The following is a 115,343-nucleotide window of genomic DNA, read 5'->3' as shown; positions in this document are numbered from 1 at the left end:
CGCAGTATCTACACGGTAAAATCGTTCAAATAATCGATCGATACTAGATTGTGGAATACCAATCCCTGTATCTTTCACGCTAAATACAATGCGATTTTTCTTCTCACGGACTTTCACAGAAACCATGCCGCCTTCTGGCGTATAGTTCACAGCGTTTGACAGTAAATTCACTAAAATTTGTGCGATTCTGTCTTTATCAGCAAATAGTTCAATCGAACGTCCTTTATTTGGCAAGTTAAGTGTAAGTTTTTTGTCGCTAAATGCTTTCAGTAACGGTTTTGCTGTCTTGTGAATGAGTTTGACAAGATCGATTTTTTCAATGTTTAACTGCAAATCATTTTTCTCGATTTTAGATAAATTCAAGAGGTCACTGATGATTGTGTTTAGACGGTCACTCTCATCGTAAATAATTTGTATGAATTCACGTTCTGTTTCTTTTGGCATCTCATTTTGAAGAATTGTTTCTGCGAATCCACGCACGCTAGTCACAGGCGTTTTCAGTTCATGGGAAACATTCGCGACAAAATCTCGCCGGACACCTTCTAAATGCTTAAGCTTTGTGATATTGTGGAGCGCAATAATTACGCCACGTTTTTCCCAACTTTGTCCGTAATACGGTGCCACGTTTACTTCTAAGATCACTTCGTTTGGCGTGTATAGAGACACTTCGCGAGAGCGAGGTTCATCTTCTTCCACAACTTGTCGAATCATACGGTCGATATTTAAATGCATTAAATTCGCGCGATAATGATTGTTCACGAGTATATCGCTACTTTTTCCAAGAAGTTCAGTTGCCGCTTTATTCACCATTTCAACATTGCCATCATGGTTAATTAAAATCACACCTGTAACTAAGTTAGATAAAATACTGTCGAGCTGGCTTGTTTGGTCCTCAATTTCAGTCACGTGTTTCTGTAAACTACTCGCAAGAACGTTGATTGACCCAGCGAGATCATAGAGTTCTCCTGTGAATTTTTCATTGATTCTAGCACTGTAGTCTTGATGTTTTAATCGGTTTGTCACTTCCATAATTTTATTAATTGGTTTCGTGACACTATATGCGAGTAGGGCTGCAGAAATTAATGATGCGACAAAAATAAATAAGAATACTACAAAAAGTGTCCACCACATTTGTTTCACAGCATTATCTATTGTGTATAACGGCGTTGCCGTACGTATGTAACCGACAATTTCACCTTCTGCATGGATCGGTTTTGCGACGTACATCATATCGATTTCTTCAGTTTTACTATAACGAATAAACGATTGACTCGTATCATTCGACTTTTTAGCTGCTTCAACTTCCGGACGTTTTAAGTGATTTTCCATGAGACTTGTGTGATTGTCATTGTCGAAGATAACTTCACCATCTGAATCGATCAAAGTGAAGCGTACATCTTTAGGGAGGTCGAGCTTATTAAACCATTCAACGATATTATCATTTTGAATGTCCATCCCACTTGCTTCTATAGAACTAGATATAACGGATCCATTTTCACTCAGATGGGTTTCAATCATTTCTTCGTATGAAGTTCTGTTAATAGAGGACATGAAGAACCAGATGATTCCTAGTCCAATAATAGAAATCACAAAGAAGCCAAGCGTTATTCTAAGCCAGAGTTTTTTCACTTATCCGGCACTTCCAATTTATATCCAAAGCCACGCACTGTTTGAATGTACTTTGGACGACGTGAATCTTGTTCAATTTTCTCTCTGAGTTTACTGATATGCACATCAACAATTCGTGTATCACCGTCAAAGTCAAAATTCCACACACCGTTTAATAGTTGGTCACGTGATAATACATGTCCTAAATGATTTGTTAAATAGATTAAAAGCTCGTACTCACGTGGTGTTAAGTCTAACTTTTTACCATGTAAGTACACAGAATATGTGAGTGTATGAATTTCAATGTCTCCAACTTTAATAACGTCTGTAGTTTCTGTTTTTGAATTAGATTCTAACTCAACACGGCGCAAAATCGCTTTGATTCTAGCAACCACTTCACGTGGACTGAATGGTTTTGTCATATAATCATCGGCACCAATCTCGAGACCAATAATTTTATCGAGCTCGTCATCTTTAGCCGTAAGCATTAAAATGGGAGTATTTATTTTATCTTGTCGTAGCTTTTTCGCAACTTCAATACCGTCCTTTAGTGGCAACATGAGGTCGAGTACAATTGCTTCTGGTTTGAGTGTACGCGCGATGTCTAACGCATCCACACCATTATCTGCTGTGTACACTTGGAATCCATTCTGTTCAAGGTTGAATTTGAGTAGAGTAAGAATAGATTGTTCGTCGTCGACAACGAGGATCTTTTTCATTGATATAAGCCTCCCGAGGGTATTATTTAACTTGATTTTAACACACCGGAATTTAAAATTATCAATATTTACATAAACTTAACATCGGGTGTGCTATTCTAAGGATATAAATAAGTGTATGGTGAATGTTATGGATAGATATAGTAGACAAATTTTGTTTAAATCAATTGGTGAAAGTGGCCAAGAAAAAATAAAAGATCAGACGGTCATGATTGTGGGTGTTGGTGCGCTCGGATCAGTGTCGAGCGAAATGCTTGCACGTGCGGGTGTGAAGAAGTTAATTTTGATTGACCGAGATTACGTGGAAGCTTCAAACTTGCAGCGTCAATCCTTATATAACGAGCAAGATGCTGTAGATAAAACCCCGAAAGTCGTGGCGGCGAAAGCACACTTGACTAAGATTCGCAGTGATCTTGAAATCGACATACATATCGCGCATGCGGACGCGCAGTTTTTAGATGCGCTCGTGAAAGACGTTGACATCATCATGGATGGCACGGATAACTTTGAGACGCGACTTGTCATCAATGATGTTGCGTTTAAACATGACATTCCGTTTTGTCATGCAGCAGTTGTTGAAGCATCGTATACGTCTGCGACGTTCATTCCTAGTAAGACACCGTGCTACCGATGTCTAACGCCAGTGTTGCCCTCAACGACAATGACTTGCGATACGGCAGGCGTAATTGCACCAGCTGTGCATATGGCGGTGTCGACTCAGGTGGCGCAGGCCATGAAGGTCATGACAGACACGTCGCTAGATCCTGTTTTAATATTTGGAAATGTTTGGGACCTTGAACAGAATAGAATTAACTTTAAAAATATCGTGAATAAAGAGTGTCCGACGTGTCAGAAAAAGGAATTTCCAACGTATGATGCACACACGACACTCATGAGATTATGCGGGCGAGATACGGTGCAGATCAGTGACGAGACAATCACGAAAAAACGTGTAAAATATGCGATGGAGACACGTGGAGATGACTACCGAGAGACGCCGTATTTTATAGAGTTTTATTTTGAGAACTACCGTATTGTTGTGTTTGAAAATGGTAGAATGCTGATGCACGGCGTAGAAAACGCGAAAAAAGCACGTTCGATTATAAGTCAGTTGCTTGGATAGGAGGATATTATGAGTATTGTAGAAAAAATGGATCGTGATATCACAGTTGGAATTATCACGGTGAGTGACACGCGCACGAAAGAGACGGATAAGGGGGGTAACTTAATTTACGACTACCTTACGAACGGTGACTTAAACGTCGTTGTACAAGATAAACACAGACACATCGTGAAAGATAGTGTATCTGAAATTCGTGGTGTGATTACGACGATGTTGGATGACGTGGATGTGGTGATTACGACAGGTGGAACTGGGATTGCAGAAAGAGACGTGACGATTGAAGCGGTGAAGTATTTCTTCCATAAAGAAGTGGAAGGGTTTGGAGAGTTGTTTAGAATGCTGTCATACACTGAAGACATCGGCTCAAGAAGTTTGCTCTCGAGAGCAGTCATGGGTACGCACCACAATAAATTAATTGTCTCATTGCCGGGATCGACTGGCGCAATCAAGCTTGGAATGGAAAAGCTGATTCTAAAAGAACTGAACCATTTAGTTTATGAATTGAATAAAGATGCATAGAATAAAGACGAGCAGCTGGGTGGCTGCTCGTCTTTTTGTAGACAATGATTAACGGGCGAGCAACAAATGATGAGTCCGTTAATCATTAATGAATAAAGAGAATGCCAAGAAATTACACGTAATAATTCCCTGATTTCCCACCAGATTTCATAACGAGCTTCGTCTCTTTGATGATCATGCCTTTATCGACTGCTTTACACATGTCGTAAACGGTTAATGCTGCGGCACTTGCTGCTGTCAGTGCTTCCATCTCGACACCTGTCTTCCCAGTGACTTTCACTGTCGCTTCTATATTTAACACATATTCTGTTTCGGTGTCCCACTCAAACGAGATGTCCACGCCATTTAATGCTAGCGGGTGACACATCGGAATGATCTGGTGTGTATTTTTCGCAGCCATAATCCCAGCAATCTGCGCAACCTGCAACACATCGCCTTTTTTCATCTTTTTATCTGAAATACCTTCATAGATTTCTTTCGACACGACAATCTGGCTCGTCGCAGTCGCAACGCGTTTTGTGATGTTTTTATCTGACACATCGACCATGCGCGCACGGCCTTCTTCATTAAAGTGAGTGAATTTAGACATATCTTAACCTCATTTAGTATACTTAATATAAGTATAGTATACCAAAAAGGAGAATGAGTATGTCGCTAGGTAGAACACCAATTCATATTCATGAAGCGGTAGATCGTGTTACGAAAAACGTAAGTGTGTTAGATAAAGAAACGGTGGCTTTAAGTGACAGTCACGGACGTTTTATTGCAAGTGACCTTGTTGCAACGATGGACGTCCCAATTTTTACAAAGTCTGCAATGGATGGTTTTGCGATCCGGAGTGAAGATTCTAAAGAAGCAAGTGGTGAGAATAGAGTCGCGTTCACAGTTGTAGAAGAGGTGCCAGCTGGGCGTTCAAGTGACTATAAGTTGAAACCATTTGAAGCATTCCGAATCATGACAGGTGCGGAAATTCCTGAATCTGCAGACACTGTAGTCATGTTTGAACAGACAAAAGAAACGGATAATGGGTTTACAATTCGTCGTGAATTTAAGCCAGATGAAAACATCGCACTCCAAGGTGAAGAGTGTAAAGAAGGAGACGTTATTCTAACGGCAGGAAGTCTCGTGAACCCTGGGACAGTGGCGACACTTGCGACGTTTGGTATCAGTAAAGTGGATGTGTTCAAGAGACCGGTCGTTGGAATTTTATCGACTGGCAGTGAACTTCTAGAAGTAGAAGATGAATTAGAACGTGGAAAAATCAGAAATTCAAACACACCAATGGTAGCAGCACAACTCGAACGTGCGGGTGTAGAATATAAAAAATATAAGCTCGAAAAAGATGAATTTGAATCACTCTATAAAAAAATTATAGAGATTTTGGAAGAGTCAGATGCAGTGATAACAACGGGTGGTGTGTCAGTCGGCGACTATGACTTATTACCTGACGTTTACAAAAAATTAGGTGCAGAAGTCTTGTTCAACAAAGTGGCGATGCGTCCCGGTAGTGTGACGACAGTGGCGAAATTTGGAGACAAATATTTATTTGGACTAAGTGGAAATCCAAGCGCATGTTATTCAGGATTTGAGTTATTTGTGAGACCCGTCATGAATCTGATGACTGGCAGCAAGCGACCATTTGCGCCAGTGATTAACGCAACTCTTGCAGGTGACTTCACAAAACCAAATCCATTCACAAGATTCTTACGTGCAGAACTCAATTTTGTAGATGGTGAAATTGAAGCGAAACCTGCTGGATTCAACAAATCAAACGCAGTGACTTCGATTGCCGAAAGTAATGGAGTCGTGATCTTGCCAGGTGGCACACGTGGATTCAAGACTGGAGATAAAGTTAAGGTCATGATGACAGACGTCACCTCAGGCGCTAGAGAATTCGTGGCGGAATCATGAGAGTACTCCAAATTGTCGGATATAAGAACACCGGCAAAACGACTTTAATGATAGAATTTTTAAGGGTAATAAAATCAAGAGGCAAAAAAGTGTGTGCCATCAAACATCATCATATCGACTTCTTGACAGGCACTACGGACTCTGAAAGATTCTTAGAATATGCAGATGATGTGATTTTAAATACACCAAGTGTGACATATCATTCTTCAAAAGAAGTCATATCGCTCGATGCACAGATTGAAGCGGCACGAAAATCAGGTGCGGACTTTGTTTTAATCGAAGGCTATAAGAACGAGAATTATGACAAAATCCTATTAACAACACCACTCATTGAAACAAAGACAGATAGAGATGACTTAGAAGTCACGAACTGCATTAAAACATTTGATTTAAACACCGATTTAGAAGCAGCGGTTCGTTGGTTTAAAGATTGGAGTAAATCGTATGAAACTATTTGAAGTAACAGAAGACGAAATAGATATTTTAAAATACCACGAAGCGCTTGTGGATTCTCATCAAGGTGCGATTGTCACATTCACTGGACACGTGCGCGAATGGACGAAGGGCACAAGAACCGTCTATCTAGAGTACGAAGCATATGTACCTATGGCTGAGAAGATGCTCGCGCAAATTGGAGATGAAATAGGCGAAAAGTGGCCAGGTGTGAAAACAGCGATTTGTCACAGAATAGGTAAACTCGATCAGACAGAAGTTGCGGTTGTAGTTGTCACGTCAAGTCCGCACAGACAAGAGGGTTATCTCGCTAACATGTACGCTGTGGATCGGTTAAAGGAAATCGTCCCAATTTGGAAAAAAGAAATTTGGGAAGACGGCGAAGAGTGGATTGGTGACTCAAGACATTATCACTCAAGCGTGAATGAGGAGGATATTAATGGAAATTAAAATTTTTGCTGGCATCAAAGAAAAGGTTGGTAAAGACGTTATAGATATTCCTGTGGGAGATGAAATCACGGTTGCAGATTTAAAAGAAAGAATCTACATCGACTATCCAGAACTTGACGGAGAAGTATTCCAGGTTGCAGTGAATGAAGCATTCCAAACAGACGATTATACGGTTAAATCTGGAGATGTTGTTGCTTTAATTCCACCAGTGAGCGGTGGATGATAGGCGTTATTCTAGCTGGGGGCAATTCCACACGCTTTGGCGAGGACAAGTCACTTTATGATTTAGAGGGCACTGAAATGTATCAGCACGTTGCAACTCGCTTAATTAAAAGTGGAATCTGTGATAAAATCGTTATCAGCACAAATGCAAGATTGAAAGACGAATTCAGTGAGTTCGAAACGATTGTCGACGACGATAAATACACGGATTACGGGCCGTTAACTGGTATATATTCAGTTGCAAAAAAATATGTAGGGAAACCCCTACTTGTTGTTTCAACAGATACACCGTATATTCCAAGTAAGTGGTTCAGAGCTTTAGGGGACATGTATACGAAACTAGGTAAAACAATTGTGACTGGAGGGGAACAACTCCATCCATTAGTTGGGATATATGCTGATCCAAATTTAGTCGAAAAACTTGAAACACAATTAGAGAGTCAAAAACTTTCTATTAGAGCATTTCTAAAGAATATCGACCATATGACGCTCAACGTCGAATCATTAGGATACACTGAAGCAGACTTTAGAAATATTAATCATAAATCGGATATAGAATAGGGGGTAAGAGAATGACTAAAATAGTTACAGATAAGTTCGGACGTCCAATTCGAGATCTTCGAATTTCAGTCACTGATAAATGTAACTTTAGATGTCGTTACTGCATGCCTAAAGAAATATTCGGTGATGATTTTCAGTTTATGAAACGCGAACAACTTCTTTCATTTGATGAAATCGAAAGAATTTCTAAGATATATGCATCACTTGGCGTTAAAAAGCTACGTATTACTGGCGGAGAGCCGTTACTTCGAAGAGATTTAGATCAACTCATTGCTCGACTGAATAAAATTGAAGGCATTGAAGATATCGGACTTACAACAAACGGATTACTCTTAAAGAAACACGGACAAAAACTTTATGATGCTGGACTTCGTCGCTTAAATATTTCATTAGACGCTATGGACGACGAACTATTTGGTTCAATCAATGACCGTGGAATCAAAACGAGTCAGATACTCGAACAAATCGATTATGCGATTTCACTTGGATTCCAAATTAAGGTGAACATGGTCGTCCAAAAAGGGCTCAATGAACATGAGATATTACCTATGGCACGTTATTTTAAAGAGAAACCAGTCACACTGCGTTTCATCGAATTTATGGATGTAGGTAATGACAACGGTTGGAACTTTGACAAAGTAGTGAGTAAGAAAGAAATACTCAAAACTTTAGAAACAGAATTTAAGTTATCACCACTAGACCCTGCATATTATGGTGAAGTGGCAAAAGTATATAAACATGACGACGCCGACTCATACCTCGGGTTTATCACAAGTGTATCGGAAAGCTTCTGTTCAACATGTACACGCGCACGACTATCATCAGACGGTAAATTTTACGGATGTCTCTTCGCAATGGATGGATTTGATATTAAGACATTAATGAGAGAAGGCATCTCTGACGAAGAATTAACTGACGTAGTCACTGGGGTTTGGAAAAAACGTGACGATAGATATTCAGATATCAGACATGAAATTTCGGAAGAACGTCGTAATGCACGCAAAAAAATCAACATGAGTTACATCGGGGGATAAGTTTTTAACGTGAGCATGCTCACGTTTTTTATTTTGGAGGCACAAATGAAATTAGAATTAACAAAAAAGCAAACACTCATTTACACGCTGATTTCTGTTCTTGCGACGGGGAGTTACCTCCTATTTGGACATTATATTTCTATATTTTTAGATGCATTAGTCATAAACTCTAAGCATTCAAACACGATCGTACACATGGCAATCGCGTTTATTCTTTTCATGATTTTTGATTTTATCTACAAAATTTATACGGGACGTGTATCGACAAATATCGTGTCAAATTACGGACAGATGATCATTGGTGATATTCATGTACGAAGTGCACAAGAAAGCGAGCGTACAATGAACCGTCTGTTTGTTCATCTCGATAAATACAGACCATACCTGACACAGTTCGTTCCGACGATTATTAATACAGTTGTGAAAGTTGTCATGATTATCGCTGTGTTAATCTACGTCGATTGGATTGCAGCACTCATTTTAATTTTCTCAGCACCGTTTATTCCTCTGTTCTATATTTTAGTTGGACTTAGAACACAAGATGAAGCCAAGGAAAAAGCAGATGAGTTCGACGATATGGGGACGCTGTTTCTGAACTTAATTCGTGGTAAGAAGACAATCCACTACACTGAAAGTGAAGTGGCAGTTGAAAAAGCGTTAGATAAAAGTAATCGACAGTTTTTAAAGACAACGATGGAAATATTAAAATATGCCTTTCAGTCGACGATGATGCTCGAGTTTATTACGATCTTAGGAATCGGACTTGTCGCATTAGAAGTAGGGCTACGCATCATCATCTTTAAAGACATTTCATTTTACACTGCGTTTTATGTGCTGTTTTTATCTCCATTATTTTACAGTGGTTTAAAGGTTATGGGAACAGAATTCCATAACGGAAAAACAGCATTAGCACATAAAGAAAAATTAGAAGAATACGTATCAGTGAGTCATGAGGAATATCGCGAAAAAGGTGATCGACTCGCACTCAACGACGTTACAATCACTGTACCAAGAGTAATTTTAGATGATGAGAACATAGAATTCAGAGAAAAAGGACTCGTCGCAATCACTGGGCAGTCCGGTGTCGGAAAGAGTACACTCTTACGATCTATCTTAGGTCTTCATCGACCTGAAAAAGGGACAATAACAGTACCAAGTTTTAACATGGATTACATTTCGGATACGTTGTATTTATCTGACACAACACTCTATGAATTTTTAGGTAGTGGTGACGAGAAGGTAATGAAGTCCGTGCTGCAAGAACTCGGACTGTATTTCAGTATCTACAACTTAGAAAACGGTATTCACACGTACATCAAAAATAATAACGTGCCACTATCTGGTGGAGAAATTGTAAGATTGAAACTCGCGAGAGTATTAATCAGAAGACCAGATGTTATTTTGATGGATGAGCCGACTGAATTCTTGGATTCAAGAACGGAAGCTCTCGTGTTAGAAAAATTAAATGAATTGAAACAGGACACGCTCATCGTTGCGGTCGTTCACAGACGTCAATTATTAAGCTATAGCGACGCGCATTATGAATACAAAGACAATGAAATTAGGAGGGTGAGATAATGACTTTCTTTAAAAATGAACGCTCACGCGTACTTCTGAGCATTGTTCTTGGGATTATTGGTGGACTTGTCGGAATTTCAATCTTCGGCTTAAGTGGATACATGATTAGTCTCAGTTACTTTGAGCCACCGTTATTTATCATTATCCTAATTATCGTTGTCATTAAATTATTTGGAATGGTAAAAGGTGTCTTCAGATACTTTGAACGACTATTTTCTCATGAAGCGACGTTTGAACTCATCAACCGTCTGCGTAGTAATTATTTTAAAGATAGTATTCATAGTGCTGAAACACCGAACCATGAGTGGTTCGTATCACGCTTGAACACGCACTTTGAACGAATTGAAGACTATTATATTCGCATTATTTATCCGTTTATGACGACAGCTTTTATTGCCGTTATTCTGACGTTACTTGCGTTTTTAGTAAATGTGACGTTAGTCGGTATCGTGCTTGTCTTTTCACTTGTAACGCTTATCGTTATTCCGTTACTGTTTCAAAATAAATTTAAAGTGTTAGATGTCGAAAACAATACAAAACTCGGTCAGGTATACATGGAAATGTATCATCTCATTCATGGATACACAGATCTCTATGTTTCAAACCGTATTGAAGATAAAAAACACGATACTTTAGAAATATTCAAAGAAGTTAACGATATCGAACGTAAACGGATGAAGACAGAAAACATCATGATATTTGTGGCTCAAGTGTTTCAGATTGTAGCGATTGTTCTAATTATTTTGTTACTTGAAACGACACATGCATTATATCTACCGATGCTTATCTTACTATTCTTAAACTTTGCGGAAATCATATTCCCAGTGCTTCGTCCAGCAGCAGAATATAAAAATGTGAAATCTTCACTCACTGAAATTGAGAAAAACCGAGTTCAAATAGAACAGATGACAGGACACATTGTTTTAGAGAATCATTCGTTTAGATATGAAGGGTCAAAGCGCGATGCATTATATGGTGTGAACTTTAAAGTTGCACCAGGTGAAAAACATGCAATTATTGGTCCAAGTGGTTCAGGCAAAACAACTCTGTTAAACCAGCTACTTCGTACGAAATCAGCATCCGTGATGCCACAGTTCTTAGATTTTTATAACGCAACTGTGTACGACAATGTTACGATGTTTGGTGCGAATGAAGTGAGTGAAGATCAAGTGAACAAACGCTTAGATGAGTACGAGCTAACGACAGTCCGTAGCGACACAAATATTTACTACACACATCACATGTCAACAGGTGAACAAAAACGCCTGCAACTCATCCGTATGTTATTAGAAGATAAAGACATCTGGATTCTAGACGAACCAACAGCAGGATTATCATCAGAACTCTCGAAAAAAGTATGGGGTACAATTTCGAGTCAAGATACGGTAATTGTTGCGACACACGACTTAAGTCACTTAGAAATCTTCGATTATATTCACTATATTGAAAATGGAAGAATACTTGAAACGTTGAGTCAAAAAGAGGCTATGAAACAAGGTACACACATTTATGAAGCAGTGCAAAATTTTAATGAATTAATTCAGACATTACAATAATGTTTTATAAATATTTGTGGTAAAATATTATTAATTATGAACGTGGGGTGACATACGTTGGGAAGGCGCATTTAAAACTTAAAAGAACGAATCAAAAAAGCATTAAAATAGACGCGTCTTTCGGACGCGTGTCAAAATTCTGGAGGTGAATCCCTTTTAAGGGAGAGTATTGGAAACGACCACGATATTAAATTTTGTATTATTTATAGCATTAATTGCACTGACGATGATTTTTGTAGGATCGGAGTTCGCATTTGTTAAAGCGAGAATGTCTAGAATTGAATCATTGATAGACGACGGAAATAAGAAAGCAGAACGTGTTAAAAACATGATGATAAACTTAGACTACTACTTATCAGCATGTCAATTAGGTATTACAGTGACAGCTCTTGGACTTGGTTGGATTGGGGAATCTACATTCGCTTCAGTCATTACACCAGTTCTAGATTTAATGAACATACCATCACACTTAACACTGCCGATTACGATCGCAGCATCATTCGTGATTGTAACGTTCTTACACGTAGTTGTAGGTGAACTTGCACCAAAGACAGTCGCAATTCAATATGCAGAAAAAATGGCACTGTTATTCTCAGGTCCATTATATTTCTTCGGACTGATTATGAAACCATTTATTTGGTTAATGAATGGAACAGCACGTGCGCTTGTCCGTTTGATTGGTATTAAAGAAATGGCTACAGAACAAGCCCACTCTGAAGAAGAATTAAAGATCATCATGACGCAAAGTTACCAAAGTGGTGAAATCAACCAAACAGAGTTAGCATACATGCAGAATATCTTCTCATTCGACGAGAGAATGGCGAAGGATATTATGGTACCGAGAACCCAAATGATTACACTACAACAGCCCGTTACAATAGATGATGTGCTTGAAGTAGTAAAAGAACACAGTTACACGAGATACCCGGTCACAGACTCAAGTGGAGACAAAGACCAGATTGTTGGGTTTATCAATGTGCGTGAATTCTTAACGAATCATATTTCTAAAGAAATTAGTGAAACGAATGAATTTATTCATGAGTTACCAGTAATTACTGAAGTATCGAGAATCAGCGATGCGCTTGTAAAAATGCAGCGCGAACGCGTTCATATCGCACTCATCATTGACGAGTACGGCGGTACCGCAGGTATGATTACGATGGAGGATATCTTAGAAGAAATCGTTGGGGAAATCCGTGACGAATTTGACGAAGATGAAGAACCGGATATAGTTAAGGTCGAAGACGACATCTATCATATCAGTGGCCGTGTGTTGCTCGATACGCTGGAAGAAGAATTTGGAATTGAATTTGAAGAAAGTGAAGACATCGACACGATTGGTGGATGGCTGCAAAGTATCGACCCGAACATCCAGGCAAATAGCTATGTAAACACGAAAAACGATAAGTGGATTGTCCTTGACGTCGAAAATCACACAATTAATAAGGTGTCGTACTTGAGAAACTATAATAGAATAGAAACAGACGACGTAGAAATAGAAGAAGATTAAGAAAAGGTCCCTCGGAGAATGCGAGGGACCTTTTTGATTAGAAAGAGCTTGAGTGACAAAGTTAGTTGAAATCACAAGAGTTTGTTACTCAAATATTAAAATAAGCGTTTACAATATGATTTTTATAGTTTAATATAATAATTAATTAGAGGAAAGAGGTGAGATCCATGGGTAAACTAACAATAGAAGAAAAAAGTTTGATGTGGAAGCTCATGCTTCTTTATCCTCAAAACGAAATATTATAAATAAGAATATACGTTAGGTCATTTAATTTTCTTGTGACTTTGTGCGTTATTTTAAGAGAACTATATTTTTTTATGTGAGAGGGTATCTTTATATCCTCTCTTTTTTTTTTTTGAGCTGCAATTTTTTAAGCTAATCCACAATCAACCAAATTTCTTCTATTGATGTTTACTTAATTATTTTAAAAAAACATTAATAGAGGAGTTGGAGTATTTGAGTTTTAATAAAACTTATATTTTCCATTACATCAAGCAGTTTAAAAAAGAAAATTTAATTATGTTTTTGATTCTTATGCTTGGGTCATTATCTTTAACAGCATGGGGATTCTCTACGTCATTTGTTTTGACAAGTCTAGCTAATAAACACATGGAATCATTCTATTTTTGGGTATCGATTATGATTATTTCATTAATAATTTGGTCAATTCAGATACATTTAGATTCTTGGTACTACACAAAAACTGTTCAAAAGATGAACATAGAAATTCGCAAAGATATCGCACATCATGTAGGACAAATGGAGTATCAAGATTTCCAGAAAAAAGATACCGGTGAATATACTTCATGGATGACCAATGATATTAATATGATTAACGATTATGGCTATGCTACTTTGCATATGATTATCACACAAATTTTAACGATTCTATTTGGGAGTATAGCTCTTTTCACGTTTCATTATTCTCTAAATATTTTAGTAATTATGCTCGCGATTATTATGATTGTAGTCCCTAAATTTTTTAGTAAGCAAATGGATAAAAACATCAATGATGTTTCGAATGAGAATGAGTCATTCACGAAACATTCTAATGATATTTTTGACAACTACACTCTTTATTACAGTACAAATAATGAGGAGACTATTACTAAAAAATTTGTGAATGCATCCCAATCATTAGCAGATAAAAAGCTTTCGCTAGCGAAACTTACTGGCGCTATGTATGGAACTACAAATTTTGTAAGCCTCTTTAGCCAAGTGATTATAATACTTGTTGCTTCGATTTTATTTTTAAAAGATTTATCGCCTATTGGAACAATCACAGCTGCACAGTATTTTTCTGCGACTATTTTCACAAGTTTGATTGGATTAAGTGCAAATTATGTTGAATTGAAAACTACACAACCAATATTTGAAAAGTTTTTTGAAAGTAAGAAAAGAAGTGTTTCTAAAGCTCATTTATCAGAGATTTTAGATGGTATTGAATTTTCAAATGTGAGTGTTAAATATGATCAATTAAAAATTTTAGATCAAGTAAATTTCAAGTTTGAATTAGGGAAAAAATATGCTTTAGTTGGTCCATCAGGTTCAGGTAAATCTACAATATTAAAATTACTAATGGGTCTAATTATTGATTATGAAGGAACTATTACTGTTGATGGAAAGGATATAAGGAACTTTTCCAAAGAATCTTGGGTTAATCATTTTGCGTATCTAGAACAAACTGCAACAATAATTAACGGTACTTTATCAGAAAATATTAATATATCAATAACTAATAAACCAAAAGAAATAACAGAACTATTAAATTTCGTTGGTCTTAGCTATTGGTTAAATGGAAAAAATATTGATGAGTATATTGTTACTCATAAAAAATTGTCTGGCGGTCAAAAACAAAAACTTTCGTATGCTCGTGCATTAATGAAAGATGCAAAAATTATTTTGTTTGATGAAGGAACCTCAGCTTTAGATAGAGAAAGCGCTTTAGTAATAGAGGATCATTTATTAAGTAGTAACAAGACAGTAATAATTATTACACACCAATTAACAGATCGATTAAGACAAAAAATAGATAAAGTTTACTATCTAAGATGATAGTGTTTTTATCTTATTAAAATTTTAGGAAAATGGTGAGTGCATGGATTATGGCATCAAAAAATATGTAGAAGAGTTTAATTTTGATAATAATGATGTTGCGAGAGTTGTTACAAAGTATGGATATTTTTATAATTTATTTTTCAAAAATAGGACTTACAGTAAAGTCACAGCAGTCAATCAAGTGTCGAGCAACCAAATATTTGTAGGTGATTTTGTACGAGTAGTCGAGATGGATGGGGCAATTTTTATCACTGAAGTTTTAGAAAGAAAATCAATTGTTTCTAAGGAATCGAGTACAGCAATGAAGTCATATCATGAAAGAAAAGATGAACAGATACTTGCGACAAATGTGGACCGTATTTTTATCTTAATAGCTGCAGATCAAAAGTTTACAATTGGTAAGTTCGAGCGGTATATTTTAACGTTCAAAAATGACACGAATGATTTAAATATCATTATTACGAAGTCGGATTTTGAAGACAAAGCCAAACACATTCGTGCTGAGATTCTTAAAATCTATCCAGACACTAATACTTTGCTAATGTCTCAAAATGATAAAAACAGTTTAGAAAAATTTAAGGCGCTGGTAGATAAAGGTACGGTATCTATATTACTTGGAGCTTCGGGAGTTGGGAAATCCACTTTATTTAACAAACTTTTTTGTGACGAGGAGCAAAGTACCCAAGAAGTTAGAGTTGATGGCAAAGGTAAACATACAACGACAAGCACAAAAATGATTTTTAATAAGGAATTAAATGCGTATATCATTGATACTCCAGGATTTAAGACAATCAGTGCTGTTCAAAAGATAGATGAATCTTTCTTGTTTTCAAATATTCAAGACTTAGCGGTGAAGTGTAAATTTAGAGATTGTGCACATGATCATGAACCAGATTGTGCAGTCAAAAAAGCCATTGATGATGGTGAAATAAGTGAAGCTTATTATGAAAGATATTTAGAGAATAAAAGAATAATTGAAGGACAAGAACGTCATCAACGACTTAAAGAAAGAATGAAGAAATGAAGATTCAAGAATGCTTGTGTGACTGAGAATTGCATTTTGAGTCACGCAAGCACCAAAGAATCTCCAAATTATATAAAAAAAGCGATACTCCAACGAGTATCGCTTTTTCTTTACTATTTAATTAATTTAAAGACGTTTAGTTTTTACGCATGCGTCCAAAGATGAATGACACGATTAATATTAAGATAATTGCACCTAAAATAGTACCAATAATACTCATGCCACCAACTGTCGGTCCAAAGTTCAAGCCTAAAGCGTTACCGATAGCTGAACCAACGATACCAGCGATGATGTTACCAATCACGCCACCTGGAATATCTCTACTTACGATTAAGCCAGCGATCCAACCAAGGATACCACCGACAATAATTGTCCATAACCAACCCATTTGTATTTCCCCCTTAAATCATTGTATGTTTAGTAATTCCCAACTTTATTTATATCTAAACATTTTTTCTAAACATTTTTGCAAAATTATTTTTTGATATACTTCATAATTAGGAATGCAGTAAGGGAGAGTACTGCTGATACAGCACTAATCACGTAAATTGAACTATATCCAAGATAGTTCGAAATAAAGCCGAATGACATTGCTCCGAGTCCGACACCAACGTCAAATGCTGAGAAGAATGTTGCGTTTGCCATCCCACGTCGGTTTAATGCTGCGCGTTGCACTGCATAGGCTTGTAGCGCCGGTTGCACGAGTCCAAAGCCAAATCCATAAAACACAGCTGCGATATACAATGTTATCGTCGTCGTCATCATCGACAACATCACCATTGCGATGACAATCAGAACAATTCCTGGGATAAACACAACAACCATCCCACGTCGGTCATACAGCTGACCAGCGAATAGTCGTGTAGATAAAAGACTCAGCGCGTAAATTACAAAATAAATTTGGACACTACTTGAATCAAATCCAAGTTCAAACGTATATGGGGGTAAGAAAGTCGCAATGCCTCCGAAAGTAAAAGTGACAAAAAACAATAAAATAGCTGCTGGTATCGCAGTCTTTTCAAATACGTCAAACGTCAGTGTTTTTGTATGTTTCTCACGCTCTGGCTTTACGTATTTAATCGTAGAAGCAAGAATCAGTCCAATTAAAGTAATCGTTCCACAAATAAGAAATAGAGATTTAAAACTAATATGATCGACTAAAAATAAACCAAATGCTGGACCAATTGCGAGTGCTAAGTTACCACTTACTCCGAAGTAGCCAAGTCCTTCACCGCGTCTCTCAACCGGAACTAAATCCGTTGCGATGGTCCCTGTTGCTGTTGTTGTTAATCCCCAACCGACTCCTTGTACAATACGCACGATAAGTAGGAGTGCGAGCGTCACACTAAATGCGAGTGAATAGAGAGATGTGACGAGGATAATCAATCCTGTAATAAACACAGGACCACGTCCGATAGAATCGAGTAACTGACCACCGATTGGTCTTAAAAGTAATGCACTAAACGTAAAAATTCCCACGATGAGTCCGACATAACGATTGTCTAACCCAATTTCTTGAATAAATAATGGGAGTGTAGGCAATGTCATTTGGAATGCACCGAATAGGAAAAAGTTTACAAATAATATTGTAATAAAGTCTTTCGTCCAAATCGGTGGCTTATGAGTATCCATAAATACGCTCCTTTCAAATATTCAACAGTTTAATGAATACTATTTTACATGTTTAGAAATTAAAATACACTTATTGAAATCGTTAATTTTATTTTATAAAACAGACTGAATCATATATGATTAAAGTATATAAAAATATAGAGGTATCGACATGAACGTATTAATGATAGATAACTACGATAGCTTTACGTATAACTTGGTTCACTACTTAGAATCGAATCCATATAATGTAGGCATCGTTGTCGTGCAACCGCACGAATTAAATATAGATTTAATTGATGAACACAATCTTATCGGAGTCATTATTTCACCAGGACCATCGCATCCAAAAGATCGTCCTGAAGTAATTGAATTCGTAAAACAAATATATGAAAAACTCCCGATATTCGGAATATGTTTTGGACACCAACTGTTATGGCATATGACTGGAGGCGTCGTTGAAAGAGGAGAGCGTCCAATTCATGGTGCGACATATGACGTGATGCATGATGGGAAGTTTATCTATAAAAATATTCCAAATCCTGTCGTATCAACGCGCTATCACAGTCTCGTATGTACAGGAGAAAATAAAGAATTTGAAGTTGTTGGAAAGACAGACGACGGTGTGTGTATGGCGATTCGTCATAAGAACCTACCGTTATTTGGTGTGCAGTATCACCCTGAATCGATTCTTTCTGAGTATGGCCACGAGCAACTCTACAACTTTATTGAGATTGCATTGGAGGAAAAAAATGAGAGTCCACGCTAAATTTACGCGCAACAACAATCAAGAAGAATTATACTTTGTAGATCCAATTAAAGTGTTGGACGAATCTATTTCTTTAAATGATGCTTTAATTGAAGCGGAAGCAGCACAAAAGTCTGGTCAATATGCAGTTGTAATGGTCGATTATGAGTCATACGACAAGTCACGAGAGTCATTCAAAATTGGAATTTTTGATGCACCGGTATCACGTGAAAGATTCATGAAAGATAAAAAAATCGGTAGTTTCAATCTCGGACCAATGAAGTTCACTGAGTCACGCGAAAAATCGATAGAAAACATCGAAAAAGTGAGAGATTATATTCGCGACGGTCATACATACCAAGCGAATTATACAACACGTATGCATGGTGACTTTACGGGTGACGCGCACTCATTATTTGAAGCGCTCGTCTCAAACAACAATGGTGGGTACACGATTTTCATCGAATACGAAGAAAAAGCGGTCGTATCATGTTCACCAGAGTTATTTTTTGAAATCAATCAAGAAAGAACCGTAGAGACGCGCCCTATGAAAGGGACAGCACCCCGCTATGACGACGCGGATAAAGACAAGGAAAGCTATGCGTTCTTAAGAAACTCTAAGAAAGACCAGGCAGAGAATGTGATGATCGTCGACCTATTACGTAATGACATCTCACGCATCTCTAAACCAAACACAGTAAAAACACCAAAGCTATTTACAATCGAAAAATATAAAACAGTATTCCAAATGACGTCGACAGTAGTTGGGGAACTTAAAGACGAACTCGGACTAAACGAAATCTTTAACGCACTTTTCCCATGTGGGTCAATCACAGGTGCACCTAAGATAAAAACAATGGAAATCATCGAAGAATTAGAAACAACAGAACGCGGCATTTATTGTGGCGCTATTGGTATTCTATACAATGACAATACATCTGTATTTAACGTACCCATTCGTACTTTATCTATTAAAGACGGGCAGTACACGTATGCTGCAGGCGGGGGAATTACGTATAATTCGAATTCAGAAAGTGAATACGAAGAACTCTTACAAAAGACGAAGTTTTTAGAGCAAGCAGATGTGACATTAATTGAGACAATGCGCATCGATCACGGGTATGTGCCGAGACTCGATCTTCATAGCGCACGACTCAGTAAGTCAGCACGACACTTCAATTATGGACGTGTGAATTTAACACATGAAGTCAATGACTATGTAAATAATGAAATGCTTCTCAGTGGTGTGTATAGATTACGTGCGACGTTCGACAGAAATGGGCTAAAACTTGTACATGACACGGTGCCACCACTAAAGTCAACAAATGCAAAAGTACTTGGCCCAATCGAAGGTGCAGACGACTTTTTACGTCATAAAACGTCAATCAGATATCAATATTTTGGGCTGGCAGATGATACACCACTCATTTTATATTATAATAACAATCATATGATTACAGAGTTCAACATTGGAAACGTTGTTGTTTATCAGAATGGGACGTATTACACTCCAAAATCTGTAGAGATTTTAAACGGTGTGATGCGAGAATCACTATTACAAGACGGTCGTTTAAAATTTAAAGATTACTCTGTGGATGAATTAAAATCGTTATATCAGGAAGATGAAATCGAAGTCTTTCTCATCAATAGCTTGAGAGAAAAGATTCCTGTCTCACTCTTCTTCTAGAGGTGAAGTATGTTTACGATACTATTAATCATAATGTTAGTTGTGCTCGCTATGTTCGTCCATTACGTGAGCGCATATCTATATGAAAACAACATCAAAATCGTCTCAGTGCTCGTTGTATTTGCTGGAGTACTCATCGGTGTTTTCATTGTGGCTCTCATCGTCAGCAATATGGTGGACTATATGGCCGACCAATTAAACTTTTTCTATAAGGAGTAACAAACATGTTTTTTGAAAATGGGGAAGCGGCAATTACCTTCCAAGTAAAGCGCGTATTTACTGATAAAGAAAGACAAACGTTTTTAGAGCGTTTTGCTCCACATAAATCAGACGAATTGGAATCACTTGTTGTGACAGAATCAACGGTGAATTTACTATACAACCCAACGAAGATCATGGAACGCCATGATACGATTGAACCAGCAGGAATTCCGTTTGAAGTACTAAAGGAAGTAGTAGGTGACGTAACAGAATGAGTATTATTATCCAAGACAAAGGATTACTGACAACGATTCAGTCGTCTAATGGGGCAGTGGACAGTTTATCACCACAACTTGCGAACAAACTCGTTGGGAACAGTGTCGATGCGGATACTGTTGAGATGGTGGTCAGACCTGCTGTCATTCAATTCACAGAACCGACAGTCATTGCGTTTAGTGGCGCATTCTTTAAAGCATTAGTCGGTGACAAGACAATCTATCCAAACAGAATTTACATCTTTGACAAAGGGGACGTGCTACAGTTTACGGACATCAACCGTGGCTCACGCATTTACCTTGCGGTCGCTGGTGGGATTCGTTATGAGAAATCAAATATTTTGGAATCAGGTGATGAGATCATCATGTGCCGTAATTACACGGAACTTCATGATGAGATCTTCAACATGATGAGAAATAACGAAACAGTCTCTTGGGGAATCGATACGTATGCGTTAGCGGAAATTTATCTTTCAGATGATTTCCATATTGTTCGTCGTGACGATACACCAGATGAGATTTATGAAAAACTCATAGAGCGAGAGTACACAATTGTTGGAGAGCGCAATCGTTTTGCAATCTATCTGAAAGGTGAAGAAATAGAATTTGACCCGGATAGAATCGATAACTACGGAATCTTAGGTGGTGTGTTCATTCAAGATAACCAGCCAGTGATGGCATTCAACGATTTTGTTACGTCAACATCACTTCCACACGTTGGTACGATTCCAAGCTATCACATGCATAAGCTTGCACAGAAGACGAATGGCTCACTGCTTAAATTTAAAGTGATCGATGCAGAAGACGCGCACGTTGAACTGTATAAGTTTGAAATGTGGAAGAAAACAATCTTCAAAGCAATCGATTATAAAATAAAAAAAGAACTTGTAAAAGAAAAAATGTAGAGAAAACCGAGTGCCTATAAGGGTGCTCGGCTTTTTTATGACATTTGCTAGAAGTGTGTCATCTTTTAAAAAAGTGAAAAGTGATGTATAATATATAAGATTTATTTATGATATACCACTTTTTTACTGGGAATGATTGTTATGGAACGTGTTTTAAAGGAATGGTTTGGTCTAGATACGTTTAGGCCAAAGCAAAAAGAAATTATCACTTCTATCTTAGAAGGACAAAATACATTAGGCATTCTACCAACAGGATCTGGGAAATCACTTTGTTATCAGATACCTGCACTCGTTTTAGAAGGTACGACAATCGTTATTTCACCGCTCATCTCACTGATGCAAGACCAAGTTGAGGCACTTTTAGAAAATAACATTGAAGCTGCCTTCATCAACTCAAATATGACAGTCAAAAATCAAGAAATTGTTGAAAGACGCTTACGTAACGGGGAGTTAAAAATTCTTTACGTTGCGCCAGAGCGTTTTAACAATCTCACATTTTTAAATATATTAGATCAAATAGAAGTGCCGCTTGTTGCTTTTGACGAAGCGCACTGTATTTCAAAGTGGGGGCATGACTTCAGACCAAGCTATCAAGCCGTCATCCCAATCATTGAAAAAAAGTTACCGAATGCAGACTACATCGCGCTCACCGCGACTGCAACTGAAGATGTTGAAGCAAATATTGTAGAACTATTATCGATCGATAAAGACAATATCTTCAAAACGTCAGTGAAACGCGATAACTTAAAACTTTCTGTAGATCCAACGTTTCAACGTGAGCAGTTCATCTTAAAATATATTGCTGAAAAGAAAGATGCACCTGGAATTATTTACGTATCGACGCGTAAAGATGCGGAAAAACTTGGTGGGTTCTTAATCGACAATGATATCGATAACGTGATTTACCACGCAGGATTAAAAAAGAGCGAACGTAAATCGAACCAAAATGCATTCGTTTCAGGACAAAAAAATATCATCGTTGCAACAAACGCATTTGGAATGGGAATCGATAAGCGCGACATTCGTTTTATCATCCATTACAACTTACCTGGAGACATCGAAAGCTACTACCAAGAGATTGGTCGTGCTGGACGTGACGGAAAGTTAAGTGAATGTATTTTACTTTCGAACTCTCGTGACGTGATGCTCCAACAGTTCTTCATCGATCGTTCGAATGCGACTGATGAACAAAAAGAAAACATGCGCACAAAGTTAGAGCGCATAATTCAGTACAATAAGACAACAAAATGTTTGTCTAGTTTTATCATCAAATATTTTAACCCAGACGAATACGTTGAGAATTGCGGTATGTGCTCGAACTGTATGCGTGAGGATAAAACGATTGATATCACGGAAGAATCAAAACACATCATCGGTCTTTTAAATACAATCAGTTTACCTGTTGAGAAGACGATTCAAGTGTTGCGTGGAGAACAAGCAGAAAACATTATCCACACAGAACTTCCAGAGCATCCGTATTTTGGAAAGTTATCTAAGTATCAACCAAGCGACGTGCACCACATCATCGACGAGCTCGTGATGAGTGGATACTTGCACCTTTCAAATGACATGCTTTCTGTGCCTGAACAAGGAAACGAAATTTTAGATGGGCATACAGAGATTCATTCTGTTCCGTTTAGAAGACAGTTTAAAGAACTTGTAAACGTGTCTACAGATACTTCATTTAATGAGACGCTCTATCAAGCCTTAGTTGAAAAGAGACGCGAATTAGCCGAGGAGAAGGGCGTTGACGAAGAAAGTATCTTTACAGATGTCTCATTGAGAGAGTTTGCGAAGAAGATGCCAACGACTAAAAAAGATATGATGCATATCACGGGTATGGGAAATTACAAGTTAAAACACTACAGCCCACACTTTATGGAAATTATTGAATCGTATCAATCAACAAGAAAAGAAGAGAACGTATCGTTCTATTAATAAAAAAGCTCCGGTCATTTACCGGAGCTTTTCTAGTTTAGTTGCCGCTTAATAACACTTCAAAACCTTTGTTTCCATTTAAAACAGTTAGGTATCTGTTTGATTCTTCTGAACACGTTGTTTCGGAGGTAAATTCTTCATGTACATATAGAAACTTGCCGCGAATATAATGATGTAGCCAAATACAGAATAAATATCTGGATACTCTTTAAAGAACATAATACTTAAGAGAGCCGTAAATATAATCGTTGTATAGAAGAAAATAGAAATCTCTTTGGCTGGTGCGTAACTATAAGCGATTGTGAGCCCAAATTGGCCGACTGCTGCAAATATACCGGATAAAATTAAAACAACGAACTGTGACGATGTCATGGGCTCGTACTGGTAAATAAAGAATGGTAGTAGGGCAACAGTTGAAAATGCGCTGAAGTAAAACACAACAGTATAAAACTTTTCTCTAGGTCCAAGAACACGTAGAACTGTGTATGCACCTGCTGCTGCAATAGCACCGATGACTCCGAGTAAAGCAACGAGTGCTGTACTTTCAAACGATGGCTTGATGATGAAAAGTGCACCAATGAGTGCGATGATAATCGAGACAAGCTGGAAACGTCTGATGTATTCTTTTAAGAATATTGCCGAAAGAATAATCGTAAAGAATGGACTGAGTTTATTTAAGATGTCCGCATCACTCAAGACGAGTTTATCGAGTGTATAGAAGTTGAGTACAATTCCGATGAGTCCGAGTGTAGAACGTAAAATGAGCCAGCCTTGGTTTTCTTTCTTGCCGAATAGACTCTCTTTGTAATAGAGAACGAAAGCAAGTGCCACGAGCATAGATATAAAGTTTCTAAAAAATGCTTTTTGAACCGTTGGTAAGTCACCAGAATATTTTACACAGAATGACATTAAGCTAAATCCAAGAGATGAAATAATGAGTGCGATGATTCCTTTTGTGATGTTATTCATAAATCCCCCAAATATGTGTGTTTAGAAAAATAATTTTGTTTCCAGTCTATCACAATGACATAAACGTTTCAGCGCCTATTACGTGAAATATATTCATAGATTGTCGTAAAAGTACCTTGCTTTAGCTGCTGAAATATGAGAATATTAATACTGTTAATTCGCACATATTGTGGTCAAAAAATTTTACAACCACAATATATTGTGGTTTGATTGATATTACATAACAAGATAGTAATGTTGGCAAACCAACAAAAGCGAACACGTGTTCTGTTTTGTGTTATACTACTTATTATAATAAAGAGGGAGAGATGATCATGACAATTGCCTACTATTCAATGACCGGTAATATTCGTCGCTTTTTAAATGGAGTGGATGTTGATCTCCCTCTTTTTGAAGTGACAGAACAAACGAAGACTTCTAGAATCGATGGACCGTTTGTGTTTATCACACCGACATATGGATTTGGAGAGGTACCAGATATCGTGTCTACGTTTATTGAAACGAACAAAGACAATATCGTGGGTGTTGCTGCAACAGGAAATCGCAACTGGGGACAAAACTTCGCAAAAGCCGGAGAACATATAAGCGAACGATTCGGAATACCCCTCATGCTCAAGTTTGAGCTGCATGGTAACGAAAAGGAACGCGCACTATTTAAAGAGACGATAGAAAGGGTAGGAAGCATCTATGAAAATTTTGGACGAGAAAAAATACAATCACATTGAACTGAATAACGAAATTACACAACGTGATACAACAGGCTTTTATAAGCTTCATAAAGACCAAGAAGCAATTGAAGTATTTATGGAGGAAGTTGACAAGAAGACGATTCACTTCGATTCAGAACTTGAAAGACTTCACTATTTAGTAGACCAAAACTTCTACTATGACCTATTCGAAGAGTATAGTGAAGAAGCAGTTGAAGACATCATCACTTACGCAAGCAATATTCCGTTTGAATTTAAGAGCTATATGGCTGCGAGTAAGTTCTTCTTAGACTACTCACTAAAAACAGATGACAAAAAACAATATTTAGAAGATTACAGACAACACGTGATTATTGTGAGCCTTTATTTAGCTAAAGGTGATGTAGATCGTGCAAAACGTTTCATTCTTTCTATGATGGAACAAAGATACCAACCAGCAACTCCAACGTTCTTAAACGCTGGACGCGCACGTCGTGGTGAAATGGTGTCGTGTTTCTTACTTGAAGTAGATGACAGCTTAAACTCAATCAACTATGTTGATTCAACAGCAAAACAATTATCTAAAATCGGTGGCGGTGTCGCAATCAACTTATCTAAACTCCGCGCACGTGGTGAAGCGATTAAAGGGATCGAAGGTGTTGCTAAAGGTGTAATTCCAGTAGCAAAAGCACTAGAAAATGGCTTTAGCTATGCAGACCAACTTGGACAACGTCCTGGTGCAGGAGCGGTTTACCTTAACATCTTCCACTATGATGTACCTGAATTCTTAGATACTAAAAAAGTAAACGCCGATGAGGACCTGCGTTTATCTACAATCTCAACTGGTCTCGTTGTACCAACGAAATTCTTTGAACTTGCTCAAGATAACAAAAAGTTCTTCCTATTCGCACCCCATACTGTTGAGCGTGAATACGGTATTGCTTTAGATGACATGGACATGAGTGAAATGTACGACGAACTCGTACAAAACGATAAAATCAAAAAACGCGAATTAGACGCACGTGATATGTTAAATACAATCGCACAAACACAATTACAATCAGGTTATCCGTACTTAATGTTTAAAGACAACGCAAACAAAGTACACCCACTTGGTGGTATTGGTGACATCAAGATTTCAAACCTTTGTACTGAAATCTTCCAATTACAAGAAACTTCAATCATCAATGACTACGGTACTGATGATGAAATCAAGAGAGACATCTCATGTAACCTCGGATCATTAAACATTGCGAACGTAATGGATTCTGGAAAGATTCGTGAATCAGTATTAGAAGGTATGGAAGCTTTAACAGTTGTATCTGACGATACTTCAATTGCGAACGCACCAGGAGTTAAAAAAGCAAACGAAGAGTTACACTCAGTAGGTCTTGGCGCAATGAACTTAAACGGTTACCTTGCTAAAAACGGTATTCCTTACGAGTCAGAAGACGCGAAAGACTTCTCAAACGTATTCTTCATGTTAATGAACTACTACTCACTACAAGCATCAATGCAAATTGCAATCGAGCGTGGTGAGACATTCAAAGACTTTGACAAATCTGATTATGCGACAGGTAAATACTTCACAAAATATGTTGAAAATGATTACCTTCCGAAATCAGACAAAGTTGCTGGATTATTCAAAGACATCTTTGTACCAACAAAAGAAGACTGGGCGGAATTACGCGATGAAGTGATGGAGAATGGATTATTCCACGCTTACCGCTTAGCTATTGCACCAACACAAAGTATTTCTTACGTACAAAACGCAACAAGTTCTGTTATGCCAATTGTTGACCTCATTGAGAGAAGAACATACGGTAACTCAGAAACATTCTACCCAATGCCATTCTTATCACAACAAACAATGTGGTTCTATAAGAGTGCATTCAACGTAGACCAAATGAAATTAATTGACCTAATCGCGACAATTCAAGAGCACGTAGACCAAGGAATCAGTACGATCCTTTACGTAAACTCAGAAATCTCAACTAGAGAACTTGCGAGATTATATATCTATGCACACCACAAAGGTCTTAAATCACTGTATTACACAAGAAATAAACTGCTCAGCGTAGAAGAGTGTACAAGCTGTTCAGTATAACTTTGAAGGGGAATGAATATGAAAGAGCAATCGATGAAAGCTGTTAACTGGAACGTTGAAGAAGATACAACTCTCGTGTTCTGGAGACAAAACTTAGCTCAAATGTGGGTGGATACAGAATTCTCTGTATCCCGAGACATTAAATCATGGGCTGGTTTATCAGACGACGAAAAAGAAACGTTCAAGAAAGTACTTGCTGGACTTACAGGACTCGACACGCACCAAGCAGATGACGGTATGCCGTTGATCCTCTTGCACACAGACGACTTACGTAAGAAAGCAGTATACTCGTTCATGGGTATGATGGAGCAAATCCACGCGAAATCATATTCTCACATCTTTACAACATTAATTTCGACTAAAGAAACGAACGAACTATTAGATGAATGGGTATTAAAGAACCCCCACTTAAAATACAAAGCACAAGAAATCGTTGGACGTTACCACAAGTTATTCGATCCAAATCCGTCAATGTATGATCAATACATGGCACGCGTTGCATCAGTGTTCTTAGAATCATTCCTGTTCTACTCAGGATTCTATTACCCACTGTACTTAGCAGGAAACGGGCGTATGGTAACAAGTGGTGAAATCATTCGTAAGATTTTACTTGATGAATCCATCCACGGAGTGTTCACTGGACTTGACGCACAAACAGTATTCCAAAAACTAACTCCAGACGAACAAGAACGTGCTGAAAAAGAAATGTACGAATTACTCGAAGGCCTTTACCAAAATGAAGAGGCATACACTAAGAGTCTGTACGACAAAATCGGACTCACAGAAGACGTGCTCAACTACGTTAAATACAACGGAAACAGAGCACTCGCAAACTTAGGGTACCCACCATACTTTGAAGAAAAAGGCTTCAACCCAATCATCGAGAACGCACTCGATACAACAACTAAAAACCACGACTTCTTCTCAGTAAAAGGAGACGGCTACGTGCTCGCACTAAACGTCGAACCATTACAAGACGAAGACTTCATATTCGACAACTAATAATGTTGACGCATCCACTATCATCTGATGGTGGGTGCTTTTTTGATTGCAGCTTTTTATCTTGTTAAATAATCTGAGTATAGAGATAAACACACGGACTCCCGATGAATGTCACTTAGAAATTTGTATTTTGGGTAACTGCGTGACGATTAGGAGTTAATCGTCATGTCAAACCATGGAATTGCACAGACCATGTGATGATTAGGAGTTAATCAAGTCGTGGAATTCAAGGTTCGAGTAAACCACGTCACGATTAGAAGTTAATCAAGTCGTGGAATTCAGAGTTCATAGAAACCACGCCACGATTAGAAGTTAATCAAGTCGTGGAATTCAAAGTTCATAGAAACCACGTCACGATTAAGAGTTAATCAAGTCGTGGAATTCAGGGTTCGAGTAAACCACGTCACGATTAAGAGTTAATCAAGTCGTGGAAGTCAAAGTTCATAGAAACCACGTCACGATTAAGAGTTAATCAAGTCGTGGAATTCAGGGTTCATAGAAACCACGCCACGATTAGGAACTAATCAAGTCGTGGAATTCAGAGTTCATAGAAACCACGCTACGATTAGGACATGTAATTCTATATTCTTGAATCTCATGTATCATTTCGGTCACGAATACAACATGTAACTCTAAATTCCAGAGCAATATGTATCATTCCTCTCAAAAATACGTCATGAGATTCTAGCTCAGTGGCTTATATGTCCTATTCAGCTGTCGCAAACACACAGGTCCGCCCCGAACCTTCCAGCAACCGTGTTTTTATCTCCCTAATTCTACAAATTGACATATTTTAATACGCACCGGTAACGAGCGATGTGCTAATCTTTTGTTAAAGGAGAGAGTTTGATGAAAAGATTTTTAACATTATTTATGACAACAATCATCGCGGTGACGCTCGCTGCTTGTGGTAATTCTGATGCTGACAACCAAGATCACTCGATGCATGAAAACACGGATGAGGTTCATCCTTTAGAAGTGGAACTTACAGTTCCGTCTGAAATCACAGCTGGTGAAGCGGTGGAATTCAAGGCACACGTATTTATGGACGGCGAGCCACTTGAAGCAGACAGCATGATGTTTGAAGTGAAAAAAGGTGACGAGAGTATTGCAATGGTAGACGGTGAGTATCAAGATAACGGTGATTACACAATCGACTATACATTTGAAGAGGCGGGTACATACGAAGTGATCGCGCACACAGACGCGATGCACCAACATACGATGCCAATTGAAGAAGTTACTGTAAAATAATTGGACTGAGCATTTGCTCGGTCTTTTTTTGTAGATAAAAACCCACTCGCCAAAGAAAAATTATCACAAATGAACGAAGTTTCAATTGATGATATAATAGAGCGACAAGTTATTTTGGAGGTTTAAAAATGAAAGCCTATATCATCACAGATGCGCTGTCTTCACTTGGAAGAAGTCTTTCTGTAGAACTCGCAAAACAAAATCATAGTTTAATTTTATCAGGAGACAATTATTCTGAACTCGAAAAATTACTCGAAGAAATAAATGAAATAAGTTCTGTTCACCATGAAGTGTTTTTACTCGAACAATCGAAAGAAATCGACTGGCTAAACATGGTTGAAAAGATTGACTCAACGTTCGATGGTCTGGATGGGATTGTGTTTATCCATTCTATTCATACTGAAAATAACTCGATTTACGATGTCTCGTATGACGAGTTTAACCGCTTGATGCATGAACATGCTTGGGGTGCGTATCTCGGAATACGTACGCTCCGTAACTTACTGCGTGACGGCGAGCGTGCCGAGATTATTAACGTTGTTGAACCAACAACTGATGATGTGTTCGAACACAACTTATATTACACAATTACAGGTGCCATCAAAGGCTTGACAAAGTCGATGACAGAAGAGCTCAGCAAAGAAGATATCGACGTATATACTCTCAGCTATCGACCTAAAAATAGCGAAGATACGTTTGAGACAAACGATGTGAGTGCAACGCGCATCATCTTGGAAATATTAGAAGGAAATGCTTCATATCAACCAGGTAAATCAATCACGATTCATTAGAAATTAGGCACGCCTACATCGATTTCATAGATGATAGGTGTGTTTTCTTATTTGTAAAATTCTATATATGATATGACGTAGATCAAGTTCTGTGACAAAATTCTGAAAAACCATCAAGAAAGATTGGTAAATACATAGAGCTTGTGTATAATTAAGATAGATTTTATTGAGAATCATTATCAATTAGGCGGTTACTTATGGTTAAGAAATTATTCAGGTTAGATATCATGATCATCTTGCTTATCATTTTATCGGTGATATCCTTGTTTGTAGGAGTCAGCAGTCTGCCAATAAAAGATGTTTTTTCACTAGATGAACAACAGATATCCGTTTTAATACATAGTCGGATACCAAGAACAGTTTCCATTATTATAGCAGGGGCAGCACTCGCAACTTGTGGTCTCATCATGCAACAACTGACACGTAACAAATTCGTGTCGCCAACAACTGCAGGGACAATGGAATGGGCACAACTCGGTATCTTGATCGGGATGATTTTTTTCCCAAGTATCGGCATGTTATATAAACTCGGATTTGCAGCTATGCTCGCTTTAACAGGGACACTCATTTTCATGCAAATCATCACGAGAATTCAGTTTAAAGATATTATCTTTGTACCGCTCATTGGGCTTATGCTCGGGAGTGTCGTGGCATCAATCGGAACTTTCTTAGCACTACGCACGAATAACTTACAGTCTATCGCAAGTTGGATGCACGGAAGTTTCTCGACACTAGTGACGGGTCGTTACGAAGTCTTATACATCAGTATTCCATTATTCATCATCGCGATTTTTTACGCACACCAGTTTACAGTAGCCGGAATGGGAGAGGATTTTTCCAAAAACCTCGGACTTAATTACAAACGTGTCGTAAATATTGGTTTATTCATCACAGCTGCAATCACTGCAGTCGTTGTCGTAACGGTTGGGATGCTACCCTTCTTAGGTTTAATCGTTCCTAACATCGTATCGATATTTAAAGGGGATCATTTGCGGAGTACGATACTTATAACCGCAGTGCTCGGCGCGATATTTGTTATGATTTGCGACATCTTAGGACGCATCATCATCTATCCGTACGAAGTTTCAGTCGGACTCGTTATCGCAGTTATCGGCAGCCTCATTTTCCTAGTTCTGATCTTTAGGAGGGTGAAGCATGCATAAACACAGTGATAATAGAAAAAATAACATCTTGCTCATCGTACTTGGGCTCGTATCACTTGGGTTGGTTGTGTTTTATCTACTTTACGGGATAAACTTCCAGATTATCCATTATCAATTACCGTCCAGAGTTTTACGTACCGGCTCGATTATTGTCGTCGCCGTAGCGATTGGAATCTCAACGGTCATCTTTCAAACAATCGTAAAGAACAGAATCTTAACACCATCCATCATGGGTCTCGATTCTGTGTATGTGTTTATACAAACAACAATTATATTTATTGCAGGCGTAAGTTCACCTCTACTTTTAAATTCAACATACAACTATTTTTTAAGTATGGGATTGCTCGTTCTGTTTACAGTATTTGTATTTAAATATTTATTCAAACTTACTAAAAACAATGTGTTTATCTTGTTACTTATCGGGATTATTTTGGGAACTTTCTTCCAGAATCTATCCACATTCATGCAGGTGCTAATCAGCCCAGAAGATTTCATGATTTTACAAAATAACTTGTTTGGTAGCTTCAGTTCTACGAACGAAAGACTGCTCCTTATCACAAGTATCATTGTTTTCATCATGATTATCATTATCTTGTTGGATTTCCACTCGCTTGACGTGATGTCTTTAGGACGTGACACGGCCATTAATCTTGGTGTGAATTACGACCGAAAAGTATCATTCTTACTCATCATCGTTGCAGTGTTAGTATCCGCATCGACTGCACTCGTTGGGCCGATTATGTTCTTAGGATTACTCGTCGTTAACCTTGCACATGAGATTTTTAAAACATATAAACATTTTTATATAATTATAGGCACAGCGCTGATCAGTGTCATCGCACTGCTCATCGGACAGATGGTCGTACAGTTTATTTTCAAGAATAACATTGAATTAAGTGTTATTATTAACTTGATAGGTGGCGTGTACTTCATCTATCTAATGCTAAGGAGGAGTCGCAAGTGATCCAAATTAGAGGCCTGTCAAAGGCATATGGAGAGAAAAAAGTAGTTGAAGATGTATCACTAGATATAGAGAAGGGGAAGCTTCTATCCCTAATTGGACCAAACGGAGCAGGTAAGAGTACGGTTATCTCAATGGTGACACGTCTTTTAGATAAAAACTCAGGAGAAGTTTTGCTTGAAGGTGAAGATTTATTTACGAAGCCAGATAATGAACTCGCTAAAAAAATCTCAATTTTAAAGCAGAGTAACAACCTGGATTTAAATATAACGGTACGCGAACTGATTGCGTTTGGCCGTTATCCGTATTGTAAAGGTCGATTAAAACAAGAAGACAACGATAAGATTGACGAGGCAATTAAATATATGGGGCTCGGAGAATTCGAAGATCGCATGATTGATGAACTCTCAGGGGGTCAAAGACAGCGTGTATATATTGCAATGACAATCGCACAAGACACGGAATATATCTTTTTAGATGAGCCACTCAATAACTTAGACATGAAGCACTCCGTGCAAATCATGCAAATTTTGAGACGTCTATGTAGAGAAAGAAACAAAACGATTATTATTGTGATTCACGATATTAACTTTGCGTCATGTTATTCTGATAATATCGTTGCGTTAAAAGATGGCAAACTCGCAATCAGTGGGACAAAAGATGAAGTGATCCAAGAAAACATCCTGCGTGAAATATACGAAATGGATATCCAAATTCAAAATATTTGTGGGCACCAGATCTGTATTTATTTCGATGGCGAGGAAGCAGAATCTAAAGAATTATTTGGAGTGTAAACCTAATCTCTTAAAGGAGGTGGTGTGTGCACTATAGTTCAAAATTTAGTGGGGGCTAAGGAAGGGACTTTAAAAGAAATGAATTTCAAAAAAGTAAGTTTACTCGTATTATTTATGAGTGTTTTAATCATTGCAGCATGTGGTAAGGCAGAAGAGACATCATCTGACGATAAATCAGGTAAGGGTGAGGTTGAGACAGTCACTTACGAAAACAGTTATGAATTATCATTAGGTACAGAGAGAGACTCTGATACTGAAGCGGTTAAAGAAACAGTAGAACTACCTAAAAACTCAGATAAGGTTTTAGTGATGGACCTTGGTGTAGCATCAACATTCGCAGCATTAGGTTTAGAAGATAAAATTATTGGTTTACCTAAAGGTGACGGCAACTCAGTACTTGGTGAAGAACTTGAGAATTTCAAAGATGAAAAGTTTGCTAACCTTGGTGGTTTAAAAGAACCAGACTTCGAACAAGTAGCGATGCTAGATCCAGAAGTAATCATGATTTCAGGTAGACAAGCAAACTCTGATACTATTGATGAGCTTAAAAAAGCAGCACCAAATGCAAAAATTGTATACGTAGCTGCGAACCCAAATACTTATTTTGAAGATGTTAAAAAGATGACAACATTCTTAGGTGAAATGTATGACAAACAAGATGAAGCCAAGAAACTCGTTGAAGACTTTGATAACAAGGTAGAAGAAATTCATTCAGAAGTGGAAGCGTCAGACAAAGAGATGATGTTCATTCAAACGAATGGTGGGGATTTATCTCTACATGGTCCACAAGGACGTTATGACTTCTTATATAGTGCACTCGGCTTCAAATCAGCTGGTGAAATTCCTGATGAAAAAGAACAAAAACAAGCATCAACATCACACGGTAACCAAGTGAGTTACGAATACGTTGCAAAAAATAACCCAGGAATCATCTTAGTGATGGACCGCGGAGCAGCAATCAGTGATGGAAAAGACGCAACAAAAACAGATGTAATCAAAACTGAAGTAACTAAAAACGTAGACGCAATCAAAAACGACGCAATCTACGAATTAGACTCAGTAACGTGGTACCTAAACTCAGGCGGATACAAAACAGCAATGAGCCAATTAGAAGAAATCCACACAATCGTACAAGAAAGCAAATAATTACTTAAAACCAACCTTGCGAGAGGTTGGTTTTTTGTTTGGGGGAGGGAGAAGATTGGCGGGTGACCGACGGTCGGACGTCGAGCGGGTGTTTATCTTGTAGATAGGAGGCAAGTATGGGTGCTATATGGAAGATAACGGTCTTATCTTCTATATAGGAGGCAAGTATGGGCGCTATCTGGAAGATAACGGTCTTATCTTCTATATAGGAGGCAAGTATGGGCGCTATCTGGAAGATAACGGGTTTATTTTCTATATAGGAGGCAAGTATGGGCGCTATCTGGAAGATAACGGGTTTATTTTCTATATAGAAGTAGAGTGTGGGTGCTATCTGGAAGATAACGGGTTTATTTTCTATATAGGAGGCAAGTATGGGCGCTATCTGGAAGATAAAGGCTCTATTTTCTATATAGGAGGCAAGTGTAGCTGCTATCTTGAAGATAATGCGTTTATTTTCTATATAGAAGTAGAGTATGGGCACTATCTGGAAGATAACAGGTTTATCTTCTATATAGGAGTAAAGTATGGGTGCTATCTGGAAGATAACGGGTTTATTTTCTATATAGGAGGCAAGTGTGGGTGCTATCTGGAAGATAAAGGTCTTATCTTCTATATAGGAGGCAAGTATGGGCGCTATCTGGAAGATAACGGGTTTATTTTCTATCAACTCTCGTGATTAGAGTGGTGGGTGAAAGATAACAGGATTATCTTTCAGTTACTGTTTAATTTGAATGAGAATCTAATAAATTAAAGAATAACTATCGACGGTCTGCCACTCAAACATGAGTCCATGAATAATTACTACAACTTCGTTAAAAAATTCACAAATAAAAATAACACTTTCCTTCTAACACACTACGTTTCACCACCAAAACACTAACATCCCCACTCAACAAGATAAAAACCCGAAACCACCTTGGTTTCGGGCTCTACTACTAAAACTAATCTTCTTTTTCTCCGATAATACGTACTTCTCGTTCTAATTTGACTCCGAATTTATCAAACACCACGTCTTGTACGTGGGCGATGAGTGCTTCGTAGTCGCTGCCTGTGCCGTTGTCGACGTTGACCATGAATCCGGCGTGCTTTTTCGATACTTCGACGCCACCGATTCTGTGTCCTTGTAAATTAGAGTCTTGAATCAGCTTCCCAGCAAAGTGGCCGGGTGGTCTCTGGAATACGGATCCGCACGATGGCAATTCTAACGGTTGCTTCGATTCGCGTAGGTGCGTGAGTTCATCCATCACAGATTGGATGTCTTCCTGATTACTCTCTTCAAGCTCAAAAATTGCTTGCAGCACTAAATAATCGTTTTCTTGTACGACTGATTTACGATATCCAAGATGAAGATCATCTTTTCCGACAGTGATAATCTCCCCCTCTGGAGTCACCGCAATAATTTCAACAAGCACGTCCTTGATTTCACCACCATAAGCACCAGCGTTCATATACACTGCACCACCGACACTCCCCGGAATTCCGCATGCAAATTCTAGACCTGAAAGTGAATGGTCGCGAGCAAAACGCGAGACATCAATGATGCGTGCGCCACTTCCTGCATATACAGTGTTACCTTCACGCGTAATTTCTTTCAGTTCGAGCGTGTTTAAAACAACGCCACGAATACCACCATCACGAATAATGAGGTTCGAGCCATTCCCAAGAATCGTTACAGGAATATCGTTCTCCTTACAAAAAATGAGCGTATTTTTTGCATCTTCGTGAGTGTAAACAGTAATATAGAAATCAGCATTACCGCCTGTATGTGTATAAGTATAGTTTTTAAGTGGTTCATCTACTTTAATTAATGAATTTGGAAGTAAAGACTTCAATTCGTTTTCATATTGTTTCAAGATTAAAAAATCCCTTCATTTTTAAATCACTCTATATTATAAGCTACTATCGCAAGAATTAAAAATAAGACATAAAAGTTATGTTATAATAAGTGGGTTATAAAAGAAAGCATGTAGATTGGAAGTGAATCCGTGCGACTCTTCAAAAAGATTAAGATTCGTATGTTTCTCATCACGGCGCTCAGTATCGTGCTCGTGGCGTGTGGAAATAACTTAAAAGAAGACAAAGATAAATATTTGAAAAATATGCAGCCTGTGTATGATATGGAAGATAAAGACACGACTGCTGCCGAACAATTAGATACTAAGAAAATAGAAAACATTTACGTTGGTACCGAGTCTAAAGTAAAAGATGAAGACCTTAATCACTATTTTGAAATATTAGATGAATCTCTCATTCCACTTGCAACAGAGATGGAAGAGAAGGCCAATAATGTTGAAGTGACGAACGAAGAAATCATAACTCTACACGACTCTTATAAAGAAAGTATCAAGTTGAAAAAGCAATTTGCAGAAGAACTTCGAGAATATCTGGATATATATCAGCGCTCTGTTGAAATAAACTCTCAACTCACGGACTATGGTGAGAAGGTGCTTAACAACAAAAAGGCACGCGACAGACTCATCCAAGAAAAGCACACTGACGCCGAAAAGAAAGAAATTGACGCACTAGTAAAAGTCATTAACAATAACAGTGAAACTTTAGAAGATGAAGCGACAACATTACAAAAAGACTTGTCGATTGTAGAGAAAGAAGAACATATCAAAAATGTGCTCATGCCACTCCTTGATAAGCAGATCGCAAATATCAACAGCATTGCGATCAAGACAAACAAAGGAAAAGAAGTGCGTACGCTCTCACTCGAAATGTTCTACACATTTAAATCCTATTATGAAGAGCGCGCGAACTTAATGAGAGTTTACGAAGATGAAGGTAACTATCAACTTCAAAATATCTTACCTAAACTCGAAGTATCAAAAAAAGTTTCCGACAAATATCATAAAAACGTAGAAAAGCTGGACTCTAAAAAATAGATCCAGCTTTTTTCGTTATTCTTGTGTTTTATCTTGGTTATGCATTGGATGGTTTGGGTTGTTTTTCATTCGGGTAATCATGACATTACGAGCAATTAATGTGATAGCCCAAAAAGCGAATACTATTACAAAAATCCAAGACACTGTTGCGTTATTTTTAAAGTCTATAAAATACAGAATAACCACAATTAAGAGTGTTGCATTTATTGTATCTAGTATATTCCAACGTTTTAACGGACGATTCATATGAAAGCCTCCTATAAAATATTTTTCAAATTTTAATTTGATTTTAATAAAAATAAGTGATAAATTAAATAAAGCCATGAAGGGGTGATTAAATGCTTACGAAAATAACATCGATTGAGGCGTTCACACGTTTGCTTGAAGAAAAGTCTTACTTTTACTTTATGAAGCATAGTATTACATGCCCGATATCTATTAATGCATTCGAAGAATTCAAGAAATTCCATTATGAACGTGATATCGACGGATATTATTTAATCGTGCAAGATCATCGAGAGCTATCTAATTATATAGCAGACCATTTTGATATTAAACACGAATCTCCACAAGCGTTCTATTTTGAGAATGGAACGGTAAAGTGGCATGACTCTCATTCAAATATTACAGTACAAAAACTTGCAAGTGTAGAAGACTAATATAGAGCCAGAAAAGCAAAAAAGCTTTACTGGCTTTTTTCTTTTTCACTTATCCAATCGGTGCAAACATCACGCGGTTCTGACCTTGCTTCTTCGCAGCGAACAACATGCTGTCTGCAATCTTCACGAGATCTTTACGTGTTGCCTCTTTCGTATCAACATATCCAATTCCAATGGACACCGTCATGTTGATGACGTCTGATTCATCCACATGAAACTTCGTAAGTTCGACTGAGTTACGAATTCCTTCTGCGAGTCTCACTGTACTATCAAAATTTAGATCTCCGAGTACCATCGAAAACTCTTCCCCAGTATTTCTAAACAAAGTGCCACCAGTAGGCACATGGTTCTTCAGTAAATCCGACAATTGCTTAATCAATCTATCCCCAGACTCAAAACCTTGCATATCGTTAATCAATTTAAAATTATCAATGTCAATGAGCAGAATACTTATGGATTCATTCTTTAAAAACATCTCATCTAAATGAGTGTCCATTGTTTTTATGTTACCAAGTTTTGTCAATGGATCATAAAACTTTTCTTCTTCGACGCGTTTATACAGTCGAATCAAATTCTGAATGTCTGTGTAAATGAGTGACGCTAGGAATGTTGCAATCGATGAAAAGATGACGAACAAAAATCCGACATTCAGTGAAATCGGTGCGACAAATAAATGTAATAAAATCATATACAGACATGTAAAGATAAAGTTAGATCCAATTAAGATAACCATCTTTGGCGTTCTGATAAAAGGGACAATTAAGAAAAATAAAATTGCGAGACCTAAGAATATAAAGAATTGCATGAGATCATAATCAAAAACAAAGTAATAGACGACGAATACGATACCGATCGATAACAATTTATAACCGAATGTATTATACAGTAATAAAAACAAGATCGGGATGTAGAAAAAGCTCAACGTGATATTTCCAAGATTTATTGGTACGAGTAGTAAGAGTGCTGAAATCGACGTCAGCATAAACGCTTGGAAAAAATCAGAGTCTACGAGGTTTTTATCTTCAAAAAACTGTATTCTATAAAACATATATATACAGCTCAAAATGAGCGCAATACTGAGTATAAAATTAACTGTCATATCAGTCGCCATCCTTTTTTGATATCTGTAATAGTATACAATTATTTTACAATTAATTAAACGTATTCACATATAAATTCAGTATAGAAGCTATAAATATGATATAGTATATTGGACTAAACTGAACGGTGAGCCTATGTATACATTATTTTTATTAGTACTATCCGCGATTATTAGCTTTATTATTGCACCGTTATTTATGAGACTGAGCTATCGTTTTGGGTTTGTAGATTATCCAAACCATCGTAAACAACATGAAAGACCGATGCCGTTTTCTGGTGGGGTTTCGATACTTGTCTCATTTGTAATTACAGTAATCATCGCACAACCTGTGGAGCGAGAATATATCCCAATTATTTTAGGGGGAACTCTGATTGTGATCTTAGGGATCATTGATGATAAATATGACCTGAAGCCGAGTATAAAATTCCTCGGACAGCTTGTAGTCATCAGCATTCCAATCTTTTTTGGAATCATCATCGACACAATCAATCCATTCGGTATTACGATGAACTTCGGTGTGTTCGCAATTCCATTCACATTTCTTTGGATTGCAGTGATCATCAACGCCATCAATTTGATTGACGGACTCGATGGTTTAGCTGCAGGTGTGAGTGTCATTGCATTATCGAGCATCGCGTTTATTGGTATATTACAAAACAATATTTTTGTCATGATGATCAGTGTGATCTTGATTGGATCGACGCTCGGCGTACTCTACTATAACTTCAACCCAGCAAAGCTCTTCTTAGGAGACAATGGGTCGATGTTGCTCGGGTACGTGCTTGGTGTGTTATCGATTCTCGGGTTTAAGAACGTCACGTTCTTCTCGATTTTATTCCCAATCATCATATTAGGTGTCCCTTTTATTGACATCACGTTTGCTGCGGTTAGAAGATACCGTGAAGGTGTGAGCTTAACCCGCGCCGACCGCGGACACTTGCATCATAAGTTACAGTACATCGGTTTCTCACACCGTGAGAGTGTAATCCTGATTTACTTCATGGCAACGTTATTTGCTGTCGCATCAGTAATACTTTACTTATCAACAGTGACAGGTGCTGTGTTAATCTGCATCTTACTTGTATTCTCTGTTGTGATCATTGTAGAAGCGACGGATTTAATAGGATCAAATAAACGTCCGATTTTAAACTTCTTGCAAAAAATATTTGAAAGAATTTCCTCATAGAACGAGCACACGTTCTGCCATTTCTACGTCTTTTGTAGTTATCCAGAATGTGTCGCTCGTTATTTCTTTTAGCGTCTCACGCACTTTTTCTACCATCGGTTCTTCAATCATAAGATGATACGTGACTTTATCTGTATATTCTTGGTCTTTAATTTCTATATTTTCATTGCCTAGGAAATACTCGAATTTATTTGTGAATGTGTAATCTAAGACGATTTCAGTTGGTATCATCGGAACTAAAAATACTTTTCCAGAATCTTTGACAGCTTCTGCTGCCGACTGAGAGTATGCACGAATCAGTCCGCCTGCACCGAGCTTTATGCCTCCAAAATATCTTGTTACAACAACCGTACAGTTATAGAGTGACTCTCGTTTCAATACTTCTAATATCGGTACACCAGCTGTACCACTTGGTTCACCGTCATCATCCGCACGCTGAATCAATGCACTCTCACCGATGATGTACGCACTACAGTTATGTGTCGCTTCACGGTGTTCTTTCTTTATCTTTTGAATGAACAGACGTGCATCATCTTCAGTCTCCGTACGTGCAATGTGCGAAATGAAGCGTGATTTTTTAATATCTATTTCAGTTTTTATATTTTTATGGTTCATATAAGCTTGTTCCATTGTCTTCCACCTCTAAAAATAGTTTAACATAGCAAAGTATTATAGTATTATAGTAATGAGTGTTAAGGGTATGGAGGACAAGCAAATGAAAATTGCGATTGTAGTAGACTCAACAGCTTATCTATCAGAGGAAATAAAAGATAAAAATAATATTTACACAATCTCATTGAATACAATCTTTGGCGAAGAAACATATCGTGAGGGTAAAGACATCACGACTGAAGAATTTTATGACAAGATGAGAGATTTTGATGGATTGCCAAGTACGAGCCAACCATCAATTGGGGATTATATTTTACTTCTAGCAGAGTTAAACAAAGAAGGATATACAGACGTGATTTCATTCCACTTATCTGCTGGAATTAGTGGTACGTGCCAGAACGCATTATCTGCAGCACAAAGTGTTGAAGGTATTAATGTACACGTTGTGGATTCAGAGATTGCTTGTACACCTCAAGGGTTGCTTGCATTATATGCAGCTCAAAATAAAGATACAAAACCAATCGATGAGCTCTTAGATGAATTAAACACGCTAAAACAAAAAGAACATATGAATGCTTATTTCATTGTTAACGACTTAACGAATTTACAAAAAGGTGGACGCCTTTCAAATGCACAAGCATTTGTAGGGGGTCTTTTACGCATCAAACCGATCTTAGAATTCGAAGACGGAAAAATAGTTGCGAAAGGTAAAATTCGTACAATGAAAAAAGCACAAGACAAAGTCATCCAACTTGTGAAATCTGACTTCGAAAAGAATGGCCATTCTGATAAAGAAATGGTCATCACAATCATTCATGGGAATGACGAAGAAGCAGCAGATGCTTGGATTGAAGAGTTAAAAGAGGATTCTGTATTCTCTAAAACAACATTCCTAAAAAGTTACTTCGGGCCTGTCATTGGGACTCATTTAGGAGAAGAAGCACTTGGTTTAGGATATTCAGACATGAAATTAGACTTAACTGGATTTTAAAAAATAATAGAGATACGCGCAGCATATTTGCTGTGCGTATTTTTTATGGAGAAATATATGAAATTAAAATACAAAGGACAACACTTATATAAGGAACGTGGCGTTATTCACGAGAATGGTAAGTACACATGCCTACGCTGCAGTAACACGAGTGTGAGCATGTTTTATTCTTATAAAGATTTACGAGGGGCATGTACGTATTGTTTAAAGTGTATTGCCCTCGGCCGGAGCGATAGCCTGACTCCATTATTTTACGAAGACACCAAACGGTATAAAGATAATATCGAATTTAAGCTCAACTTCGAATTAAACAAAGAGCAACAGCACGCCTCAGACATGATCGTCTCTGCCATACAAAACAATCATGACCTATTGCTGTATGCGGTGACTGGCGCAGGGAAGACGGAGATCACATTCCAAGGTATCGAATACGCAAGGAATAACGGACTGAACGTGGCATTTGTCTCACCACGTGTTGATGTCGTTCGTGAAATTTATTTGAGACTAATAGATGCATTTGTCACAGCACGTATTGATTTATTGTATGCCGACGAAAAGATTGAGACAGACTACGTGTTCACGGTATGTACAGTCCATCAGCTCTACAATTTCATCGAACACTTTGACGTCATCATCGTCGATGAGGTCGATGCTTTCCCACTTGCTCGTGATAAAATTCTTGAAAATCAAATAAGACGTGCTTTAACGAAAACAGGGTCTTGCATCTTACTGACAGCTACTCCAAATCGTGCGTTACTAAGAGGGTTTAAAAATACAGAAACCGTCACAATAAAACGACGATACCATGGACAAAAACTCACGATGCCTGAAGTGATTTTTCGAGACATAGAAAAAACATTTAAGAAAAAGAAGTTAGATAAAACATTAAAAGACTATATAGACAAAAGCATAGAAGAAAATCGCAAAGTTTTGATTTTTGTACCAGAAATACGCATGCTAGAACCGTTCATGGAAGTACTAAAAGTAAATTACTCAAAAATTGATTCAGTATACAGCGGAGATCCATTAAGAAAACAAAAAGTAGAACAGATGAGAAATGACACGCTCGATATTTTAGTGACGACGACAATTTTAGAACGTGGTGTGACTTTTAAATATTTAGATGTCTATGTGGTGCACGCAGAATATTTCGATAGCGCAAGTCTGATGCAAATCGCCGGGCGAGCAGGACGAAAAATTGTCGATCCTGTTGGTAATGTTTATCTTTTTGCAAAGCACAATACGCTGTCTCTACTTAAAACAAAACAGACGGTTCGAATGTTTAATAAAGGAGAAGTCTAGATGATTTGCTTAATGTGCCACAACCAATTGCAAACTGAGATGACGATACTCAACATGTTTCAAAAAGAATCTCGAATATGCATGGATTGCCGAGATGAACTTCTAAAAGAAACCAATACAAATTATGAATACCCGCATGAGGTCACGAGCTTCTTAAACTACAATGAAAGGGTTGCGGATCTCTTTCACCGTTACAAGTTTATGGGAGATAATGCGTTAAAAGAAGTACTTGCATCTTTCATTAACCACAACTTTAAATCCTACGACTTTGTAGTCCCCGTCCCTTTATCTACAAAACGATTATCTGAACGTGGCTACAACCAAGTAACAGAAGTACTCGACTGTTTGAAAATAAAATACACGGATATGCTAGAAACGGCACATCGAAAAAGACAATCGGAGCGCTCAAAATCCGAACGTGCCAAAAGTCAAAATCCGTTCACAATTAAAGGCACTTTTGACGTTTCAGTACTCAAAAATAAGAGAATATTAATAGTAGACGACATATATACGACCGGGATGACGATGACACATGCGGTAGAGGTGCTAGACGCACATGAAGTCGCTGAAATTAAAGTGTTAACGTTTTCAAAGGTTTAAGTTGTTTGGTATAATGGGTATAAGAAATAACCGATTCATTAGGAGGGTTCATCATGATTAAAGTAGAAATCAGAGGAGAAAACATCGAGGTAACAGATGCGATCAGAAGCTTCATTGAAGACAAAGTGAGCAAATTAGAACGTTACTTCAAAAATGACCCAGAGGTATTTGCACACGCAAATATTAAAACGTATCAGAACAAACAAGGGAAGTTTGAGATAACAATCCCAATGAAAGGTTTGACATTACGTGCCGAAGAAGTTCACGACGACTTATACGTTGCCGTTGACCAATCGGTTGATAAATTAGAACGTCAAATCAGAAAGCATAAAACAAAAATTAACCGTAAGTTCCGTGAGACAGCTCAAGCTGAAGTAGACATGTTCAGCGTACAAGAGCCAGGCCAAGACGATCAAAAAGACGATGAAATTAAAGTCTTTAAATCTAAGGAATTTACATTAAAACCAATGGATGCTGAAGAAGCGATCTTACAAATGGACATGCTTGGTCACGATTTCTTCGTATTTAACGACAGAGAAACTGACGGCACAAGCATTGTATATAGACGTAAAGACGGTCAGTATGGTTTAATCGAAACAAATTAAATAGCTTTAAAGTAAGACGCCCCGAATGGTTCGTTCGGGGCTTTTAATGTGCATACGTTTATTTTAAAAGATATATTTGGTAAAATAATATGATGATAACTAATGTGTTAGGAGAATTTGCATGAGCATTTTGCGTAAAATATTTGATGGTAATAAGCGCGAAGTAAAATCGCTCTCTAAACAAGCAGATCAAGTGCTTGAACTAGAAAGCACAATGAGTGCGTTAAGCGATGAACAGCTGCTAGAAAAGACACAAGAATTCCAAGCAAGACTTAAAGAACATAAAGACGATATAAAGAAACAAAATAAAATTTTAGATGAGATTTTAGTAGAGGCATTCGCTGTCGTACGTGAAGGTTCTAAGCGTGTGCTAGGACTCACGCCATTTAAAGTTCAAATCATGGGTGGTATCGCACTGCATAACGGTGATATTGCTGAGATGAAAACCGGTGAAGGTAAAACGTTAACTGCAACAATGCCTGTGTACTTAAACGCCTTAACAGGACGCGGCGTACACGTAATCACAGTCAACGAATATCTTTCAAGCGTCCAAAGTGAAGAGATGGCATTACTGTATAACTTCTTAGGGCTTACAGTAGGTCTAAACTTAAACTCGAAAAATGCTGAAGAAAAGCGCGAAGCATACGCACAAGATATCACGTATTCAACGAACAACGAACTCGGTTTCGACTATCTTCGTGACAACATGGTGACCTATAAGAAAGACCGCGTACTGCGCAGCTTAAACTACTGCGTAGTCGACGAGGTTGACTCTATTTTAATTGACGAAGCACGTACACCACTGATTATTTCAGGGACTGCAGATGAGCGTACAGATGCATATATGCAAGCACAACTCTTTGTGAGCACTCTGAAAAAAGATGAAGAATACACATATGATGTGCGTAAAAATACAATTCTCTTAACTGAAGAAGGTATGACTAAAGCTGAAAAATGGTACAAGCTCGAAAACTTATTCGACGTGAAACACGTAGGCATCCTACACCACATTAACCAAGCGCTCCGTGCGAACTATACGATGGAGAAAAACGTGGACTATGTGGTTGAAGACAATGAGATTTTAATTGTCGATAAATTCACGGGACGCACAATGCCAGGACGTCGCTTCTCTGAAGGGCTCCACCAAGCAATCGAAGCAAAAGAAGCAGTGGAAATTCAAAAAGAATCTAAAACACTCGCGTCGATTACATTCCAGAACTTCTTCAGACTGTACAATAAATTGTCTGGTATGACAGGTACGGCGAAAACGGAAGAAGAAGAATTTCTAAATATTTATAACATGCGCGTAATACAGATTCCAACGAACAGACCTGTTGCACGTATTGATAACAACGACAAAGTGTTTTCAACAAAAGAACATAAATTCGATGCGGTGATTGATGAAGTGAAAGAGCGTCACGAAAAAGGACAACCGATCTTAATCGGTACGGTTGCGGTTGAAACATCTGAACTCATCTCCGACCTATTGAAAAAACAAGGCATCAGACACAGCGTACTGAACGCGAAACACCACGAGATGGAAGCAGAGATTATCGAAAACGCTGGTGAACGCGGTGCGGTAACGATTGCGACAAACATGGCCGGTCGTGGTACAGACATCAAACTCGGCGAAGGTGTTAAAGAGTTAGGTGGACTTGCAGTAATTGGTACAGAACGTCACGAATCTCGTCGTATCGACGATCAGTTACGTGGTCGTTCAGGTCGTCAAGGTGACGTTGGTGTAAGTACATTCTATCTGTCACTTCAAGATGACCTCATGCTGCGTTTCGGTTCTGACCGAATCCAAGCGATGATGGAACGCCTCGGCATGCAAGACGAACAATTAACAAGTGGATTCATTACGCGTGGGGTAGAATCATCACAAAAACGTGTGGAAGGGAACAACTTCGACGCACGTAAACGTGTACTCGAATACGATGATGTTCTTCGTCGTCAACGTGAAATTATCTACGGAGAGCGTAACGAAATCATTGACAAAGAAGATGTTCGCGAACTGCTTTACGGCATGATTGACTCATCAATCGCACGTACAGTAGAGTTCTTAAACACGGAAGTGGAAGGCTCTGTTGATTACGAAAACATGAAAAACGTGCTCGTAGACATGTACGTGAGAGACGAAGACATCACTGTGTCTGATATCACAAACCGCACAGACGATGAAATCATCGAACTTGTTAAGACGAAATCACGCGAAGAATTAGAACGAAAAGAAGAAACATTAACAAGTGAGCGCATGCGCTTATTCGAACGTATGATGATGCTTAGACAAATCGACCAGAAATGGACAGAACATATTGACGCGATGGACCAACTGAGAACGGGTATTCATCTCCGTTCATATGGTCAAATTAACCCGCTACGTGAGTATCAAAACGAAGGACTTGAAATGTTTGAAAACATGATGGTCGCAATCGAAGATGATACAGCAAAATTTGTTCTAAAAACACAAGTTCAAGGCAATGAAGAAGTGAAGCGTGAACAAGTTGTGGACAGAAGCAAGATGAGAGCCGGAGACGGGAAAGAAAAAGTAAAGAAAGCGCCAGTGAGAAAGAAAGTAACGGTTGGTCGTAACGATCCATGTCCATGTGGATCTGGTAAGAAGTACAAAAACTGTCACGGTGCTTAAGGAGTAAATTATGGAAAAGAGCGAAATTAGACAATTCTTATCTGAGATGAGAGACAAACTCGAAAACTTTAGGGGGTCTCTTTGACTTAGAGGAAAAAGAAGTCAATATAAGAGAGAATGAAGAGCGCATGGCAGAGCCGACATTTTGGGATGACCAAGAGTCGGCGAACGCTGTGATTCAAGAGACGAATGCACTAAAAGGAGTTGTCGATGGATACAAGGAAATTGAAACTGAAGTTGACGACATTGAAGTGACGTTTGAGCTACTCGACGAAGAGTACGATGAAGACTTAGCAAACGATGTTGAGTCAATGGTACAGTCTGCAAAAGAGAAGGCTGAATCTTACGAAATGAATCTTCTCCTAAGTGAAGAGCACGATGACTCAGACGCAATTTTAGAACTTCATCCTGGAGCAGGTGGTACAGAAGCACAAGACTGGGCAGAAATGCTACTGCGTATGTACCAACGATTTGCGGATCATGAAGGATTTAAGTTAGAGACTTTAGATTATCAATCTGGAGATGAAGCGGGCGTTAAGAGTGTGACGATTTTAGTCAAAGGACCATTTGCGTACGGCATGTTAAAAGGAGAAAAAGGTGTGCACCGACTTGTGCGTATCTCTCCTTTTGACTCGTCAGGACGCCGCCACACGTCATTCGTATCATGCGAAGTGACGCCTCAGTTCAAAGACACGGAAATTGATATCGAAATAAATAGTGACGATATTAGTGTCGACACATACCGTTCGAGCGGAGCCGGCGGACAGCACGTCAACACGACAGACTCAGCCGTACGAATCACGCACCATCCGAGTGGAATCGTTGTGACATGTCAGAACGAACGTTCACAGATAAAAAACAGAGAAACCGCAATGAAGATGTTGAAATCTAAGCTCTATCAATTAGAGCTTGAAAAGCAAAAAGAAGAAATTGCAAAAATTAAAGGCGAACAAATGGAAATTGGTTGGGGATCGCAGATTAGATCATACGTCTTCCATCCATACTCAATGATCAAAGACCACAGAACAGGCTACGAAGTCGGAAACACCGACAAGACGATGGACGGCGATCTAAACGGCTTCATCGACGCGTACCTCAGATGGCATGTAAGTTAATAGATTGTATTGATAGGAACGAACTCTCGAGGGAGAGTTCGTTTTTTTTTAAATACGAAATGTGTAGTAGAATCCTCAAAGGATTTCTAATTTTATCTTGTGAAAACACTAAAAATAACATTAATCTTTATGAAATTTCTTATTATAGTGTTTTTAAATACAACTAAAGGGTATTGAATAAGGACATCAAGTGGTACATAATTAAAAGTAAGAATGAGGGGGGATTTGTAATGAAAAAGTTATTTGCATCACTTTCTTTTGCAGCAGTTCTCACACTTGCAGCTTGTGGTGGCGGTGGCGAATCGGCTGACGAAGCAAACTCAGGTGACGTGGATCCTGAAAAAATCTTCAACCAATCATGTGCGAGCTGTCACGGTAGCGACCTAACAGGAGCATCTGGTCCAGATATTTCAACAGTCGGCGATCGTCTTTCTGAAGATGAAATCAAAGATGTTATTGAAAACGGTCAAGGCGGAATGCCTGGTGGTCTAGTTCAAGACCAAGCAGAGCTTGACGCACTTGCATCATGGTTAGCAGATCATAAGTAAGCTTTAGCGGGCGACATGCCCCTAAGGCTTTTTTACTTGCCGAAAAATTCATATATAGGAGAAATATTTATGCGCAAAATAATTACAGTACTTACTCTTACGATTCTTCTCGCAGGTTGTGGTACTTCAGAAGATAAAAATACGGCAACTAAAGAGACAGTCTCAGACGCAGATCCAGGCGAACTCGTGTATAAGCAAACATGTATCGGATGTCATGGCCAAGATCTCGGTGGACGAGGTAGTAGTGCCAAAGATTTAACACATATCGGATCGAAACTATCGGAAGAAGAAATTAAAAACGTTGTAATAAACGGGAGACGCAGTATGCCTGCTGGACTCGTAAAAGACGAGGAAGACCTTGATGCTCTTGCAAAGTGGCTACATTCACATAAATAGACGATGTTTCTTTAATCTAACGGTTATATTACAGAAGTGTAACAATGAAAATATCGCGAATCCCCTATGATATAGTTAGTACCAACTAATAAAACGAACTTAGATAAACAGAAAAAAACGATTCATAAACCGTAGGAGGATTTTTAAGGATGAAGAAGACGATTTTTTCAGTAGCAACTTTAACGGCATTAACAGGAGTATCAGCAGTAACAGCAAACGCAGAAGAAGTAACAGTAAAATCAGGTGACTCTCTTTGGAGCATTGCACAAGCAGCAGGTACAACTGTAGCTGACTTAAAAGCAGAGAATAATCTTAAATCAGACTTAATCCACCCAGGTGACGTATTAAGTTTTAATCAAACAGTAGAAGTATCAAAAGATACATATACAGTAAAAGCTGGAGACACACTTTGGGCAATCGGAAACGAAGTTGGACTTTCTTACCAAGAAATCATGACAATCAACAACTTAAACTCTGACATGATTTACCCAGGACAAACATTATCATTAGTCGCTTCTGTAGAAGAAAACACGCAAACTTCTGAGACTGCAACTGTACAAGAAGTTGAAGTCGCTGAAGAAGTTCAAGCAGAGGAAGTTACACAAGTTGAAGAAACTCAAGTTGAAGTTGTAGAAGAAGTTGAAGCTACTGAAACAGTTGAAGTACAAGAAACTGGTGCATATATCGTACAAAAAGGCGATACATTAGCAAGCATTTCACGTGCAACAGGTGTAGACGTTGATACATTAAAAGCTTTAAACAGCTTAAAATCAGACATGATCTTCCCGGACGACGTTTTAGTTTTAACAGGCGAAGTTCCAACAACTCCTGCGGTTGAAGAAGTATCTGAAGTTGAAAAAATAGAAGTTGCCGTTGAAACTGTAGATCAAGCAGCTGAGAAAGCAGAAGCGGACAGAGTAGCAGCTGAACAAGCGGCAGTTGAGAAAGCAGAAGCGGACAGAGTAGCAGCTGAACAAGCGGCAGTTGAGAAAGCAGAAGCAGACAGAGTAGCAGCTGAACAAGCGGCGGCACGTCAAGCTGAGGCTGACCGTCAAGCGGCAATTAAAGCTGAAGAAGAAAGAGTAGCGGCACAACGTGCAGAAGAAGCACGCATTCAAGCTCAAAAAGAACAACAAAGAATTGCAGCTCAAAAAGCAGCTGAAAAACGTGAACGTGAAGCAGCAGCACAAAAAGCAGCACAGCAAGCGTCACAACCTGTTTCACAAGGAAACGGTAATGCATACACAATCGCATTAAACCTTTCAAAAGGAAAATCATATGTATATGGTGCAAACAGTGCATACGCAGTAGACTGTTCATCATTCGCGCAACAATTTATGGCGCAATATAAAGGTAAAAACATTCCACGTACAACATGGGCTCAAAGAGATGCTGGAACTAGAGTATCTAACCCACAACCCGGAGATCTTGTTTTCTTCAACAACTATTCACACGTTGGAGTATACGTAGGTAACGGTATGATGGTAGATGCACTTAACCCATCTGAAGGCGTTGGCCTTAGAGCTGTATCATACGTACACGGTTACGTTGATGGATATTACAGATATTAATGCGCTCCTTATATTTAAAATAGATTTACTAAGTCCGAGTTTATGCTCGGACTTTTTTAATTTTTGAATAAATAGTAAAGATAAAGACACGGATTGTAACAATATACACTGCATTTTTACGTTTATATTACATTATGATTACATCGGATTAAATCACTGATTTTTATGCTATAGTAGGTCGTATCTTGATTGTATAAACTATTTAAAACTTTTATAAACGGAAGTTAGACAATAATATAACAGTAAATCACTAGGAGGAACAAGAATACATGAAAAAGACGGTCGTTTCGGTAGCAACATTGACAGCTCTTGCTGGTACATCTGTAGCGAATATCCAAGCAGAAGAAGTAACAGTTAAATCAGGAGACACACTATGGGGTATTGCTAACGCTGTAGGTACTACTGTAGCTGATCTTAAATCAGCAAATAATCTATCAAGTAACTTAATTCATCCTGGCGATGTTTTATCTTACAGTCAGTCATTCACGAAAAATGATGCAAATACATATGAGGTAAAAGCCGGAGATACACTCTGGGCGATTGGTAACCAATATGGTGTATCTTACAGCGAGATCATGAAAGCGAACAATTTAAAATCTGATATAATCTTCCCAGGTCAAACATTAACACTTAATGTTGACATAGTAGAAGAAGTATCTGCACCTGAAGTTGCAGTTGAATCAGTAGAAACACCTGTTGTAGAAACAGTTGAAGCAGTTGAAGAAACAAACACAACTGGTGCATATGTAATCCAATCTGGAGACACACTTTATAAAATTTCACGCGAAACAGGCGTTGACTTAAATACATTAAAATCAATCAATAGCTTAAAATCTGATTTAATCTTCCCAGGACAAGTTCTAGTATTAACAGGTGAAGTAGAAGCACCAGTAGTAGAAGAAGTTGTTGAAGTTGAAGAAAAAACAGAAGAAGTAACAGAAACTAAAGTTGTAGAAGAAGTAACAGAAACTCCTGAAGTTGAAGAAGTTATTGAAGTTGTAACTGAAGAAGCGGAAGTAGTTGAGGAAACACCAGTTGTAGAGGAAGTATCTGAAACAACTGAAGATTTAGCAACTGAGAAAGCCGAAGCAGACAAAGTAGCGGCAGAACAAGCAGCTGCACAAAAAGCTGAAGCAGATCGTGTTGCTAGAGAACAAGCAGCACAAAAAGCCGAAGCAGACAAAGTAGCGGCTGAACAAGCAGCTGCACAAAAAGCTGAAGCAGATCGAATTGCTAGAGAACAAGCAGCACAAAAAGCTGAAGCAGATAGAGCAGCAGCTGAAAAAGCAGAACAAGATAGAATTGCTAGAGAACAAGCAGCAGCTGAGAAAGCCGAAGCAGATCGTCTAGCGGCAATCAAAGCTGAACAAAATAGAATCGCAGCTCAAAAAGAACAACAACGTCAAGCGAAGATTGCGGCTGAAAGAAAAGCGGCAGAACAAGCAGCAGCTCCAAGCACTTCATCTAAAACACAATCCTCTTACGGTGTAAACTATTACTACTACGGAGACTGCACATGGTATGCATTCGAACGTCGTAAAGAATTAGGTAAAGGCGTAAGTAACATGTGGGGTAACGGAAATAACTGGGCAGACAATGCGCGTGCGAATGGTTACAACGTAAACAACACACCTTCAGTTGGTGCGATTGTTCATAGCTATGCTGGCACGAACGGTGCATACAGCTCTGGACACGTTGCAGTTGTTGAATCAATCAACCCAGACGGATCAATTACAGTATCAGAAATGGGCTGGCCAACAGCAGGCACTAAAACAATGAGAACAATCTCAGCAGACAAAGTTGCAAACCACAACTTCATTCATTAATATATATATGCTACCCTTCGGGGTAGCTTTTTTTATCTAACAAATTTGTAATAGATTTATTTAATAAATAAGTCGAGTTCATGGTAAGATTGGTGTAACAAATTAGGGAGGCAGCTTCATGAACAAAAAGTTACTCATTACGGTGACTATAATTGTAGCAGTCGTCGTGATCGGCATTAGTATTTATACAGTAATACAGAAGTCAGATGAAATTCTGTCGAACTCAAATGTAGAGAGCATTAAAAATACAGAGTCGCATGATACCCATCACGCGTCTGGGGACACATTTGATTTACCTGTGACCGAAATCATAAATGCTGACGAAGATTTAAAAGATTTAATAGAAGAAAACAAGGTAACTGTTGTGAATTTCTTCGCATCATGGTGTGGACCTTGCCGAAGTGAAACGCCTCTCCTAGATGAATACAACAAAAATTTAGATGACGATGTCGCACTTGTGGGTGTGAACATCTCAGATAACGAAAAAGGTCGAAATAAATTTCTAGACGAATTCGATGTAGACTATCCAATCTATTTATTCGAAGATGAAGAAAAAGCACTTGAAAGATATAAACTCATGATGATACCGACGACATTTTTTATTGACCAAGAAGGAAATATAGCACGAGTCTATGTCGGAGAGTTATCGAACAAAACACTCGACCAATACATTCAATTTGTAAAGGAGCAGTAACATGGGAATACATCAATATTTTAAAAGTTTAAATGACCTCGAAAAATTAACACGTATGCCAGGTAAATTTAAATACCAAGAGCATAATGTAGCAGCACATAGTTTTAAAGTAACTAAGATCTCGCAATATCTTGCAACAGTTGAAGAATACAACGGAACTGAAATTGACTGGAAGTTGCTATATGAAAAAGCGTTGAACCATGACTATCCAGAGATATTTACAGGGGACATTAAAACTCCTGTAAAATACGCATCGTCAGAGTTGAACCAACTATTTTCACAAGTCGAACAAACAATGACAGCTAAATTTGTCGACAGAGAATTTCCGAAAGAGTTTCAAGAGATTTATAAGGAACGATTTAGTGAAGGAAAAGATAGTACAATCGAAGGGCAAATATTAGCAGTTGCCGACAAAATAGATTTATTATATGAATCATTTGGAGAAATCCAAAAAGGAAATCCAGAAGAGCTATTCTTTGAAGTATATGAAGAATCACTCGGCGTAATCAAACGATATAAACAACTGGCATGTGTTAGAGACTTTTTAGAAAATATACTCACAGAGATGCTCGCAGAGCGCTCCATTCCCCAATCTGAGCTAAAAACTATCACTGAAGCGATTCTCGAGTTAGAATAGTATATGGAATTATTTTGGTACATGATGGCACTTGTTGTGCCTGCATTCCTAATCGTAATGTTTACCGCATTCACAAGAAATCGCTACGTCGCGATTATTCTTGTTTTTATCATCTTTGCGGTTTCAATTTCACGTGGTTTTTATAACTCAGAGTGGGTAATTTATTTAGATGCATTAAGCATTGTTATCGGATATATGCTGATTGATATATTCAACGTAGAACAACATAAAAATGACGAAAAGAAATGACCGAACGTGTGTTTGTCGTTTCTTTTTTTATTTCGGACAATTTGTAGTAAGATAGAAGTAACTTTAAGTGGAGGCAAAAAATATGGCAAAGTTTGAATTAGTATCAGAGTTCGAACCTGCAGGTGACCAACCCAGAGCAATAAAAGAGCTCGTGGAGCAAATTAAAAGTGGTCAGCGCCACCAGACATTACTCGGTGCAACGGGTACAGGTAAGACATTTACGATGAGTCAAGTCATCAAAGAAATCGGCAAACCGACTTTGATCATCGCACATAACAAAACACTTGCAGGACAATTATATAGTGAATTTAAAGAATTCTTTCCAAATAACCGTGTGGAATATTTTGTGAGCTACTATGATTTTTATCAGCCAGAAGCTTATGTTCCGTCCACGGATACTTTTATTGAAAAAGATGCGTCGATTAACGATGAAATCGACCAATTAAGACACTCGGCAACTTCATCTTTATTTGAAGGGGACGATGTCATTATCATCGCATCGGTGTCATGCATATACGGTTTAGGTAACCCAGAAGAGTACCAAAACATGAGATTAAATGTACGTGTCGGTATGGAAATTGACCGTAACCAGTTACTTAGAAAGCTCGTTGACATTCAATATCAGCGTAACGACATCGACTTTAAGCGCGGTACGTTTAGAGTACGTGGAGATATTGTTGAGGTATTCCCTGCCTCAAAAGAAGAACAGTGTATTCGCATTGAGTTTTTCGGTGATGAGATTGATAGAATTAGAGAAATTAACTATCTGACAGGTGAAGTCATCAACGAACGCGAGCACTTTGTGCTGTTCCCAGCATCCCACTTCGTAACGCGTGATGAGAAGCTACAAGTAGCAATCGAGCGTATTGAAAAAGAATTAGAAGAACAGCTTAAAAAGATGAGAGATGAAAACAAGTTACTTGAAGCACAACGTCTCGAACAACGTACAAACTATGACCTTGAGATGATGAGAGAGATGGGCTTCTGTTCAGGTATCGAGAACTATTCAGTGCATTTGACGTTACGACCACTCGGGTCAACACCTTATACGCTTCTCGACTACTTTAAAGACTTCGTCATCATGATCGACGAGTCTCACGTGACACTGCCACAGATTCGAGGCATGTACAACGGTGACCAAGCGCGTAAAAAGGTGCTTGTTGATCATGGATTCCGTCTACCATCAGCACTCGATAACCGTCCACTGATGTTTGACGAATTTTTAGATAAAGCAAAGCAACTCGTTTATGTGTCAGCGACACCAGGACCGTTCGAGCTAGAGCACACTGAAAAAATGGTGGAACAAATCATTCGCCCGACAGGTCTTTTAGATCCTACAATTGACGTACGTCCAACAGAGCATCAAATCGACGACTTATTAGATGAAATTGTGAAGCGTAGTGAAAAAAACGAACGTGTCATCATCACGACACTCACGAAAAAAATGTCAGAGGATTTAACTACTTATCTAAAAGAAGCTGGCGTAAAAGTGCAGTACTTACACTCTGAAATCAAGACGTTAGAACGTATTGAAATCATTCGAGAACTCCGTCTCGGCACATATGATGTACTCGTCGGAATCAACTTGCTGCGTGAGGGGATAGACATTCCAGAAGTATCGCTCGTTGCGATATTAGACGCAGACAAAGAAGGGTTCTTGCGTTCATCTCGTTCATTAGTACAGACGATTGGACGCGCGGCACGTAACAGTGAAGGTCACGTGATTATGTATGCCGATAAAATCACGGACTCGATGAGATATGCATTAGATGAAACAGCACGACGCCGTGAAATCCAGATTGCATTTAACGAAAAACATGGTATCACACCGACGACAATCAAGAAAGATATCCGAGATGTAATCAGTGCAGAAGTAGAAAATAAAGATGATAAGAAACCGGAAAAATCGGGTACGATAAAACTGACAAAGAAAGAGCGAGAAAAAGTTATCAAGCAGTTAGAAAAAGACATGAAAGAAGCGGCGCGCGAACTCGACTTCGAACGCGCATCAGAACTGCGTGATGCACTCTTTGAACTCAAAGCAGAAGGGTGATTTAATTTGGCATTAGGAAACAACACACATATAAAAATAAGAGGTGCGAGACAGCACAACTTAAAAAATGTAGATATTGATATCCCAAGAAACCAACTGGTAGTCATGACAGGACTATCCGGTTCTGGGAAATCATCGCTCGCGTTTGACACAATCTATGCGGAAGGACAACGTCGCTATGTCGAATCGCTCAGTTCATATGCCCGTCAATTTTTAGGGCAAATGGAGAAACCAAATGTCGACACGATTGAAGGATTATCTCCAGCAATTTCAATTGACCAAAAAACGACGTCAAACAACCCAAGATCTACAGTGTCGACGATCACTGAAATCTACGACTATTTAAGACTATTATACGCACGTGCAGGAACACCGTATTGTCCAAACCACGACATCGAAATTTCTAGTCAAACGATTGAAGAAATGGTCGATGAAATTATGAAACTTCCTGCGAGAACACGTATACAAGTATTCTCTCCAATCATTCGTGGTAAAAAAGGACAGCACAAAAAAGTGTTCGAAGACCTTCATAAAGAAGGGTTTGCTCGCGTTATCGTTGACGGTGAAATGTACGACGTCGACGATGTACCAGAATTAAATAAAAACACAAAACACGATATTGATGTGGTCGTTGACCGAATCGGTATTCGTGAAGGCGTGGAGTCACGTCTATCAGACTCACTCCAAATCGCATTAGAAAAAGCACATGGGAACGTGGATATTAACGTGATTGACGGAGAAGACCTGCACTTCTCAGAGCACTTCTCTTGTCCAATTTGTGGATTCACTTTACCAGAACTAGAGCCGAGATTATTCTCATTCAATGCTCCATTTGGTGCATGTACAGACTGTGATGGCCTTGGCGTAAAATGGGCAGTAGACAAAAATTTAGTTGTGCCAGATGAAACCCTGTCACTTCGTGAAGGTGCGATTCTACCTTGGCAACCAATTAGCTCGAACTACTATCCAAACCTGCTCGAACAAACAGCAAAACATTATGACATCGACATGGACAAACCGTTCAAAGACTTAAAGAAAAAAGAACAAAAAATTATTCTATTTGGTTCTGATGATGAAATACTGTACCACTTTGAACAGATGAATGGTGTGAAACGTTCACGTGAAATGAAATATGAAGGTGTTATGAACAACATCGACAGACGTTACCGTGAAAGTCCATCAGCGTTTACAAGAGAACAAATGTCTCAGTATATGAGAGAAACAGTGTGTCCAACATGTGACGGCTATCGTTTAAACGAAGAAGCGAGATCCGTCAAGATCGACCACAAACACATCGGTGAATCTGTAGATCAATCAGTTCAAGAAGCACTCGATTTCTTCAAAAACTTGAATCTATCTGAGCAAAACAGTCAAATAGCAAAACCAATTCTTAAAGAAGTGAATGACCGTCTAAAATTCTTACAAAACGTGGGACTCGATTATTTAACTTTAAATCGTCGAAGCGGAACTTTATCTGGTGGAGAAGCGCAGCGTATTCGTCTCGCAACTCAAATCGGTTCAATGCTCTCTGGCGTACTCTACATTCTAGATGAGCCGTCAATTGGACTCCATCAACGTGACAACGACCGACTCATTTCAACGCTACATGAAATGCGTGACTTAGGTAACACGTTAATTGTAGTTGAGCATGATGAAGACACAATGCTCGCAAGTGACTACCTCATTGACATCGGTCCAGGAGCTGGTGTGCATGGTGGAGAAGTCGTATCTGAAGGAACGCCAGAGTATGTCATGAAGGATGACCACTCATTAACTGGACAATATTTAAGTGGAAAACGCCGTATTCCACTCCCTGAAAACTATCGCACATACAATAAAGACGAAGTCTTTAAAGTTCGTGGAGCAAAAGAAAATAATTTAAAAAATATTGATGTAGACTTTCCAAAAGGGGTTCTGACTGTCGTTACTGGTGTATCAGGATCAGGGAAAAGTACATTAGTCAATGAGATTCTTTATAAAGGACTTCATAAAGAACTTTACAAATCTAAACAAACACCAGGGAACTCAGACAGCGTAACTGGTGTAAAATATCTCGACAAGATCATCGATATTGACCAGTCGCCAATTGGTCGTACACCACGTTCGAACCCAGCAACATACACGGGTGTGTTCGATGACATTCGCGACGTATTCGCCAACACGAACGAAGCGAAAGTTCGCGGATATCAAAAAGGTCGCTTTAGTTTCAACGTAAAAGGCGGTCGCTGTGAAGCATGTAAAGGAGACGGTATCATCAAGATAGAGATGCACTTCTTGCCAGACGTCTTCGTGCCATGTGAAGTATGTAATGGTAAACGCTATAATCGTGAAACATTAGAGGTCACTTATAAAGATAAAAACATCTCAGACATTTTAGAGATGACAGTAGAAGAAGGATATAATTTCTTCGAAAACATTCCTAAAATTAAGCGTAAGATAAAAACGCTTAAAGATGTTGGTTTAGAGTATGTGAAACTTGGCCAACCAGCAACAACACTGTCTGGAGGGGAAGCTCAACGTGTAAAACTTGCATCGGAATTACACAAACGTTCGAATGGAAAGACATTGTATATACTTGACGAACCAACAACAGGACTACACTCTGAGGACATCCGTCGCTTAATCGATGTCATTCAACGTCTAGTAGATAATGGAGACTCTGTAGTCATCATTGAGCACAATTTAGATGTGATAAAAGTCGCCGATCATATTATTGATTTAGGTCCTGAAGGGGGCGACGGTGGAGGAGAGATCGTCGCGCATGGTACAATTAAAGATATCATGAAAGAACCACGTAGTTATACGGGGTACCACTTAAAGAAATGGCTCGAAAGAAGCCATCAGGAGGTCAAGTAATGGAGAGCAAAGAAAGAATTCTAAAATTATTAGAAGAAGGTAAAATTACAACAGCAGAAGCGATTGACCTGATGAACGCACTCAACTATAAAACTGAAGACGTAAATGTTAACGGTGAAGAACCAAAAGTTGAAGAAACAGAAAACCAAAAAACTGAAAAAGACACAAACCCAATGTTCCAATTCTTTGAACAGATGACGGACGAAGTGGGTAAATATGTAGATATCGACAAAATTGAGAAAAACGTGAAAGATACATTCCAAAATGTGAAAACGTCAGCAGAAAATCAATCACAGTTTAAACAGGTCGTTAAAACGTTTGAAAAGACATTTGATTCTGTGAAAAATACAAACGTCGATTCGATTTTTTCAAAAGGATCAAAAAATAGATTGATTGAAACAATCGATTTACCATTCAAAAAAATGAGCATCGATGTGACAAACGGTAATGTATCTGTCAAGCCCACAACAGATCGGACAGTGGTTCGTTTTGAAGTCACACCGTTTTATCGCAAACTTGACAAAAAGCGCAACTATTTCCAAGATATCGTGTGTGAAGTTAAAGACGATGAGCTGCTTGTTCTATCTCCACTGAGAAGCGCGAAAGTGAACGTGGAAGTTGAAGTGAATCCATTAGACTTAAACCGCATCATCATTTCTGGCTCAAATGGAAATATCGATGTAAAAGACATCGCGACAGAAGACTTAACAATCGACATTTTAAACGGAGATATCGAGGTAGAAAACCTGTTTGTGAAAACTGGTTTCGTGAGAACCTCTAAAGGACAAGTGTCTGTTGACAAAGGCGAGTATGATGCACTTGAAGTCGTGACAATGGTTGGATCTGTGAAAACAGATGATCTGAACGCACGAGAGATCGACATTCACTCGAACGGTTCCGTGAATGTATCTGTAAGCAACAAGACAGAAGTTGTGAGCGTCAACACAAATGTCGGTGGCGTTAATATTGAAGTACCTGCGGGAACAGAAATCGCTGGTCGCCTGTCGACAGTGATGGGGAACCTGAACTATCCACCAGGACTCGACACGAGATATATGAAACCATCAGACTTTGGCTTAAAAGAACTCATGATTTTAAACGATAAAGAAACAGGACTCGTGATCGAAGCATCAACAAAAATCGGCAGCATCACGTTGCATAGAAACTAGTTTGATATGACCCGAACCTCTTGAGTGAGGTTCGGGTTTTTAATTTTGGTAGGAGTTTCTGGGAAGTAGGTGTTTATCTTCTATATAGGTCCTGAGTTTGTGACCTATCTCAAAGATAAATGGATAATCTTCTATATAGGAAGCAAGATTGTGTGCTATCTCAAAGATAAAGGAATAATCTTCTATATAGGAAGCAAGATTGTGTGCTATCTCAAAGATAAATGGATAATCTTCTATATAGGAAGCAAGATTGTGTTCTATCTCGAAGATAAATGGATAATCTTCTATATAGGAAGCATGATTGTGTGCTATCTCAAAGATAAAGGGAGAATCTTCTATATAGGAAGCATGATTGTGTCCTATCTCAAAGATAAAGGGATAATCTTCTATATAGGAAGCGTGATTGTGTGCTATCTCAAAGATAAATGGATAATCTTCTATATAGGAAGCATGATTGTGTGCTATCTCAAAGATAAATGGATAATCTTCTATATAGGAAGCATGATTGTGTGCTATATCGAAGATAAAAGGGGTAATAATCCACGTACTAACCTAAACACCCGAGCTCGTGAATAATTCTTGTAATTATCTTCCTTAAAATCACACGATCGAATAGAAGTTCAGCATCTTTCATCTTTTAACGGTCTATTCATATTTTAGCTACTCATATTTTGATATAATGTACTTATTATCCGAAAAATTGAGGGCTCATTATGCTTATTGTAAAAAATATATTAGAAAAGTTTAATCTGACACTCCATGCGGGTGCGGAGGGTCTAAATAAAGAGGTCGTGAGCATCGATGTGTCGCGTCCCGGTCTTGAGGTTGCCGGGTATTTCTCTCACTATTCTTCTGAGCGCATCCAGATTTTTGGTACGACGGAGACGACGTTCTTCATGCATCGCTTGACTGATGAAGAGCAAGAGAGCCGCGCGCAGTCACTGTGTCGTAAGGACACGCCATGCATTATTTTAACGCATGGTCACGAGCCACCGGAAGCACTCATCAAAGCGTGCAATAACACAGGCACTGCGCTTCTTTCAACGGAACTCACAACAACTGCGTTCAACTATACACTCACAGACTATCTTGAAATGGCTCTCGCGCCGGAGACGAACGTTCACGGTGTGCTTCTAGATGTATACGGCATCGGGGTGTTAATCACCGGTGAAAGTGGCATCGGTAAGAGTGAGATTGCACTCGAGCTTGTCAAAAATGGGCATCGTCTTGTCGCAGACGACAATGTCGAAATTAAGCAGATTCAAAAAGGACAGCTCATCGGGAAAGCACCGAAACTCATCGAGAACTTACTCGAAATTCGCGGCATCGGCATCGTTAATGTGATGACGTTATTTGGTGCGGGTGTTGTGCTGAACGAAAAACGCATCATGCTGAACGTGCATTTAGAATTTTGGGATAAAAACAAGGAATACGATCGTGTCGGGTTAGAAGAAAAATCCATGAAAATTCTCGATACAGAAGTGTCCCAGAAACTCATCCCAGTAAGACCAGGACGAAATCTCGTCAATATCATTGAAGTAGCTGCCATGAACTTCCGCCTACAAAAAATGGGCATCAACGCAGCTGAAGAATTTAACGAACGACTAAAAGCATTCATCAAACAAAAGTCAGAAGGAGAGAATCGTCATGACAAATAGCATCGACCGCGTCGCGTTTAATATCTTCGGATGGGATGTCTATTGGTACGGCATCATTATTTTTATGGCGATGCTCCTCGCCTATTTCGTTGCAAATAGAGAAATGGTTAAAAAAGGGTTCGACAAAGATTTACTGATGGACATGATGTTTTACATCATCATTTTCTCACTCATCGGTGCGAGACTGTACTTTGTACTATTCAACATCGGGTACTACGCACAGCATCCTCTTGAAGTCTTAGCAGTATGGGAAGGCGGAATGGCCATCCATGGGGGGCTCATCGGTGGCGTACTCGCGGGACTCTATTTCACGAAAAAACACAAATACAGTTTCTTCCAATTTGCGGATATTTTAATTCCATCCGTATTACTCGGGCAGGCAATCGGGCGTTGGGGGAACTTTATTAACCAGGAAGCACACGGCGGACCAGTCAGTCGTAGTTTTCTAGAAAACTTGCACATCCCTGAATTTATCATCAACCAAATGAATATCGACGGGACATATTACCATCCGACATTTCTATACGAAAGTATTTGGAACATCATCGGAGTCGTCATTTTAATATTACTCAGACCAAAACTAAAAATCGGTCAAACACTGTTTTTATACATGATTTATTACTCAATCGGACGCTTCTTCATTGAAGGCATGCGTACAGACAGCCTCATGTTCTTCGGCGGACTCCGTACAGCACAACTCATGTCGCTATCGTTAATCATCTTAGCGATCGCACTGTGGATTTACCGCGAAATTAAAGTGAAACCACCCGTTTACGGTGAAATTCATGGCAATCTTTTAAAAGATAAAGACAGACGCACGAGAAGAACACAACCTGTTAAAACAGTGAAGGCCAACAAGAAAAGGAAGAAATAAATGAGGAACGTAGAACGGTTTAAAGTTAAGGGACCGAATCCATTATGGAGAATGTACCGCACAATTTCATTTTTAAAAGTGGTCAAAAACTTTGTCGTGATTGAACTTGGACGCTTTACGCCTTCTACAAGATTAAAACATGCACTCTATAAGACAGGGCTCGGCATGAAATTAGAGGACAAAGTATCGATTGCGTACAAAGCGATGCCAGACCTCTTTTACCCGGAACGCATTACAATCGGAGAAAACTCAATCATCGGCTACAACACAACCATTTTGACTCACGAATACCTGGTGAATGAATACAGAATCGGCGACGTCGTGATTGGCGCCGAGACAATGGTCGGTGCAAACGTCACGATTCTCCCGGGAATCACAATCGGCCAAAACTGTATGATTGGCGCAGGCACTGTCGTCTCAAAAGACGTGCCAGACAACGCGCTCGCATACGGAAACCCAATGATCATAAAGGAGCGCAACAATGAAAAAGAATAATATCATTTCGCTCCAATCTGACGGGCGAATCTACTACATGCAAGCTATGAAGAAAAAGCATGCGGAACGATACAGTGAAGCACGTGATTTACTGCTTCGCGCGCACGAACTCGAGCCGTACAACAGAGAGTATATTTCTGAACTCGCGTACATGACCGCATCATCCGGCCAAGCAGAAATCGCAGAACAGTTTCTAATCGATATGTTTGTGAGAGACAATTTTGACACGAAGTATTATTATGATTTGTCGGAAGTCAATATCATTGATGAAGAGCCGAATAAAGCGTTACTTTTCGGTATGAAGTATGTCGATCTTTACGACGATAACGCATTCTATGATGAGCTCTTTGAAATCTTTGAGATCGCTGAATTTGATTATGACGAACTCGTGCAAGAGGCCGATGAGTTTATCGGCATGTTTATTTTTCAGACACTCTTCATGAACGGCAATATCGAAGCGTCACTCGATTTTCTGTATTCATTAGATATCGAAGTCCAAGAGACGCGTGAATACCGAAATCAAAAAGCGATGGCGTTACTGTTTTTAAATAAATTTGAAGAAGCACAAGTGATCTTAGAAACACTCTTAGAAGAAGATCAGACGGACATGAACGCACTGAGTCACTTGACTCTACTGTACTTTTACACAGGAAATATGGAAGAATACTCGAGATTTTTACGCAAGCTAGAAGTCGTTGAGCCACTCGACGAGGATGCAAGACTAAAAGTCGGACTCGTCCTGAACTTCTTAAATAAAAGTGAGATGTCGTACAAGTTACTCTATCCGTTATATAAGAAAAAAGTTATTATCAATTTCCAGTTATTACACGCACTCGCTCAGTCTTCCTTCAACATAGGAAAAGAAGAAGAGTCGCGTCAATATTGGCAAGAGCTTCAAAAATACCAATCACTAGATGAAATTCATAGTCCTTGGAAGAGGCAAGAAGCACGAGATACGCTGAACCGCATTATTGATGTGTATTTACAGTCTGAAGACCCAGACATGAGAATGCTCGGGCTCTTTAAATCATCGCTCATCGCACCATCTGACATTATTTTAGGATCTCCAATGTGGGATCTTATTGATGGTTTTGGGAACAAGGAAAAACTCTATACCGCATATCTTTTCAATAAATTAGAGATGGCTAAAATTGATAGACTCCACGACGGGCTTGTGACGTTAGAAGGTATTGATGCGACTGACGAAGAGATGCTTGGGTTTATCGATTTAATTAGACAATTAGAAGAGGGTTTAAATACGTCTAAATTTGAAGGAGAAACGCTTGCACTCGCGTACATGTATATCTATCACAACTCGGAAGACGATTCACTTTTAGACATTTCCAAAATGAATCAGATTTACATGAGACAACTAGAAGATGCGGTGACTCTAATCAAGCAAAATGAATGAAAGAATGTACTCTTTCTACTATAATTAGGAAAGTGAATCTAAGATATAGGAGAATTTAAATGACGAATACGAATGTAGTAGACGTAGCAATTATTGGTGCGGGACCTGCAGGTATGACAGCTGCAGTATATGCGTCACGTGCTGAATTATCGACGGTAATGTTAGAGCGTGGAATGCCTGGTGGACAGATGGCAAACACGGAAGACGTTGAAAACTTCCCAGGATTTAGTTATGTCACAGGTCCTGAGTTATCACAAAAAATGTTTGAGCACTCAACGAAGTTTGGTGCGGAATACAAATACGGTGACATCCAGTCTGTTGAACTTGACGGAGACATCAAAGTGATCAAGACTTCAAGCGAAGAAATTCGCGCGAAATCAGTGATCATCGCAACAGGTGCAGAGCACAAAAAAATGGGTGTTCCAGGAGAAGAACTACTTGCTGGTAAAGGAGTCAGCTACTGTGCAGTATGCGACGGAGCGTTCTTTAAAAACAGACATTTAGTCGTTATTGGTGGTGGAGACTCAGCAGTTGAGGAAGGGCTTTTCCTAACAAAATTTGCTGATAAAGTAACGATCGTCCACAGACGTGACGAACTCCGTGCGCAAAAGATCATCCAAGATCGTGCGTTCAATAACCCTAAAATTGAATTCATCTGGAATACAGAACTACAATCTATCAATGGAGATAGCGTTGTAGAATCTGTGACTTTATTTGATAAAGACAAAAATGAAACATATGATTTCGATGCAGATGGTGTGTTTATCTATATTGGAACACAACCACTGACAGCACCGTTCGAAAGTTTAGATATTCTAAACGACGAAGGGTATGTCATTGCAAATGAAGAAATGGAAACTAAAGTTCCTGGAATCTATGCGGCTGGTGACGTGCGCGTAAAACAACTCAGACAGATTGTTACAGCGACTGGTGACGGTAGTATTGCCGCTCAAAATGCATCAGATTATGTTGGAACATTAGAGATTTAACTGATGATGGGACCACTGGGTTCCATCATTTTTAAAACCAGACGAGGGGTTGGCAAAATGAAAAATTTAATTATTTTGACAGGTATGAGTGGTGCGGGGAAATCCGTAGCACTAGATGCGCTTGAAGACATGGGATACTTCTGCATCGATAACTTACCTCCCGTTTTACTTCCAAAAATTGTTGAACTCATGGAGTCGACGAATGAAGAAATGCATGATGTCGCGCTCGGTATTGACCTTCGTGGACAGTCTATGTTCGAAAACTACATCCATGAAATCAATCAGTTACCACTTTTGAAAGACATGAAATTATCCATTCTCTTTTTAGATGCGGCAGATGAACGTCTGATCTCTCGTTATAAAGAAACGAGACGTTCACATCCACTAAACAAAGGAATTACACTGACTGAAGCAATCAGAGAAGAACGCGATATCTTAACAGATTTAAAAGGGAACGCGACATATATTTTTGATACGACAGAGTTCAGTCCAAAAGATTTAAAAGAAGAAGTTTATAAATACTTAAATAGAACAAAAGACTCAATATTCTCTGTGAATGTGCTGAGTTTTGGATTTAAGCACGGACTGCCAAAAGATGCAGACCTTGTGTTTGATGTGCGCTTTTTGCCAAACCCATACTATATCGAAGAACTACGTAAGAAAACGGGTCTTGACCAAGAAGTCTATGATTATGTTATGAAGTTCAACGATACAGAGCGTTTTTATAGAAAGCTCGCAGATCTGCTGACATTCATGTTGCCGTTATACGTGAAAGAAGGTAAATCACAACTTAATATTGCGATTGGATGTACTGGCGGACAGCACCGCTCAGTAGCATTAGTTGAACGTTTATCTAAACGATTAAAAAATAAGTACAAGTATGAAATTAATACGATTCATAGAGACGCACATATAGAAGGTGAAGTCCGTGAAAAAGATTAAGGTCGTATTAGTAGGTGGAGGTACCGGTCTGAGTGTTCTTGCCCGTGGGCTAAAACAATATCCGATTGATATCTCAGCGATTGTTACTGTTGCAGATGATGGCGGATCGACTGGTTTAATCCGCGAACAGATTGATATGCCAGCGCCTGGTGATATCAGAAACGTACTCTCTGCGCTAAGCGAAAGTGAAGAGACACTTGAGAATTTATTTAAGTTTAGATTTAATAAAAATGAAATTAACGGACATTCCCTTGGAAACTTAATGATTGCAGCAATGTTTGATATGACAAAAGACTTCTCACTCGCGATTAAACAGCTCTCAAAGATTTTAAACGTGCGCGGTGAAGTAATTCCGAGTACAAATGAGTCACCAAAGCTTGCTGCAGTGATGGATGATGACTCTATTTATGTGGGTGAGAGTTATATTCCGAAAGTGGGTAAAAACATCAAGAAGTTGTTACTCTTGCCGATGGGTTTAGAAGGATCACGTCAGGCGGTAGAGGCAATTGAAGCGGCGGACTATATTATATTTGGCCCGGGGAGTTTATTTACAAGTATCATTCCAAATGTTTTACCGACGGCATTAAAAGGAGCATTTCAAAATGCAGCTGCTAAGAAAATCTACATTTGCAACATTATGGAGCAGCCTGGCGAAACGATGGGTATGAGTGCGTGCGACCATGTAGATGCATTACACGCACATGTTGAAAAAGAAATTATCGACTTTTTGATTATGAGTCAACTAGAATTAACTGAAGATGAAACAGCACGTTACACTGCAGAAGGCATTGACTTTGTAGAGTGCGACAGTGAAAATATTAAACGTCGTGGAATTAAATTACATACTAATACGGAACTTGTAGACGTGAATGAAGAAGGCATCATCCATCATAACAGTGAAGTACTCGCAAAATGTGTATATGATTTAATGCTCGACGAAATGGATGCACTGACTTATAAAGGATAGGAGGGATGACTGTGTCCTTTGCGAGAGAGATGAAAAACGAACTCACGCGTATGGAAGTAGATGCGTGTTGTATGAAATCAGAACTCGCTGCACTTTTAAAAATGAATGGAACGATTAGTTTTCATAATGGGAAATTTGTAGTGAATATCCAGACTGAAAACGCAGCCATTGCAAGAAGAATTTTTTCACTCATAAAAGAAGTGTATGGCGTGGAAATCGAACTCCTTGTTAGAAGAAAAATGCAGTTGAAAAAGAATAACGTCTATATCTGTAGAATTTCAGAAAAGACGCGTGAGATACTTGATGACTTGAACGTACTGCGTCAAGGTGAAATCATTCATAGCGTGAGCGAAGACATTCTTAAAAATGACTGTTGTGTGCGTGCATATTTAAGAGGTGCATTCCTTGCCGCTGGTTCTGTAAACAATCCTGAGACAAGCGCGTACCATTTAGAGATTGCGTCACTTTATGAAGAACATGCAGAAGCGTTGACGGAACTGATGAATATGTATGAACTGAATGCGAAATACATTGACCGTAAACGTGGCTACATCACCTACTTAAAAGAAGCTGAGAAAATTTCAGATTTCCTTGGGTTAATCGGTGGAGTGCAAGCGATGTTGAAGTTTGAAGACATTCGTATTATTCGTGATATGAGAAACTCAGTGAATCGCCTTGTGAACTGTGAGACGGCGAACTTGAATAAGACAATAAATGCGGCGATGCGCCAAGTCGATAATATAAAATTTATTGATGAAGAACTCGGCATCGATGCATTACCAGATAGACTAAGAGAAATTGCGAAGCTTCGTGTCGAGCACCAAGACGTCAGTTTAAAAGAACTCGGCGAGATGGTATCAACCGGTGCGATTTCAAAATCCGGCGTGAACCATAGACTCCGCAAGCTAGACGAAATTGCCGATAAACTCAGAAATGGCGAGGAAGTAAAGCTCTAATATTTGATTAGTAAGATCTCCTTTCATCCATCAGGATGGAGGGAGATTTTTTTGATATGTGGGTTTTAGGAGAGAGGCGCTCCCCTATATAAAAAATCCACCCACCGTTTCCGGCGAGTGGATGCTTCAATTCTTTTATTCTTCTGACATGTCTTTTTTGACTTCTTTACCTGGTTCTAGCACTTCGTCAATTAAGCCGTATTCTGCTGCTTCTGAAGCGGAAAGGTAGTTGTCGCGATCTGTGTCTTTTTCGATTTTTTCTAAAGGTTGTCCTGTTCTTTCAGCAAGAATTTTATTTAATTTCTCGCGTGTTTTCAGGATGTGTTTTGCTGCAATTTCAATTTCAGTTGCTTGTCCTTGCGCGCCACCGAGTGGTTGGTGAATCATAACTTCAGCGTTTGGTAATGCAAATCGTTTACCTTTCGCTCCTGCTGCGAGTAAGAATGATCCCATTGATGCAGCCATTCCCATCGCAATTGTTTGTACGTCAGGTTTGATGTGTTGCATTGTATCGTAGATTGCCATACCTGCTGTCACACTTCCACCTGGTGAATTAATGTAAAGGTAAATATCTTTCTCCGCATCTTGTGCTTGTAAGAAAAGTAACTGACTCACGACTGAGTTTGCGACGTTATCGTCAATCGCACTCCCGATCATAATAATTCTATCTTTTAAAAGTCTTGAATAAATGTCGTAAGCACGTTCCCCACGACTTGTTGTTTCAATAACCGTTGGTATTAAATTCATTAAAAATCCTCCTAAATAAACATCTCTTAATATAGTTATACCACCTTAGTCAAATAAGGTCAAAAGATACAACTCATTTTATTTCTTCTCCCAATAATTTCATTTATAAGATAAAAAACTGAACCACCAATTGTATATTTCATAAACAAACAGTCAATAACATTAACGGAATGTAAAGATTCTAAGGTGTTTGTGAAATCCCACTTTTAATGAAATTTCTGAATTATACTTACCATGAAATCAAAACTCAGGAGGCACCGATGGAATCACTTTTTAATATAGATAAAGGCAAACAACTCATAAAGAGAAACATCAAACGTCTAGTATTTTTACCGCTCTCATTTCTAGTAGTAGCGCTCATACTAACGTTTCTCTTCATAAATCCAAAGCAAGAGGTTACATCTCAAATCTTGATTACGGATACGAAAAATGGTGACCTCGATATGGAGGAACGCGTTAAAGCACATTTACAAATCGTTAGCACGTATACAGAAATCATAAAAAGTCCACGTATCCTGAATGAAGTGAATGAGAGACTTGGTAATCAATATGATACAGATAAGCTTCGTAAAGACATTACGGTTTCTTCAAGAACAGATTCTAACATTCTTAACATTACGGTTAAACAAAAATCAGAAGATGAAGCAAAAGAAATTGCGAATACAATCGCTGAAACATTCACCGAAGAAGTGAACGATATCGTTGATATGGCACCAGTAGAAATTCTTTCTGAAGCAGAGAGACTTGGCGAAAAGAAAAATGCCAATCTATTAAAGAACGGAATTCTAGGACTTGTGTTTGGGTTTATCTTCGCTGTAGTGCTCATGCTCTTACAAGATATGGTGTCGAAACGTATCAATAGTATTCATGACCTTGACTTTTTACAAGATAAACACACGCACATCCGTGAGATTACAGATACGAATGATATCGAACGTCTTCGTGCTGAACTCACAGTGATGCACGAAAAAAGAAAAGCACAAACAGTAGTTATCGCGTCACCAAATGATACGTCACACGTAGCCACACTTTCAAAAGCACTCGAAAGATCACTGATCACTGAAGAGTACACAACAACGTGTCACATCAAATCAGTACATAGTGGAGAACTTGCACACCTAAGAGAGATGAATGATTTTATCTTCTTACCAGTGAATAATTCAGAAGAAGTTGCGGATTTTCCAATTGTTTTAGAAGCGGCAGATATCGTACTGCTCGTCATCGACAAAAAAGATAATGAAAAACAATCAATCATTAAAACGGTAAATACAATCAAACAATATGGAACACTCGACTTTATATTACTACAGTCCGACAAAAAAGGAGGCGACATAAAGTGAAGAAACATATCAAATGGAAACCACTATCATTCATTATTTTAGACAGTATTTCAGTGACGTTTTCAGTATTTGTGTGTTACTACATTTTAGAGCCATACTTTGCAGGCTTTCCGAGAAGTGTACTTGTGTTTTCATCGTTATTACTTCTCGCAAGTCACCATATTTTCGCAAGTATTTTTGATCTGTATCACCGCGCATGGGAGTACGCGAGCGTAAATGAACTGATGCTCGTTGTAAAATCAGTGACGTCATCAGTAGTAATAACAGCGTTCGTCGTACCACTCGCAACGAATACACCATTCTTCTTTAGACTGTACCTACTCACATGGATGATGCACATTATGCTCATCGGAGGGACAAGGCTCATGACACGTGTAGTGAGCCGAAACCAGTCAAAAGGTATAGAAAAAGAACCTACACTCATTGTTGGAGCAGGTGACGGTGGGGCACTTTTAATGCGTCAAATGAGAGAGAAAAACAGCATGAATCTAGAACCTGTTGTCGCAGTAGATGATGATGAAAAAAAACAAGGCATGTTCATTCATGGTGTAAAAGTAGGCGGAACAATCGACGATATAGAGACGCTCGTTACGAAGTTTAGAATCAAAAAGATTATCATCGCGATTCCTACATTACCTAAGTTTAGACTCGAACAAATTTACACAATGACGAAAAACTTAAATGTTCAAGTCCTAAAAATGCCAAACATTGAAGATATTATGAGCGGGACGCTTGAAGTAAACAACTTAAAGAAAGTAGATGTTGAAGATTTACTCGGTCGTGAGCCAGTTGAACTAGATATCGAAACAATTCGAAATGAAATTGAAGGAGAAACAATACTTGTCACAGGTGCTGGAGGTTCAATTGGATCTGAAATTACTCGCCAAGTGTCACGTTTCAACCCAAGCCGAATCATCTTGCTCGGACACGGTGAAAACAGTATCTATCAAATTCACCAAGAACTGAGTCGTTTAAATACAGACACAGAATTTATTCCAGTCATTGCAGATATTCAAGATAAACACAGGATGCGTGAAATTCTCGCAACTTATAAGCCACATGTCGTTTATCATGCAGCAGCACACAAACATGTACCGATGATGGAGTACAACCCGTTAGAAGCTGTTAAGAACAATATCTTTGGTACAAAAAATACAGCTGAAGCAGCGGTTTTAGCAGGCGTGAAGAAATTTGTCATGATCTCTACAGATAAAGCGGTAAACCCACCAAACGTGATGGGTGCAACAAAGCGTGTCGCTGAAATGGTCATCCAAAACATGAATGTGAAGTCAGACACAGACTTTATTGCCGTTAGATTCGGAAACGTACTAGGTAGTAGAGGATCAGTCATCCCACTATTTAAATCACAAATTGAACGTGGCGGTCCAGTTACTGTAACAGATCCAAGAATGACACGATACTTTATGACGATTCCGGAAGCGTCACGTCTTGTATTACAAGCAAGTACACTTGCAATCGGTGGGGAAGTACTTGTCCTAGACATGGGTGAACCGGTAAAAATTGTAGATCTTGCGACAAAACTTATCCGACTCAGTGGGTTCAATGAACGTGACATCAAAATCGAATTTAGTGGCATGCGTCCAGGAGAAAAACTCTATGAAGAACTTCTCGGACCGAGTGAAATTCATCCAAATCAAATCTATGAAAAAATTTATCGCGGAAAAGTAAGAGCGGTTGATGAAGAAACACTCACAGCAATCTATTACTTCCTATATCACTTTATCTTTACAAACGAAAAATCAATTATCGATATGGTGATTCACATCCCAATCTATTCGATTATGTTTATGGGACTAGTCTGGACTCAGCTTGTACCAAAGGAAAGTAAGGCACGCATCAAACTAAAATTAACTGGAGTGTTTTCATGAAAGTATTAGTAACAGGAGGACTCGGGTATATCGGGTCACATACGGTGCTTAAATTAATAGAAGAAAACCACGAAGTCGTGATTTTAGACAATATCTCAAATTCGAAAAAAGATCGTTTAAAGAAATTGCGCACATTAACCAATGCGTATATTGATTTCTATGAGGTCGATATTCTAGATACGTATAAGTTGATGGAAGTATTTCAATACGAAAGATTCGATACGGTGCTACACTTTGCTGCACTGAAGTATGTCGGAGAAAGCTTTGAAATCCCACTAGAATATTATGAAACAAACGTCACAGGTACCATTAACTTGTTAAAAGCATGCGAACGTTATAAAGTAAAAGAATTTATATTCAGTTCAAGTGCAATCGTTTATGGAGGTACACCACCACCGCTAACTGAAGACGTGTCTAATAAGAACGCGTTAAATCCATATGGCAGAACAAAAGCGATGTGCGAAGATATTATTACAGACTATGCAAATAGTACACCAGGATTTAAAGCGATGATCCTTCGTTACTTTAATCCAATCGGTGCACACAAATCAGGGATGATCGGTGAATACATTTCAGCGCATACAACGAACATCATGCCAGTACTCATGCAAGCACTGGATAGTAAAAAGAAGAAGTTTAAAATCTTTGGTGATTCATATAACACAAAAGACGGTACGACGATTAGAGATTATGTACACGTGGAAGACTTGGCTGAAGGGCATGTAAAAGCATTCTCGTTTAAAGAAACAGGCGCACATGTATTTAACTTAGGCACAGGCATCGGAACGACAGTTTTAGACCTTGTGACTGCGATGGAAGAAGAAACAGATGTGACTCTGAATAAAACCTTCGAAGCGAATAGAGAAGGAGATATTCCTGTGTCAGTAGCAGACGTCGAAAAGGCGAACCAGTATCTGAACTATAAGACGAATTATGGGATTAAAGAAATGTGTAGAGACAGTTGGAACTATTATAAAGAACAAACAGAGAAAAAGGTATTTGAGTAAACACATGTGTTATAATAAGCACTGTTGTACCCTCGTGGTGTAATGGATAACACGTGAGATTCCGGTTCTCAAGATGGGAGTTCGATCCTTCTCGGGGGTGTATTAAAGTCTGCCTTAGGGTGGGCTTTTTTGTTTAAAAGTAAAATTAAGGTACTATTTAGTTAGATTATAATCACTTAGAAATGTAATTTTAAGTAAATTTTATTTAGATAATACTGTAGGAGCAAAATGTTTATCAGCTAATTTAGTAACCATTTGTCTATTTAGTTATTCAGGATAGGGCGCATATTTTTGCTATGTACGTAAGCCATCTTGTACGTAATCAATATCAATTTGTTGATAGAAAGGTGTTATAAATCCTACAAAAGTAGTTGTAGTATCACCATGAACGAAAACCATATCCGACTGCTATTTCTTTAAGAACATCATCTAATCCAAATAAAGTACCGGGTGTGATTGTGGAAAGTGTTTGGTTTATCTTCATTATAGAAATCAGTGTTAGATGTTGATACTTTAATTTTCAACAGAAATTAAGTATAGTTATAGTATTATTAAATCATAGGAGTTAACTAATGGAAGAGAACTTACAAAGAAATAAAAAAAGGAAGAAAAAGTTCGGTATTGGTAAAATCATTATCTCTATTTTGTTACTTATCATTATCGTCAGCCTTGTTTTAATAGGCTACTTCTTCTACAAATTAAATCAATTAGATACTGAGGTTCATAAGCCTTTAGAGCGTGAGAAGTCTGAGCTTCGTGAGAAAACTGTAGAAACTAAAGATGGTGACGCGATTTCTATTGCTATCTTCGGTGTGGATTCTGATGCGGATCGTAATGCTGTTGGTGGTGGGGAGCGTTCTGATTCTATCATTTTACTTTCTATCAACCCTGAGGATAAGAAATCTGTCATGGTAAGTGTTCCCCGTGATACGCGTGCTGAGATTGTTGGATACGGCACTGTTGAAAAAATCAACCACGCATATGCTTACGGTGGTCCTGAAATGGCAGTTAATTCTTTAGAGCGTTTATTAAACGTTCCAATTGATGAGTATGTATCAATCAACATGGACGGCGTTAAAGACCTCGTAGACACTGTTGGTGGTGTGGATGTTGTTAGTAATGGTACATTCACTGTTAAAGGTAATTCTTATGTTGAAGGTGAAACATATCATATGTATGGTGACGAGGCTCTCGCATTTATGAGAAGTCGTTATGAAGATGGTTCTGGTGGAGATTTTGGACGTCAAAATAGACAACAAATCGTACTAGAAGCTATGGTTAATAAGATGGCAAGCATCGGTTCGATTGGTCGAGTAAATGATATCTTTAATGCATTAGGTAATAACATGACAACAAGTGTTAAAGTATCTCAACTAGATGAGTTGATGATTAATTACTTACCAGCAAGGAAGGATATGGAGAAATATCAACTTGAAGGTGAAGGGGCTACTCTCGATGATGGCCTATGGTACTTCTTACCATATGATGAAAGTATTAATGAAATTTCAAATGCATACAGACAAAACTTAAGCTTAGAGTAAAATTTAATCCAGGTCTTATGACCTGGATTTTTTTATGTGTTTATTGATGCAACATATTCTTTTATTTCTGTCATGAAATCTTCAATTGCTGGTGGAAAGTTCTGCCGCTTCATATAGTTCAAATACAAGTCAGGTCCATGGAATTAGTAGCAGTTTAAAAGAAGATGTGGATGCAGCTCGCGATTACGGAGCGACAATTCTTTCACCGAAAAAAATGAGAGACATGGGTGTGAAGGGTATTCTAGACTTACTTCCTAAAGGGGAGAAATACTATATTACGATTGATATTGATGGACTAGATCCGTCGATTACACCAGGTACGGGTACACCGTCACCAGGTGGGTTACTCTATGACGAAGTGAATGAATTATTAAAAGCTATCGCAAGTCACGGTGAAGTCATTGGGTTTGATTGTGTTGAAGTTGCACCGCAATATGACCCAACTCAAATGACAGGTCAAACAGCAGCTCGTGTCATGCTAGACTTACTGAGCTATGTTACTAAGAATAAAGAAGAAAAAGAACAAAAATAATAAAAATGCCTCTTAAGATTTTCTTAAGAGGCATTTATCATTTGTCTTCTGGTTTATTCAAACGTTCAGAGACAGTCACGTCTTCATAACGGAGCGTACCAGAAACGTGTTCCGTATTTTCTACAACTTCTTTTCTAATAATGATTTCCTCAGTAACTACTTTCTCTTTTATAATTTTAATACGTTCTCTAGTAACTGGGATACGAATTATATTTAGACCATCATCAGGATCTTCTGTATTATTATATGTTTCAAATAAGGGCTCGCCTTCCACTTTACGGCGTTCTACAGTGACTTCTTCTTTTTTGATGGGCACATCAAACTCTTCTAATTTTGTATGCGTTTCTTTATTTACAATGACATCTCCGCGATGGACATCTTCTTTACTGACTTCAAGGACCTCTTCGTGTAAATCTAGCGTTTTGTCATCTGTTTTTAACGTATCAGAACGATTAGAAACAGATGAGATGTCTTCGTCATCCACATATAAAAGCATACCGCCTTCTTCTAAAACTCGTTCGTAGTCGTCAATGCTATAGTGAGACATACGATTAAATGGATATTTTTGCGCGTCATTAAAAACATCTTTAATCGTATGACCTTCGGACACAAGGACCTCTTTAATATCTGGTCTAGATTTTAAATAGTCTTTTACACTCAATCGCGTAATAACTGTAATATGGCTTTCAGGTATACCTGTTTCTGTGTAATGTGCGACTTTTAATTTTAAATCATTCGTATTTTGTAAGTATTCTATATGTCCCATAATGGATATCCTCCGCTCAGATCTTAGTATTCAATTGATACCCTAAAACAGAACTATTTAAACGGAATTTGAGTGGTCATAAAAAAATATCCGACATAATACTATGTCGGATTATGAAGATCTAAAGTTCATGACCTTCTTCTTCAATCGCATCGTCCTGTGTTTCATGAACAGTCCCTTTTGGATGATGTGGCGGCGCATATATAGAATATACTTTCATAGGTACGTCGCCAATATTAGTAATATTATGGTATTTACCTGAAGGGACGATAACAACATCATCTGCAGCAACTTCTTTTTCATAAGATAAATCTTCTTTAGAATCTCCCATTTGTACTTTGCCTTTTCCTTGTTCGAGTCGTAAAAATTGGTCTGTGTCTTTATGAATCTCAAGACCAATGTCGCCTCCTACAGGAATAGACATTAGCGTGACTTGAAAAAAGTCACCTGTCCATAAAGTAGTTCTAAAATTTTCGTTTTGTAACGTAGCGTCTTCAATATTAATCGTCAGTGGATCTTTGCCATAATCTTTTAAATTCATATACAACTCTCCCTTTTGTATGTTATTTAGTTATAGCCGTTTCAGCGAATTTAAAAACACATGAACCTGAAAAAGTTTCGATCGTTGATAAATATGTGTTGAATATTAATTAAATATTCAATATAATTAATAAATATTTACTAAAGAATGATTAAATGAGGTGGCACATGTATACTCCTAAGCATTTTAATTTGTTGCAAGATTTTACTAAAGCAGAACTCGAATATTTAATTGATTTTTCTATTCATTTAAAACAATTAAAGGCCAATCGTATTCCACATGAATATTTAAAGGGGCAAAATATCGCACTTATTTTTGATAAAACATCTTCAAGAACACGTTCAGCTTATGTTGTAGCGAGTCATGATCTTGGTGCACATAGTGAAACGCTCGTTAAAAGTGACATTCAGTTCGGTAAGAAAGAGTCTGTTCTGGATTCTGCCAGAGTATTTGGTTCTATGTTTGATGGAATCATGCTCCGTGTTTCTAAACAAGATATTGTAGATACTTTTGTCGAACAGGCGGGTGTGTCTATATGGAACGGTATGACGGATGAGTGGCATCCGACTCAAATGATTGCAGATTTCATGACAATTAAAGAGCATTATGGCACTTTTGATCACCAGCACGTCGTCTTTTGTGGCGATGGTTCTAGTAACGTCGCAATTAGTCTCATGGTGACGTGTGCAATTCTAGGTATCGATATGACAACCGCTTCACCTGATTGTTTACGTCCAAATTCTAAAACTCTGGCACTCATTGAAACACTTTCTTCTGAGAGTGGTGCTTCTATTACATTTAACAAAGATCCGAATGTTGCTGTTAAAAAAGCAACAGTTGTCTACACTGATGTATGGGCATCTATGGGTGAAGAAGATAAGTTTAAAGAAAGAATTGATGAGTTATACAAATACCAGGTGAATAAAGAACTTGTGTCCCATATTGAAGGGGAATATATTTTTATGCACTGTCTTCCTGCGTTTCATAATACAGATACAGAGGTAGGAAATTATGTAAAAGAAAAGTATGGTATCGATGAAATGGAAGTTACGGATGATGTGTTTAAAAGTCCGAACGCAAAACAGTTTATACAAGCTGAGAATAGGCTCCATTCGATTAAAGCAATTATGGCTTCAACCAATGGACATCTATTTGTGCCAAGTGTGTAAAGTGCGTTACTATTTTAGTCTCGATTTAGTATAATGATGTATAACTTATTTTTGGAGGCTAATGTATGCTTGACCAATTAGAACAATTAGACCGTCCAGATGATAGTCTTGATTTAAAGTATGTGAGAAAAGTGTTTTTCGTGGCGCTAAACTGTGGAAAAACGTTGATGGAGAATGGTGCGGAAACGTATCGTGTTGAAGATACCATGTACCGAATCGCTACATACTATGGCATAGAGAACGTTCAAGTATTTGTTACAACAACAGTGATTATCCTCTCTATGAATGACTATTCTCTATCTCAACAAGTACGCATCACTGAACGCAACAACAACTTGGAAAAAGTCGTTAATATCAATGATTTGTCTAGAAGAATCGTGAGTGGTTTAAATATTGAAGATGCGCTTATCGAACTAAAAAAAATTAGTGATTCAAGAATATTCCCTATGTGGCTTATGGTAATGTTTGGCGGTATTGCTGGCTCTATGTTTCTTATGATGTTTGGAGGACCCATTCAAGATTTAGCAGTGACATTTATTGCTGCTGCTACTGGGGTTTTTATTACAGAAGGGATACAGAGATATACATCTATTAAATTTTTTACTGAAGTGTTAGCTGCATTAATGATTGCGCTAATTGCAAATATCTATGTTGGGCTCGGTATAGGGTCGAATGTGGATCTTATTATCATCGCGTCAGTAATGCCACTTGTCCCTGGTGTACCGATTACGAATGCATTAAGAGAAATTATTCGTGGGCATTTTTTAGCAGGAACAATGAAAGGGGTCGAAGCAGGACTTACAGCAGTAGCGATTGGTGCTGGTGTAGGTATAGTCTTCGTACTTGTAGGGTGATTCTAGTATGAATATCTTTTTGCAATTCTTTTTCAGTTTCGTTGCCTCTTTTAGCTTTGGTATTTTATTCAATATCCCTAGAAAACATTTAATAGCAAGTGGGATAACAGGTGCTTGTGCATGGCTGACTTATTATATTTTATTACAAGGCTTCGATATTAACCCATTACTCTCAAACTTTGCTGGTGCGATTATGCTTACAACATTTTCGATTATTTTTACTAAAAAATTCCGAGCGCCTATTATCGTCTTTGTTACATGTGGTCTTATTCCGCTTGTACCTGGAGGTAAGGCTTATGAAGCGGTAAGAAATATCGTTGAAAGTGATTATTCAAAAGCATTAGAATCAGGGGCCCAAGCTGCACTTATATCATTTTCAATTGCTATGGGAATCATTTTGACAGAAATGATTTATGAGCTGTTCCGCAATATATCAAACCGGGTTAAGGAGAAGAATCATGCGTCTTAAATTACTGATGAGAAACGACTGTAAATTATGTGACGATGCGATTATAGAGCTCAAACTAGCATTAGAGGATTTTGAAAACGTCGATTATGAGCGTATCAATATCGATCATGATGACGTGTTACAAGAGGAATATATGTTAAGAATTCCTGTAGTTATGCATCAAGAAGAGATTATCCAAGAAGGGATTATAGATTTTTTCACAATACATGAGTATATAGACGGTTATTTCACCAATTTAGGTGAATAAACCGTCTTTTTTTGATTTAAAATTGTGCCCGTTATCTGTATAATAAGGTTAGTGTAATTAATGGAGGCGTATTCATGAAAAAGACAGTTAAAGATGTTGAATTATCAGGAAAAACAGTGCTTGTACGTGCGGATTTTAACGTGCCTATGGATAACGGGGTCATTACTAATGACAAGCGAATCAAAGCAGCACTACCTACAATTCAATACATTTTAGACCAAGGTGCAAAGGTTGTATTATTCTCACACCTCGGTCGTGTGAAAGAAGAAAGTGACAAAGAAAAACTATCACTTTTCCCAGTAGCAAAGCGTTTAAGTCAATTGATTGACAGAGACGTTTTATTTGTGAACGAAACACGTGGTGCTGAACTTGAAAGTGCAGTCGAAGACTTAAAGTCAGGAGAGGTACTTTTAGTAGAGAATACGCGCTTTGAGGATTTAGAGGGCAAAAAAGAAAGTAAAAATGATCCAGAGCTTGGGAAATACTGGGCATCTTTAGGAGATGTATTCGTAAACGATGCATTCGGTACGGCTCACCGTGCGCATGCATCTAACGTTGGTATTTCTGAAAACGTTGAAGCTGTTTCTGGATTCTTAATGGAAAAGGAAATTGAATTTATCGGTAATGCAGTAGACGAACCGGAACGTCCATTTGTGGCAATCTTAGGTGGTGCGAAAGTTTCTGATAAAATTACAGTGATCGAACGTTTACTTGAAAAAGCAGATAAGATCTTAATCGGTGGGGGAATGGCGAACACATTTGTTCGTGCTTTAGGACATGACACAGGTAAATCCCTAGTTGAAGAAGATAACCTAGATCTCGCAAAATCACTGATTGAAAAAGGTAAAGATAAGCTCGTATTACCTGTAGATTTAGTTGTTGCGAAAGAATTCAGCAATGACAGTGCATTTAGAACAGTAGATTTAGAAAGTATTGAAGATGACGAAATGGCATTAGATATCGGTGAGAAAACAGTAGCACGATTCAACGATGTACTTAAAGAGGCAAAAACAGTGGTTTGGAATGGTCCGATGGGTGTGTTCGAAATGGAAAACTTTGCGCAAGGTACGATTAAAGTATGTGAATCACTCGCTAAACTGGATGATGCAATCACGATTATCGGTGGTGGAGATTCTGCAACAGCTGCAGAAGACCTTGGATTTGCAGACAAATTCTCACACGTATCAACGGGTGGCGGTGCTTCCTTAGAATACCTAGAAGGTAAAGTATTACCTGGACTAAATGCAATTAACAACAAATAGGAGAGATTTATAATGCGTAAACCAATTATACTTGGTAACTGGAAAATGCATAAAACGCTTGGTGAAGCGATTGAATTTATAGATGAATTAAAAACAAGAGAACTACCAAAAAGTGTTGAAGCAGGCATCTGTGCACCGTTTATTCACTTGAGCGATCTTGTGGCAGGTTCAAAGGATTCAGATTTTGGAATTGGTGCTGAAAATGGACACTATGAAGACAGTGGTGCATTCACTGGTGAAGTTTCAATTGCGAGTCTAGCAGACCTTGGAGTCGATTATGTAATTATTGGACACAGCGAAAGAAGACAGTTTTTTGCTGAAACTGATGAAGCAATTAATAAAAAGATACTTAAGTCTTTAGAAAAGAATGTTGTTCCCGTAGTGTGTGTAGGTGAATCATTAGAAGAGCGTGAAGACGGCTCATACGAATCACTCATTAAAAGACAAATAGAGAAAGCGTTTATGAACGTAACTGAAACAGATGCATCTAAAGTTGTTGTCGCTTATGAACCAATTTGGGCAATCGGTACAGGTAAATCAGCAACAAGTAAAGATGCGAACGATATGTGTAAATTCATTCGTGAGACAATTAAAGAACTATATAGTGACTCAGTAGCAGAAGCTGTACGTATTCAATATGGTGGATCTGTTAAACCTGAAAACATTACTGAGTACATGGCTGAAGCGGATATTGATGGTGCTTTAGTAGGCGGTGCATCACTAGAAGTAGATGGCTTTATAGCACTACTAGAAGGTGCCAAAAATGACTAAACCGGTTGGTTTAATCATTTTAGATGGTTTCGCTTGTCGTGATGAAGTAAAAGGTAATGCCGTTGCGCAAGCAAATAAACCCAACTTCGATTATTACTACAATGAATACCCACATAATATTCTCATCGCTTCTGGAGAAGAGGTTGGTCTACCTAAAGGACAAATGGGGAACTCTGAAGTTGGACATTTAAACATTGGTGCTGGACGTATCGTCTATCAGAGTTTAACGCGTATTAATAAATCAATTGAAGATGAGTCATTCTTTAAAAATGATATGTTACTAAAAACGATTCAGCATGTGAAAGATCATGATAGTACACTACATCTCATGGGTTTACTTAGTGACGGAGGTGTTCACTCACATTATGATCACCTATTTGCGTTATTAAAGCTCGCTAAAGAACACGACATCAAAAAAGTTTATATTCATGCGTTCTTAGATGGTCGTGATGTTTTAAAACAATCCGCTTTAAAATATGTAGAAGAGTTAGAAAGACAAATTCAAACGATTGGTATTGGTGAAATTAAAACAGTTTCAGGCAGATATTATGCAATGGACCGTGACAAAAGATGGGAACGTACAAAACTTGCATATGACACAATCACGAATGGAGTTGGACCTTCTTTCAAAGATGCGAAGTCGGGCATATTAGAATGCTATGAAAGCGACGTGACTGATGAATTTATCACTCCGTTTGTAGTAGGTGAAGAAAAAGAATTTGTACATGATGGCGATGGCATCATCTTCTTCAACTTTAGACCAGATCGTGCAACGCAACTATCACGAGTGTTTAAAGATGAGGAATTCGATGCGTTTAAACCAAATATGTATGAAGATATTATGCTCACAACATTCACAAACTACAACGATGCGATTGACGCAAATATCGTATTTGATAAAGATGATTTAAAGAATACGGTTGGTGAAGTCGTAGCACAGAGTGGAATGAAACAATTAAGAATTGCTGAGACTGAGAAATATCCACACGTGACTTATTTCATGTCTGGTGGACGTCATGCGCCGTTTGATGGTGAATCACGCATTCTTATTGACTCACCTAAGGTTGCAACATATGATCTTCAACCTGAGATGAGTGCGTATGAAGTCAGAGATAGAGCAGTAGAGGCACTAAAAACAAAAGAGCTCGATTTAATGATCCTTAACTTCGCTAATCCAGATATGGTTGGACATAGCGGTAAGTTAGAGCCTACAATTAAAGCGATTGAAGCGGTAGATGAATGCTTAGGTCCAATCGTTAGAGAAATTCTCTCTCAAGACGGTGTCGCAATCATCACAGCAGATCACGGTAACTCGGATGAGGTATTACAACTCGATGGATCGCCAATGACTGCACATACAACAAATCCTGTTCCAATTATTGTAACGAAAAAAGACATTGAAGTCGGCAGTGGAATTTTAGCTGACATCGCACCAACAGTGCTAGATTTACTTGGAATTAAACAACCAGAAGAAATGACTGGCCAATCATTAATTAAATAATTATTTACTAAGGAGATATTTAAATGTCAATTATTACTGATGTATATGCACGTGAGGTGCTCGACTCAAGAGGTAACCCAACAGTTGAAGTAGAAGTTTTAACAGAATCTGGCGCATTTGGTCGCGCAATCGTACCATCAGGTGCTTCAACTGGAGAATACGAAGCTGTTGAACTAAGAGACGGAGACAAAGACCGTTACGTAGGTAAAGGTGTACTTAAAGCAGTTGAAAACGTGAATGACTTAATTGCACCTGAAATTGTTGAAGGTGAATTCTCAGTTCTAGAACAAGTATCATTAGATAAAATGATGATTGCTTTAGACGGTACGGACAACAAATCACGTCTAGGTGCGAACGCAATTCTCGGTGTTTCTATGGCAGCAGCGCGTGCAGCAGCAGACTACCTTGGACAACCATTATACAAATACTTAGGTGGATTCAACGCAGTTGAATTACCAGTGCCAATGATGAATATCATCAACGGAGGAGAGCACGCAGATAACAACGTAGACATCCAAGAGTTCATGATCATGCCAGTTGGTGCGACGAACTTCAAACATGCATTACGTATGGGAACTGAAATCTTCCACTCATTAGCAAAAGTATTAAAAGAAAAAGGATTAGCAACTGCTGTAGGTGACGAAGGGGGATTTGCTCCTAACCTAGGGTCTAACGAAGAAGCTTTAGAAACGTTAATCACTGCAATTAAAGCAGCAGGTTACGAGCCAGAAAAAGACATTGCACTTGCGATGGACGTTGCTTCTAGCGAATTCTATAACGCTGAATCACACACATATGAACTTTCAGGAGAAGGTAAATCATATACATCAGAAGAACTTGTAAATTGGTATGTTGAGTTATGTGACAAGTACCCAATCATCTCTATCGAAGATGGTTTAGATGAGAATGACTGGGAAGGTCATAAACTTATGACTGAAAAACTTGGTAAGAAAGTACAACTTGTGGGTGACGACTTATTCGTGACAAACACGGATAAATTAGCACAAGGGATTGAACAAGGTGTAGGTAACTCTATCTTAATCAAAGTAAACCAAATCGGTACGTTAACTGAAACGTTCAACGCAATTGAAATGGCGAAACGTGCAGGCTACACTGCAGTCATCTCACACCGTTCAGGGGAAACAGAAGATACAACAATCGCAGATATCGCTGTAGCAGTAAATGCAGGTCAAATCAAAACAGGCGCACCGTCACGTACGGATCGTGTGGCGAAGTATAACCAATTACTCCGCATCGAAGATGAACTTTACGAAACTGCAGTTTACAAAGGTTTAGATGCATTCTATAACTTACAAAAGTAACTGAAAGTATTGTAAGTTAGAAAAAACACTGATATAATTTAATACGTTATATATACTCAGGAGGAACACGCAATGTATACAGCTCTAGTCGTGTTACTGATTATTGTATGCATTTCACTAATTGCGGTTGTGTTACTTCAATCTGGTAAAAGTGCTGGATTATCTGGCGCGATTAGCGGCGGTGCTGAACAATTATTCGGTAAGCAAAAAGCACGTGGAATGGACTTAGTACTACACAGAATTACAGTGATACTAGCTGTCGCATTCTTCTTAATAATGATTTTATTAACTTATGTAAGTTAATACGCATGAACTAAGAATTTTAAGCCAAGCAATGTATAATTGCTTGGTTTTTTTAATTTCGTTTGTTCAACCCGTTGATATTTAGTTTCGTTACGATTTAACGTACAATGTGAGTAAGAGGTGTAAAAGAATGCAAGTAAAAATTCCTGGGAAATTTCATTTTAACGAAGGTAAGAAACCTTATGTTGTGCTGATGTTACATGGATTTACAGGTAATACTTCAGACGTCAGACAACTCGGGCGATATTTAGAAAAACACGACATTCCAAGCTACTCGTTTAACTATGAAGGACATGGTGAGGCACCAGAAAAGATTCTAAAAAGTTCACCGTATATTTGGTATAAACAAGTCGTCGACACATACGATGAGTTAAAGAAACAGTATGATCGTGTGTTTGTTGTCGGACTATCAATCGGTGGTGTTCTTGGACTAAGACTGACTTTAGACCGAGAAGTTGAAGCACTCGCTACAGTTTGTTCTCCAATGTCGTTAAAAACGAATGACGAACTCTTAGAGAACTTTAAAACATATGCGAGAATGTTCAAATCACGTTTTGAACAGAAGGATGAAGGGGAAATAGAGAAAGAGATTGATCTTTTATCTGACGAATCTGTGTTTGAAGACATTCGTTCATTCATTATGAGTGTCAGAGATGATTTGGATGAAATCTATGTCCCAATGTTCATTGCTCAAGGTGAGAAGGACGTAGTCATTGACCAAGGTAGTGCTAAAATAATTTATGCTACAGTAGACAGTGATGATAAAAATATAATCTACTATAAAGACTCAGGCCACGTATTAACGCTAGACAAAGATAAAGAAACATTCTTTAAAGATTATTATGAATTTATAAAGGAACACATATAGGAGGATTTTTCATGAGAGATTTTAAAAGTGAAGTGTTAGAGATCATCGATCGTGATGATTACACACCCTTAACAATAGAAGAATTAACGAACGAACTCGACGCTCATGACTCAGATGATTTTAAAGCACTTGTAAAAACTTTAGTCTCTCTAGAAGAGTTGCGCGTTATTCGTAGAACAAAGAAAGACCGTTATATTAAAGAAACAGAAGCAAAGTATGCCAAAGGGACATTATCTATGCATAAACGTGGATTTGGATTCTTACGCGTCGAAGAAGAGGGGATGGACGATATTTTCATCCCACCAAGCGATGTGAATGGTGCCTTTGACGGAGATACTGTTCTTGTAGAACTGAAAGACGGTTCTAGAGGAGAAAGTTCTGAAGGTACTGTTGTAGAAATTCTACAGCATAATATCACACAACTGGTTGGACGATACGAAGGCAGCAAAGGTTTTGGTTTTGTTGTACCGGATAGTCAAACATTCAAGAAAGATATATTCATCTCTAAAAGCAATAACTTAGGTGCAGTATCTGGACATAAAGTACTTGTTGAAATTACAAAGTTTCCGGATAATGATGAAAATCCTGAAGGACACATCACAAGAATTTTAGGGCATGAGAATGACCCGGGTGTTGATATCCTTTCTATCGTAATTCAACATGGTATTAACATCGATTTCCCAACGGACGTTATGCATGAGATTGAATCCGTACCTGAAACAGTTCAAGAGGACGAGAAAAAGGGCAGAGTTGATTTACGTAATGACTTAACGATCACAATTGATGGGGAAGATGCGAAAGACTTAGATGATGCTGTAGCAGTTAAAAAACTAAAAAATGGAAACTACGAGTTAACCGTAAGCATTGCGGATGTATCACACTATGTTAAAGAAGGCTCACCACTCGACACAGAAGCTTATGACAGAGGAACGTCCGTTTATCTTGTAGATAGAGTAATTCCGATGCTTCCACATAAGTTATCTAATGGGATTTGTTCATTAAATCCAGATGTAGAAAGACTCGCAATGAGTTGTCGTATGGAAGTGGATCATGAAGGTAGAGTCGTTGACCATGAAATCTTTGAAAGTGTAATCAAGTCTGATTATAGAATGACATACACAGCGGTGAATAAGATTTTAGAAGATGACGACGAAGCCACAAAAAAAGAGTTTCATGAAATCACACCAATGATTTTAGAAGCAGGGGAACTTGCTAAGATTCTAAGACGTAAGAGAGAACTACGCGGTGCGATTGACTTTGATTTTAATGAAGCAAAAGTACTGGTTGATAAAGAAGGCTCCCCAGAAGATATCGTATTAAGAACACGAGGTGCAGGAGAGAAACTCATTGAAGAGTTTATGTTACTTGCAAACGAAACAGTTGCAGAAACATTCCATTGGATGGAACTCCCATTCATTTACCGTGTACATGAGGATCCAAAAGAAGATAGACTTCGTCAGTTCTTTGATTTCTTAACTGGATTTGGAATATTTGTTAAAGGAAAAGGGAATCAAATTCACCCACACGCACTTCAAGAAATCTTAGAACAAGTAAAAGATACACCAGAAGAAATGGTTATTTCTACACTGATGTTAAGATCGATGCAGCAAGCAAGATATTCTGAAGAATCACTTGGACACTTTGGTTTATCGACTGAATACTACACACACTTTACGTCACCAATCAGACGTTATCCAGACTTGATGGTACACAGACTGATTAGAACGTATATCATCAATAAAAATGTGCGTAAAGAGACTGTAGACCACTTCAAGAAAGAATTACCAGAAATTGCGAAGCACACATCAGAACGCGAACGTCGTGCAGTAGATGCTGAAAGAGACACAGTTGATCTTAAGAAAGCAGAATTCATGCAACAGCACATTGGTGAAACATTTGAAGGTGTCATCAGTGGTGTGATGAACTTTGGTATGTTTGTAGAATTACCAAACACAATTGAAGGACTGGTACATGTAAACAATCTTACAGATGATTTCTATAACTTCAATGAACGCATGATGGCAATGCTCGGAGAATCGACAGGTAAAGTGTTCAGAATTGGTGATACTGTAGAAATAGAAGTCAAAGATGTGAACTTAGATGAGAGACTCATCGACTTTAAAGTGGTAGGTATGTCAGAAAGTAAGCGTGACGAACAACGACGTAATAGAAAACCAGTTAACATCAAGGCAAAAACAAGAAGTCGTTCACATAGAGATAAGGTGAATGAATCAAGAGGTAAGAAGCCAAAGTCTAAAAAACCTTTCTACAAAGCAGCACCGAAAGGTAAAGGTAAAAAGAAAAGGAAGTAGAATCGTATGAAAAAACATCATAGTAAAGTACTCAGCCAGAATAGAAAAGCCAGTCATGATTACTCTATAGAAGATACGATTGAAGCGGGAATTGTTTTAAAAGGAACAGAAATTAAATCCATCCGTCGCGGCAGTGCAAACTTGCAAGACGCGTTCTGCCGTGACTTCCAAGGTGAGATGTATGTGTATAATATGCACGTCGCACCATATGAAGAAGGAAACAGATTTAACCATGATCCATTAAGGCCCCGTAAATTACTGCTTCATAAAAAAGAAATAGATAAGCTGATTGGATATCTTCACAATCCCGGTCATGCGTTAATTCCGTTAAGACTGTATATCAAGAACGGTGTATGTAAAGTGCTCATCGGACTTGCGAAAGGTAAGAAAAAGTATGACAAACGTGAAGACTTAAAACAAAAGCAAATGAAACGAGACATCGACCGTGCGTTAAAAGAACGTAACATGTAAAATTATTGAGAGAAAACAGAAAAAATGATATGATATTAAATGCGGTCGATTGACTCATTTAATAATTAGGGGACGTTCTGGATTCGACAGGGGTTGGTTGAGCATTTTAAGCGTGTCGGAGGTTTCGACTCCGTCATCAACGATAACAGTTATAATAACTGGCAAACAAAACAATTTAGTAGCTGCTTAATTCAGCTACATCATCTCTTATGTAATCCTACGGCATATTGAGATGATTCAAATTTAGTAGGATATGCATACTCTCTGCAGTCTGAAGGGTGTATGAAGAACTTAAGCAGACTAGCTTAAATTCAGGTTCGTTCGGTACCAGGATTTTTGCGAAATTTAAACTAGAACTACACACGTAGAAAGAAATGTGGCAAGACCCTTGGACGCGGGTTCGACTCCCGCCGTCTCCATACAAAAAACATCTAAACCATGAACTGACCCCCTAATTCCGGATACGAATTTAGGGGGTCAGTTCACTTTAATAAGTTATTACTTCTTTTTCTTTGGCCATATAAAATTTGAGAGTGTTATGATTAGATCTACTGCTAGAACGATCGTCCAGACGTTTATCACTCCATCTAACGCTTGTGTCTGCTCATTATTATGTACGAGTATTTTTATCAGATAAAGTAATCCAGTTCCTATTACGTACGCAATAATGTGTTTGATGAACGACTTTGCATATTGTTTTGCATAATCATATCCAAATACTTGCCCTGGCTTTTCTCCTTGCTTCATTACATAATATCTAAAACGGTCATCAAACCAGCGGATCATATCTCTACCAAACACAAGTGACACGGCAATATATACTGCAGCTATTGCATGCGGATATCCTGCTGTTGCTCCGTTCATCAAGTCAAACGTAGTCACTGTTAAAAGCACCAGATCAATCACTGGTGTCAATGCTAAAAATATAAATCCTAATTTTTCTTTTCTAAAAATATACCTAAAAACCAACCCGATGGCAATAACGACCCAAAAGGCGATTTCACAAAATACAATTAACCAAGCGATGTCACTCATTACTCACCTCTATACACCATTCTATTATACTCATGGCCATACAACTCAGTTTCTCCGTCTACTTTAAATCCAAGTTTTTCGTACAAACGTTGTGCACCGTAGTTATCTTTCTCACAAATGAGGCCCCACGTCGCATTCGTATCAGTTTCCAGCACATGTTTAAACAGTTTTGATGCAATGCCTTGTCCGCGATATTCACTAAACGTTGCCACGGATTCTATATAAATCTCACCGTCTCGTGCTTCTTTAACAGGTAAGGGTGTTCCGTAGGCTTTTATATCATCCGGCAAGTCTAACTTCTCCCAATTACGCTCAAATTCAAGTTCTCTATCCGCCGGATAACTCACTAAACATCCAGCAACTTCGCCGTCCACTTCATACACATAAACATGTTCATAGTAATCGCGATACTGCACGTCCACAATCGAACGCTCCATCGCACGAATCACTTTCTCTTTCGGCAACTCTTTTACCACCCGAAGTTCCATGTCATTCCAAATAATATAGATCAGCTCGGCAATTCTGTATTTATCCTCCGGTCTTGCTTTTCGAATCACGTAAATTCCCCTCTCTTACTTTACATACGTCATATGATAATACTCATGTCCGTATAAATGGACGTCCTCGTCTTTTTTAAACCCTAATTTCAGATAAAGACCTAAAGCTTTCTCGTTTTCTACTTCGCATATTAAGCCCCAAGGGCGCCCATCGTCACTTTCTAACAGGTACTTTAATAACTTCGTTGCAATGCCTTGCCCACGGTACTCACCAAACGTCGCAACGCTATCTATGTACATCTCATCGTCACGTGCTTCTTTCACCTCGAGTGGGGGACTGTAAGGATGGAACTTCTCATCAAATCCAAGTTTTTCCCACACACGCTTAAATCCGAACTCGGTATTTCCAGGATAACTCACGACACAACCTGCAACTGCGTCGTCTTGTTCATACACATGGATTGTACGCTCGGATGTCTGGAATTCCTCGTCCTCTAAACATGCTTCAATCGCACTTAGAATCGTTTCCTTGTCAAATTTCTCTATCATCTCAAGAGACATACCGTCCCAAATGATATAAACGAGCTCAGCAACTTTTCTGTTATCTTTCTGTTCTTTTTTACGAATCACACCAATCACTCCTTTTTCTCTAGTTCTATCGTAACAAATAATCGGAGTTAGATGAAATTGCTGGACAACTCATCGACATGCGTGTATACTAGTAATTAAGTAATAAAGAATCGTGAGTTTAAATGTTGTGTATTGTTTTTTGAATATCCTCAGTTTAGATAAATGAATTTGTTACAAATATTTGTGCAAATGCACACGGAGGTATTCAATATGAATAACGGTACAGTAAAATGGTTTAACTCAGAAAAAGGTTTTGGATTCATCGAAAGAACAGATGGAGACGATTTATTCGTTCACTTCTCTTCAATCGTTGGTGACGGATATAAGTCACTAGAAGAAGGCCAAACAGTAGAATTCGACATCACTGATGGACAACGTGGACCACAAGCGTCTAACGTTGTAGCTAGATAATAAGAATATCTATTAAAAATCCCTTTGCTCATTATGCGAGCAAAGGGATTTTTCTATGCTATTTATATTTAATGATGTGAATGCCTCGGTCGAATGACCAGTCTGCATAAAAGACGTCGTTAATTGTAGTAATCTGTCTTTTTTCAAGTTGCTTAAATAACCAATGCTCATCATGATTGATATGTTTAAGCGTATCTGTATTAATTTCATTATTCTTTATTAGTTCATATATTTGGTAATCATATTCTTTAAGCGGATAAGCAGTATTATATTTTTCAATTGAAAATCCGCCATCACTTTCAACATACATATTTTTTATTTCACTTATATCATAAATACTTTCTTCTAGTATTCCTCCAAATACAAGTAAATAAATAACGTCGCCTGCATTAAGTTGTGCGAGATTTCGCTTTCCGAGCAAACGCATAATTAATAAAATTATGATGAAACCTAAAGCGAGTTTTAGCGTGATTATAAATATATCCACACCTCATTTTTGGTGTTATTTTTTTTAATATCTTCTAAATCTTCCTTAATTTCTTCATACACTTCATCGACATTAGATGTCGATGGAATAAAATCTTCAAGATTCGGATCCGTTCGCTTTCCATGTAGCAGCATATCAAAAATAATTTTACCATTGTTCGGCTTACCATTAATAGTTGTCATCGGTACAGCATCAAATAACACATAAAAGAACAAGTAAAAAATAAACCGATCAAAAAACGTCGCGTAATCATCTAAATACCCATTTGCAAGTAATGCATTTAATATGAGTCCAACTGTGGTACTAAACACAATTGGACTCGCATATAGAAAGATATATGCAAATTTGCCTTCTCTTTTTAGTTGGTCAAATGAAAACCAACTATATAGGTGATAATTTCTTCTAAAGTCCAATTGACCAAATCCGATTAAATTTACTAAAAATAATTTTCGTCCTGAGCCAATCGTAACTCTTGGATTTTCAATTCCAATCATAGCACCTGCGACTAGATAAGAAAATTCTCTCATAAATGCAACAACAGGCAAAATAATAAAAGCGGAAATAATTAAGTAAAGTAAATCAGAAAGCCCAAACATCTGCTTACCCCCTAAAAGACATAGTATAAAAAATATACCCCTTATTTATTTTAAGAAACGTATATGTAATTCAGAGGTTAGCGAGGTTATAGTAGGAAATTTAGGCAAGAAAAAACTCGGAGAGCATGTGCTCTCCGAGTTCTTTATAATAAGTAATTTCCAATATCTAGGGGATGGATATTTTCATCCTCTTTAAAGACACGCATATTACCACCTGAGATTTCATCAATGAGTAAGATATCGTTCGTTTCTTTATCTCTACCGAACTCAAGTTTAATATCATAGAGTTCTAGGCCTTTATCTGCTAATTTTTCTTTCACAACGTCACTGATACGGACAGTGAGTGCTGCAATTGTGTTGTAGTCTTCTTCGTTAAGCAAGTCTAACGCTACTAGCGTTTCTTTTGAAGCTACTGGATCTTGTCGTTCGTCGTCTTTTAACGTGAATTCAACAATTGGAGTGTCTAGCTTAGTGCCATCTTCAATGTATTTACCATAGCGTTTGTAGTAGCTACCAGTCGCAACGTATCTGCAAATCACTTCTAGGCCGTCACCAAACGTTGTCACTTCGCGCACACGCATCTCATTCTTGTCGAAATCGCTAGAGATGAAGTGCGTTGGAACTTCTAATTTATTTAATAATTCGAAGAAGTACGTTGTCATTTTAAGTCCAGCAAGACCAGACCCTTCAACTGTGAGTCCAACTTGGTTTTCACCTGGGTCAAACACACCGTCTTTACCTGTCATGTCATCCTTAAAGAAGAGAACAATCTCTCCGTTAGTATCTCTATAAACGTCTTTTGTCTTACCTTTATAAATTTGTTCCATTGTATACTCCCCGCAAAATAAATTTATATATCTATCATACAAATAAAATGAGGTGTTGTCATTTCAAACTTAATTAAATCAGAGATTTTTTGATTTGAGCAAATCGTTAATAGAACGGTGTCGAACAATGTTAAAATACGGTAATCATATTAAGAAGGATAGGTATTCTAATGAATTTTCATAAAGACAATGCTCATGTAACAAATATCACATTAAACATTCAAGATTTGAATAAACAGAAAGATTTCTACATCAATGTGTTGGGTATGAAGTTGATAGAAGAAAGTGATTCAGGTTTCGTTGCTGGTTTTGATGGTAGCACGCACACATTCACTTTTGAAGTATTAGAAAACGGTAGAGTAGCGGCTCAAAGTGAAGCTGGTTTATTCCACATCGCGATCTTACTTCCAACTCGTGCGGATCTTGGTCGTTTTATCAAATATATGTTTGGTAGACAGATTCCTCTATCAGGTGGAGATCACTTAGTGAGTGAAGCGACGTATCTTGTTGACCCTGAAGGTAACGGTATTGAAGTATATGTGGATAGAGATCCAGATACATGGACTTGGTCTAACGGACAAGTGGCAATGGACACTCTAGCTTTAGACTTTGCTGGAATTGTTGAATCAAGTGGGAATACAGAGTGGGCAGGTATGCCAGAAGGTACGATGATCGGTCACTTACACCTGAAAGGTGGCGAATCGATTAATCCAGAATTCTACGGTAAATATGGATTTGAAATTGCGACTAAAGTCATGAGCGCATATTTCATGGGCTCAAATAAATATCACCACCACATTGCGGTGAACCAGTGGCAGAGTAACAAAGCAAGAATCGATCCAGCGCACACATACGGCTTAAAATCATTTAACATATCAGTGCCAGACGCTAAGAGCGAAACAGTAGAAACACCAGAAGGAATTGAAATGATTGTAAACTAGAGAATAAAAGATAAACCGTGTGTTTATCGATTGAAATAATTTGAAAAACAAGATAGGTACCCCTCAAGGCTGTATTAAACAGCTTGAGGGGTATTTTATTTTAAAATTAGGCAGTTTTCATCTCTAGTTTAGAAACAAATCGTTTTTATTTCAAAAGTAGAGCGTCTAAGTCTTCTAGTTTAGAAACAAAACAGTTTTATTTCAAAAGTAGAGCGTCTAAGTCATCTAGTTTAGAAACAAATCAGTTTTATTTCAAAAGTAGAGCTGCCAAGTCACCTAGTTTAAAAACAAATCCTATTCACAATGAAAAAAACAAGAGACGTCTCTTTTAAGAGGTATCCCTTGTTTATTATGATTCAAAATCAGACTGTGATTCTCTAACTTTATTTATATTATTCTAAATTACGTCTTACTTCTTTATTTAATTCATCGAATTTTTCGTTGTGGCTAGAGACTGTTGCATAATCTCGTTCTTCTTTATCGATATAATATTTCGCAAAATTCACCGCTTCACTTGCCTCAGGATATCCCGTCGCAATCAGGTGTACACGGTTGTCATAGTGGACTTGGTCGCCGATTGCATATAGTCCATCCACACCTGTTTTCACTCGGTCTTCTGTCAATATTTGGTTATGCTCGTTCATTTTAACATCAGTTTTTAATGATTCTAATAAGGCACTGTCTGACTTGTATCCATGGTTTACAAAAACAATATCGACATCAATTTCTTCGCCACCAGATAAAACCACGCGGTCAATTAATGTGCCGTCTTGATTTGAACGGAGTTCTTCTATCGTGCGTTGCTTAATAATACGGACGTGTTTTGTCTCTAAGTCTTTGATTGTCGCCTCGTATCCTTTGAGTTCATCTTTTCTACACACGAGCGTCACGTTTGCAATACCGTCCGCAAGATGTGCGGCCCAGTCGAGTGCGGAATTTCCTCCACCCGAGATTAACACATGCTTATCTTTATAGTGTTTGGTTTCTTCGATGTAGTAGTGCAAATTCTCATACTCAAAGTCTTCAGTCTCTTTTAAATCAAGTTTAACCGGACTAAAGACACCGACGCCAGTCGCTAAAATTACCGTCTTCGCGTAATGTGTGTCCTTTGTTGTCTCTACTTTAAACACGTCTCTTTCTTTATTTACACTGATCACTGATTCATTCAAATGAACGGTCGGGTCAAATGTGAGTCCTTGTTTCACCATGGACTCGCGAATGTTTGCCGCAGTATTGGCCTCGACGCCACCGATATCCCATACGATCTTATCTAAATAAAATTTAAGCTTTCCTCCGAGTCGGTCTTGGTGCTCTATAATCGTTACGTCTAACCCTCGTAATCCTGCATAAAATGCTGCGAATAGTCCCGACGGTCCCCCGCCTACGATCAGACAATCCGTTTTGTTCATATTTTTGCCCCATTTCTATTGTACATTTACCATTATTCATATTATAATCTAATTGAGAATGGTTATCAATTAGATATAAAAAGGGGAAACATAATGAAGCGTATTTTATTTTTACTCAGTTTAATTTTTGTCGTGGCACTCGCGGCATGTTCTGGAGGAGACAACAAAGAAAACACAGCAAAGGACGAAACACCTGAAACTGTAAAATATACCACTGACGATGGTGAGGAAGTGGATATTCCGAAAGAGCCAAAGCGTATTGTTGTGATGGGTTCTGGTTATTTCGGTAACTTGAAACAACTTGACGCAAATATTGTTGGTGTCCATAATTTAGTTCAAGATTCAGAAATTCTGAGTAAAGAAGTTGGAGATATTGAATTAATCGAAGAAGGAAATATTGAACAGGTCTTAAATTTAGATCCTGATTTAATTATCACTTATAATACAGATGAGAATATTCATGAGTTAAAAGAAGTAGCCCCTACAATTGGGTTTGATTATGCAAAGTGGAATTATTTAGATGTTCATAAAGAACTTGGTAAGATTGTTGGTAAAGAAGACGAAGCAAACAAGTGGGTCGCAGATTTCGAAGCAAAACTGGCTGAAGATAAAAAGACAGTCCAAGACAAACTCGGCACAGATACAAGCGTTTCTGTAGCAGAAGGATTTTCTAAAGATATTTATGTCTATGGTACAAACTGGGGCCGTGGAACAGAGATTATTTACCAAGGGTTAGAAATGAAAGTGCCTGAAACAATCGAAAAAGATGTTGTTGAATCAGGTTGGAAAAAGATTTCAGCTGAAGAAGTGGCAAAGTATTCTGGAGATTTCATCTTTTTAGGTGACGGAGATCCAACAACAAACAATGCAATCGAATCAACGAGTGTGTGGAAAAACTTAGACGCAGTGAAAAATGACCGTGTCGTAGAGTTTGATTCGAGCACATTCTGGTTTAACGATCCACTATCACTCGAATATCAACTTGAATTTATTGTAGAGCAATTAACGAAATAAACATTTGGAAGTGGTTTTTGTGAGCAAAGTAGAACTAAAAAATATCGTATATGAAGTAGGGAACACGAGAATCCTAAAAGATATCGACATGAAAATCTTGGGCGGACAGGTGACGACAATTATCGGTCCAAACGGTTGTGGTAAATCTACGTTGCTTAAATCAATCGTAAAACTTTTACCATATAAAGGTGAGGTTTATATTGATGACATCAAAATCCGCGATTTAAAATCGAAGCAGATGGCGAAGATGGTCGGGATTTTATCTCAAAAAAATAGATTACAGTATGACGTGCGCGTGATTGACCTGTTAACTTACAGTCGCTATGCACACTTAAAACGGTTTGAAGGATTAAAACAAAGAGACATTGATATGATTGACTGGGCGTTAAAAGAGACGGGCGCTATTCATTTCAAAGACCGAATGATGAGCGAATTGTCTGGTGGACAACAACAACGTGTATGGATTAGTTTCCTTCTCGCACAAGGGACGGACACGTTATTACTCGATGAACCGACGACATACCTAGACATTCATCATCAGCTTGAAACACTGAATATCGTGCATGAGTTAAACCGTAAGACGGGTCAGACCGTAGTCATGGTCCTACATGATTTAAACCAAGCGATTCGTTATTCAGATCAAATCATCGTCATGCAAGAAGGCGAAATTGTGACATTCGGTAAGCCAGAAGACGTGCTGACGAACGACGTATTAAATAATGTATTTAACATTGATGGTCGAATCGAGTTTGATGCAATCACAGGACGACCGTATCTTGCAGCTTACGACTTATTCTGTAACACAATAAAGGATATTCACAATGAATAGAACATATATTTTAGCGAGTGCTCTTTTTATAGGGGTGCTCGCCTCATTCTTTTTAGCCATGATGATTGGAGTAGAACATTATTCCTTTCAGACAGTTTTAAACAGTTTAATGCACCCAGGTGCCGATGATACGGTGACTCAAACATTGATGGAGATTCGCTTACCACGTGTTTTAGTCGCGTTTCTCGTAGGTATGATGATCAGTGTTGCAGGGTTAATTATGCAAACGGTGACGCATAATGATTTAAGTGAACCGAGTATTTTGGGAATAAACGCTGGGGCTAACCTCATGATAGTTCTCGTTGTTGTGCTTGTACCAACAATTACGTTTGTCGGACTTGTCATCAGTGGGTTTATGGGTGGTGCGTTAGTTGGCATATTCATATTAATGATGACACGTTATAATTCACCAGTGAAACTCGTTTTAGCAGGTGCGGGGATTTCTTTATTACTACTCGCGTTAACGAATTTTATTGTCATCGCAAATGGACTCGGACAGTTCGCGATGTTCTTCACCTCTGGTGGTGCAGCGGGTCAGACATTGTCGAATGTTTTGATGGTGACGCCGGTGGCGATTGTGTTAATCCTCATATTAATTTTGATGTCACGAGAACTTGACGTACTTCTATTATCCGATGACGTTGCGCATTCTATAGGACAGAATCAGCGCATCTATAAATTCGTGAGTTTGTTTATTGCGATTATGCTTGCAGCGATTTCAGTCGCACTCGTAGGTAATATTATTTTCTTAGGTATGCTTGTGCCTCATATTGTTAAGATGATTGTCGGGCACTTGCATAAAAAAGCACTCATTTTTACAGCAATTTTAGGTGGCGTATTCTTCGTTTTAGCAGATATGTTTGCAAGAATGTTTAGCGAAATGCCAGTTAATGCTGTTATCGCAATGATTGGTCTCCCGTTCTTTATCTACATCATTAGAAGAAGGGGGCATACGTATGCGTAACAGTGTAAAAATTTTAATATTAGTCGCACTAATTGTCGTGACAATTGTGTTCACGTTAACGACAGGTACGTTTAAGATGTCACTCACAGATATTTGGGCATTAGTGACAGGGCAAGCATCTAGCAAAATAGAGCTCGTATTTTATAAATTTAGAATGCCGAGACTCATCATCACACTCGTCTGTGGAGCAGCGCTTGCGTTATCTGGACTCATTTTGCAAGTCGTTTCGAAAAACCCATTATCAGATCCAGGGATTATCGGAGTGAACGCAGGTAGCGGATTTGGTGTTGTATTATTTATTGCTTTTGTTGCTGGAAGTAGTGGTGTGAACCACTTATACACTTTGCCTCTTATGAGTTTTGTTGGAGGATTACTCACTGTTTTACTCGTGTTCACATTGTCATTTGTTGGTGGTAAATTCTCGAGCAACACGTTTATTTTGATTGGAATCGCGACCGCATTAGGTGTCACAGGATTTGTGTATGTATTTACATCGATGTTTGATGACACGCAAATGGACATGTTAAATCGATTCTTTGCGGGGAATATTTGGGGTGATTCATGGCAATTTGTCATCGTGACGATTCCATATATCGTAATTATCATGGTCATTACATTATTTAGAGTGCGCGAGATGTCGATGATGTCGCTCGATGATGACATGCTAGAGACGCTCGGTATGAATGTCACACGTGAAAAGATTATCTTAATTGTTTTAGCGGCACTATTATCGAGTATCAGCGTGAGCGTTGCGGGTTCGATATCGTTTATTGGACTGATCGCACCACACATTGCAAGAATGTTATTTAAAGTAGATATGAAAATCATATTTGTGGGTACATTATTAATAGGTGCGTTTCTATTAAGTTTCGCGGATCTCATCGGTAAGACAGTGGCAGAGCCACTTATTATCCCAGTTGGGATTGTTGTGTCACTTATAGGTGGACCGTACTTCTTGTACTTATTATTTAGAGGAAAAACGATATAAAAAGGAGGGGTAGAGATGATTTTACAGGTAAAGCCACAAGTCAACTCGCCCCTTTTCCTATTATAATTTCACAGGACTTAGGCACTACAAACAAAAGTTCAAAGCTATGTGGGAAGAGCGTTTCCTAGTTTATAAAAAATATAGCTCAGTATGATGCGTTTGTTTAGAGTCATCATTGCGATAAAAAAAGCATAAAATTATGTTTTGATATTAATTTTGTGGGGTAGTATATAAGTACTAAACGTAATTCATGAAAAAAGAGGCGCGTATCCAGATGGATGCGCGTCTCTTTTTATTCGGGGAACACATTGAATAATGTGTGTTCATCTTCAGTATTTAATAACGGTTCAAATTTTGCTGTGATTTTTTCTGGCTGACCATTAAATGCGTAATAGATATCTCCAGTGACCGATTCCCCCTGATTCACATCTTGTAGTAATGTTCCTTCCATGTCGTAATAGGTCGCTTCCGTCTCGTCATTCACAGTGATGGTGATGTCGCGACCAGCAGGGAAAACCACAGCCGAATTATTTTTATAGGTCACACTAAGTTTAATGACGTATTCAAATGTCTCAAAATGATCCGGGATTCTCTCTTTTGTAAATTCAGCGTCATGGATGGTCAATTCAATATCATCAATTTCAGCAGACTCTCCGAACTGAAGGCGGTCATCTTCAGGTACTTCCTCTTCTGGAAGCGTTTCTGTTTTCACCTCTTCTGTAGGCTCGGGCGCTGGTATCTCGGACTTTTGCGTGTTTTTATCTTCAGAAGAATCTATGGTACATGCTGTTAAAAATAGGGTAAGAATAAATAGTGAAAGAAGTCGTTTCATATCCATTGCTCCATTCGTTTATATGTCAGTTTTATGGTATCATTTTTAAATAATAGCAACAATTAAGGGCGGTAGATTATGACAGAAATTATTTTGACTTTAGAGAGTGGCACGCTTTCTAGATTACAAGATGAAATTATGGAGATGCGCAGTGTACGGGATAGTTTCGATATCATCGAGGTGCGCGGCGATTATTTTAAAGACGTGAACACATTGGTGCGCGCGATTGCTATGATTCGTGACTCAATTGATAAGCCGGTTCTTTACACGTATCGCACTGAAAAAGAGGGTGGCCAAGGTGCCTTGCTTGGTGAAGATTACCTATATCATCTAGCGACGATTCAAAAGTCGATTCCTGTGGATTACATTGATGTGGAAATCTTGCAAGTGAGTGATCCGACAATTGTTGAACAACTGAAGCGCTACTCTAAGGTGATTTTGAGTCATCATGATTTTAACGGGACACCAAGCGACGCAGTGATGACAGGCATAATAGATGAAATGACTGCCGCTAAGGGTGACTTTTATAAAATTGCTTACATGCCACAAACGCCAGAAGATGTGGAGAGAGTCGTGGCTGTGCTCGAACAATCTAAAGAAAAATTTGGAGATATCGTGACTGCGATTTCGATGGGCGAGCTTGGTACAAAGACGAGAACAAGTGTGGAGTTTCCGTCGAGATTTACGTACGGAACTTTAAATGAACCACAAGCACCAGGTCAAGTGAATGTAGCAAAATTAAGAGAAATATATGGAGGAACAAAATGATTACTGTATATGAATATCCAAAATGCACGACATGCAGAAAAACAAAGAAATTTTTAGAAGAAGCGGGAGTAGAATTTGAAGCGGTGGACATGGTGACAACACCACCATCAGTGGAAGTGCTCGATGGTCTAGTAAAACAGAGTGGACGCAATGTCGACGAGTTTTTCAACTCACGTGGAAATGCGTTCAAAGAGCTGAATTTAAAAGAAGCACTTGGTGACTTAACGTATGACGAAAAACTCGATCTATTATCAAAAGACGGTATGCTCATCAAGCGTCCGATGGTCGACTACGAAGCAGGTGTGTTTCTAGGATTCAAAGAGGACGAGTATAAAGAAAAATTACAGTTGTAGGGTGAAGTCTGTGCCGCGTTTATTCACTAAAAGATAAAAACTTGATTTAATGAAGAAATACTGACAACCAGGCTATAAAACTCTCATGGTTGCCAGTATTGCAAGTTATTTTTGACAACAAGACTTAAAAACACACGCGGTTGTCTGAATAGAGAGTTGAATTGGACAACTGTGCGCTGAAAAACCTGTGGTTGTCCAAATAGAGAGTTGTATTGGACAACCATGCGCAGAAAAACCTGTGGTTGTCCAAATAGAGAGTTGAATTGGACAACCATGCACCGAAATTCCTGCGGTTGTCCAAATAGAGAGTTGAATCGGACAACCATGCACCGAAAAACCTGCGGTTGTCCAAATAGAGTGCTGAATTGGACAACCATGCACCGAAAAACTTGTGGTTGTCCAAATAGAGAGTTGAATCGGACAACCATGCGCCGAAAAACCTGTGGTTGTCCGAATGAAGAGATGAATCGGACACCTAATGATGCACACTCATGCGATTGTCAGAATCTAGCAACTGGACTCAATAAAAACAAGCATCTACCGCACGGAACCGGGCTGATGTGATAAAACCACAACTGGTCTTGCACTATCGTGCATCTCTGCTACACTTTGTGGGAAGTAAAAGACAGTTCAATATAGAGGCGCACTCGTGCAAAGTCATCTCAGAAAAAGAGACAAAACTAGTCTTGTTCCACCTAAACTTGAGCTGTGCTCACGTGGGTTTCCGTGTTTTTATCTTAAAAAGTAAGTGTTTTCTTGAAATTTACTAGATTAACTATTATATATATTGTTTTAAATGGTTTTTTATGACACAATTAAGGTATTAACTTATAGGGGGTTTTTATTAATGGCATCACCAGAGAACTTAAAATATTCTGAAGATCATGAATGGGTAAAATCTGAAGGTAATACGGTTACACTTGGAATTACTGAGTTTGCTCAGTCTGAACTTGGCGACATCGTATTCGTAGAACTTCCTGAAGAAGGCGATGAAATCACAAAAGGCGATTCTTTCGGTTCTGTTGAGTCTGTTAAAACAGTTTCAGAATTATATGCTCCAGTATCAGGTACTGTAGTAGAAGTAAACGAAGAGCTTGAAGACAGCCCTGAACTTGTAAACGAATCTCCATACGAAGGTGCATGGATGATTAAAGTTGAACTATCAGATGAATCTGAAGTTGAAACTTTAATGGATGCTGCAGCTTACGATGAAATGACAAACGCTTAATTTTACAACTCTAGACACGGGTCTAGAGTTTTTTCTTTTAGAGGGTTATTATGAAAAAACAAATTTCACAAAGTGAACTAACTGAATATATAAATCAATCTGGTTTACATGTCGTTTACGGTTATACACCGATCTGTGCAACGTGTGCGCTCGCCGAACGCTTCCTTGATATTGCCATGGAAGTTGCGCCTCGTGACTTAATCAAAGTAGATCTAAATTATCACGAAAACTTCATTGAAACGTATCAAATAAAAAGCGTGCCGACACTCATGGCTTTTAAAGATGGTGAGCTGGTCAAAACACTTTATCGTTTTGAAAGTGTCACGAACTTGGTTGAATTTTTAAAAAATATTGACGATTAATAAAATGAGTGTTAAGATATATCTCAATTAAATAAATAACTCTTATCAAGAGTGGTGGAGGGAAGTGCCCTGTGAAACCACGGCAACCGTCTGAATAGACAAGGTGCCAAATCACTGAATTCAATTCGAAGATGAGAGGCGAACGTATTTGCCTACTCATATCAATGGAGTAGGCTTTTTATTTTATAAAAATTAGGATGAGATAAAAGTGATCGATATAAAAAATGTCAGTAAAATATTTAGAACTAAATCACAGACAATTGAAGCGGTCAAAGATGTTTCGCTAGAAATCAATAAAGGTGAAATTTTTGGGATCATCGGATATTCCGGTGCAGGTAAATCGACGCTCATTCGTTTATTAAACGGACTCGAACTTCCAACTGAAGGTGAAATCATTGTTGGAGATGCATCCATTGGAGCACTCGATAAAAAAGACTTACGCAAAAAGCGCCAGAAAGTATCCATGATCTTCCAACACTTCAATTTACTTTGGTCACGTACAGTGATTGAAAACATCATGCTACCACTCGAAATCGCAGGTGTAAAAAAAGAGGAACGCGAACGTCGTGCTCGTGAACTCATCGACCTTGTTGGACTCACAGGACGCGAGAAAAACTATCCGAGCGAACTGTCTGGTGGACAAAAGCAGCGTGTTGGTATCGCACGTGCGTTATCTAATGAACCAGAGGTTTTGCTCTGTGACGAAGCGACAAGCGCACTAGATCCAGAGACAACGGAAGAAGTGTTGAACTTACTTTTAAAAATTCGTGAGGAACTCGGACTTACCATTGTGTTAATCACACATGAAATGGAAGTCATCCGTAAGATTTGTGATCGTGCTGCAGTTATGGAAAACGGTCGCGTCGTAGAAGTAGGGCCAGTCATCAAATTGTTCCAAGCACCAGAACACGACGTAACAAAACGCTTTGTTCGCGACGATTTAGATGATGAAGAAACAGAAATCCAAATCGAGAGCATCAAAGAAACATTCCCTACAGCGACGATTCTAAAACTCGGATTTGTCGGAACAAAAGCACGTGCACCAATCGTATCGATGCTCGTGAAGAAATACGGACTTGATGTGAACATCTTATCTGGAAACATCAAGAATACAAACGACGAGTCGTATGGTCATTTATACATTGCGGTCGACATTACAAGCGACACGCTAGAACAAATCACGAATGACCTTAATGCTGAAAGTGTGAATGTGGAGGTGGCACAATGATTGAGACGTTAAAAGAAATGTTTAGTTTCGAACACGTAAAGCTTGATGCGGTACTTGAAGCAACGTATGAAACACTCATCATGACAGGTGTCGCGACGCTTTTCGCTTTCATTATTGGACTTGTTCTCGGGCTGATCTTGTTTTTATCTTCAAGAAAAAGAGGGGCAGTCTCAACACCTGTTTACGGCGCGACTTCATTCGTCGTGAACTTATTCCGTGCAATTCCGTTCATCATTCTTATCATCTTACTCATGCCGTTCACGAAAGTGTTGATGGGTACAATCATGGGAGTATGGGGTGCGATGCCGGCCTTAATCATTGGGAGTGCGCCGTTCTACGCTCGACTTGCTGAAATTGCATTGAAAGAAATCGACAAAGGGGTCATTGAAGCCGCTGAGTCAATGGGAGCTAGCACATGGGAACTCGTTTACAAAGTGCTCATCCCAGAATCACTTCCAGCACTCGTGTCTGGAATTACAGTGACGTCAATCATGCTCGTTGGATCTACTGCGATCGCAGGGGTTATCGGAGCAGGTGGACTCGGGTCACTCGCATATATGGTCGGATTTACTCGAAGTCAACCAGACGTAACGTTAGTTGCTACTGTTGTGATATTAATTATCGTTTTTGCGATTCAAATCATTGGCGACAGAGTTGCCAAAGCAATCGACAAACGATAACAATATAAAAATATTTTTTAAGGAGATACAGACATGAAGAGAATATTATTCTTACTTACTTTTGTTTCAGTTCTTGTTCTTGCTGCTTGTGGCAATAAAGAAGAAGAATTAACAGTTGTTGCTACACCAGTTCCACACGCTGAAATCTTAGAAGAGGCAAAACCACTTCTTGAAGAGCGTGGTATTAATCTTAACGTTAAAGTTGTAAACGACTATGTTACGCCAAACAAATTACTTGAATCTGAAGATGCAGATGCAACATTTTTTGCACATATCCCATTCTTCAATAATTCAGTAGAAAACGAAGGATTCGATTTTGTTAACCTTGGTGCCGTTCATTTAGAACCAATCGGTGCATATTCAAATGACTACGATTCATTAGAAGAATTACCAGAAGGCGCAAAAATTTTCTTATCAAATAACGTTGCAGACGAAGGCCGTGTCCTTAAATTCTTTACAGACCTTGACTTAATTACACTTAAAGAAGGTACAAATGAACAAACTGCACGTGTAGAAGATATTGAAGAAAATCCACATAACTTTGACTTTGATAACACAACAGCACCTGAAATCATGGCAAAAGCTTACGAAAATAATGAAGCAGATGTATTTTTCATTAACGCAAACTTTGCTATTGATGCAGGTATTCGTCCAGCGGAAGAAGCAATCGAACTAGAAAGTGCAGACTCAGATTACGTGAATATCGTTATCGCACGTTCTGCTGATAAAGACAATGAACAACTGAATGCACTTGTAGAAGTTTTACAAGATGAAGAAATCAAAAAATTCATTGAAGACAACTATGACGGAGCAGTAATTCCTGCAGAATAAAAGTGTAAAATTTTTATAAAAATCATGGTTAACTTGCCTCTATACAGGGTATAATGTATGTAGCATAATATTGGAGGCATGGTCATGGATTACGAAAAAGAAGAATTTGAACCCGTTAATCACTCACGTTTTGATAACCAAATAGTAATGATTTCATATCTTTCGACTTTAGTAACCACTTTTATTATTCCGGTAATTTTATGGGTAATGAAAAAAGATGAAGACAGAGAAACAGGCGAAGCGCTAGCTGACGTATTGAACTTCTCAATTTCGTACACGATTTACCTATTTGTTTCAGGAATACTAACTGTTGTTTTAATTGGTTTTATAACAACTCCAATTATTGGACTATTGATGATCATCTTCTCTATCATCGGAGCAGTGAAATCTTACAATGGTGAACGATATGTTGCACCACTAACAATTAAGTTTCTTAAATAGTGTGTAAGCCCAAATGAGTTTCATAATCATTTAGGGCTTATTTTTTATGGGTTTTATCATTCAAACAAAAGTTGGATAAGGAGGGAGTATCCTTTTAAATACCTAGGAATTACGATATAATATGAAGAGCTTAACGATACTCTATTACTTTGACTATAATTTAGAATTATTATAAACTAATAGAGTATGAACTATAAAATCTATTGGAGGATTTAAAGAATGACATCTGTTCTAGAAATTAAAGACTTACATGTCGAAATCGAAGGCAAAGAAATACTTAAAGGTGTAAACCTTACAATTAAACAGGGTGAAATTCACGCTGTGATGGGACCTAACGGTACAGGTAAATCAACACTTGCACAAGCGATTATGGGTCACCCTTCATATGAAGTTACTAAAGGTGAAGTACTCTTAGATGGCGAAAACGTTCTTGAATTAGAAGTAGATGAGCGTGCGCATGCTGGATTATTCCTAGCTATGCAATATCCATCTGAAATTTCAGGTGTTACAAACTCAGACTTTTTACGTTCTGCAATCAACGCGAGCCGTGAAGAAGGCGACGAAATTAACTTAATGCAATTCATTAAGAAATTAGATAAAAACATGGACTACCTTGAGATGGACCAAGATATGGCAACACGTTACCTAAACGAAGGTTTCTCAGGTGGGGAAAAGAAACGTAACGAAATTCTACAACTTATGATGCTTGAACCAAAATTCGCTATTTTAGACGAAATTGACTCAGGTCTTGACATCGATGCACTAAAAATCGTTTCTAAAGGGATCAATGAACTTCGTGGACCAGAATTTGGATCACTTATTATTACACACTACCAACGTCTGCTTAACTACATCGAACCAGACTTCGTACACGTTATGATGCAAGGTAAAGTTGTAAAATCAGGCGGTAAAGAACTTGCTGAACGTCTTGAGAACGAAGGTTACGACTGGATTAAAGAAGAGTTAGGTATCGAAGACGAAACAGTAGAAGCAGAATAATACAGGAGGATCACAATGGAAAACGAATTTGTTATTAATAAAGACGAAATTCTTGAAGCGAGCAAAGCTCGTGAAGAGAGCGCGTTCTTAACTGAAAAAAGAACAGAAGCACTTGACAAATTAAACAGTCTTGACATGATCAAACCAGACAAGACACGTGTATCTAAGTGGGACTTCTTCACTGTTACAGATCAGTTTGTAGAATCAGAAGCATTTGGTTCAATTGAAGAACTACCACAAGTGGTACGTGAAGTTATTGACATTGAGACTGTTGAGAACGTGATTATTCAACGCAACAACACTGAAGCGTTTGTTAAATTAAGTGACGATCTAGTATCTCAAGGTGTTATTGTTGAAAGCATCTTCGATGCAGCAAATAATCACCCAGAATTATTAGAGAAGTACTTTATGACTGACGCAGTTCAAATAGATGAAAACAAGCTGACTGCTTATCATGCAGCACTATTAAACGGTGGGGTATTCGTTTACGTTCCTAAGAACGTTCAAGTGAAAGACCCAATCCAAATGGTTGTTTTACACGATGATGAAAAAGCTTCACTATTCAATCACGTATTAGTTGTAGCAGATACTGGTGCTGAAGTGACTTACGTAGAAAACTATGTGACAACTTTAGAGTCAGGTAAAGGTAAATTAAACATTGTATCTGAAGTGATTGCGAAAGATAACGCAAAAATCAAATATGGTGCAGTAGATTTCCTAGCTAAAGCACTTGTTGGATATATTGTACGTCGCGGTGTTACAGGCAACGACGCAGTTATTGACTGGGCACTTGGACTAATGAACGACTCTGACGTAATCTATGACAACACAACTTACCTAATGGGTAGCGGGTCTTCATCTGACGTAAAAATTGTACACGTTGGACGTGGAAACCAAAAATCAAACTTTACTACTGAAGTGATCCACTATGGTAAAGAAACAACGGGTAACATCTTAAAACACGGCGTTATGAAAGATTCAGCGTCAAGCGTATTCAATGGAATTGGATACATTAAACACGGTGCAACAAACTCAGATGCACAGCAAGAATCACGTGTACTCATGCTTTCACCAAAAGCACGTGGAGATGCGAACCCTATTCTATTAATTGACGAGGACGAAGTAGTAGCAGGACACGCAGCTTCAGCTGGTCAAGTAGATGAAATACAACTGTTTTACCTAATGAGCCGTGGTTTAAGTCGTCAAGAAGCAGAAAGATTAGTGATTCACGGATTCTTAGCTCCAGTTGTAGAGAGCATTCCTATTGAATCAGTAAAACAATTACTAACAGCAGTTATTGAAGAAAAAATTGTAAACTAAAAAAGGAGGCGCCCAATTGGACATTCAAAAAATCAGAAGTGATTTCGATATTTTAACTGAGAAAGTCAATGGGAAAGCCCTCAACTACCTCGACACTTCTGCGACGAGTTTAACTCCGAACGTTGTTGTCGATAAGCAAGTTGAATACTACAAAAAATATAACGCAAACGTGCACCGAGGCGTTCACACACTCGGTTCACTTGCGACAGACAATTATGAAAAAGCACGCATGAAGGTCCGTAAGTTTATCGGTGCAAAACGATTTGAAGAAATCGTGTTTACTCGCGGTACAACGGCTTCATTAAACATGATTGCACGCTCTTTAGGAGACCTTGTTATTGAAGAAGGCGATGAGATTGTGGTGACTGAAATGGAACACCATGCAAACATCGTCCCATGGCAAGAAGTTGCGAAGAGAAAGAATGCGAAACTTGTCTTCATCCCGATTGAAGAAGACGGCACAATCACTAGTGAAAGTGTTAAGTCTGTAATGTCCGAAAAGACGAAGATCGTAGCAATCACGCATGTATCTAACGTTTTAGGTACAATTAATGACATCAAGACTTTTTCACAAATCGCGCATGAGCACGGTGCATACATCGTCGTAGATGGTGCGCAATCAGTGCCACACATGAAAGTGAATGTTGTTGATTTAGATGTAGACTTCTATGCGTTTAGTGCGCACAAAATGCTCGGACCAACGGGTATCGGTGTGTTATACGGCAAAGCGGAACTTTTAGACCAAATGGAACCAACAGAATACGGTGGAGACATGATTGATTACGTCTATAAAGAGACTTCAACGTGGACAGACTTACCGGTTAAGTTTGAAGCAGGTACACCAATGATTGCTGAAGCAATCGCACTTGGTGCGGCGATCGATTACCTTGAAGACATTGGCATGGATAATATTCATGATTACGAACAGGAACTTGTAGCGTATGCATATGAACGCATGTCAGAAGTTGAAGGTATTGAAATCTACGGGCCATCTAGCGATAAGCGTGCAGGGCTGATCACGTTCAATATGGACGGTGTTCATCCACACGACCTTGCAACAGCTCTAGATTCTGAAGGGATCGCTGTTCGTGCAGGACATCACTGTGCACAACCACTGATGAAATGGTTAGGTACAAATTCAACCGCACGTGCAAGTTTCTATATCTATAACACTAAGGAAGATATCGACTCATTAATTAAAGGACTCGAACGCACAAAGGAGTTTTTCTCGTATGAATTTTAATCACTTAGAGAGCCTTTACCGTTCGGTTATTATGGATCACTACAAACATCCGAGAAATAAAGGACAGTTAGAAACTGGTACACTGACGATCGAAATGAACAACCCGACTTGTGGGGACGAGATTCAATTAGATCTAGAAGTTGAAGATGGCATCATCAATGATGTGAAGTTCAACGGTCATGGATGCTCGATTTCTATGGCTAGTGCATCTATGATGACTGAGGCAGTTAAAGGACAATCAGTTGAGCGCGCACTCGAGATGGGCGATGAATTTAGTAAAATGATGCTTGGGGAAGACTATGAAATCGCGGAAGACATGGGTGATGCAGAAGCATTATCTGGTGTCAGTCAATTCCCAGCACGTATCAAATGTGCAACTCTATCATGGAAAGCTCTTGAAAAAGGCTTCCCAGAAGCGCACAAATAATTAGGAGTGAACAAAATGGCAGTTAGAAAAGCACCCGAAATCGGTGAATATAAATATGGTTTCCGTGACGAAGACGTGTCAATTTTCCGTTCAGAACGAGGACTAACTGAAGAAATCGTTAGGGAAATCTCGAAGATGAAAGAAGAGCCAGAGTGGATGTTAGACTTCCGTTTGAAGTCACTTAAACATTTCTACTCTAAGCCAATGCCACTTTGGGGTGGAGACCTTTCAGAATTAAACTTCGACGAAATTCGTTACTATGTAAAACCATCTGAAGCAACAGAACGTTCTTGGGATGAGGTACCTGAAGAAATCAAACGTACGTTTGACCGTCTAGGTATCCCAGAAGCAGAGCAGAAATACCTTGCTGGTGTATCTGCACAGTACGAATCAGAAGTTGTGTACCACAACATGGAGAAAGACCTTGAAGATAAAGGTGTAGTATTCAAAGATACAGACACAGCATTAAAAGAAAATGAAGAATTATTCAAAGAATACTTTGGTTCAGTAATTCCTCCAACGGACAACAAGTTCGCAGCACTTAACTCAGCGGTATGGTCAGGTGGGTCATTCATTTACGTGCCACCACACGTAAAACTAGATTCACCATTACAAGCATACTTCCGTATTAACTCAGAAAACATGGGTCAATTCGAGCGTACGTTAATTATCTGTGACGAAGGTTCATGGTTACATTATGTTGAAGGTTGTACTGCTCCAGTTTATACAACAAACTCACTGCACGCTGCTGTAGTTGAAATCATTGTTAAAGAGAACGCGTACTGCCGTTACACTACAATCCAAAACTGGGCGAACAACGTGTACAACTTAGTTACTAAGCGTACATTCGTTGAAGCGAACGGTACAATGGAATGGGTTGATGGAAACATCGGTTCTAAACTTACAATGAAATACCCAGCTGTATTCCTAAGAGGAGAAGGCGCACGTGGTATGACAATGTCAATCGCACTTGCTGGTAAAGGGCAAGTTCAAGACGCTGGTGCGAAGATGATGCACTTAGCACCAAACACTTCATCTTCAATTGTGTCTAAATCGATTGCACAACACGGTGGTAAGGTAACTTACCGCGGTATCGTACACTTCGGTAGAAAAGCGGATGGCGCTAAATCTACAATCGAATGTGATACGTTAATCATGGATAAAGAGTCTACTTCAGACACGATTCCATACAACGAAGTGTTCAACTCAAATATCTCATTAGAGCACGAAGCACGTGTATCTAAGGTATCTGAAGAACAATTATTCTACCTAATGAGCAGAGGTATTGGTGAAATCGAAGCGACAGAAATGATCGTAATGGGCTTCATCGAGCCATTCACAAAAGAATTACCAATGGAATACGCAGTAGAGATGAACCGTCTGATTTCTTACGAGATGGAAGGTTCAATCGGTTAATATATTTGTACAATCCCAGGATTTTTATCCTGGGATTTTTTATGTGGATTAATCCTACTTTCGAATGATTTTTATTTCTTCAGGATAAAACGCTTACATAAATAAATTGTAGGGTAGATAATAGTAAGTAGTGGTTGTTCTACATATTTTTGAAAAAGAGGAGTGGCAATTATGGGACCAACTTGGCTTAAAATTGGTATTTTGTATTTGATTTTTGGACTTGGAGTGGGACACTTTATGTCATACACCATCCAACTCAACTGGGCATCAGCGCACGCACACACAAACTTACTAGGAATGGTCGTCACATCGGTGATCGGTCTTGTACTCTGTGTTTATCCACATCTAGCAAAAAATGGACTTGGAAAAGCGACATTTTGGCTGTACCACATTGGCGTGCCAATTTTCTTATTCAGTGCATTTTGGGTACAAATTGACCCAGCATTCGCACACATTTTTACATTCATTGGTGGACCAATGTTATTACTTGGAATTATTCTGTTCGCAGTAAACTTATTCATAAACTTACCCGCAAACGCAGAACGAGAGAAGAACGACCAAAAAATTTAGTACAAAATTTTGTATAATAGATGAAAGTAGTGTTTTACGGAGGTAATAACGTCAAACGAACGTGTATATAACTATACATTTAGCAGCATTTACAAGAATTATGTTAACAAGGTAGAGCGCAAAGATAAGCCGGTAGAACAACTCGATGCGCTTCTAAAATGGCTCACAGAACTTAACGATAATGAATTAGCAGAATATAAACAAAATAACGCAACGTTGCGAGAATTTTTTGAAGCAGCACCGATGAATCCAAGACGAAAAGAAATCAAAGGCGTAGTATGTGGCGTTCGAGTCGAAGACATCGAAGACCCCCTCATGCAGGAAATCCGTTATATGGATAAAATCGTCGACGAGCTCGCGCGCGGCAAAAATTTCGAAAACATTTTTAGGTAAACAAACAACCAGTGCTGGTGGGGTTATTTATGAGGATGTTCCACTGCGCTGGTTGTTTTTGGATTTGTTATGGTTTTCATCTAAAAAATAGTAATGGCCACTTTGGAAGGAACCACACATTATGCGACTTCGTTTGTGCCTGGTACGATTGGGGCACTTTTTTTGTCACGATATGCCTTGTATTTTTTGTACAAGAGATTTTGTACAGGCACTTCTACATATTTTACGATGAGCATAGATAAAGCGATGGATAGGAAAAGGGGGACAAGAATCCACAGCTCGTGTATCATACCAAATTTCTCCATTTCTCTAATCATCGCGTACCCTATATTTTGGTGAACGAGATATAACGGATATGAGATACTTCCTAAAAATAGTAGAAATCGATTGTTCAGCCATTTCATTTTTCCTGCTAATACAAGTCCAAATATCGCAATGAATAATAAGGTGAACATGCCATTCGTAAGTCCTTCAAATACAAAGTCATAGATGATTGATACTACCACGAGACTCATGTATTTTATCTTCGGACCATGTTGCCAAATGCAGTAAAACATGATTCCGATAACAAACATTTGCACGTAGTTAGCTGTTGAAAATCGCTCCATTGTAGTCCAAAAATCTCCGCCAACGCGGTCATTCATGATCTGAATAAAAAACCCACCGGCAAGCATAGCAAAGGAAACAAGCATTACTCGATTTTTTGCTCCAAGATAAAGCACTACAGCCATCATGAGATAGAATGTCATTTCGACACGTAAACTCCAGTAGACGCCGTCGATGTTGCGAACGCCAAAGAATTCTTGGAACATCGTAAAGTTGATGATCGCTTCAAAAAAGGTTCGGTTTATATCAATTCCGCTTTTTCCAAGAACTAAAAACGTCAGTATGATTGCGAATATATATGCTGGATATATTCTAAAAGTACGTTTAATCATAAAATCTAATGCACTTTTTCCGCGAGATACAGACATGAATATAACAAATCCACTGATTATGAAAAATAACTGAACACCATAATGTCCAAAGTCAAAAAGTGTTGTATTGTAGTCTGGCTTTACATGCCCAAATCTTTCATTGTAGTGAAAAGTGTAATGATAGATAACGACAATGACCGCAGCGATACCTCGAAGCGCATCGATTTCGGTAATCCGTTTCCTCTCCATAAAATCCCGTCCTTCTATTCGTGAAAAGAAAGTATATCGGAGATTTTCCCAAACTAAAAGTAACTTAAACGCATTTAATTGAATTGTAAAAAAGTGTAATACAATCGTTTTCTTTTGTAATAAAAAAACGCCTGCCACCATGACAGACGCGCGTTTCTAATTCAATTTTTCTTTTCCACGCTTTCCGGAAGAAAGTGTATTAAATATAGTGACAGTCAATACCAATATGATTCCTACAAATTGATAAAAACCGAGAACCACTCCGAGCACGAGTACGGATGTGATAATTGCGGAAACGGGTTCTAGTAATCCCAAGATACCTGCTTCTTTTGAAGAGATATATTTTAGGCTTCCGATATATAGGTAAAACGCAAGTGCTGTTCCAAAGAATATACTGAACGCTAAAATTGCGAGATCGACTCCTTGCCACTCGTAACTAAAGTCAAAGCTCCAAATTGGTGCAAAGAAGTTGAGTAGGACACCCCCTACTAACATCGATCCCCCAACGAGCTGCAATGGATGCAGTCGGACGAGCAAGTATCCAGCATGAATCGTGTAATATGCAAGCGCTACTCCAGATAAAAGCCCCCAAAAAATTGCCTTTGGTGGAACTGCGAATACTGTAAAGTCACCATTTGTTGCAATGAGCGCCACTCCAACAATCATCACAATGATGACAATCGCTTCACGATATGTCCACTGAATATATTTCTTAAAGGCATAATAAAGGATGATATAAATGGGTCCTGTACATTGCAGAACAGTCGCAATCGCCGCATTCCCATGACCTATAGCAGCGGTATACGTATACTGAACAGCAGTCATCCCAAAAATGGAATAGATAATAAACATGGTGATGATGTATTTATCCCAAACCATGGAATGCTTTTTTCTAAAAAAGATTAAATAAATGAGGAGCAGAATGACACCGCTGATTATAAGACGCGTTGTCACATACCAGTCTACTGTCACTGGTGTATTTTTAAATATGTAATCAGTCGCAGTACCGCCGACGCCCCAAAGAATTGCTCCGAGACAAACGAATACGAGACCACGGATATGTGACTCATTTTTTTGCACATGACCACCCACTTTCGATGCATCTATTTTATATGAGCACTATGTAAAAGGCAATATGCGTTTCATTTGATACGAAATGTGGAATAATAGAGATAATAATTAAGAGAGTAGGGATAATAATGACAAATTTATCAAAATGGTACGATAACGCATTATCGCCGGAGCAATATCGAGCAACGCTCACGGATCTAAAAGATGGATTCGACAAAATTTATGATGAGTTCAGCGTCTCACGCGATGATGATATTGAAACGTTAAAAGATAAAGATATGAAAGTCCTAGTCATTGCTGAACCTTGGTGCGGCCATTGTATGCTGAACTTGCCAATCTTACTCAGAATTTCAGAAGCAGTTGGATTTGATGTACGCTTTTCACTTCGTGACGAAAACTTAGATTTAATGGAACAATACCAAACAAACGGCAAAAATGTAATTCCAAGAGTTATCGTATTAGATGCAGATGGTAATGAGCGCGCAGCTTGGGGACCAATCGCACCACTGACTAAAGAAGCACAAGATAAAGAAAAGCAACACTTACCAAAAACAGATGCCCCTGACTACGACGAGAAATTAAAAGACATGCGTGCGAAGATGAAAGATATCTTCTCAACCGACGAAGAAATCTGGCTCGGCGTATACGAAGATATTAAGCAAACGTTATTAAAAGCATAAGAAAAAGAGAACCGAGAGGTTCTCTTTTTTCATTATTTTTATTTTTTCAAAACAGGTAATAGAGACGCGAGATCCATTATCGTAAAAGCACCATACATATTTAATTTTACTATTTCACGTCTTCTCTAATTCCCATAAACTGCATACGTTCGTTGAATAGATTTCGGTATGAAAGATATCCAACAAGTACGCTCGCAACTGCGGCAGTATTCAAGATAAGGAAGAGAATTAAG

120 protein-coding genes, 1 tRNA gene, 1 other RNA gene and 1 riboswitch (2 of these 123 only partly in view) are annotated in these 115,343 nt (G+C 38.5%); of the genes, 98 read left to right on the top strand and 24 right to left on the bottom strand.

Annotated features, from left to right (window positions below):
- Positions 1–1,629: the 5' portion of a two-component system histidine kinase PnpS gene (gene pnpS / locus IEU51_RS04740; RefSeq protein WP_186084962.1), read on the bottom strand. It extends 141 nt beyond the left edge of the window; the window shows 1,629 of its 1,770 coding nt (coding positions 1–1,629); it begins with the start codon at positions 1,627–1,629; its stop codon lies beyond the left edge, outside the window.
- Entirely contained in the window at positions 1,626–2,327 is a 702-nt protein-coding gene (locus IEU51_RS04735; protein WP_186084965.1) for a response regulator transcription factor, read from the bottom strand. Before IEU51_RS04735 ends, pnpS begins: the two co-directional genes overlap by 4 nt.
- A gap of 130 nt (positions 2,328–2,457) precedes the next feature.
- On the opposite strand from IEU51_RS04735, the gene IEU51_RS04730 reads away from it, so the two are divergent.
- Complete coding sequence (locus IEU51_RS04730; protein ID WP_186084968.1) at positions 2,458–3,450, top strand: ThiF family adenylyltransferase; 993 nt, start codon at positions 2,458–2,460, stop codon at positions 3,448–3,450.
- A 9-nt stretch (positions 3,451–3,459) separates the two neighbouring features.
- Positions 3,460–3,969: a MogA/MoaB family molybdenum cofactor biosynthesis protein gene (locus tag IEU51_RS04725; protein WP_186084971.1), complete on the top strand. Its 510-nt coding sequence runs from the start codon at positions 3,460–3,462 to the stop codon at positions 3,967–3,969.
- A gap of 112 nt (positions 3,970–4,081) precedes the next feature.
- Here the strand turns inward: IEU51_RS04725 and moaC are convergent, their stop codons facing one another.
- Positions 4,082–4,558, bottom strand: coding sequence for a cyclic pyranopterin monophosphate synthase MoaC (gene moaC, locus IEU51_RS04720; RefSeq protein ID WP_186084974.1), 477 nt, complete (start codon positions 4,556–4,558; stop codon positions 4,082–4,084).
- 59 nt (positions 4,559–4,617) lie between these two features.
- Here moaC and IEU51_RS04715 point away from each other — a divergent pair, with 59 nt between their 5' ends.
- The 11 genes from IEU51_RS04715 (at position 4,618) to rsgA (ending at position 16,326) form a co-directional block, all read left to right on the top strand.
- Positions 4,618–5,880 carry a molybdopterin molybdotransferase MoeA gene (locus IEU51_RS04715; protein WP_186084977.1) on the top strand — a complete coding sequence of 421 codons (1,263 nt, stop codon included), beginning with the start codon at positions 4,618–4,620 and terminating at the stop codon, positions 5,878–5,880.
- Positions 5,877–6,338 carry a molybdopterin-guanine dinucleotide biosynthesis protein B gene (mobB, locus tag IEU51_RS04710; RefSeq protein ID WP_186084980.1) on the top strand — a complete coding sequence of 154 codons (462 nt, stop codon included), beginning with the start codon at positions 5,877–5,879 and terminating at the stop codon, positions 6,336–6,338. The genes IEU51_RS04715 and mobB overlap by 4 nt, the downstream gene beginning before the upstream one ends.
- Positions 6,325–6,783 (top strand): molybdenum cofactor biosynthesis protein MoaE, encoded by a 459-nt coding sequence (locus IEU51_RS04705; RefSeq protein ID WP_186084983.1) that lies wholly within the window; start codon positions 6,325–6,327, stop codon positions 6,781–6,783. Before mobB ends, IEU51_RS04705 begins: the two co-directional genes overlap by 14 nt.
- Positions 6,773–7,006, top strand: a complete 234-nt coding sequence (locus IEU51_RS04700; protein WP_186084986.1) for a MoaD/ThiS family protein — start codon at positions 6,773–6,775, stop codon at positions 7,004–7,006. The genes IEU51_RS04705 and IEU51_RS04700 overlap by 11 nt, the downstream gene beginning before the upstream one ends.
- Positions 7,003–7,566: a molybdenum cofactor guanylyltransferase gene (mobA, locus tag IEU51_RS04695; RefSeq protein WP_186084989.1), complete on the top strand. Its 564-nt coding sequence runs from the start codon at positions 7,003–7,005 to the stop codon at positions 7,564–7,566. The genes IEU51_RS04700 and mobA overlap by 4 nt, the downstream gene beginning before the upstream one ends.
- 11 nt (positions 7,567–7,577) lie before the next feature.
- Positions 7,578–8,600, top strand: a complete 1,023-nt coding sequence (gene moaA / locus IEU51_RS04690; RefSeq protein ID WP_186084992.1) for a GTP 3',8-cyclase MoaA — start codon at positions 7,578–7,580, stop codon at positions 8,598–8,600.
- A 45-nt stretch (positions 8,601–8,645) separates the two neighbouring features.
- Positions 8,646–10,178: an ATP-binding cassette domain-containing protein gene (locus IEU51_RS04685; protein WP_186085008.1), complete on the top strand. Its 1,533-nt coding sequence runs from the start codon at positions 8,646–8,648 to the stop codon at positions 10,176–10,178.
- The gene (locus tag IEU51_RS04680; RefSeq protein WP_186085023.1) at positions 10,178–11,734 is read left to right on the top strand and encodes an ATP-binding cassette domain-containing protein; all 1,557 of its coding nucleotides are present in this window, start codon (positions 10,178–10,180) and stop codon (positions 11,732–11,734) included. The genes IEU51_RS04685 and IEU51_RS04680 overlap by 1 nt, the downstream gene beginning before the upstream one ends.
- Before the next feature lie 169 nt (positions 11,735–11,903).
- Entirely contained in the window at positions 11,904–13,244 is a 1,341-nt protein-coding gene (locus IEU51_RS04675) for a hemolysin family protein (RefSeq protein WP_186085026.1), read from the top strand.
- A gap of 456 nt (positions 13,245–13,700) precedes the next feature.
- On the top strand, positions 13,701–15,299 hold the full coding sequence (locus tag IEU51_RS04670) for an ABC transporter ATP-binding protein (protein ID WP_186085029.1): 1,599 nt from the start codon (positions 13,701–13,703) through the stop codon (positions 15,297–15,299).
- Between the two features lie 43 nt (positions 15,300–15,342).
- Positions 15,343–16,326 (top strand): ribosome small subunit-dependent GTPase A, encoded by a 984-nt coding sequence (gene rsgA, locus IEU51_RS04665; RefSeq protein WP_186085050.1) that lies wholly within the window; start codon positions 15,343–15,345, stop codon positions 16,324–16,326.
- A 136-nt stretch (positions 16,327–16,462) separates the two neighbouring features.
- On the opposite strand, the gene IEU51_RS04660 is transcribed toward rsgA, so the two are convergent.
- The gene (locus IEU51_RS04660; RefSeq protein WP_186085053.1) at positions 16,463–16,714 is read right to left on the bottom strand and encodes a GlsB/YeaQ/YmgE family stress response membrane protein; all 252 of its coding nucleotides are present in this window, start codon (positions 16,712–16,714) and stop codon (positions 16,463–16,465) included.
- Between the two features lie 86 nt (positions 16,715–16,800).
- Positions 16,801–17,958 (bottom strand): MFS transporter, encoded by a 1,158-nt coding sequence (locus tag IEU51_RS04655; protein ID WP_186085056.1) that lies wholly within the window; start codon positions 17,956–17,958, stop codon positions 16,801–16,803.
- A gap of 151 nt (positions 17,959–18,109) precedes the next feature.
- Here IEU51_RS04655 and IEU51_RS04650 point away from each other — a divergent pair, with 151 nt between their 5' ends.
- The 6 genes from IEU51_RS04650 (at position 18,110) to recQ (ending at position 23,691) form a co-directional block, all read left to right on the top strand.
- A complete protein-coding gene (locus tag IEU51_RS04650) occupies positions 18,110–18,706 on the top strand; it encodes an anthranilate synthase component II (protein WP_186085059.1) in 597 nt (198 codons plus the stop codon).
- Complete coding sequence (gene pabB, locus IEU51_RS04645) at positions 18,690–20,372, top strand: aminodeoxychorismate synthase component I (RefSeq protein WP_186085062.1); 1,683 nt, start codon at positions 18,690–18,692, stop codon at positions 20,370–20,372. Before IEU51_RS04650 ends, pabB begins: the two co-directional genes overlap by 17 nt.
- A 9-nt stretch (positions 20,373–20,381) precedes the next feature.
- Complete coding sequence (locus tag IEU51_RS04640; RefSeq protein WP_186085064.1) at positions 20,382–20,591, top strand: hypothetical protein; 210 nt, start codon at positions 20,382–20,384, stop codon at positions 20,589–20,591.
- A 5-nt stretch (positions 20,592–20,596) separates the two neighbouring features.
- Positions 20,597–20,848 (top strand): hypothetical protein, encoded by a 252-nt coding sequence (locus IEU51_RS04635; RefSeq protein WP_186085067.1) that lies wholly within the window; start codon positions 20,597–20,599, stop codon positions 20,846–20,848.
- Positions 20,845–21,753, top strand: a complete 909-nt coding sequence (locus IEU51_RS04630) for a 5-oxoprolinase subunit C family protein (RefSeq protein WP_186085070.1) — start codon at positions 20,845–20,847, stop codon at positions 21,751–21,753. Before IEU51_RS04635 ends, IEU51_RS04630 begins: the two co-directional genes overlap by 4 nt.
- 141 nt (positions 21,754–21,894) lie before the next feature.
- Positions 21,895–23,691 (top strand): DNA helicase RecQ, encoded by a 1,797-nt coding sequence (gene recQ / locus IEU51_RS04625; protein ID WP_186085073.1) that lies wholly within the window; start codon positions 21,895–21,897, stop codon positions 23,689–23,691.
- Between the two features lie 87 nt (positions 23,692–23,778).
- Here the strand turns inward: recQ and IEU51_RS04620 are convergent, their stop codons facing one another.
- A complete protein-coding gene (locus tag IEU51_RS04620) occupies positions 23,779–24,660 on the bottom strand; it encodes a DMT family transporter (protein ID WP_186085075.1) in 882 nt (293 codons plus the stop codon).
- Positions 24,661–24,974: 314 nt separating this feature from the next.
- Between IEU51_RS04620 and nrdI the strand changes: the two genes are divergently transcribed.
- From nrdI to IEU51_RS04570, 10 genes are all read left to right on the top strand, one after another.
- A complete protein-coding gene (gene nrdI / locus IEU51_RS04615; protein ID WP_186085078.1) occupies positions 24,975–25,385 on the top strand; it encodes a class Ib ribonucleoside-diphosphate reductase assembly flavoprotein NrdI in 411 nt (136 codons plus the stop codon).
- Positions 25,348–27,453, top strand: coding sequence for a class 1b ribonucleoside-diphosphate reductase subunit alpha (gene nrdE, locus IEU51_RS04610; protein ID WP_186085081.1), 2,106 nt, complete (start codon positions 25,348–25,350; stop codon positions 27,451–27,453). Before nrdI ends, nrdE begins: the two co-directional genes overlap by 38 nt.
- 33 nt (positions 27,454–27,486) lie before the next feature.
- Positions 27,487–28,455 carry a class 1b ribonucleoside-diphosphate reductase subunit beta gene (gene nrdF / locus IEU51_RS04605; protein ID WP_186085646.1) on the top strand — a complete coding sequence of 323 codons (969 nt, stop codon included), beginning with the start codon at positions 27,487–27,489 and terminating at the stop codon, positions 28,453–28,455.
- A gap of 849 nt (positions 28,456–29,304) precedes the next feature.
- On the top strand, positions 29,305–29,709 hold the full coding sequence (locus IEU51_RS04600) for a FixH family protein (RefSeq protein WP_186085084.1): 405 nt from the start codon (positions 29,305–29,307) through the stop codon (positions 29,707–29,709).
- 128 nt (positions 29,710–29,837) lie between these two features.
- Positions 29,838–30,500 carry an SDR family oxidoreductase gene (locus tag IEU51_RS04595; RefSeq protein WP_186085087.1) on the top strand — a complete coding sequence of 221 codons (663 nt, stop codon included), beginning with the start codon at positions 29,838–29,840 and terminating at the stop codon, positions 30,498–30,500.
- A 197-nt stretch (positions 30,501–30,697) separates the two neighbouring features.
- A complete protein-coding gene (locus IEU51_RS04590; protein ID WP_186085090.1) occupies positions 30,698–31,663 on the top strand; it encodes an ABC transporter permease in 966 nt (321 codons plus the stop codon).
- The gene (locus IEU51_RS04585; RefSeq protein WP_186085093.1) at positions 31,656–32,627 is read left to right on the top strand and encodes an iron chelate uptake ABC transporter family permease subunit; all 972 of its coding nucleotides are present in this window, start codon (positions 31,656–31,658) and stop codon (positions 32,625–32,627) included. Before IEU51_RS04590 ends, IEU51_RS04585 begins: the two co-directional genes overlap by 8 nt.
- Complete coding sequence (locus IEU51_RS04580; RefSeq protein WP_186085109.1) at positions 32,624–33,418, top strand: iron ABC transporter ATP-binding protein; 795 nt, start codon at positions 32,624–32,626, stop codon at positions 33,416–33,418. Before IEU51_RS04585 ends, IEU51_RS04580 begins: the two co-directional genes overlap by 4 nt.
- A 48-nt stretch (positions 33,419–33,466) precedes the next feature.
- A complete protein-coding gene (locus IEU51_RS04575; RefSeq protein ID WP_229713838.1) occupies positions 33,467–34,564 on the top strand; it encodes a siderophore ABC transporter substrate-binding protein in 1,098 nt (365 codons plus the stop codon).
- Between the two features lie 127 nt (positions 34,565–34,691).
- Positions 34,692–35,240 (top strand): hypothetical protein, encoded by a 549-nt coding sequence (locus tag IEU51_RS04570; RefSeq protein ID WP_188349274.1) that lies wholly within the window; start codon positions 34,692–34,694, stop codon positions 35,238–35,240.
- Between the two features lie 265 nt (positions 35,241–35,505).
- On the opposite strand, the gene murB is transcribed toward IEU51_RS04570, so the two are convergent.
- Positions 35,506–36,420 (bottom strand): UDP-N-acetylmuramate dehydrogenase, encoded by a 915-nt coding sequence (murB, locus tag IEU51_RS04565; protein ID WP_186085649.1) that lies wholly within the window; start codon positions 36,418–36,420, stop codon positions 35,506–35,508.
- A gap of 129 nt (positions 36,421–36,549) precedes the next feature.
- On the opposite strand from murB, the gene IEU51_RS04560 reads away from it, so the two are divergent.
- On the top strand, positions 36,550–37,452 hold the full coding sequence (locus IEU51_RS04560) for an EMYY motif lipoprotein (RefSeq protein ID WP_186085115.1): 903 nt from the start codon (positions 36,550–36,552) through the stop codon (positions 37,450–37,452).
- 15 nt (positions 37,453–37,467) lie between these two features.
- Here IEU51_RS04560 and IEU51_RS04555 read toward each other — a convergent pair whose 3' ends face one another.
- Positions 37,468–37,698, bottom strand: a complete 231-nt coding sequence (locus IEU51_RS04555; protein WP_186085118.1) for a hypothetical protein — start codon at positions 37,696–37,698, stop codon at positions 37,468–37,470.
- Positions 37,699–37,790: 92 nt separating this feature from the next.
- On the opposite strand from IEU51_RS04555, the gene ytxJ reads away from it, so the two are divergent.
- On the top strand, positions 37,791–38,111 hold the full coding sequence (ytxJ, locus tag IEU51_RS04550) for a bacillithiol system redox-active protein YtxJ (RefSeq protein ID WP_186085121.1): 321 nt from the start codon (positions 37,791–37,793) through the stop codon (positions 38,109–38,111).
- Between the two features lie 49 nt (positions 38,112–38,160).
- On the opposite strand, the gene IEU51_RS04545 is transcribed toward ytxJ, so the two are convergent.
- On the bottom strand, positions 38,161–39,210 hold the full coding sequence (locus IEU51_RS04545; RefSeq protein WP_188349273.1) for a GGDEF domain-containing protein: 1,050 nt from the start codon (positions 39,208–39,210) through the stop codon (positions 38,161–38,163).
- A 136-nt stretch (positions 39,211–39,346) separates the two neighbouring features.
- Here IEU51_RS04545 and IEU51_RS04540 point away from each other — a divergent pair, with 136 nt between their 5' ends.
- The gene (locus tag IEU51_RS04540) at positions 39,347–40,399 is read left to right on the top strand and encodes a glycosyltransferase family 4 protein (protein ID WP_186085127.1); all 1,053 of its coding nucleotides are present in this window, start codon (positions 39,347–39,349) and stop codon (positions 40,397–40,399) included.
- Here the strand turns inward: IEU51_RS04540 and IEU51_RS04535 are convergent.
- Positions 40,394–41,029: a YigZ family protein gene (locus IEU51_RS04535; RefSeq protein ID WP_186085130.1), complete on the bottom strand. Its 636-nt coding sequence runs from the start codon at positions 41,027–41,029 to the stop codon at positions 40,394–40,396. The genes IEU51_RS04540 and IEU51_RS04535 overlap by 6 nt on opposite strands.
- An 85-nt stretch (positions 41,030–41,114) precedes the next feature.
- Between IEU51_RS04535 and IEU51_RS04530 the strand changes: the two genes are divergently transcribed.
- From IEU51_RS04530 to whiA, 25 genes are all read left to right on the top strand, one after another.
- Complete coding sequence (locus IEU51_RS04530; RefSeq protein WP_229713837.1) at positions 41,115–42,002, top strand: DegV family protein; 888 nt, start codon at positions 41,115–41,117, stop codon at positions 42,000–42,002.
- A 57-nt stretch (positions 42,003–42,059) separates the two neighbouring features.
- Positions 42,060–43,304: a DEAD/DEAH box helicase family protein gene (locus tag IEU51_RS04525; protein WP_186085135.1), complete on the top strand. Its 1,245-nt coding sequence runs from the start codon at positions 42,060–42,062 to the stop codon at positions 43,302–43,304.
- The gene (locus IEU51_RS04520) at positions 43,305–43,904 is read left to right on the top strand and encodes a ComF family protein (RefSeq protein ID WP_186085138.1); all 600 of its coding nucleotides are present in this window, start codon (positions 43,305–43,307) and stop codon (positions 43,902–43,904) included.
- A 53-nt stretch (positions 43,905–43,957) separates the two neighbouring features.
- Positions 43,958–44,509 (top strand): ribosome hibernation-promoting factor, HPF/YfiA family, encoded by a 552-nt coding sequence (gene hpf / locus IEU51_RS04515; RefSeq protein ID WP_308808171.1) that lies wholly within the window; start codon positions 43,958–43,960, stop codon positions 44,507–44,509.
- Positions 44,510–44,630: 121 nt separating this feature from the next.
- Positions 44,631–47,156 (top strand): preprotein translocase subunit SecA, encoded by a 2,526-nt coding sequence (gene secA, locus IEU51_RS04510; protein WP_186085141.1) that lies wholly within the window; start codon positions 44,631–44,633, stop codon positions 47,154–47,156.
- A 10-nt stretch (positions 47,157–47,166) separates the two neighbouring features.
- A protein-coding gene (gene prfB / locus IEU51_RS04505) for a peptide chain release factor 2 (protein ID WP_186085142.1) occupies positions 47,167–48,271 on the top strand; the annotation gives its coding sequence in 2 pieces (ribosomal slippage) (positions 47,167–47,238 and positions 47,240–48,271; 1,104 coding nt in all).
- Between the two features lie 230 nt (positions 48,272–48,501).
- Positions 48,502–48,819 carry a cytochrome c551 gene (gene cccB / locus IEU51_RS04500; RefSeq protein ID WP_186085145.1) on the top strand — a complete coding sequence of 106 codons (318 nt, stop codon included), beginning with the start codon at positions 48,502–48,504 and terminating at the stop codon, positions 48,817–48,819.
- Positions 48,820–48,888: 69 nt separating this feature from the next.
- The gene (locus IEU51_RS04495) at positions 48,889–49,215 is read left to right on the top strand and encodes a c-type cytochrome (RefSeq protein ID WP_186085148.1); all 327 of its coding nucleotides are present in this window, start codon (positions 48,889–48,891) and stop codon (positions 49,213–49,215) included.
- Between the two features lie 149 nt (positions 49,216–49,364).
- Complete coding sequence (locus IEU51_RS04490; RefSeq protein WP_186085151.1) at positions 49,365–50,786, top strand: C40 family peptidase; 1,422 nt, start codon at positions 49,365–49,367, stop codon at positions 50,784–50,786.
- 269 nt (positions 50,787–51,055) lie between these two features.
- On the top strand, positions 51,056–52,612 hold the full coding sequence (locus IEU51_RS04485) for a LysM peptidoglycan-binding domain-containing protein (RefSeq protein WP_188349272.1): 1,557 nt from the start codon (positions 51,056–51,058) through the stop codon (positions 52,610–52,612).
- Positions 52,613–52,730: 118 nt separating this feature from the next.
- On the top strand, positions 52,731–53,306 hold the full coding sequence (locus IEU51_RS04480) for a TlpA family protein disulfide reductase (protein ID WP_186085168.1): 576 nt from the start codon (positions 52,731–52,733) through the stop codon (positions 53,304–53,306).
- A gap of 1 nt (position 53,307) precedes the next feature.
- The gene (locus IEU51_RS04475) at positions 53,308–53,943 is read left to right on the top strand and encodes a YfbR-like 5'-deoxynucleotidase (RefSeq protein WP_186085171.1); all 636 of its coding nucleotides are present in this window, start codon (positions 53,308–53,310) and stop codon (positions 53,941–53,943) included.
- A gap of 3 nt (positions 53,944–53,946) precedes the next feature.
- Complete coding sequence (locus tag IEU51_RS04470; RefSeq protein WP_186085174.1) at positions 53,947–54,192, top strand: DUF2198 family protein; 246 nt, start codon at positions 53,947–53,949, stop codon at positions 54,190–54,192.
- 82 nt (positions 54,193–54,274) lie between these two features.
- Entirely contained in the window at positions 54,275–56,245 is a 1,971-nt protein-coding gene (gene uvrB, locus IEU51_RS04465; protein WP_186085176.1) for an excinuclease ABC subunit UvrB, read from the top strand.
- A gap of 6 nt (positions 56,246–56,251) precedes the next feature.
- On the top strand, positions 56,252–59,101 hold the full coding sequence (uvrA, locus tag IEU51_RS04460; protein WP_229713836.1) for an excinuclease ABC subunit UvrA: 2,850 nt from the start codon (positions 56,252–56,254) through the stop codon (positions 59,099–59,101).
- Positions 59,101–60,270, top strand: a complete 1,170-nt coding sequence (locus tag IEU51_RS04455; protein ID WP_186085179.1) for a DUF4097 family beta strand repeat-containing protein — start codon at positions 59,101–59,103, stop codon at positions 60,268–60,270. The genes uvrA and IEU51_RS04455 overlap by 1 nt, the downstream gene beginning before the upstream one ends.
- Before the next feature lie 99 nt (positions 60,271–60,369).
- Positions 60,370–60,846: a hypothetical protein gene (locus tag IEU51_RS04450; protein ID WP_188349271.1), complete on the top strand. Its 477-nt coding sequence runs from the start codon at positions 60,370–60,372 to the stop codon at positions 60,844–60,846.
- A gap of 137 nt (positions 60,847–60,983) precedes the next feature.
- Positions 60,984–61,928, top strand: a complete 945-nt coding sequence (gene hprK / locus IEU51_RS04445; RefSeq protein ID WP_186085182.1) for an HPr(Ser) kinase/phosphatase — start codon at positions 60,984–60,986, stop codon at positions 61,926–61,928.
- Entirely contained in the window at positions 61,918–62,802 is an 885-nt protein-coding gene (gene lgt / locus IEU51_RS04440; RefSeq protein WP_186085185.1) for a prolipoprotein diacylglyceryl transferase, read from the top strand. The genes hprK and lgt overlap by 11 nt, the downstream gene beginning before the upstream one ends.
- Entirely contained in the window at positions 62,803–63,297 is a 495-nt protein-coding gene (locus tag IEU51_RS04435; protein WP_186085187.1) for an acyltransferase, read from the top strand.
- Positions 63,284–64,708: a tetratricopeptide repeat protein gene (locus IEU51_RS04430; protein WP_186085190.1), complete on the top strand. Its 1,425-nt coding sequence runs from the start codon at positions 63,284–63,286 to the stop codon at positions 64,706–64,708. The genes IEU51_RS04435 and IEU51_RS04430 overlap by 14 nt, the downstream gene beginning before the upstream one ends.
- 59 nt (positions 64,709–64,767) lie before the next feature.
- Positions 64,768–65,697, top strand: a complete 930-nt coding sequence (gene trxB / locus IEU51_RS04425) for a thioredoxin-disulfide reductase (RefSeq protein WP_186085193.1) — start codon at positions 64,768–64,770, stop codon at positions 65,695–65,697.
- 57 nt (positions 65,698–65,754) lie between these two features.
- The gene (gene rapZ, locus IEU51_RS04420; RefSeq protein WP_186085196.1) at positions 65,755–66,639 is read left to right on the top strand and encodes an RNase adapter RapZ; all 885 of its coding nucleotides are present in this window, start codon (positions 65,755–65,757) and stop codon (positions 66,637–66,639) included.
- Complete coding sequence (locus tag IEU51_RS04415; protein WP_186085199.1) at positions 66,626–67,606, top strand: gluconeogenesis factor YvcK family protein; 981 nt, start codon at positions 66,626–66,628, stop codon at positions 67,604–67,606. Before rapZ ends, IEU51_RS04415 begins: the two co-directional genes overlap by 14 nt.
- Positions 67,607–67,617: 11 nt before the next feature.
- Positions 67,618–68,562 carry a DNA-binding protein WhiA gene (whiA, locus tag IEU51_RS04410; protein ID WP_186085202.1) on the top strand — a complete coding sequence of 315 codons (945 nt, stop codon included), beginning with the start codon at positions 67,618–67,620 and terminating at the stop codon, positions 68,560–68,562.
- 135 nt (positions 68,563–68,697) lie between these two features.
- Here whiA and clpP read toward each other — a convergent pair whose 3' ends face one another.
- On the bottom strand, positions 68,698–69,309 hold the full coding sequence (gene clpP, locus IEU51_RS04405; RefSeq protein ID WP_186085205.1) for an ATP-dependent Clp endopeptidase proteolytic subunit ClpP: 612 nt from the start codon (positions 69,307–69,309) through the stop codon (positions 68,698–68,700).
- A gap of 260 nt (positions 69,310–69,569) precedes the next feature.
- Between clpP and IEU51_RS04400 the strand changes: the two genes are divergently transcribed.
- From IEU51_RS04400 to IEU51_RS04375, 6 genes are all read left to right on the top strand, one after another.
- Positions 69,570–70,649, top strand: a complete 1,080-nt coding sequence (locus IEU51_RS04400; protein WP_186085208.1) for a YveK family protein — start codon at positions 69,570–69,572, stop codon at positions 70,647–70,649.
- Positions 70,646–72,538, top strand: a complete 1,893-nt coding sequence (locus IEU51_RS04395) for a polysaccharide biosynthesis protein (RefSeq protein ID WP_186085211.1) — start codon at positions 70,646–70,648, stop codon at positions 72,536–72,538. Before IEU51_RS04400 ends, IEU51_RS04395 begins: the two co-directional genes overlap by 4 nt.
- Positions 72,535–73,545: a UDP-glucose 4-epimerase GalE gene (galE, locus tag IEU51_RS04390; protein ID WP_186085214.1), complete on the top strand. Its 1,011-nt coding sequence runs from the start codon at positions 72,535–72,537 to the stop codon at positions 73,543–73,545. Before IEU51_RS04395 ends, galE begins: the two co-directional genes overlap by 4 nt.
- Before the next feature lie 28 nt (positions 73,546–73,573).
- Positions 73,574–73,645 (top strand) — tRNA-Arg (locus tag IEU51_RS04385).
- A gap of 472 nt (positions 73,646–74,117) precedes the next feature.
- A complete protein-coding gene (locus tag IEU51_RS04380; RefSeq protein ID WP_186085217.1) occupies positions 74,118–75,086 on the top strand; it encodes an LCP family glycopolymer transferase in 969 nt (322 codons plus the stop codon).
- Positions 75,087–75,177: 91 nt separating this feature from the next.
- On the top strand, positions 75,178–75,618 hold the full coding sequence (locus tag IEU51_RS04375) for an arginase family protein (RefSeq protein ID WP_229713834.1): 441 nt from the start codon (positions 75,178–75,180) through the stop codon (positions 75,616–75,618).
- 37 nt (positions 75,619–75,655) lie between these two features.
- Here the strand turns inward: IEU51_RS04375 and IEU51_RS04370 are convergent, their stop codons facing one another.
- Entirely contained in the window at positions 75,656–76,384 is a 729-nt protein-coding gene (locus tag IEU51_RS04370; protein ID WP_186085220.1) for a YsnF/AvaK domain-containing protein, read from the bottom strand.
- A gap of 121 nt (positions 76,385–76,505) precedes the next feature.
- Positions 76,506–76,925 carry a cupin domain-containing protein gene (locus IEU51_RS04365; RefSeq protein WP_186085223.1) on the bottom strand — a complete coding sequence of 140 codons (420 nt, stop codon included), beginning with the start codon at positions 76,923–76,925 and terminating at the stop codon, positions 76,506–76,508.
- 167 nt (positions 76,926–77,092) lie between these two features.
- On the opposite strand from IEU51_RS04365, the gene argF reads away from it, so the two are divergent.
- The 13 genes from argF to ssrA all read left to right on the top strand — a co-directional run bounded on the left by argF (position 77,093) and on the right by ssrA (position 88,896).
- Positions 77,093–78,094: an ornithine carbamoyltransferase gene (gene argF, locus IEU51_RS04360; RefSeq protein WP_186085226.1), complete on the top strand. Its 1,002-nt coding sequence runs from the start codon at positions 77,093–77,095 to the stop codon at positions 78,092–78,094.
- A gap of 65 nt (positions 78,095–78,159) precedes the next feature.
- Positions 78,160–78,948, top strand: a complete 789-nt coding sequence (locus IEU51_RS04355; protein WP_186085229.1) for a threonine/serine exporter family protein — start codon at positions 78,160–78,162, stop codon at positions 78,946–78,948.
- Positions 78,949–78,955: 7 nt separating this feature from the next.
- Positions 78,956–79,417: a threonine/serine exporter family protein gene (locus tag IEU51_RS04350; RefSeq protein ID WP_186085232.1), complete on the top strand. Its 462-nt coding sequence runs from the start codon at positions 78,956–78,958 to the stop codon at positions 79,415–79,417.
- Positions 79,407–79,664 carry a glutaredoxin family protein gene (locus IEU51_RS04345; protein WP_186085235.1) on the top strand — a complete coding sequence of 86 codons (258 nt, stop codon included), beginning with the start codon at positions 79,407–79,409 and terminating at the stop codon, positions 79,662–79,664. The genes IEU51_RS04350 and IEU51_RS04345 overlap by 11 nt, the downstream gene beginning before the upstream one ends.
- A gap of 74 nt (positions 79,665–79,738) precedes the next feature.
- Positions 79,739–80,926 (top strand): phosphoglycerate kinase, encoded by a 1,188-nt coding sequence (locus tag IEU51_RS09270; RefSeq protein WP_186085238.1) that lies wholly within the window; start codon positions 79,739–79,741, stop codon positions 80,924–80,926.
- Between the two features lie 12 nt (positions 80,927–80,938).
- Positions 80,939–81,697, top strand: coding sequence for a triose-phosphate isomerase (tpiA, locus tag IEU51_RS09265; RefSeq protein WP_186085241.1), 759 nt, complete (start codon positions 80,939–80,941; stop codon positions 81,695–81,697).
- Positions 81,690–83,198: a 2,3-bisphosphoglycerate-independent phosphoglycerate mutase gene (gene gpmI, locus IEU51_RS04335; protein ID WP_186085244.1), complete on the top strand. Its 1,509-nt coding sequence runs from the start codon at positions 81,690–81,692 to the stop codon at positions 83,196–83,198. Before tpiA ends, gpmI begins: the two co-directional genes overlap by 8 nt.
- A 23-nt stretch (positions 83,199–83,221) precedes the next feature.
- A complete protein-coding gene (gene eno / locus IEU51_RS04330; protein WP_186085247.1) occupies positions 83,222–84,520 on the top strand; it encodes a phosphopyruvate hydratase in 1,299 nt (432 codons plus the stop codon).
- A 72-nt stretch (positions 84,521–84,592) separates the two neighbouring features.
- The gene (gene secG, locus IEU51_RS04325) at positions 84,593–84,823 is read left to right on the top strand and encodes a preprotein translocase subunit SecG (RefSeq protein WP_186078345.1); all 231 of its coding nucleotides are present in this window, start codon (positions 84,593–84,595) and stop codon (positions 84,821–84,823) included.
- A gap of 130 nt (positions 84,824–84,953) precedes the next feature.
- Positions 84,954–85,691 (top strand): alpha/beta hydrolase, encoded by a 738-nt coding sequence (locus IEU51_RS04320; protein ID WP_186085250.1) that lies wholly within the window; start codon positions 84,954–84,956, stop codon positions 85,689–85,691.
- Positions 85,692–85,702: 11 nt separating this feature from the next.
- Complete coding sequence (gene rnr / locus IEU51_RS04315) at positions 85,703–88,003, top strand: ribonuclease R (RefSeq protein ID WP_186085253.1); 2,301 nt, start codon at positions 85,703–85,705, stop codon at positions 88,001–88,003.
- A 6-nt stretch (positions 88,004–88,009) separates the two neighbouring features.
- Positions 88,010–88,474, top strand: coding sequence for an SsrA-binding protein SmpB (gene smpB, locus IEU51_RS04310; RefSeq protein ID WP_186085271.1), 465 nt, complete (start codon positions 88,010–88,012; stop codon positions 88,472–88,474).
- A 68-nt stretch (positions 88,475–88,542) separates the two neighbouring features.
- Positions 88,543–88,896, top strand: a transfer-messenger RNA (tmRNA) gene (gene ssrA / locus IEU51_RS04305).
- Positions 88,897–88,972: 76 nt separating this feature from the next.
- On the opposite strand, the gene IEU51_RS04300 is transcribed toward ssrA, so the two are convergent.
- From IEU51_RS04300 to IEU51_RS04290, 3 genes are read right to left on the bottom strand one after another with little or no spacing between them, the layout of a single operon-like run.
- Positions 88,973–89,509 carry a hypothetical protein gene (locus tag IEU51_RS04300; RefSeq protein ID WP_186085274.1) on the bottom strand — a complete coding sequence of 179 codons (537 nt, stop codon included), beginning with the start codon at positions 89,507–89,509 and terminating at the stop codon, positions 88,973–88,975.
- Complete coding sequence (locus IEU51_RS04295) at positions 89,509–90,066, bottom strand: GNAT family N-acetyltransferase (protein WP_186085277.1); 558 nt, start codon at positions 90,064–90,066, stop codon at positions 89,509–89,511. Before IEU51_RS04295 ends, IEU51_RS04300 begins: the two co-directional genes overlap by 1 nt.
- 15 nt (positions 90,067–90,081) lie before the next feature.
- On the bottom strand, positions 90,082–90,636 hold the full coding sequence (locus tag IEU51_RS04290) for a GNAT family N-acetyltransferase (RefSeq protein ID WP_186085280.1): 555 nt from the start codon (positions 90,634–90,636) through the stop codon (positions 90,082–90,084).
- A 210-nt stretch (positions 90,637–90,846) separates the two neighbouring features.
- Between IEU51_RS04290 and IEU51_RS04285 the strand changes: the two genes are divergently transcribed.
- Positions 90,847–91,047 carry a cold-shock protein gene (locus IEU51_RS04285; RefSeq protein WP_186085283.1) on the top strand — a complete coding sequence of 67 codons (201 nt, stop codon included), beginning with the start codon at positions 90,847–90,849 and terminating at the stop codon, positions 91,045–91,047.
- Positions 91,048–91,105: 58 nt separating this feature from the next.
- On the opposite strand, the gene IEU51_RS04280 is transcribed toward IEU51_RS04285, so the two are convergent.
- From IEU51_RS04280 to IEU51_RS04270, 3 genes are all read right to left on the bottom strand, one after another.
- Positions 91,106–91,474: a YetF domain-containing protein gene (locus tag IEU51_RS04280; RefSeq protein WP_188349270.1), complete on the bottom strand. Its 369-nt coding sequence runs from the start codon at positions 91,472–91,474 to the stop codon at positions 91,106–91,108.
- Between the two features lie 44 nt (positions 91,475–91,518).
- Positions 91,519–92,130, bottom strand: a complete 612-nt coding sequence (locus IEU51_RS04275) for a hypothetical protein (RefSeq protein ID WP_186085289.1) — start codon at positions 92,128–92,130, stop codon at positions 91,519–91,521.
- A 143-nt stretch (positions 92,131–92,273) separates the two neighbouring features.
- Complete coding sequence (locus tag IEU51_RS04270; RefSeq protein WP_186085292.1) at positions 92,274–92,957, bottom strand: phosphoribosylaminoimidazolesuccinocarboxamide synthase; 684 nt, start codon at positions 92,955–92,957, stop codon at positions 92,274–92,276.
- A 170-nt stretch (positions 92,958–93,127) separates the two neighbouring features.
- Here IEU51_RS04270 and IEU51_RS04265 point away from each other — a divergent pair, with 170 nt between their 5' ends.
- The gene (locus IEU51_RS04265) at positions 93,128–93,898 is read left to right on the top strand and encodes a VOC family protein (RefSeq protein ID WP_186085295.1); all 771 of its coding nucleotides are present in this window, start codon (positions 93,128–93,130) and stop codon (positions 93,896–93,898) included.
- A 392-nt stretch (positions 93,899–94,290) separates the two neighbouring features.
- Here the strand turns inward: IEU51_RS04265 and IEU51_RS04260 are convergent, their stop codons facing one another.
- On the bottom strand, positions 94,291–95,307 hold the full coding sequence (locus IEU51_RS04260) for an NAD(P)/FAD-dependent oxidoreductase (protein WP_186085298.1): 1,017 nt from the start codon (positions 95,305–95,307) through the stop codon (positions 94,291–94,293).
- 93 nt (positions 95,308–95,400) lie between these two features.
- On the opposite strand from IEU51_RS04260, the gene IEU51_RS04255 reads away from it, so the two are divergent.
- Genes IEU51_RS04255 through IEU51_RS04240 form a run of 4 tightly spaced genes read left to right on the top strand, consistent with a single transcriptional unit; the run spans position 95,401 to position 99,102 of the window.
- A complete protein-coding gene (locus tag IEU51_RS04255) occupies positions 95,401–96,321 on the top strand; it encodes an ABC transporter substrate-binding protein (RefSeq protein ID WP_186085301.1) in 921 nt (306 codons plus the stop codon).
- Positions 96,322–96,340: 19 nt separating this feature from the next.
- Complete coding sequence (locus IEU51_RS04250; RefSeq protein ID WP_229713832.1) at positions 96,341–97,150, top strand: ABC transporter ATP-binding protein; 810 nt, start codon at positions 96,341–96,343, stop codon at positions 97,148–97,150.
- Complete coding sequence (locus IEU51_RS04245) at positions 97,143–98,114, top strand: FecCD family ABC transporter permease (protein ID WP_186085304.1); 972 nt, start codon at positions 97,143–97,145, stop codon at positions 98,112–98,114. The genes IEU51_RS04250 and IEU51_RS04245 overlap by 8 nt, the downstream gene beginning before the upstream one ends.
- A complete protein-coding gene (locus IEU51_RS04240; RefSeq protein ID WP_186085307.1) occupies positions 98,107–99,102 on the top strand; it encodes a FecCD family ABC transporter permease in 996 nt (331 codons plus the stop codon). The genes IEU51_RS04245 and IEU51_RS04240 overlap by 8 nt, the downstream gene beginning before the upstream one ends.
- A 292-nt stretch (positions 99,103–99,394) precedes the next feature.
- Here the strand turns inward: IEU51_RS04240 and IEU51_RS04235 are convergent, their stop codons facing one another.
- Entirely contained in the window at positions 99,395–99,934 is a 540-nt protein-coding gene (locus IEU51_RS04235; protein WP_186085310.1) for a DUF4352 domain-containing protein, read from the bottom strand.
- Positions 99,935–100,012: 78 nt separating this feature from the next.
- Here IEU51_RS04235 and aroD point away from each other — a divergent pair, with 78 nt between their 5' ends.
- The 15 genes from aroD (at position 100,013) to IEU51_RS04160 (ending at position 112,193) form a co-directional block, all read left to right on the top strand.
- On the top strand, positions 100,013–100,702 hold the full coding sequence (aroD, locus tag IEU51_RS04230) for a type I 3-dehydroquinate dehydratase (RefSeq protein WP_186085312.1): 690 nt from the start codon (positions 100,013–100,015) through the stop codon (positions 100,700–100,702).
- Positions 100,699–101,055 carry a Spx/MgsR family RNA polymerase-binding regulatory protein gene (locus IEU51_RS04225; protein ID WP_186085315.1) on the top strand — a complete coding sequence of 119 codons (357 nt, stop codon included), beginning with the start codon at positions 100,699–100,701 and terminating at the stop codon, positions 101,053–101,055. The genes aroD and IEU51_RS04225 overlap by 4 nt, the downstream gene beginning before the upstream one ends.
- A gap of 847 nt (positions 101,056–101,902) precedes the next feature.
- On the top strand, positions 101,903–102,283 hold the full coding sequence (gene gcvH / locus IEU51_RS04220; protein ID WP_186085318.1) for a glycine cleavage system protein GcvH: 381 nt from the start codon (positions 101,903–101,905) through the stop codon (positions 102,281–102,283).
- A 50-nt stretch (positions 102,284–102,333) separates the two neighbouring features.
- On the top strand, positions 102,334–102,645 hold the full coding sequence (locus IEU51_RS04215) for a thioredoxin family protein (protein WP_186085321.1): 312 nt from the start codon (positions 102,334–102,336) through the stop codon (positions 102,643–102,645).
- A 39-nt stretch (positions 102,646–102,684) separates the two neighbouring features.
- Positions 102,685–102,783, top strand: a riboswitch (SAM riboswitch).
- A gap of 70 nt (positions 102,784–102,853) precedes the next feature.
- Positions 102,854–103,873, top strand: coding sequence for a methionine ABC transporter ATP-binding protein (locus IEU51_RS04210; RefSeq protein WP_186085339.1), 1,020 nt, complete (start codon positions 102,854–102,856; stop codon positions 103,871–103,873).
- On the top strand, positions 103,870–104,553 hold the full coding sequence (locus IEU51_RS04205; protein ID WP_308808170.1) for a methionine ABC transporter permease: 684 nt from the start codon (positions 103,870–103,872) through the stop codon (positions 104,551–104,553). Before IEU51_RS04210 ends, IEU51_RS04205 begins: the two co-directional genes overlap by 4 nt.
- A gap of 33 nt (positions 104,554–104,586) precedes the next feature.
- A complete protein-coding gene (locus tag IEU51_RS04200; RefSeq protein WP_186085342.1) occupies positions 104,587–105,384 on the top strand; it encodes a MetQ/NlpA family ABC transporter substrate-binding protein in 798 nt (265 codons plus the stop codon).
- Positions 105,385–105,468: 84 nt separating this feature from the next.
- Positions 105,469–105,825 carry a DUF4870 domain-containing protein gene (locus tag IEU51_RS04195; protein WP_229713830.1) on the top strand — a complete coding sequence of 119 codons (357 nt, stop codon included), beginning with the start codon at positions 105,469–105,471 and terminating at the stop codon, positions 105,823–105,825.
- A 219-nt stretch (positions 105,826–106,044) separates the two neighbouring features.
- Positions 106,045–106,824 carry a Fe-S cluster assembly ATPase SufC gene (gene sufC, locus IEU51_RS04190; RefSeq protein ID WP_186085345.1) on the top strand — a complete coding sequence of 260 codons (780 nt, stop codon included), beginning with the start codon at positions 106,045–106,047 and terminating at the stop codon, positions 106,822–106,824.
- 9 nt (positions 106,825–106,833) lie between these two features.
- Positions 106,834–108,144 (top strand): Fe-S cluster assembly protein SufD, encoded by a 1,311-nt coding sequence (sufD, locus tag IEU51_RS04185; RefSeq protein ID WP_408634877.1) that lies wholly within the window; start codon positions 106,834–106,836, stop codon positions 108,142–108,144.
- A gap of 16 nt (positions 108,145–108,160) precedes the next feature.
- Positions 108,161–109,387: a cysteine desulfurase gene (locus IEU51_RS04180; RefSeq protein ID WP_186085350.1), complete on the top strand. Its 1,227-nt coding sequence runs from the start codon at positions 108,161–108,163 to the stop codon at positions 109,385–109,387.
- On the top strand, positions 109,377–109,814 hold the full coding sequence (gene sufU / locus IEU51_RS04175) for a Fe-S cluster assembly sulfur transfer protein SufU (protein ID WP_186085353.1): 438 nt from the start codon (positions 109,377–109,379) through the stop codon (positions 109,812–109,814). The genes IEU51_RS04180 and sufU overlap by 11 nt, the downstream gene beginning before the upstream one ends.
- A gap of 15 nt (positions 109,815–109,829) precedes the next feature.
- Positions 109,830–111,230, top strand: coding sequence for a Fe-S cluster assembly protein SufB (gene sufB, locus IEU51_RS04170; protein ID WP_186085356.1), 1,401 nt, complete (start codon positions 109,830–109,832; stop codon positions 111,228–111,230).
- Positions 111,231–111,401: 171 nt separating this feature from the next.
- Positions 111,402–111,800, top strand: coding sequence for a hypothetical protein (locus IEU51_RS04165; protein ID WP_186085359.1), 399 nt, complete (start codon positions 111,402–111,404; stop codon positions 111,798–111,800).
- Positions 111,801–111,845: 45 nt separating this feature from the next.
- Entirely contained in the window at positions 111,846–112,193 is a 348-nt protein-coding gene (locus IEU51_RS04160) for a DUF2200 family protein (protein WP_186085666.1), read from the top strand.
- A gap of 119 nt (positions 112,194–112,312) precedes the next feature.
- Here the strand turns inward: IEU51_RS04160 and IEU51_RS04155 are convergent, their stop codons facing one another.
- Both IEU51_RS04155 and IEU51_RS04150 read right to left on the bottom strand, forming a co-directional pair.
- Positions 112,313–113,359: an acyltransferase family protein gene (locus IEU51_RS04155; protein WP_186085361.1), complete on the bottom strand. Its 1,047-nt coding sequence runs from the start codon at positions 113,357–113,359 to the stop codon at positions 112,313–112,315.
- A 156-nt stretch (positions 113,360–113,515) separates the two neighbouring features.
- Positions 113,516–114,439, bottom strand: a complete 924-nt coding sequence (locus tag IEU51_RS04150; protein WP_186085364.1) for a DMT family transporter — start codon at positions 114,437–114,439, stop codon at positions 113,516–113,518.
- Positions 114,440–114,558: 119 nt separating this feature from the next.
- Between IEU51_RS04150 and IEU51_RS04145 the strand changes: the two genes are divergently transcribed.
- Positions 114,559–115,110: a thioredoxin family protein gene (locus tag IEU51_RS04145; protein WP_186085367.1), complete on the top strand. Its 552-nt coding sequence runs from the start codon at positions 114,559–114,561 to the stop codon at positions 115,108–115,110.
- A gap of 109 nt (positions 115,111–115,219) precedes the next feature.
- Here IEU51_RS04145 and IEU51_RS04140 read toward each other — a convergent pair whose 3' ends face one another.
- Positions 115,220–115,343 carry the end of an ABC transporter permease gene (locus IEU51_RS04140; protein WP_186085370.1) on the bottom strand. Its footprint extends 641 nt past the window's final position, so only the last 124 of its 765 coding nucleotides appear in the window; the start codon falls outside the window, past its right edge; the stop codon is at positions 115,220–115,222.

The organism is Phocicoccus schoeneichii (assembly GCF_014635565.1).
GTDB lineage: Bacteria > Bacillota > Bacilli > Staphylococcales > Salinicoccaceae > Phocicoccus > Phocicoccus schoeneichii.
Note: the sequence above shows the minus strand (reverse complement) of the source record. Positions and strands in the feature narration are given on the sequence as shown.

Excerpts from the sequence above, each read along its gene's own strand:
- galE (WP_186085214.1), top strand. The coding sequence starts at position 72,535 with ATGAAAGTATTAGTAACAGGAGGACTCGGGTATATCGGGTCACATACG.
- IEU51_RS04620 (WP_186085075.1), bottom strand. The coding sequence starts at position 24,660 with ATGAATAACATCACAAAAGGAATCATCGCACTCATTATTTCATCTCTT.
- tpiA (WP_186085241.1), top strand. The coding sequence starts at position 80,939 with ATGCGTAAACCAATTATACTTGGTAACTGGAAAATGCATAAAACGCTT.
- IEU51_RS04520 (WP_186085138.1), top strand. The coding sequence starts at position 43,305 with ATGATTTGCTTAATGTGCCACAACCAATTGCAAACTGAGATGACGATA.
- IEU51_RS04165 (WP_186085359.1), top strand. The coding sequence starts at position 111,402 with ATGGGACCAACTTGGCTTAAAATTGGTATTTTGTATTTGATTTTTGGA.
- trxB (WP_186085193.1), top strand. The coding sequence starts at position 64,768 with ATGACGAATACGAATGTAGTAGACGTAGCAATTATTGGTGCGGGACCT.
- lgt (WP_186085185.1), top strand. The coding sequence starts at position 61,918 with ATGACAAATAGCATCGACCGCGTCGCGTTTAATATCTTCGGATGGGAT.
- IEU51_RS04260 (WP_186085298.1), bottom strand. The coding sequence starts at position 95,307 with ATGAACAAAACGGATTGTCTGATCGTAGGCGGGGGACCGTCGGGACTA.
- secA (WP_186085141.1), top strand. The coding sequence starts at position 44,631 with ATGAGCATTTTGCGTAAAATATTTGATGGTAATAAGCGCGAAGTAAAA.
- IEU51_RS04400 (WP_186085208.1), top strand. The coding sequence starts at position 69,570 with ATGGAATCACTTTTTAATATAGATAAAGGCAAACAACTCATAAAGAGA.
- IEU51_RS04630 (WP_186085070.1), top strand. The coding sequence starts at position 20,845 with ATGAGTATTATTATCCAAGACAAAGGATTACTGACAACGATTCAGTCG.
- IEU51_RS04380 (WP_186085217.1), top strand. The coding sequence starts at position 74,118 with ATGGAAGAGAACTTACAAAGAAATAAAAAAAGGAAGAAAAAGTTCGGT.
- nrdF (WP_186085646.1), top strand. The coding sequence starts at position 27,487 with ATGAAAGCTGTTAACTGGAACGTTGAAGAAGATACAACTCTCGTGTTC.
- IEU51_RS04650 (WP_186085059.1), top strand. The coding sequence starts at position 18,110 with ATGAACGTATTAATGATAGATAACTACGATAGCTTTACGTATAACTTG.
- IEU51_RS04545 (WP_188349273.1), bottom strand. The coding sequence starts at position 39,210 with ATGACAGTTAATTTTATACTCAGTATTGCGCTCATTTTGAGCTGTATA.
- IEU51_RS04490 (WP_186085151.1), top strand. The coding sequence starts at position 49,365 with ATGAAGAAGACGATTTTTTCAGTAGCAACTTTAACGGCATTAACAGGA.
- IEU51_RS04485 (WP_188349272.1), top strand. The coding sequence starts at position 51,056 with ATGAAAAAGACGGTCGTTTCGGTAGCAACATTGACAGCTCTTGCTGGT.
- IEU51_RS04345 (WP_186085235.1), top strand. The coding sequence starts at position 79,407 with ATGCGTCTTAAATTACTGATGAGAAACGACTGTAAATTATGTGACGAT.
- IEU51_RS04145 (WP_186085367.1), top strand. The coding sequence starts at position 114,559 with ATGACAAATTTATCAAAATGGTACGATAACGCATTATCGCCGGAGCAA.
- IEU51_RS04685 (WP_186085008.1), top strand. The coding sequence starts at position 8,646 with ATGAAATTAGAATTAACAAAAAAGCAAACACTCATTTACACGCTGATT.
- IEU51_RS04215 (WP_186085321.1), top strand. The coding sequence starts at position 102,334 with ATGAAAAAACAAATTTCACAAAGTGAACTAACTGAATATATAAATCAA.
- IEU51_RS04275 (WP_186085289.1), bottom strand. The coding sequence starts at position 92,130 with ATGTTTGGGCTTTCTGATTTACTTTACTTAATTATTTCCGCTTTTATT.
- IEU51_RS04680 (WP_186085023.1), top strand. The coding sequence starts at position 10,178 with ATGACTTTCTTTAAAAATGAACGCTCACGCGTACTTCTGAGCATTGTT.
- IEU51_RS04365 (WP_186085223.1), bottom strand. The coding sequence starts at position 76,925 with ATGAATTTAAAAGATTATGGCAAAGATCCACTGACGATTAATATTGAA.
- IEU51_RS04595 (WP_186085087.1), top strand. The coding sequence starts at position 29,838 with ATGAAAGCCTATATCATCACAGATGCGCTGTCTTCACTTGGAAGAAGT.
- IEU51_RS04435 (WP_186085187.1), top strand. The coding sequence starts at position 62,803 with ATGAGGAACGTAGAACGGTTTAAAGTTAAGGGACCGAATCCATTATGG.
- IEU51_RS09270 (WP_186085238.1), top strand. The coding sequence starts at position 79,739 with ATGAAAAAGACAGTTAAAGATGTTGAATTATCAGGAAAAACAGTGCTT.
- moaC (WP_186084974.1), bottom strand. The coding sequence starts at position 4,558 with ATGTCTAAATTCACTCACTTTAATGAAGAAGGCCGTGCGCGCATGGTC.
- IEU51_RS04430 (WP_186085190.1), top strand. The coding sequence starts at position 63,284 with ATGAAAAAGAATAATATCATTTCGCTCCAATCTGACGGGCGAATCTAC.
- IEU51_RS04480 (WP_186085168.1), top strand. The coding sequence starts at position 52,731 with ATGAACAAAAAGTTACTCATTACGGTGACTATAATTGTAGCAGTCGTC.
- IEU51_RS04635 (WP_186085067.1), top strand. The coding sequence starts at position 20,597 with ATGTTTTTTGAAAATGGGGAAGCGGCAATTACCTTCCAAGTAAAGCGC.
- mobA (WP_186084989.1), top strand. The coding sequence starts at position 7,003 with ATGATAGGCGTTATTCTAGCTGGGGGCAATTCCACACGCTTTGGCGAG.
- eno (WP_186085247.1), top strand. The coding sequence starts at position 83,222 with ATGTCAATTATTACTGATGTATATGCACGTGAGGTGCTCGACTCAAGA.
- IEU51_RS04600 (WP_186085084.1), top strand. The coding sequence starts at position 29,305 with ATGAAAAGATTTTTAACATTATTTATGACAACAATCATCGCGGTGACG.
- IEU51_RS04255 (WP_186085301.1), top strand. The coding sequence starts at position 95,401 with ATGAAGCGTATTTTATTTTTACTCAGTTTAATTTTTGTCGTGGCACTC.
- IEU51_RS04730 (WP_186084968.1), top strand. The coding sequence starts at position 2,458 with ATGGATAGATATAGTAGACAAATTTTGTTTAAATCAATTGGTGAAAGT.
- IEU51_RS04725 (WP_186084971.1), top strand. The coding sequence starts at position 3,460 with ATGAGTATTGTAGAAAAAATGGATCGTGATATCACAGTTGGAATTATC.
- pabB (WP_186085062.1), top strand. The coding sequence starts at position 18,690 with ATGAGAGTCCACGCTAAATTTACGCGCAACAACAATCAAGAAGAATTA.
- IEU51_RS04300 (WP_186085274.1), bottom strand. The coding sequence starts at position 89,509 with ATGAGTGACATCGCTTGGTTAATTGTATTTTGTGAAATCGCCTTTTGG.
- IEU51_RS04495 (WP_186085148.1), top strand. The coding sequence starts at position 48,889 with ATGCGCAAAATAATTACAGTACTTACTCTTACGATTCTTCTCGCAGGT.
- IEU51_RS04525 (WP_186085135.1), top strand. The coding sequence starts at position 42,060 with ATGAAATTAAAATACAAAGGACAACACTTATATAAGGAACGTGGCGTT.
- argF (WP_186085226.1), top strand. The coding sequence starts at position 77,093 with ATGTATACTCCTAAGCATTTTAATTTGTTGCAAGATTTTACTAAAGCA.
- IEU51_RS04700 (WP_186084986.1), top strand. The coding sequence starts at position 6,773 with ATGGAAATTAAAATTTTTGCTGGCATCAAAGAAAAGGTTGGTAAAGAC.
- IEU51_RS04475 (WP_186085171.1), top strand. The coding sequence starts at position 53,308 with ATGGGAATACATCAATATTTTAAAAGTTTAAATGACCTCGAAAAATTA.
- IEU51_RS04705 (WP_186084983.1), top strand. The coding sequence starts at position 6,325 with ATGAAACTATTTGAAGTAACAGAAGACGAAATAGATATTTTAAAATAC.
- IEU51_RS04350 (WP_186085232.1), top strand. The coding sequence starts at position 78,956 with ATGAATATCTTTTTGCAATTCTTTTTCAGTTTCGTTGCCTCTTTTAGC.
- rapZ (WP_186085196.1), top strand. The coding sequence starts at position 65,755 with ATGAAAAATTTAATTATTTTGACAGGTATGAGTGGTGCGGGGAAATCC.
- smpB (WP_186085271.1), top strand. The coding sequence starts at position 88,010 with ATGAAAAAACATCATAGTAAAGTACTCAGCCAGAATAGAAAAGCCAGT.
- hprK (WP_186085182.1), top strand. The coding sequence starts at position 60,984 with ATGCTTATTGTAAAAAATATATTAGAAAAGTTTAATCTGACACTCCAT.
- IEU51_RS04355 (WP_186085229.1), top strand. The coding sequence starts at position 78,160 with ATGCTTGACCAATTAGAACAATTAGACCGTCCAGATGATAGTCTTGAT.
- moaA (WP_186084992.1), top strand. The coding sequence starts at position 7,578 with ATGACTAAAATAGTTACAGATAAGTTCGGACGTCCAATTCGAGATCTT.
- IEU51_RS04155 (WP_186085361.1), bottom strand. The coding sequence starts at position 113,359 with ATGGAGAGGAAACGGATTACCGAAATCGATGCGCTTCGAGGTATCGCT.
- IEU51_RS04735 (WP_186084965.1), bottom strand. The coding sequence starts at position 2,327 with ATGAAAAAGATCCTCGTTGTCGACGACGAACAATCTATTCTTACTCTA.
- sufU (WP_186085353.1), top strand. The coding sequence starts at position 109,377 with ATGAATTTTAATCACTTAGAGAGCCTTTACCGTTCGGTTATTATGGAT.
- nrdI (WP_186085078.1), top strand. The coding sequence starts at position 24,975 with ATGACAATTGCCTACTATTCAATGACCGGTAATATTCGTCGCTTTTTA.
- hpf (WP_308808171.1), top strand. The coding sequence starts at position 43,958 with ATGATTAAAGTAGAAATCAGAGGAGAAAACATCGAGGTAACAGATGCG.
- ytxJ (WP_186085121.1), top strand. The coding sequence starts at position 37,791 with ATGCTTACGAAAATAACATCGATTGAGGCGTTCACACGTTTGCTTGAA.
- IEU51_RS04205 (WP_308808170.1), top strand. The coding sequence starts at position 103,870 with ATGATTGAGACGTTAAAAGAAATGTTTAGTTTCGAACACGTAAAGCTT.
- IEU51_RS04535 (WP_186085130.1), bottom strand. The coding sequence starts at position 41,029 with ATGGAACAAGCTTATATGAACCATAAAAATATAAAAACTGAAATAGAT.
- IEU51_RS04320 (WP_186085250.1), top strand. The coding sequence starts at position 84,954 with ATGCAAGTAAAAATTCCTGGGAAATTTCATTTTAACGAAGGTAAGAAA.
- IEU51_RS04225 (WP_186085315.1), top strand. The coding sequence starts at position 100,699 with ATGATTACTGTATATGAATATCCAAAATGCACGACATGCAGAAAAACA.
- IEU51_RS04235 (WP_186085310.1), bottom strand. The coding sequence starts at position 99,934 with ATGAAACGACTTCTTTCACTATTTATTCTTACCCTATTTTTAACAGCA.
- IEU51_RS04200 (WP_186085342.1), top strand. The coding sequence starts at position 104,587 with ATGAAGAGAATATTATTCTTACTTACTTTTGTTTCAGTTCTTGTTCTT.
- IEU51_RS04590 (WP_186085090.1), top strand. The coding sequence starts at position 30,698 with ATGGTTAAGAAATTATTCAGGTTAGATATCATGATCATCTTGCTTATC.
- uvrB (WP_186085176.1), top strand. The coding sequence starts at position 54,275 with ATGGCAAAGTTTGAATTAGTATCAGAGTTCGAACCTGCAGGTGACCAA.
- aroD (WP_186085312.1), top strand. The coding sequence starts at position 100,013 with ATGACAGAAATTATTTTGACTTTAGAGAGTGGCACGCTTTCTAGATTA.
- secG (WP_186078345.1), top strand. The coding sequence starts at position 84,593 with ATGTATACAGCTCTAGTCGTGTTACTGATTATTGTATGCATTTCACTA.
- IEU51_RS04585 (WP_186085093.1), top strand. The coding sequence starts at position 31,656 with ATGCATAAACACAGTGATAATAGAAAAAATAACATCTTGCTCATCGTA.
- IEU51_RS04265 (WP_186085295.1), top strand. The coding sequence starts at position 93,128 with ATGAATTTTCATAAAGACAATGCTCATGTAACAAATATCACATTAAAC.
- nrdE (WP_186085081.1), top strand. The coding sequence starts at position 25,348 with ATGAAAATTTTGGACGAGAAAAAATACAATCACATTGAACTGAATAAC.
- IEU51_RS04245 (WP_186085304.1), top strand. The coding sequence starts at position 97,143 with ATGAATAGAACATATATTTTAGCGAGTGCTCTTTTTATAGGGGTGCTC.
- clpP (WP_186085205.1), bottom strand. The coding sequence starts at position 69,309 with ATGAATTTAATACCAACGGTTATTGAAACAACAAGTCGTGGGGAACGT.
- recQ (WP_186085073.1), top strand. The coding sequence starts at position 21,895 with ATGGAACGTGTTTTAAAGGAATGGTTTGGTCTAGATACGTTTAGGCCA.
- mobB (WP_186084980.1), top strand. The coding sequence starts at position 5,877 with ATGAGAGTACTCCAAATTGTCGGATATAAGAACACCGGCAAAACGACT.
- IEU51_RS04285 (WP_186085283.1), top strand. The coding sequence starts at position 90,847 with ATGAATAACGGTACAGTAAAATGGTTTAACTCAGAAAAAGGTTTTGGA.
- IEU51_RS04555 (WP_186085118.1), bottom strand. The coding sequence starts at position 37,698 with ATGAATCGTCCGTTAAAACGTTGGAATATACTAGATACAATAAATGCA.
- IEU51_RS04455 (WP_186085179.1), top strand. The coding sequence starts at position 59,101 with ATGGAGAGCAAAGAAAGAATTCTAAAATTATTAGAAGAAGGTAAAATT.
- IEU51_RS04715 (WP_186084977.1), top strand. The coding sequence starts at position 4,618 with ATGTCGCTAGGTAGAACACCAATTCATATTCATGAAGCGGTAGATCGT.
- IEU51_RS04640 (WP_186085064.1), top strand. The coding sequence starts at position 20,382 with ATGTTTACGATACTATTAATCATAATGTTAGTTGTGCTCGCTATGTTC.
- IEU51_RS04540 (WP_186085127.1), top strand. The coding sequence starts at position 39,347 with ATGTATACATTATTTTTATTAGTACTATCCGCGATTATTAGCTTTATT.
- IEU51_RS04270 (WP_186085292.1), bottom strand. The coding sequence starts at position 92,957 with ATGGAACAAATTTATAAAGGTAAGACAAAAGACGTTTATAGAGATACT.
- IEU51_RS04655 (WP_186085056.1), bottom strand. The coding sequence starts at position 17,958 with ATGGATACTCATAAGCCACCGATTTGGACGAAAGACTTTATTACAATA.
- IEU51_RS04660 (WP_186085053.1), bottom strand. The coding sequence starts at position 16,714 with ATGGGTTGGTTATGGACAATTATTGTCGGTGGTATCCTTGGTTGGATC.
- gcvH (WP_186085318.1), top strand. The coding sequence starts at position 101,903 with ATGGCATCACCAGAGAACTTAAAATATTCTGAAGATCATGAATGGGTA.
- sufB (WP_186085356.1), top strand. The coding sequence starts at position 109,830 with ATGGCAGTTAGAAAAGCACCCGAAATCGGTGAATATAAATATGGTTTC.
- gpmI (WP_186085244.1), top strand. The coding sequence starts at position 81,690 with ATGACTAAACCGGTTGGTTTAATCATTTTAGATGGTTTCGCTTGTCGT.
- rsgA (WP_186085050.1), top strand. The coding sequence starts at position 15,343 with ATGGATTATGGCATCAAAAAATATGTAGAAGAGTTTAATTTTGATAAT.
- IEU51_RS04240 (WP_186085307.1), top strand. The coding sequence starts at position 98,107 with ATGCGTAACAGTGTAAAAATTTTAATATTAGTCGCACTAATTGTCGTG.
- IEU51_RS04530 (WP_229713837.1), top strand. The coding sequence starts at position 41,115 with ATGAAAATTGCGATTGTAGTAGACTCAACAGCTTATCTATCAGAGGAA.
- IEU51_RS04570 (WP_188349274.1), top strand. The coding sequence starts at position 34,692 with ATGGAAGATAACGGTCTTATCTTCTATATAGGAGGCAAGTATGGGCGC.
- cccB (WP_186085145.1), top strand. The coding sequence starts at position 48,502 with ATGAAAAAGTTATTTGCATCACTTTCTTTTGCAGCAGTTCTCACACTT.
- sufC (WP_186085345.1), top strand. The coding sequence starts at position 106,045 with ATGACATCTGTTCTAGAAATTAAAGACTTACATGTCGAAATCGAAGGC.
- IEU51_RS04280 (WP_188349270.1), bottom strand. The coding sequence starts at position 91,474 with ATGCGTTTGCTCGGAAAGCGAAATCTCGCACAACTTAATGCAGGCGAC.
- rnr (WP_186085253.1), top strand. The coding sequence starts at position 85,703 with ATGAGAGATTTTAAAAGTGAAGTGTTAGAGATCATCGATCGTGATGAT.
- IEU51_RS04470 (WP_186085174.1), top strand. The coding sequence starts at position 53,947 with ATGGAATTATTTTGGTACATGATGGCACTTGTTGTGCCTGCATTCCTA.
- IEU51_RS04370 (WP_186085220.1), bottom strand. The coding sequence starts at position 76,384 with ATGGGACATATAGAATACTTACAAAATACGAATGATTTAAAATTAAAA.
- IEU51_RS04195 (WP_229713830.1), top strand. The coding sequence starts at position 105,469 with ATGGATTACGAAAAAGAAGAATTTGAACCCGTTAATCACTCACGTTTT.